Genomic DNA, 108,595 nt, shown 5'->3' with positions numbered 1-108,595 from the left:
ACCGTGCGCGGGTTGATGAGTGGGCATGCGCCCACTATTGTGGGCACATGCCCACTCTAGCGCAGGAGCAACCAGAGCATCCGCGGAACGAGCCCCATAAGGCCAGGCAGATGGCGGAGTCGTTCGGGGCCGACACCGAACGCTACGACCGGGCCCGGCCCGACTATCCCGACGCCCTGGTGCAGCGAATCATCACCGCCAGCCCCGGCCCCGACATCGTCGACGTCGGCTGCGGCACCGGCATAGAAGCCCGCCAGTTCCTGGCGGCCGGGTGCAAGGTGCTGGGTGTCGAGCCGGACGTCCGGATGGCCGAGTTCGCCCGCCGCACCGGGGTCGAGGTCGAGACGGCGACGTTCGAGGACTGGGACGCCGCCGGTCGCACCTTCGACGCGGTGGTCGCCGGGCAGTCCTGGCACTGGGTGGACCCCGTCGCGGGCCCGGCCAAGGCGGCGCAGGTGCTGCGTCCCGGCGGCCTGCTGGCGGTGTTCGCGCACGCGTACGACCCGCCGCCCTTCGTCGCGGAGGCGTTCGCCACCGTCTTCCAGAAGGTGGCGCCCGACTCGCCGCTCAGCACCGCATCGCCGAGGCCGGCCCAGGACATCTACCAGGCGATGTTCGCCACGTTCGCCGACGGCATCCGCAAGACGGCCGGGTTCGGCGAGCCGGAGCAGTGGCGATTCGACTGGGAGCAGTACTACAGCCGCGACGATTGGCTCGACCTGCTGCCCACCACCGGCGCGCTCACCCGACTCCCGCCAGACAAGCTGGCCGAGGTGCTGGAGGGCGTCGGGGCCGCCATCGACGCGATCGGTGGCAGCTTCACCATGGCCTATACCACGATGGCGATCACCGCGTCACTGAACACCTGAGTCGCCCACCACTCCGAGGACGCGTGGGCCGGGAGCGGCACACGCGCTCCCGGGTACGCCGGTGAAGTAGACGATCACAAGCTCCCGTCCCGCGCCGCAGGGGTCCACCGCCGTCACGGGCGCCTGCGCGGCGGCTCCCATAGCTTGATCGGCTTCCAGGGGCGTCCACACCTGTGCATGGACATGTCAGCAGCCGCGCTAGCAACATCAGGTAGGACCTAGCCTTGTATGCGATCATCAAGGAATGACAACGAGAAAGGCTCATGGTCGCTGACCACCGGCTCGCGCTGCACGCGACGCTCCCCGACCGCTACGCCCGGCATGAGGTCCTGGCCGCGACCATCGACCACCGCGGCCGGCTCGCCGCCCTGGTCGCCGACCCCGCCCAGCGCTTCGTCCCCATCCCGCGCTCCTCCCAACTCCGGCAGCCCTCACGCTACGACGCAACCGCCGTCATCTGCGACGGGCCGGAGATCCACGAGATTCCGCTGACAGACCTCAACGAACAGGTCACCCTCATCGACACCCACGGCGATGGCATCGTGCTGGCCGCTGCCCGCTGTGAGCCTGTAGGCATCGGAATCGAGCGCTACCAGGAGCCGGTTCCAGAGGACGAACTACACCTCACCCATAACGTCCAGGTGATCGATGGAGGCGGCCAGATCCAGTCAGCCTTCTACGCCGGTGACGGCATCAAGCACCTCATGACGGACGCCCGGGGCGCCATCTGGATCAGTTACTTCGACGAGTCGAACTACTGGTTCCCCAACCAGGACGGCACCCGCTCCTACGGCTTCGCGATCGGCCTGGCGCGCTGGGACTGTGACGGTGGCCAACCCTGGATGGCGTCGGACCACACTCCAGACGTCTTCTGGTGCGACTGCTACTCGTTGAACGTCGGACGCGAAGTGGTCCACGCCTGCCCCTACCCCGATTTCCCACTGATCGAGATCGATGGTCACGGCGTCCGCAGCATCACCCCGAACTCCATCACACGCTGTCACGGCCTAGCCATCTCAGGTGCTGAGATGGCCCTTCTCGATCAGCACCGAGCAGGCGGCGGGTTCCGCTGGGAGATCCGCAGGGGCCGCCGGCAGAGCGGAGCCGTCATCGAGTCAGACCGGCTGAACCTGCTGTTGCCACACGACCGACATCCGACCGGCTGGGCCCGAGGGAAGATCGGCAGAGACGGGACACTGTGGCTACGCGAGGACGGCGACCCGCGCCATTGGTACCGCTATGAGATGAGCTCCTAGCCAATCCGGGATTGCTGACAACGCGAGGAAGCCCTGTTGGCGTTCGCAGGCGTCCGTCATCTCGTCTGGCTGCACCCTCGCTGTTCGTCTGCGTAGGCCGCAGTTCATGATCGTCTGCTCGGGTGGCTCCCGAAGTGGCTCCCAGAAAGCTCGGTGGATCATGGTTCGGAAGGGACCGTGATCCACTGTCGCCGACCCTGCGTAATGGCACGGCGATCATGCAATGGAAGCCGTTACCCCTTCCAAGTCGTGCAGACGCTGACAACCCTTGAACCGCTACCTTGTCCACATGATCGTTGAGCAGCAGGTCTACTTCATGATCCAGTCCGATGAATTTGATCCCGGGCAGATCACCCAATACGTGGGCGTCGAGCCGACTCGGTCTGAGGCGAAGGAGTCACGACTCGGCAGGAAGAGTGGGCGCCTGCTACCGCCACGACATGAATGGATGCTCGACTCCGGCCTTGCGGAGACCACCTCACTCGATGAGCAGGTGGAAGCTGTGATGAATCAGTTGGCCGGCGCCTGGGATCGCATCAGAGAGTTGACCGCTGGTGGCGCAACGGCCACGTTGGTCATGCTTCGGTCGTTCGAACCGGGAGAGCACTCCAGCCCGCGAGGCCTCGTTCTTGACGCAGAAGCCATTAGTTCTCTTCAGAGAGCTGGAGCCGATCTATGGATCGACGAGTACGACTTATCGTAGGGCTGGCGATGGAGACACTCGCACGGGCCTCGGAGTTCACGAACTGAGCGCTGGACTGATCGCTGTCCATCCTCACCTGCTGGGAGGCGACCGACGTGCCGCGACCGAAGCCATCTCCAGCGCTCTCCTGGGGAAACAGACCCCGGTGGCTCCCAAAACTGAGCTGGAACGCCACTCCTCAGCCGGTGTAATTCTCGTACTCCCACTCTCCGATCCGGGCGATCTTCTCTGCCAGCTCACCCCATGTAGGGGCCTCCAGTGCGGCAATGCGATCGCTCAGCCACTCGGTCACCTTGTCGGGATGAAGTTCGGCAACGAAGAGCCAGTGCCGACCGATGAGAAAGGGGCGATGACGGAGTTGCTCTGTGAGGGCCGAAGGGGTGCAGACGGTGAGTTGAAATCGCTCCTCGCCCAGCTCACCCTGAGGACCGACATACATTTCCAGGAGTTCGCAGGCATGGGCCGGATCGTCCATCCTCCGCCCCGCCTCAAGATCTACCCAACGGAACTCTCCTAGTCGTACTCTCACAGTCCCATGATCGCCTAAGAAGCGGGCCGTCAGCTTGGGAGTTGCAGGGATCTTGGCTCGAAGAGCAGTTGACCTACGGCTGAGGAACGAAGCACGGATCGTCGACGTCAGGAGGCCTTCCAGGTAACGGGCTCGGCTCCGTCGGCGGTGGAGGAGAAGGTGACGGCGACGGGCTTGTCGCCCTTGCTGACGAGGTAGACGCCGCACTGCCGGACACTCTTGCCGGGCTGGACCATGCCGTAGGGCACGGACGATTCGCACCCCTTGGGGCCGTTGCTGCCGATCGCGATGAGGGTGAGCGGGCGCAGGGTCTGGCCGCTCGCGGTGCGCAGGAAGACCGCCCTGTCCATGCCCGGGTACAGCTTGGAGGTGCCGTTGTTGCGGTACTGGAGCGTGACGAAGTACGCCGTGGCGGCCTTCTGCCTGGCGTTCAGGTTGTAATCGGCGAGCGCGTCGGGGCCGGCCTTGCGCACGCTCTTCGGCGTGACGGTCAGCGGCACCTCTTTGTCCCGCGCGTCCTTCCACGTCACCTCGGCCGGCTTGTCCGAGGGCAGCACGCTGCTGCCGGTGTCGGCGCCCTCGACCTTCCACATCTGGATGCCGGAGTCGTCGCTGTAGGAGACGGTGGCGGGCCGGGTGTCCTTGGGGAGCATCACGACCCGGCACTCGGTCGCCGCCTGGCCTGCCGCCAAGGCACTCGGAGCTTTCGTGCCGTTGCACGTCTCCAGCGGGCCGCTGCCGGGCGAGGCCAGGGGGTTGCTACTGAAGAACGAGACGCGCTCGCCGGCGGTGCCGTCCGCGAGCGCCAGACGGAAGTTGTTGACCACCTGAGCGCTCTGGACCTCACCGGATCCGGTGTTGGTGATCGACACGGTGAGGTAGTGCGGCACCATCCCACGTACGTCGTCGTCGAGCCGCACGTCCTTGAGGTCTTCGGCCGAGCCGAGCTCGAGCAGGGTCGGGTGGAGCGTCAGCTCGTGCGCCTTCTTGCCGCGGTCGGTGTAGTGCGCTCGCCGCGGTGCGGTGTCGAGTGTCAGCGGCGTAGCCGTGGACGCGGCCTGGTCCGCCTTCGGCTTGTCACCGCTGACGTTCTTGCTGGTATCGGAGCCTCCGCAGCCGGTCAGGAGCAAAGCGAGAACGCCCGCCCCGGCGATGGCACTGACCCGTCGGCTGACGCGCTGCACTGCGACTCCCGTCGTTTCCGTGGTCCTCTGCAACCCCGTTAGGTCGGGGACCACCCTAATGCTCCGGTGACAGTTCGCGATCATAGGGTTGGATTTGCGCTGGTAGTGGCACTGCCGGGCAGTGGCTTGGCGTCGGCGGCGCCAGTCCGACAGGCCCTCTTCCTATTCTCCTGGCCACGCGGCCAGGATCTCGATACCAATCACCCGACCGCTCTCGTCCAGGTCGAAGTTCACCATGGGACTGTCCACCGTGACCGTCCGCGCCACGCCGCCGGGCACGATCGGACCCCGCAGGTAGATGTACGCGGCCTCCGCCTCGGGATCGTAGGTCCACGTGCCGGGATGCTCTTCCAAAGTCACGGAGTCTCCTGTTAGCAAGATCGCGACGTTGTCCTGACAAACACGAAGTCCCTGAACCAGGAACACCAGTTCAGGGGCTTCATCGTAAGAGCCGACGTGGGGAATCGAACCCCAAACCTTCTGTTACAAGGGCAGGGCAGACAGCACGTCGATGGCCCTCACATGGACCTGACCAGCAGATCTAGACGGTCGCCGTGCGACCGAGGTCGTCGGCGTCGCTGTACTGGTTGCTGTACAGCAGACCTCAACCCTCCGGCTCGATTGGCAAGGACCGACGAAGTCGGTCCGCGGCAGCCGAGGCCGCCCGCCAATCGGTCACTTCAGTGGTGCGAAGAAGGCTTGCAGGTCCGCGGCCAGCTCGGCCGGGGCCTCCATCGCCGGGAAGTGCCTGCCGCGCCGGAACTCGGTCCAGTGCGCGTCGGCCGGCGCCGGGACCAGCTTTCGTACGGTGTCGTCCGCTCCGAAGACCGCGAACCCCTGCGGTACGGCCGGCGGCGCGCCCCACTCCGAGGAGTGCGCCTGCTCGTACAGGGTGTGCGCGGCAGTGACACCGCAGCCGGTGAACCAGTACAGGCTGACCGTGGTGAGCAACTGGTCGCGGTCGATCGGCAGGTCGGTCCACTCGTGGAACTTCTCGGCGATCCAGGCGAGCTGCAGCAGCGGCGAGTCGACCAGCCCGTAGCCGATGGTCTGCGGCCGGCTGTTCTGGATCGCCAGGTAGCCGGAACCCTCCCTGGTGAAGGCCTCCATCCGGTCCAGGATCAGCTTGTCGAGCGGGTCGTTCTCATTCAGCCGGTCCGCCATTCCGGGCAGGAAGGTGGCGGTGCTCGCGGCAGTCAGCGGATCGGTCACCACGTGTACGCCGATGACGTGCTCGCCGTCGAGGCCGGCGACCATGCCGGACACGCCCGCGCCGATGTCGCCGCCGTGCAGGCCGTACCGCTCGTAGCCGAGCCGGCGCATCAGCTCGGCCCAGGCGCGTGCGGTGCGGCCCATCGCCCAGCCCGTCCCGCCCAGCGGGGTGGAGAAGGCGTACCCGGGCAGGGACGGGGCGACGACGTGGAAGGCCTGACCCTCCACCGGGTTGACCAGCGGCTCGATCAGGTGCAGGAACTCGGCGACGGAACTGGGGTAGCCGTGGGTGATCAGCAGCGGTTTCGCGTCGGGCTGGTCGGACCTGACGTGCAGGAAGTGGATGCGCTGGCCGTCGATCTCGGTGGTGAACTGCGGGTACTGGTTGAGCCGCGCTTCCTGGGCGCGCCAGTCGTACTGCGTGCGCCAGTAGTCGGCGAGTTCCCTCAGGTAGACCGCCGGTACGCCGCGGGCCCACTCCACGCCCGGCGACTCGCCGGGCCAGCGGGTGTCGACCAGGCGGTCGTGCAGGTGCTCGACGTCGGCCTGGGGGATCTCGATGCGGAAGGGCAGAATGCCGTCGCTGATGGCGCTTCTCCTAGTCGACAGAGGCCGGTACGGCCTGGGGGGTGTCCGGGCGCTCTTGCGCTCACGTGGAGAAGAGTAAGGACAATAGGGGAAAGAACCGTTCCTAGACAGTCGTCAGGATCGAAGAATGTCGGAAACCTCGGCGCGACTGCTGCGCCTGCTGTCCCTGCTGCAGGCTCAACGCGACTGGACCGGTACCGAGCTCGCCGCCCGCCTCGGCGTCACCACCCGCACCATCCGTAATGACATCGGCCGGTTGCGCGGGCTGGGCTATCCGGTCGACGCGCGGCCGGGTGTGGCCGGCGGGTACCGGCTCGGCACGGGTGGCGCCCTGCCGCCGCTGCTGCTGGACGGCGAGGAGGCGGTAGCGGTCGCCGTCGGATTGCGTACCGCCGCGAACGGCTCGATCGCGGGCATCGAGGAGACCTCGGTGCGTGCGCTGGCCAAGCTGCAGCAGGTGCTTCCCGCGCGGCTGCGCCACCAGGTCAGCGCCTTCCAGTCGTACGCGCTGCCGATGCCGTCGCCTGGCCCGCGGGTGGATCCGAACGTGCTGACCCTGATCGCGAGCGCGTGCCGGGACCATGAGCGGCTCAGGTTCGACTATCGGGCGCATGCCGGCGCGGCGAGTCGGCGCTCGGTCGAGCCGTACCGTCTGGTGAACGACCGGCGGCGCTGGTACCTGGTGGCCTGGGACCTGGACCGGGACGCCTGGCGTACCTTCCGGGTCGACCGGATCGAGCCGCGGACGCCGGCCGGGCCGCGCTTCACGCCCCGTGAGCTACCGCCCGACCCGGAGATCGCGGCGCGGGTGGCCCGCGGAACCGGCGAGGCGACCTGGCGGTACCGGGCGCGGGTGATCGTGCACGCGCCCGCGTCGTACGTGCGAGGTCGGCTGCCGATCCCCGTGGAGGTGGAGTCCCTTGGCGAAGACCGGTGCGCCTTCGAGCCAGGCTCGGACCATCCACAGATGCTCGCCCTCTATCTGGGCCTGCTGGACGCGGATTTCACGGTCGTTGACGCCCCGGAACTGGTTCACGCGCTGCACGCCCTGACGGAGCGCTACCAGCGCGCGATCGAAGCCAGCAGGCGGACGTCTGCCCGTTCCTTCAGCTCCGGTGGATAGCGACGCTGGGCGGGGTGCGGGGAACTGGATCGACCTGACATGGACTCCATCGAACCCAGAGCACACCAGAGTCTCCATCAATCCGCTGGACAGACGTGGACCTCGACAAACCGCAGATTCACATCACCGGCACTGCCGCCGTCCTCGACCGCCAGCGCGTCGAGGGCACCACGAAGAGCGGCCGTTCCCGCGTCGTCTCCATCGACGCCGGCACGGTCAAGGTCCTCAAGGCACATCGGGCTCGTCAGGACGAAGAACGTCTCAAGCTCGGCGAAGCGTGGAAGGGAGGAAGCGCCTACGTGTTCACGACCGGCTGGGGAGACCCACTGTTCCCAGACACGCCCAGTTCTCTGATGCCCAAGCTGATCAACGCCCACAACAAGCAGAATCCGAACACTCAGCTCCCGCGCGCTCGCCTGCACGACCTTCGCCACATCCACGCGACGACGCTGCTTCTGGCGGGAGTCCCCGTCCACGTCGTCGCAGCTCGGCTGGGCCATGCCGACCCGGCAATCACGCTCCGCGTCTACGCGCATGTCGTCAACGAGCAAGCGGCCACAGCCGCCGATGTATTCGCCGACGCCATCAAAAACACCGCCTGAATCCACGCCAGACGAGAGGGCCCTCCCAGCTCGGTAGGGCCCTCTCCTATTCTCCTGGCCACGCGGCCAGGACCTCGATACCAATCACCCGGCCGCTCTCGTCCAGGTCGAAGTTCACCATGGGGCTGTCCACCGTGACCGTCCGCGCCACGTCACCGGGCACGATCGGACCCCGCAGGTAGATGTATGCGGCCTTCGCCTCGGGATCGTAGGTCCACGTGCCGGGATACTCTTCCAGGGTCACGGAGTCTCCTGTTAGCAAGGGTGTTAGCAAGATCGCGAGATTGTCGTGACAAACACGAAGCCCCTGAACCGGAAACACCAGTTCAGGGGCTTCGCCGTGAAGAGCCGACGTGGGGAATCGAACCCCAAACCTTCTGTTTACAAGGTCCCCAAACGATCTCCATGGGCGTTCGGACACGTTCGCCACGCTGGTCGCCCGCCCTCCGGCTGTTCAGGCCTGTTCACCTCAGTTCATGATCGTCCGTTTGAGTGGCTCCCAAGGTGGCTCCCACAGAGACCTACTCGTACAGGTGGGCGACGTGGATCTGAAGAGCAAGCGACTGCCATGTCAGCGGGTCGACGTCGTCCTTGACCGGAGCTCCTTCGCGAAGACAGCCGTCCGCAAGCCAGGCCGCCCACGTTCTGAGAAAATCGCCGACGTACATACTGCTCCAACGCCCATCGACGAACTGCTTGCCCTCGCGGCGCTGCCGTTCCCAGTCGGCACGATCGGCGTCGAAGTCGTCCGCCATGATTTCCAGGTAGGCGGCGAAGTCTCGCATGTCCTGCACGTGGGCGACGTCGGCAGGTAGCTCACGCGGTGATGTCATGAGGACGAGGGTAAGAGGGGACTGCCAGCTTGGGAACTCTCTCAAGATTATGTGCTCTGAGCAGGGGAAACGCTGACCTGGACAGATGCCGGTCGAGTGACCGTGATTCCCCGCGAGTCCTCCTTAGTCACCTTCCTGACGGGCACGCAACGGGCACGTGAGGGGACAGGGAGCGGGAGCCCCTCCTTCCTCGTCGTGCTCAGGCGACAGGTTCGGCTCTTTCGAACACCGGATCGGCTTCCCGACTTCTCAACCATGCCTTCCATTGGCTCACTTTGGGCTTGGGCGCCTCAGGGTGATCTAACAACCACAGGAGGTACCGGGCCCGTAAGCGGAAACCCTCATCAGGATCATCGGCGATCTCAAGCAGGAGACGACGTAACCGCAATCCGCCAACCGCCCTGGCCAGTACGGCATATCCCACATCTTCACAACGGTGCTCACGCCGTAGGGCAAGGCAGATCAAGTCAACCAGCTGATCGATCACCTCACTCGCCAGATATGGCACGGCCCTGGCCAGATCATGTAACTGACCGCGTTTCGTCCCCCAGCTTTTTCCGGAGGCTATCCACTCGTCCGGGTATTGGGCCTCCCACTCCAGATAGAGCAGGACATACTTCAGCCCGGCCCAATCGGCGTAGGACTCAGCGGGAGTGAACTCCCACAAAGCATCCGGCAGTGTTCTTCGTCGCTCTGCGATGTATCGGCCTCCTGCCTGATCAGCGGCCGACAATCCCTCATCTCGCCAGACCTCATTGAAGGCATACAAAGCCGCACTACGGCGATCTTGAGTAACCTCCAGCTGCCCGCGCGCCCGCTCACGCCGAACAGGATCCTCCGAGATCAACTCGAACGTCCACCCCAAGCACCGATCCCACTCCTCAGCGGATTCCATGATCCCATTATCTGAGCTGCAGGCGGTTCGGACTACCTTCGCCGGAAGCTCCTGCTTCTCGATGTAACGGCGCTCAACCGCGTTCCTCGGTGAGCCAGGGTGAGGAACGAACCCTGGATCGTCGATCGCCCCCAGCCCGTACGACGTCCAGCCAGGCAGTGGCGATCGTCGGGCTGCATCTGTGCGGCGGCGTGGCAATCCCGGTCGGGGCGTTCGGTTGGGACGGCGGGGCTGGCGTGCGGTGCCCGGCCCGGTGTCCCGCCGCCGTCCGGGACCGGCCCCCAGGCCGCACGCGCGGACGGCGGGCGGGCGGAGGGCCGGGGGGTACGGCGGCGCGCCGCGCCGCCGCTTGACGAAGAACCCACCATCACACCGGACGAGCCGAACGACGAACAGCGCTGGCTGGTCGAGTTCCGCGCCGACATCCAGGCCCAGCGCGACGACGCCGACAAGTCCGGTGCCGACACCGCCGAGCTGGACGCACTCATCGAGGGCCTGGACGAAGAGATCAACAACGCCGGGATGCGCGGCAACGTCCTCGGCCGCACCGCCCCGAAGCGCACCCGTTCGACCAAGCGACGACAAGACGCACCCGACCTGCCCAAGCGCACGATGACCAACACCACCCTCGGCCGGACCTTCCAGACCCCGGACGGCAAGACCTACCGGCCGTCGCTGTTCGTCACGCTCACCCTGCCCTCCTACGGCAAAATCCGCGACGGCGTGCCCGTCGATCCCGAGACGTACGACTACCAGCGTGCCGCCCGAGACGCGCTGCACTTCTCCAAGCTGATCGACCGCTTCGTGCAGAACCTACGCCGCGTCGCGGGCTATGACGTGCAGTACTTCGCCACGGTCGAACCTCAGAAGCGGCTCGCCCCGCACCTGCACATGGCCATCCGCGGGACCCTGCCGCGTGCGGAGATCAAGCAGATCGCGGCGGCCACCTACCACCAAGTGTGGTGGCCTCCCGTCGATCAGGTCGTCTTCGACGGCGAGCATCTACCCGTCTGGCAGGACGGGGCCGGCTACCTCGACCCCGACACCGGCGAACTCCTGCCCACCTGGGATGAAGCCCTCGACCAGCTCGACACCGACGACGACGCCGAGCCGCTGCACGTGATCCGCTTCGGCGACCAAGTGGACGTCAAGGGCGTGCTCTCCGGCACGCCGGACGCCGACCAGTGCATCCGCTACCTGTCCAAGTACCTGACCAAAAGCCTGGGCCAACCCCTCGACGGCCACCAGGCCCAACGCGAGCACGCGGCCCGCTTCGTCGACGCCCTGCGCTACGAGCCCTGCTCGCCCACCTGCGCCAACTGGCTGCGCTACGGCATCCAGCCCAAGGGAGCCAAAGCCGGGATGACGCCGGGCCGCTGTCGGAGCAAGGCGCACAAGCCCGAACACCTCGGCTACGCAGGCCGCCGCGTCCTGGTCTCCCGCAAGTGGAGCAACAAGACCCTCGCCGAACACAAGCAAGACCGCCGCACCTGGGTCCTGGAAGCCCTCGGCCAGACCGGCGAACCCATCGACCCACACCGCTACGTCTGGCGACCCGTCCCGGCCGGAGACGCCAACGTGCCTCCGCTGTCGGTGCGACTGCTGCGATCCGTACGAGAACGCCAACGCTGGCGCACTCACATGGCCGAACTCCAAGCCAGAGCAGACGGCCAAGATCTTTCGGCAACAGAAGGGAGAGCGGCATGAGTGCGAACATCGCCCCCCTTCTACTCCGCCCCGAAGAGGCCGCTGACTACCTCGGCATCGGCCGCACCAAGGTCTACGAACTGATTCGCTCCGGCGCGCTTCGCTCCGTTCGCATCGGCGCCCTCCGCCGAGTTCCGGCAACCGCGCTCACCGAGTTCGTCACCCAGCTTGAACAGGAACCAGCATGAGCACCAAGAAGCGTGGCCAGAACGAGGATTCGATCTACAAGGACGGCGACCGTTGGCGAGGTGCCGTTTCCCTCGGCTACGGCCCTGACGGGAAGCGCACCCGTAAGAAGGTCTCCGGCAAGACACGCGCCGAAGTGGTTGAGAAGGTCCGCAAGCTCAAGGAGACCCTTGCCAAGGGCGCACCGGTACCGGATGACCGGCTGACGGTCGGCGCGTTTCTTGACCGCTGGCTGCTGCACCTGCCCGGCCACATCTCCGATGGGACCCTAGACGACTACGAGGACACCGTGCGACTGCACCTCAAGCCGGGGCTCGGCCGTCACAAGCTGACCAAGCTCACGGTGGCCCAGGTCGATGCCCTGTGGCAGGCCAAGCGCGAGGCCGGCTACAAGGCGAACAGCGTCCGCAACATGCGGGCCGTACTCCGGAAAGCGCTCGGGCAGGCAGAACGGGAGGGCTTGGTCATGCGGAACGTCGCGGCGCTGTCGATGCCACCGCGCGTACCCGTCGAGGAAGGCCGGACGCTCACTGTGGAGGAAGGCAAGAAGCTCCTCGACACTGTGGCCGATCATCGCATGGGCGTCCTCGTTCTCCTGGCCCTCGTCTTCGGCCTGCGCCGGGGCGAAGCGCTCGGACTCATGTGGAACGCCTTCGACCCGGACGCCCGGACCCTCCGCATCACCCACTCCGTGAAACGGCTCAAGAACCGAGACCCGAACGCCATCACAAGGACCCGCATCGTGATCAGCGAACTCAAGACCAGGCGCTCACGGCGCGTCCTCTGCCTGACCCCCGAACTGGTCGAAGCGATCAAGCGTCACAAGGCCACCCACAACAAGGAACGCCTCAAGGCGGGTGAGGACTGGACGGAACACGGCCTGATGTTCCCCACCGCTTTCGGCAACCCGTCCGACCCGGACACCTTCTCGCACCTGTTCTCCCGGCTGGCCAAGAAAGCGGGCCTCGGGCACTGGCACCCGCACGAGCTTCGCCACTCGGGCGCGTCGCTCATGCTCGCGCAAGGCACACCGCTGCACGTCGTATCCGAAGTCCTCGGCCACGCCAGCATCGCGATCACCAAGGACGTCGACGGACACCTGCTGGAAGGTGATCGGCGCGCAGCAACGGAAGCCATCTCCAGCGCCCTCCTGGGGAAACAGGCCCCGGTGGCTCCCAAGGTGGCTCCCACAGACGCCGAAAGCACCGGTTGAAGATCCGAAAACACAAGGCCCCTGACAGCATTACGCCTGTTCAGGGGCCTTGTGGTTGAAGAGCCGACGTGGGGAATCGAACCCCAAACCTTCTGTTTACAAGACAGATGCTCTGCCGATTGAGCTACGTCGGCACGGCCTATCAGTGTAGACGGTCACCGCCGTCGATGACGAGCCACTTCGTACAAGGTCACCCCTGCCGCCACCCCCGCGTTGAGCGACTCCGCCGCCGCGCGCATCGGGATGCGGGCGACCACGTCGCACTGCTCGCGGACCAGCCGCGACAGCCCTTTCCCCTCGGAGCCGACCACCACGACCAGGGGCTCCGCCAGGAGGTCGACGTCGCCGATCTCCGCGTCGCCCGCGCCGTCGAGACCGATGACGAAGAGCCCTTCGTCGCGGTATTCGCGGAGGGCGGCGGTGAGGTTGGCGGCGCGGGCGACGCGCAGGGTGGCCAGGGTGCCGGCGGAGGTCTTCCAGGCGCCGCCCGTCACGCCGGCTGAGCGGCGGGACGGGACGAGCAGGCCGTGGGCGCCGAAGGCGGTGGCGGAGCGGGCGATGGCGCCCAGGTTGCGGGGGTCGGTGACGCCGTCGAGGGCGACGATGAGCGGGGTCTCGGCCGCGTCGCGGGCCAGCTCGACCAGCTCCGCCGGGTGGGCGTAGTCGTAGGCCGGGATCTGGAGGGCCACGCCCTGGTGGACGGCACCCTCGGTCAGCCTGTCGAGCTTGTCGCGGGTGACCTCCATGAGGGCGATCCCGCGGTCGGCGGCGATTTTGACGCTGTCTCGTACGCGGTCGTCGTTGTCGACGCGGTGGGCGACGTAGAGGACGCTGGCCGGGACGCCGGCCTGGAGGGCCTCCAGGACGGGGTTGCGGCCGCCGATGTATTCGGGGGCGTCGTCGGAGCGCCTGGTGCGCGCGGGGGCGCGGCGGGTGCCGCCTCCCTGCTCCTCGCGGGCGACGCGCTCGGCCCTGGCCTTGTCCTTGTACCAGTGGCGCATCTCGGCGGGCGGGGTCGCGCCCCTGCCTTCGAGGCCGCGGCGACGCTGACCGCCGGTGCCCTTGGTCGGGCTCTTCTTCTTCGCGGGCCTGCCCGGCTTACCCCCTGCTGCCATGGAATCAAGGGTACTTGCGCCGCCAAGTCCCTTGGCCCGCCTAGGTTGGCGGACGTGGATCTGAATTACTACGACACGCTCATCGCGGTCGCCGAGGACACCCAGGTCATCCGGGCCGAGGTTCCGCTGCCGAGGGGTGGCAAGCCGACGGTCGCGAGCGTTCAGTACGAGTTGCTCGCGGCCGATCCGGGCGCCCTCACCCAGGAGGACGTGTTGTTCGAGAGCTGGCTGCGGCGCCAGGACGACCCGGAGCCGCCGCAGGACGTGCGGGCCGAGCTGCGCGACCGGTTCTTCAGCAGGTCGCAGGCCTGCCTGCGGGCCTCGCCCCTGCCGAAGAAGCACGGCTGGGGCCTGCTCTTCGACGGGACGGGCCGCATCACGTTGTGTCCGATGGAGTCGGACGAGTATCAGCGCATCGTCGCCGGCGAGGTGGCGGGTGTCCGCGTGGTGAAGGCGATGCGCACCCGCCGCCGTTAGCCGCGCAGCTCCCAGCGGGCGCCGTGCGGGGTGTCCTCGACGGTGACGCCCGCCTCGGCGAGCTGGTCTCTGATCGCGTCGGCGGCCGCGTAGTCCTTACGGGCCCTGGCCGCCTTGCGCTGCTCCAGAGCGACCACGACCAGCGCGTCGACCACCGGCTTGAGGTCGGAGCCCGCCGTGCGCCATTGCGGCGAGCGCGGGTCGAGGCCCAGCACGTCGAGCATGTTCTGGGTCTCGGCGAGCAGCCGGGCCACCGCCTCCTTGTCGCCCTTGGACAGCGCGACGTTGCCCTCGCGGACCACCTCGTGCACGACCGCGAGCGCCTGGGGCGTGCCGAGGTCGTCGTCGAGCGCGTCGGCGAACGCCTGCGGGAGCGGCGCGTCGGCGTCGACGTCGTGGATGACCTCGGCGGCGCGGGTCACGAACCCCTCGATCCGCTGGTAGGCGGTCGCGGCCTCCCGCAGCGCCTCCTCGGAGTAGTCGATGGAGGAGCGGTAGTGGGGCGCGGCGAGGTAGTAGCGCAGCTCGACCGGGCGGACCTTCTGCACCATGTCGGGGACCAGCAGCGAGTTGCCCCGCGACTTGGCCATCTTCTCGGCGCCGATCTTGACCAGGCCGTTGTGCATCCAGTAGCGGGCGAAGCCGTCGCCCGCCGCCTGGGACTGGGCGATCTCGTTCTCGTGGTGGGGGAAGATCAGGTCGAGGCCGCCGCCGTGGATGTCGAACGTCGGGCCCAGGTATTTGGTGGCCATCGCCGAGCACTCGAGGTGCCAGCCGGGACGGCCGGGGCCCCACGGGGTCGGCCAGGTCGGCTCGCCGGGCTTCTCGCCCTTCCACAGGGCGAAGTCGCGCGGGTCGCGCTTGCACGACTCGTCGTCGGTGTCGCCGGCCGCGCGCATGTTGTCCAGCTTCTGGTTGGAGAGCTTGCCGTACTCGTCCTCCCAGGAGCGCACGTCGAAGTAGACGTCGCCGCCGGAGGCGTAGGCGTGGCCGCGGTCGATGAGCCGCCGCATGAGCTCGATCATCTCCGGCACGTGGCCGGTGGCGCGCGGCTCGACGGTCGGCGGCAGGCAGCCGAGCGTGTCGTAGGCCCAGGTGAAGGCGCGCTGGTTGCGCTCGGCGACGACGAACCACGGCACCCGCTCCTCGGCGGACACCCTGATGATCTTGTCGTCGATGTCGGTGACGTTGCGGCAGAACAGCACGTCGTAGCCGGAGCGCATGAGCCAGCGCCGCAGCACGTCGAAGTTGACGCCCGAGCGGATGTGGCCGATGTGCGGAGGGGCCTGCACGGTGGCGCCACACAGGTAGATCGACGCCCGGCCGGCTTCGAGCGGGACGAATGCGCGAATGTCGCGAGTGGCGGTGTCGTAAAGGCGCAGGCTCACAAAAGCAAGGCTAACGCCTCAGCCACCGTCGTGGATGCGATTACCGCGCCACCATGTGCGATGACGGTCGCGTTGATCGGCCCGGGAGTGCATTGTTCTGTAGGCTCGAACCGCCATGGACGTGACTCCCCCCTCTACGCTCCGCCGCCTGGGCATCGCCCTGGCCGGACTCGCCGTCGCCGCGCTGACGGGCGCCGCGTGCGTGCTCTCGTTCGACGATCTGCGGGCGCTGGCCGTGCACGGCAGCGCCCGTCCCGACCTCGCCTACCTCTACCCGGCGGGGTTCGACGCGCTGCTCGCGGTCACGCTGATCTGCGTGCTGCTGCTGCGCTCCGCCCGCGCCCTGGTGCGCGCCCAGGCCGCGGTGGTGCTGGTCCTGCTCATCCTGGCGGCCGCCGCGGTGAACGTGGCCACGGCGCTCGGCCACGCGTTCCCGGCCTCTCCGACGGCCGTCGGCGTGGCCGTCGCGCCGTGGGTGATGCTCGCCCTGGGGCTGTGGCTCTGGATGCTGCTGATCAAGCACGTGCAGGACGGCCGGGGATCCGCGCGCGACCACGACGGTACGGGGGAGCACGACATCGTGCCGTTCCATCGCGGCGTCGAGGCGGACAGGACGGTCGAGCTGCCGCGCCCGGCCGCCGGGCCGCGGCCGTCCGAGGAGCCGCCGCCCCTGGCCGCCGCCGCCCCGGCCGCGCTGGAGACGACGCCGGTCGTCGGCCCCACTCCCGCCCCGGAGACCCCGCCGGTCTCGGAGCAGGTCACCCGCTGGCCGGCCCACCGTCCCGAAGAGGAGACGGCCCCCTCGCCCGCACCGGATTCGGCCCCCGAACCGTCCGCGGCCTCGCCCGTACCGGATTCGGCTCCTGAACGATCCGCGTCCTTATCGGAACCGGCCCCTGAGGAAGCGCCGGAGCCGGAGCCCGAGCCTGAGCGGCCCGTGCGGTGGGGTGACCGGGTCAAGCCGAGAGACGTCCTGGTGCATCCCCGCGCGGCCACGGGCGCCGAGAAGGGCGCCGACACGCAGCCCGTGCCCGTGGTGCGGGACGACGAGCCGGACCCTGGGCACGGCCGGGAGGCCGCCGACGCCGGTGAGCGCGGGCAGGACGGCCGGGCCGCGGACGCCCTGGAGGACACCGCCCCTCACCCCGTCGTCGAGGAGAACGACCGGCCGTCCCCCGGAGAGGCGCCGTCGGGGCGGCTGCGCAGCACGCCCCTACCGCCGGAGGACTGAGAACGCCCCCTGACATGCGCGAAGCCCGCCCGGCATCAGTGCCGGGCGGGCTTTGCGCGTGTTGCTCCGTGCTCTCGGGATCAGGCACGGTTCCCGGGGTCACAGGCCCCGGCTAGATGCTTGTTTTGCGAGGTCCGCGGCGTAGGCCGGCGACTATGCCGACGCCCACGACCGCCAGGACGACCTGCAGCACCAGCTCTATCCAATCGATGCCGGGGGTCGTCTCCACGCCGATGACCTGAGCGATCATCGTGCCGACGAGGGCGGCGACGATGCCGACGACGATGGTGAGGATCCACCCGATGGCCTGCCGGCCCGGAAGCAGCAGACGCCCGATCGCGCCGATGACGGCGCCGATCACGATGGCGCCCAGGATGGACTGGATTGTCATGACACAAACCTCCCCGTGAGGATGAGCGGTTCATCCTGCACGGGGAGTGGGATACCCGATCTCCAGCCTTTATGCCGGAGATTTACAAATTTGCAGCTCAGGTGGTGGTTCGCCCTCTTCCGCCACCCTTCCCCCTGGCCGATCCGGCCACGATCGACACTCCGATCACCGCCAGCACGAGTTGGAGGATGTGTTCGAGCCAGTCGATGCCCTTGGTGTCGGCCCAGCCGAACAGCTGAGCGATCAGCGTGCCGAGCAGAGCCGCCACGATGCCGACGATCAGTGTCAGGCCGATGGACATGTTCTGCTTTCCCGGCAGGATCAGCCGGGCCAGCGCGCCGACGATGGCGCCGATGATTACCGCGGAAACGATCGCGCCGATCATGTATAGCTCCCCCCGAAAGCGTCTTCAGAGGGACATACCCGGCATTTCAGCAAGTTACCCCTGGTAGACGGCGATCCGCACCGCGCCAGAGCGGACCGCCGTCGGCCATGGAACAGGCGGGCGGCAGGTTGCCCACCGGTTAAAGGACGGCTGATCCCGGCGTGAGGTTGACGACGAGCGCGGTCGCGACCGCGGCGATCCCTTCGCCGCGCCCGGTCAGCCCGAGCCCGTCGGTGGTGGTGGCGCTGAGGCTCACAGGAGCCCCCAGAGCGGCGCTGAGCGCCTTCTCCGCCTCCAGGCGCCGGGGAGCCAGTTTCGGGCGGTTACCGATCACCTGGACGGCCACGTTGCCGATCTCGAAGCCGGCCGCACGCACCTTGCGCGCGGTCTCCTCCAGCAATGCGGCGCCGGACGCGCCCGCCCAGCGCGGGTCGGCAGTGCCGAACAGGCCGCCCAGATCGCCCAGGCCCGCGGCGGACAGCAAGGCGTCGCAGGCCGCGTGCGCGGCGGCGTCGCCGTCCGAGTGGCCGGTCAGGCCGGTCTCGCCCGGCCAGTGCAGGCCGGCGAGATGCAGCTCCCGGCCCGATGCGAACGGGTGGACGTCGACTCCGACGCCCACCCGTGGAACGATCGCGCTCAGGAGTTCAGGACCTCGTCGAGCAGGGCCTCCGCCTTGTCCTCGTTGGTCTTCTCGGCGAGCGCGAGCTCGCTGACGAGGATCTGGCGAGCCTTGGCGAGCATGCGCTTCTCGCCCGCGGACAGGCCGCGCTCGCGGTCTCGGCGCCACAGGTCGCGGACGACCTCGGCGACCTTGTTCACATCACCGGACGCGAGCTTCTCCAAGTTGGCCTTGTAGCGCCGCGACCAGTTCGTCGGCTCCTCGGTGTGCGGCATGCGCAGCACGTCGAAAACGCGCTCCAGGCCCTCCTGGCCGACAACATCGCGCACCCCGACGAGTTCTGCGTTTTCAGCTGGCACCTGGACGGTAAGGTCGCCCTTGTCGACCTTGAGCACCAGGTAGGTCTTTTCCTCACCCTTGATGGATCGCTTCGTGATTGCTTCGATCCGAGCAGCCCCATGGTGGGGGTAGACGACAGTGTCGCCGACCTGGAAAGTCATGTGACAAGTACCCCTTCCGCTGTACTCCAGAGTACCACGCATCCACAGGGTCCCGGAACAGTGAAATCATCATAACTGCAGGTCAAAGCCGCATATTGGGGATTGACAAGAGGTCAACTCTGTGAATCGCATATCCGGACATACCGAATGACCTGCGGGGGTGTGGAAATGACCTTGGAAACAGGTGGATATGGTAGGCGCTGCCCATCCCCATGTGCGAACCAAGGAGAACCCGCTCGTGACCAGCCGTCGCTGGATTGTCGCCGCCGCCGCGTTCCTGGCAGCCCCCGTACTCGCCGGCTGTTCTGTTGGTTTCGACGCCAACACCACCAAGCCGTACGCTCCGGTGGAGGCGGCGGCCCTGATCGACCAGGGCGCCTACGGCAAGCAGAGCATCCACGTGCCCCAGGCGTTCATCCTCGGCCCCGAGCCCGGCGGCAGCATCCCGTGGCGCGGCTCCGTCCCCGTCTACCTGACGATGCTCAACAACGGCGACTCCCCCGACACGCTGCAGTCCGTCAGCGCCGGTGACGCCGCGAGCGCCAAGCTGGCCGCGCCCGTGCAGCTCCCGGTGGGCCAGCTCGTCAAGGCGGAGGCCGCCACGCCGCAGATCACCCTGGAAGGCCTCAGCAAGGCCCTCAGAGGCGGTGAGGCGCTCCGGCTGGACCTCCAGTTCGCCAACGCCGGCACGATCACCCTGGACGTCCCCGTGATGCCGCACAGCCGCGAGTACGCGTCCTACCCGGCGGTCGAGGGCGCCGTCCCCGCGCCGACCCCCTCGCCCACGCCGACCGAGGCGGCCGAGGAAGAGGCCCACTGACCCCAGGACACGCCAGAACCCCTTCGTCCCGTACGCGCACTCGTACGGGACGAAGGGGTTCTGTCAGTCTTCGGCGGTGTCGAACTTGTAGCCGAGGCCGCGCACGGTCAGGATGCAGCGCGGGCTCGACGGGTCGGCCTCGATCTTCGCGCGCAGCCGCTTGACGTGCACGTCCAGGGTCTTGGTGTCACCGACGTAGTCGGCGCCCCACACGCGGTCGATGAGCTGGCCGCGGGTGAGCACCCGGCCGGCGTTGCGCAGCAGCACCTCCAGCAGCTCGAACTCCTTCAGCGGGAGCTGCACCGGCTCGCCGCGCACCGCCACCACGTGCCGGTCGACGTCCATGCGCACCGGGCCGACGGCGAGCACCGCGGTCTCCAGCTCCTCAGGGGCGTCGCCCTGCCGGCGCAGCACCGCGCGGATGCGCGCCACCAGCTCGCGCGAGGAGAACGGCTTGGTCACGTAGTCGTCGGCGCCCAGCTCCAGGCCCACGACCTTGTCGACCTCGCTGTCCTTAGCGGTCAGCATGATCACCGGGACCTTGGAGCGCTGCCGCAGCGAGCGGCAGACCTCGGTGCCCGGCAGGCCCGGCAGCATCAGGTCGAGCAGCACCAGGTCGGCGCCGTTGCGGTCGAAGGTGTCGAGGGCCTCGGGCCCGGTCGCCGCGACCGAGACCTCGAAACCCTCCTTGCGCAGCATGTAGGAAAGGGCGTCGGAGAAGGACTCCTCGTCTTCCACGACGAGTACACGGGTCACGGGGCGGCCTCCAGAGGGATTGCAGGTTGTGCCGGAATGGCCGTCCCGCCGAAGGCGGGCAGGCGCAAAGTGAAGGTCGAACCGGAGCCTTCCTTGCTCCAGACGGAGACCTCGCCCGCGTGCGAAGCGGCCACGTGCTTGACGATGGCCAGGCCGAGACCGGTGCCGCCGGTCGCGCGCGAGCGGGCGGTGTCGACGCGGAAGAAGCGCTCGAAGATGCGCTCCTGCGCCTCCTCCGGGATGCCGATGCCCTGGTCGCTGATGCTGATCTCGACGCTCTCCCCGGCGGGGCGGGTGCTGACCACCACGCGGGTGTGCTCCGGGCTGTAGGCGATCGCGTTGTCGATGAGGTTGCGCAGCGCGGTCACCAGCAGCTCCTCGTCGCCCCAGATGCGCAGCCCGTCGGTGCCGCCGGTGACGAGCGTGATGTCCTTGGCGCCGGCGCGGGTGTTGCAGTGGTCGATGGCGACGCCGATGGCCTCGTCGATGGAGACCTGGGCGGGCGCCGGGATGGGCTCGGCGCCCTGTATGCGGCTCAGCGTGATGATGTCCTGCACCAGGTAGGTGAGCCGGGCCGCCTCGTGCTGCATGCGGGCCGCGAACCGGGTGACGGCCTCGGGGTCGTCGGCGGCGTCCTGGATCGTCTCCGCCAGCAGGCTCAGCGCGCCGACCGGGGTCTTGAGCTCGTGGCTGACGTTCGCCACGAAGTCGCGGCGCACCGCCTCGACCCTGCGGCGCTCGGTCTGGTCCTCCGCCAGCACCAGCACCTGGCCGAACGAGCCGAGAGGCGCCACGCGGACCGCGAAGCTCGTGGTCTCCTGGCCGAACTTGTTGCCCGCCACGTCGATCTCCGTCTCACGGATCTCGCCGTCGCGCCGTACCTGCCGCGCCAGCGCGAGCAGCTCGGCGACCATCAGCCGGTCACCCTTGACGAGCCCGAACGCGCGAGCGGCCGAACTGGCCCTCAGCACGCGGTCGTGCGCGTCGAGCACCACCGCCGACGAGGGCAGCACCGCGAGCACCGACGCCACGCCCTGCGGCAGCGCCGTCACCCCCGGATCGGAGACCTCGCTCTTCCTGCTGGGCGCCTCGATCTGGTTACGGTAGAACAACACAGCCAGAGCCCCCACGACGAAGCCGGCCAGGGCCGCGAAGCTCAAGGCCATCTCACTCATGTTCCCGATGGTAGGCGGCGCCCTCGCGCGCACAGACCCCTCACCAGGGAGATGAACCGCCCTTTCCCGGAAAGTTCACCTCCGAGTCGGAGTTCGTTCACAGACGTCGCCGTACGGTGACGTCATGCGTGACGCGTACCACGAAGAACTAGACGCCCTCACTGACAGGCTGGTCGAGATGACCAGGCTTGTCCGCTCCGCCATCTCGCGCGCCACCACCGCGCTGCTCGACGCGGACCTCCAGCTCGCCGAGCAGGTCATCTCCCGCGACGAGGAGGTGAACGCGCTCTACTCGGGCATCGAGGGGTCCATCTTCGACCTCATGGCCAGGCAGCAGCCGGTGGCCGTCGACCTGCGCCTGGTCATCACCGCGCTGCGCATGGGCGCCGACCTGGAACGCATGGGCGACCTCGCCGTCCACGTCGCCAAGGTGGCCCGCCTGCGCCACCCCGACTCCGCCATCCCCGCCGAGATCCGCTCCACCATCATCGAGATGGGACAGATCGCCGAGAACCTGGTCACCAAGGCCGGCGGCTGCATCGCCTCCCGCGACGTCGAGGTCGCCCTGGAACTGGAACAGGACGACGACGCGATGGACCGGCTGCACCGGCGGCTGTTCCGCACCATCCTCAGCAAGGACTGGAGCCACGGGGTGGAGCCGGCGATCGACATCACGCTGATCGGGCGGTACTACGAGCGGTACGCGGACCACGCGGTGAGTGTGGCGAGGGATGTCGTTTATCTGGTGACGGGTACGCGGCCGGAGTGATGCTCTTGGGGTGCGCCGCCTGGTTCGGCGCACCCGATGTGATTCGGTGTGCCCGGTTCTTGTTCGGTGTGCTGTCTGGTTCGGTGTGCCGTTTTATTAGGTGCAAAGCCGGTCATTAGGGTCAAAAACCAGGAAATCTTTTTGGGAAACCCCTCGGGCTGGGCGCCGTTACGCGTGCCTGACGGCCCGCTCAGCCCGCCGTAGGCCGTGAAGGCGTGGCCCTGCGCGGCGCCAGGCGCTTCGCGCCTTTCGGCTCAGACGTGTTGTGCGGGGGCTTCGCCCCCGCGCCCCCGGAGACAGGCGCGGCCCTGCACGGTACCGGGCGCTACGCGCCTTCCGGCTCAGGCTGTGTCGTGTGGGGGCAAGCCCCCACACCCCCGGCGAGGGAGCTACCGCCCCCTCGCGCTCCCCGGTCCTGACCAGCCAGCACATGTCGTTTGACCAGGGCATCCCACCCGCAGATGAACACCAAGCCCACATGCTTGGGGACCGACACCGGTGGCGTCTCCTGATGCGTCTGCTCGCACACGCACGATCGTGCTTACATTTGGGGAGAAATTCGTTACCGGTGCCTAGGGGAAACCCGAACACCACGTCCTAAGGCCGCCTACGGGCGACCTTAGTGCTATCTCGACCTGGTGCAACTCTGCTACCTGGATGAGTCCGGTGGCTGCGAACCTCAGATGAAGTCCGGTGGCTGCGAACCCCACATGAGTCTGACGGCCACGCCCGCCATGGTGCTTCCGGGGTTCATCGTCAGTAGTGCTTCCATCCCCGCGCTTACCAGGGACTTCTCGCACTGAAGCGCGCCCATCTCCCCAGAAGGTTCGCAAGCGGGACTGACGCTTGATCACATCTTGGGCGAGATCAAGGGCAGCGAGCTCTCACACCCCAGCCGGGGAGCTACCGCCCCTCCCGCTCCCCGGACCCCAGCCGGGGTTGCGTCCACGGGAGTGGTGTACGAGTTTGGCCTGGTCACAGGCGTGGCGTCGTGAAATGAAGACGGCCATCGAGTGATCCTTCGAGTAGCTAGATCAAGATCGAAGGAGAACCAGTCGATGGCCGCAGACAACAGTGTGACGCCTGCTCAGTGGCTCGCGAGGCAGATCGAGACCGACGACCCTGACATGTTGCGATCCATGGTGAAGACCATGGCCGAAGCGTTGATGTCGGCCGAGGCCGACAGCCTGTGCGGGGCCGCCTACGGCCAGCGCAGCGAGGAGCGGACCAACTCCCGCAACGGCTACCGGGCGCGTGAGTGGGACACCCGCGCAGGAACGATCGAGCTGGCGATCCCGAAGCTGCGTTCCGGCTCCTACTACCCGGACTGGCTGCTGGAGCGGCGCCGGCGGGCCGAACAGGCGCTGATCAGCGTGGTCGCCACGTCCTATCTGCTCGGCGTCTCCACCCGGCGGGTGGACAAGCTGGTCGAGCAGCTGGGCATCAAGCACATCTCCAAGAGCCAGGTCTCGCAGATGGCCAAGGTGCTGGATGAGCAGGTCGAGGCGTTCCGGACGCGGGCGCTGGACGCCGGCCCGTACACCTTCGTCTGGCTGGACGCGCTGACCCAGAAGGTGCGCGAGGGCGGCCGCACGATCAACGTGCACGCGCTGGTCGCCACCGGCGTCAACGCCAACGGCCAGCGCGAGGTCCTCGGCCTGGACGTCACCTCGGCCGAAGACGGTGCCGGCTGGCTGGCGTTCCTGCGCGGCCTGGTCGCGCGCGGCCTGTCCGGCGTCCAGCTGGTCATCTCCGACGCCCACCGCGGCCTGGTCGAGGCCATCGGCGCCGCCCTGCCGGGCGCGTGCTGGCAGCGCTGCCGCACCCACTGAAGCTGTGAGGAAATAAGGCGTTGCTTTCTGATCTTGAGATCGTTGAGGTGGTATGGCGATCTCCACCGAAGTCCGCGACCAGCTCACGCGGAAGTTCGAGGCGTTGCTCCCGCATCTGAACGAACGTCAGCAGCGCCTGATGCTCGCGTCCGAGGCGCGACTGCTAGGGCACGGCGGAGTGCGAGCTGTCGCTCGGGCGGCCAGAGTCAGCGAGACCACCGTGCGCAGAGGCGTCTTCGAGCTCGAACGGGGATTGAGTCCTTTGCCGGATGGTCGCGTGCGACGATCCGGAGGTGGGCGCAAGCGCGTGACCGCGCACGATCCGAAGCTGATGTCTGCCCTGTTAGCCCTGGTGGAGCCGGATGAGCGGGGTGATCCGGAGTCGCCGCTGAGGTGGACGACCAAGTCGCTACGGCATCTGGCCGACGAGCTCACCCGACAGGGCCACACGGTCTCGGCGCCGACGGTCGGCGCGCTGCTGCGCCGCAACGGTTTCAGCCTGCAAGGCACGCGTAAGACCTTGGAGGGTACGCAGCATCCGGATCGAGACGCCCAGTTCCACTACATCAATGAGCAGGTCAAAGACCATCAGGCGACTGCAGAGCCGGTCATCAGCGTCGATACCAAGAAACGGGAACAGCTCGGTCTGCTGCCCAACGCCGGCCGTGAGTGGCGGCCGAAGAGCGACCCGGTCCAAGTCGTCGACCACAGCTTCTTCACTGGGCCGCAGGTCGAGCAGGCCATCCCGTACGGGATCTACGACATCACCCGTAACACCGGCTGGGTGAACGTCGGCGTCGACCACGACACCTCCGTGTTCGCTGTGGAGTCCATCCGCCGCTGGTGGAAAGCACGCGGCAGACACGACTACCCGCACGCCGGCCGCCTGCTCATCACCGCGGACGCGGGCGGCTCCAACAGCTACCGCTATCGCGTCTGGAAGAGCGAACTGGCCGCACTGGCCGCCGAGACCGGCCTGGCCATCACGGTCTGCCATTTCCCTCCCGGCACCTCGAAGTGGAACAAGATCGAGCACCGGCTGTTCTCCCACATCACCCTCAACTGGCGAGGCAGGCCGTTGACCAGTCACGAGGTGGTGGTCAACACCATCGCGGCCACCCGCACCAGCGGCGGGCTCCGAGTGGAGGCCACCCTCGACACAGGCGAGTACCCCACCGGCGTCGCAATCAGCAAAGACCGCTTCGCCGCCCTGCCGCTGGAACGGCACGCCACCCACGGCAGCTGGAACTACACGCTGCACCCCGCTCCCGCCGACGCATCCAGCCCCGTCCCTCCTGTCGGCGAGGCCAACGGACCCGCACAACGGCGTCAAGCCATGCTGGCCCGGCTCGCCGATCCGCGGCTGACCGGCATGAGCCCGGCTCAGATGGAACAGTTGGCCGCCGCACTCGCTCCGGCCCAAGCCGCCCGCGCCCAGGAACGCCACAGCCAGCAACGCGGTGGCCGGGCTCGGCGAGCCACCGGCAACCTCCGCGCCAAGCCCCTGTTCAACGACTCCGCCCGTCTGCTGCTCACCCTGCTCTACCAGCGGCAGGTCTGCTCTATGAAAGTTCTGGCCGACCTGCTGGAAGTGACCGATGTCTGCATCGCCGATCTGGTGAAGGAGACCCGCAGAGTGTTGGAAGACCAGAGCCACCACGCCGGAACCGCCCAGGTCCGCTTCGCCAAAGCAGCCGCTCTCCTCGACTTCTTGACCACCGATCAGCGTCCCGCACGGGCCGCGATCATCGACCGGTTGTCCCACCCGGCTCTGACCGGGATGACCCGCGACGAACTCCACTCCCTCATCCAACGCCTCGCCGTATCGCAAGTTGCTCAGGGCGAGCGCCTTGGCTACCAGCGGCGGGGCGGGCCTCGCCAGCCGGGAACTCGATCCGGCGTCTTCCCTCAGAAGATCAGCAATAGCGAACGGGTCTTGCTGACGATCCTCTACCAGCGGAAACTCTGCACCATGGAGGTCCTGACGGATGCTCTGGGCGATGTCTGCAGATCCTCCGTCGGCAATGTCATCCGCGAAACTCGCCCTCTGCTCCAACAGGTTGGTCACGTTCCCACTGCTGCGCCAGTGCGATATCGCACGGCGGCAGATCTGCTTGCCGCAGCGCCAGACGACCGCGACACGCCGACAAGTTGATCCTTTACGGCTTCACTACCTGCGCAATCTGCTGACCTGCGTGCCCAAGTCGGCGCAGCCGTGGGTGGCCACGCTGGTGCGCACCATCTTCGACCAGCCCACCGCCGAACAGGTGCGCGGCCAGCATGCCTGGGTCATCGACGCCCTGGAGGCCAAGTACCCGGCCGCGTGTGAGCATCTGGACGCCGCCCGCGAGGACCTGCTGGCCTTCGCCGCCTTCCCGCGCGAGACCTGGCGGCAAATCTGGTCCAACAATCCGCAGGAGCGGCTGAACAAGGAGATCCGCCGCCGCACCGACGTGGTCGGCATCTTCCCCGACCGGGCCTCCATCATCCGGCTGGTCGGCGCGGTGCTGGCCGAGCAGACCGACGAATGGACTGAAGCCCGCCGCTACATGGGCCTGGACATCCTCGCCAAAGCCCGCGTCCGGCTGATAACCAGCGACACACCGGCCCAAAATCTGCTCCCGCAGACACTTACCGCTTAACCTGCAAAAACAGGATCACTCGAAGATCGATTCATACACCACGTCCGTGGACGTGACCCCAGCCGGTTGATTTCTCTCGTGAAAGACAGACCCGCCTTCGGACGAGCCGTGGCTCCACTCGTTGAACTTCGAAGGCGCCGGTTCGAATGAGAGTCGGCCCCACCCATCGCTTTTGAACACCCTGATCATGCATGGGTTTCTGGCTCTACCCGGAGCCAGAACAGCCCTAGTGGTTCGCCCCGTCTGCGAACCCGCCCTGAGCGTGATCACTACGCCATTCGGTTTCCAGAATGCTGAACAGCTCGGAATCTCGCCAACCGTCCCGGATGAGTGCGGTATGACGATGACGTCCTTCCCAGGTCATGCCGAGCTTGGTGAGCACCCGCCCCGAGCCGAGATTGCGCGGGTCGCATGTAGCGAAGATCCGATGGAGGTCGAACTTCTCGAAGCCGCGTGTGAGGAGTTCTCGCCCGATCGCCGTTCCGACTCCATGGCCCCAGAGCCGCGGGTGCACGATATACGTGATCTCGCCTTGGCGGTGCTCTCGGCTCCGGAGGTGCAGTTCGCCCATTCCGACGATGTCGCCTTCGACGCGAGCGGCATAGGCGAACCGCTGCTGGGGTGTGTGCGACCACGCCTCAGCAGCCTCTGCCACGAACGCTCGGGTTTGCTCTTCCGTGTTCGGCCCCCAGGCTTGGAAGCGGCAAACCTGGTCGAGAGAAGCCCAGGAGTGAACGGCTCGCCAGTCTTGCAGTTCGATCTTGCGCAAAGTTACTGAGTGTCGAACCACAATCTGATCATGCCAGGTGGGGATAGCGGCCATTCTGCGAATTGGCGTTGATGAGACGGTCGACGGTGACGATGCAGATCTCGGCCAGGGTGGTGAACTTTCGTTGTCGCAGGCTCTTTTGAATATCTGGTCACCGAACTCGGCGACTGTCTCGTCGGCCATGACAGTTTGTTCCGGCAGTGGAGGAGGAGAGCAGGTGAACGCCTTCGGCCAACGCCGAAATCCGGCCGAGACCCGGGGAGCGTGAGAGGGCGGTAGCCCTCTCACCGGGGGTGTGGGGGCTTGCCCCCGCACGACACAGCCTGAGCCGGAAGACGCGTAGCGCCTGGTACCGCGCAGGGCCGCGCCTGTCCCCGGGGGTGTGGGGGCGGAGCCCCCGCACAACACGTCTGAGCTGTCGAGGCGCGAAGCGCCTGGCACCGCGCAAGGCCGCGCTTGTCCCCCGGGGTGTGGGGCGCGCCCCACACAACACAGCCTGAGCCCGAAGGCGCGCAGCGCCCGGTACCGCGCAGGGCCGCGCCTGTCCTCAGGGGGCGCGGGGGCGAAGCCCCCGCACAACACGTCTGAGCCGAATGGCGCGCAGCGCCCGGTACCGCGCAGGGCCGCGCCTGTCCTCAGGGGGCGCGGGGGCGAAGCCCCCGCACAACACGTCTGAGCCGAATGGCGCGAAGCGCCCTCCCCGCGCAGGGCCACGCCCGTCCTCAGGGGCGGGGGCGAAGCCCCCCGTACAACACGTCTGAGCCGAAAGGCGCGAAGCGCCTGGCACCGCGCAAGGCCACGCCTTCACGCCTACGGCGGGCTGAGCGGGCCGTCAGGCACGCGTAACGGCGCCCAGCCCGAGGGGTTTCCCAAAATGGTTTGAAGGTTTTCACCAAGGACTGGACGGCTCACACCGAACCAGACGGCTCACGCCGAACAAAACCTCACAGCCGTGAACGGAGACCCCCTCAGCGGCCCTGGTTGGCCACCGCCTGGATGGCGGCCTTGGCGGCCTCCGGGTCCAGGTACTCGCCGCCGCGCTTCAGCGGCCGGAAGTGCTCGTCCAGGTCGTACCGCAGCGGGATCCCCGTGGGAATGTTGAGCCCGGCGATGTCCTCGTCGCTGATCCCGTCCAGGTGCTTGACCAGGGCGCGCAGGGAGTTGCCGTGGGCGGCCACGAGCACGGTGCGGCCCGCGGACAGGTCGGGGACGATGTCGTCGTACCAGTACGGCAGCATCCGGTCCACCACGTCCTTGAGGCATTCGGTACGCGGCATCAGCTCGGGCGGGAGGAGGGCGTAGCGGCGGTCGCCCACCTGGGAGAACTCGTCGTCGTCGGCGATGGGCGGCGGGGGCGTGTCGTAGGAGCGCCGCCAGAGCATGAACTGCTCCTCGCCGAACTCCTCGCGGGTCTGGGCCTTGTTCTTGCCCTGGAGGGCGCCGTAGTGGCGCTCGTTGAGCCGCCAGGAGCGCTTGACCGGGAGCCAGAGGAGGTCGGCCTCGCCGAGGGCGAACTGGGCCGTCTGGATGGCCCGGTTGAGCAGGCTCGTGTGGACGACGTCGGGGTAGAGGCCGGCGTCGGTGAGGAGCTTGCCGCCCCGGCGGGCCTCGTCCTCGCCCTTCGCCGACAGGCTCACGTCCACCCAGCCGGTGAACAGGCCCTTCGCGTTCCAGTCGCTCTCGCCATGCCGTAGCAGCACCAAAGTCGCCATGCGCCCCATCCTAGGGCGGCCTGGTTCAGGAGCGCTCCGGGTCCGCGAAGCGGGCGAAAGCCTGCAGGTTGGCGAGCGATTCGCCGCGTTTCTTGCGCCATTCCCACTCGCGCCTGATGGAGGAGGCGAAGCCGATCTCCAGGGCGCGGTCGAACGACTCGTCGGAGTAGGTGAGCACGCAGCCGAGGATGCGGTCGATCTCCTCCTCGGTGACGGCGGTGAGGGGCATGCGGCCGACCAGGTAGACGTCGCCGACGGGGTCGACGGAGAAGTGGACGCCGTACATGGAGCCGTTCCTGGCGAGCAGCCATTTGTAGAACTCGGCGTGGTTCTCGTCGGGCTGGCGGCAGAAGAACGCCTCGATGTGCAGGACCCGCTCGCCGACGATCAGCCAGGTCATGGTGGCGAGTTTGTGCCGGCCGGGCAGCTTGGCGAGGAACGCTCCCGGCCGCGGCTCGTCGTGTTCGACGTCCGCGGCCTTGAGCGCGGCTTCGATGAGGTCGCGCATGCGCTACAGCCTACGAGTTCACCGCCACCGGCTGCCGGTGCAGGTGGGCGACGGCTTGCGCGTACACGTCCATGAGGCGTGCGGAGGTGGCCTGCCAGCCGAAGGCGGCGGCGTGCTCGCGCGCCCCCGCGGAGAGGGCGGCGAGGCGGGCCGGGTCGGTGAGGAGGCCGCCGATGGCCTGCGCCCAGTCGTGCGGGTCGTGCCCGTCTACGAGGAGCCCGGACACGCCGTCGCGGACGGCGGTGCGCAGCCCGCCGACGGCGGCGGCGACCACGGGGGTGCCGCAGGCCTGGGACTCCAGGGCGACGAGGCCGAAGGACTCGCTGTGGGAGGGGACTACGGTGAGGTCGGAGGCGCGGTACCAGTCGGCGAGCTCGTGCTGCGGCGCCGGCGGCACGAGCCGGACGGTGTCGGCGATGCCGAGTTCGGTGGCGAGTTCGGTGAGGATGGACGGCCTGGCCAGGCCGTTGCCGGAGGGTCCGCCGACGCAGGCGACGACGAGGCGGCCGCGCAGTGACGGGTCGTCGATGAGCATGCGGGAGGCGGCGCGCAGCAGCACGTCGGGGGCCTTGAGCGGCTGGATGCGGCCGACGAACAGCAGGACGCGCGCGCCCTGCGGCAGGCCGAGCCGCTGCCGGGCGGCGCCCTGTGAGGCGGGCTGGAAGACGGTCAGGTTGACGCCGGGGTTGACGACGGCGACGCGCTGTTCGGCGGCCCCGTACAGGTCGATGAGCTCGTGCGCCTCGTCGGCGGTGTTGGCCACGAGGCGGTCGGCGATCTGCACGACCTGTTCCTCGCCGACGACGCGGGCCTGCGGCTCGGGCCGGTCGCCCTCGGCGAGGAGCCGGTTCTTGACCTTGGCCATGGTGTGCATGGTGTGCACGAGCGGGACGCCCCAGCGTTCCTTGGCGAGCCAGCCGACCTGGCCGGACAGCCAGTAGTGGGAGTGGATCACGTCGTAGTGGCCGGGCTCGTACATGGCCTCGATGCGCAGCACCTCGGACAGGAACGCGCACATCTGGCCGGGCAGGTCGGCCCGGTCCATCTCCTCGTACGGTCCGGCGGTCAGGTGACGGACCAGGACGCCGGGCGCCAGTTCGGCGACCGGTGGCAGGTCGCGGGCCGTGGCGCGGGTGAAGATGTCCACCTCCACGCCCGATTGAGCCAGCCGTTTGGCGGATTCGACGATGTACACGTTCATGCCGCCGGCGTCGCCCGTACCGGGCTGGTCGAGCGGTGACGTGTGCATGCTGATCGTCGCGACCCGGTTGACCCGTCGTCGCCTCACCCGACATCACCTCCAAGTGACTTACAACTGTCCAGATTTTTTCGACATTCCCGACAAGGCATCACAGTGGGGGTCCCCGAAGGGCGGCCTGGCAGGATGTGGCGCATGAAGAGAACGGCTGTGGTGACCGGCGCGAGCAGTGGCATCGGCGAGGCGACAGCGCGGCGGCTGGCCGCCGAGGACTACCACGTGGTGGCCGGAGCCAGGCGGCGCGACCGGCTGGAGAAGCTGGCGGCCGAGGTGCCCGGCGTCACTCCGGTGACGCTCGACGTTACCTCCCAGGAGTCGGTGGACGAGCTGGCGGCCTCGCTGGATCGCTGCGACGTGCTGGTCAACAACGCCGGCGGCGCGCTCGGGCTGGAGCCGGTGTCCGGAGGCCGGGTGGACGACTGGCAGCGGATGTACGACACCAACGTGCTCGGCTCGCTGCGCGTCACCCAGGCGCTGCTGCCGAAGCTGATCGGCTCGGGCGACGGCGTGCTGGTGATGCTGACCTCGACGGCCGGGCTGGTCTCGTACGAGGGAGGCGGCGGTTACTGCGCGGCCAAGCACGCGCAGACGTCCATGACCGAGACGCTCAGGCTGGAGCTGGTCGGGCAGCCGGTGCGGATCGTGGAGATCGCGCCCGGCATGGTGCGCTCTGAGGGGTTCGCGCTGACCCGGTTCCGCGGCGACGCCGAGCGGGCGGACAAGGTGTACGAGGGCGTGCCCGACCCGCTCAGCTCCGACGACGTCGCCGACGCGATCGCCTGGTGCGTGACGCGGCCCGCGCACGTCAACGTCGACCGCCTGGTCATCCGCCCCCGCGCCCAGGCCGCCCAGCACAAGGTGCACCGCGTCAGTGGCTAGACCGGTCGGCTCGATCACCCGGGGCACGACCGGCCACAACCGGCTGCGGCGCGCCGACCGGTGGATCGCCGCCGTCCACGGCCGGCTGCTGCGCGCCACCGCCAGGCCGCTCGTGGTGGACCTGGGGTACGGGGCCTCGCACGTGACGACGCTGGAGCTGTTCACCCGGCTGCGGCGGGTGGCGCCGGACGTCGAGGTGGTGGGGATCGAGATCGACCCGGCCCGGGTGGCGGCGGCCAAGCCGTACGAGCGGGAAGGGCTGAGCTTCGCGCTCGGCGGCTTCGAGCTGCCCGTCGCCCGGCCGCCGGTGCTGGTGCGGGCCTTCAACGTGCTGCGCCAGTACGGGGAGGCGGAGGCCTGGCGCTACTGGCGGGCGCTGCTGGAGAGGCTGGCCCCCGGCGGCGTGCTGGTCGAGGGCACCTGCTCGGAGGTGGGGCACCGGGCGGTGTGGGTGGGGCTGGACGCGTCGGGCCCGCGGACGCTGACGTTCTCGGCCCGGTTCGACGCGTTCGAGCGGCCGTCGGACCTGGCCGACCGGCTGCCGAAGACGCTCATCCACCGCAACGTGCCCGGGGAGCGGATCCACGCGTTCCTGCGCGACTGGGACCACGCGTGGGCGGTCAGCGCCCCGTACAGCTCGCATGGCGCGCGCCAGCGCTGGATCGCCGCGGCGCGGACCCTCGCGGCCACCTGGCCGATCCCCTGTCACCCGCCGCTCGGCGGCCGCGCCCGCTGGCGTCTCGGCGAGCTCACCGTGCCCTGGCCGGCGGTGGCGCCGGACGTCCGGGACGCGTGACGGTCACAGCGCCGCTTCGAAGGTGGCGTACGCGGTCGCCTCGTACAGCACGAACCGCACCTCCGCCACCGACGCCACCGACGCCACCGAGGCGCGCACGGCGTCGATTGCCACGCGGGCGCCGTCGGCGAGCGGCCAGCCGAAGATGCCGGTGCCGATCGCCGGGAACGCCACCGACTCGGCGCCCAGCGACCCGGCCACCCGCAGCGACTCCCGGTAGCACGAGGCCAGCAGCTCGGAGCGGTCCTCGAACGGCGAGTGCACGGGCCCGACCGTGTGGATCACCCAGCGCGCGGGCAGCCGCCCGGCGGTGGTGGCGACCGCTTCGCCGGTCGGCAGGCCGTGCCCGTACTGGGAGGCGCGCAGCCTCCGGCACTCCTCGATGATCTCGGGCCCGCCGTTCCGGTGGATCGCCCCGTCCACCCCGCCGCCGCCCATGAGAGAGGAGTTGGCCGCGTTCACGATCGCGTCCACTTCCTGTTTGGTGATATCTCCCTGCACCAGCGTGATATCCATCTCACCAGGATCCCGGATGGCTGCTCGACGCCGTGTAGTACTACGCTGGAGCGTGTGAAGGGTCTTGGCGAGCTTGAACGCAGCATCATGGATATCTTGTGGGTGGAGAGCATCCCGCTGACCGCCCGCGAGGTCGGCCGTCTCATCGCCGACCGTGACCTGGCGCCGACCACGGTCATGACCGTTCTCGACCGCCTCACCCGCAAAGGCTTCCTCAGGCGCACCCGTGACGGGCGTGCCTGGCGCTACGAACCCGCGGAAAGCCGCGACAGCTACATCGCCGAGCTTATGCTTGGAGCTCTCGACATGACGGGCGACCGTTCCGCCGCCCTGACCCGTTTCGCCCAGGCCGTCTCCGGAGACGAGGCGGAGATCCTGCGCAGAGCCCTTACGGAGCTGGAGGAAGAGTGATCACGGCAGCGGCGCTGGCCGCGCTCGCCACGGCGTGCGCGATCGGCTCCTGGCGTCTCACCACCGCTCGCTGGACCTACCGCGCGCCCCGGCTGGCCATCATCCTGTGGCAGTCGCTGGGCGTGGCGTGGGGGCTGGCCACCACCGGGGCCATGCTCGCCTTCGGGGTGCAGCCCTACGGCATAGGCGTGCTACCCGGCCTGGTCGCGTTCGTCCAGGGCGAGGCGCCCGGCACGGCGTGGGACCCGCTGCACGTGCTCGCCATGATCGCCGGCCTCACCTCGCTGACCGTGCTGGTCGTGGTGCTGATCTCGGCGGGGGTGCACGCGCTGCGCGCCCGCAGGCGCCACCGCACGCTGCTCGCGCTGATCTCCCGCGACGACCCCGGCGTGCCGGGCGTGCGGGTGCTCGACCACCCCGGCGCGGCGGCCTACTGCGTGCCGGGGCTGCGCTCCCAGGTGGTGGTGAGCGAGGGCGCGCTGCGGCTGTGGTCGCGCGACGAGCTCGCCGCCGTGCTCGCGCACGAGGCGGCCCACGTACGCGAGCGTCACGATCTGGTGCTGTTGCCGTTCGCCGCGCTGCGCAGGGCGTTGCCCTGGTCGAAGGTGGTGTGCGAGGCGCAGGAGCAGGTGGAGCTGCTCATCGAGATGGCGGCCGACGACCGGGCCCGCCGTTACTGCTCGCCGCGCCGGCTGGCCACGGCCCTGCTGCGGTTCGGCACCGCGGGCGCCATGCCGGCTCCCAGCGGGATGCTCGGCCTGCACGCCAGCAACGTCATGGCCAGGGTCGACCGCCTGATCAAGCCCGCTCCCGAGCTGCCGCGCAGGGCCCGGGCGGGCATCGTCGCGCTGTCCGTGACGTTGGTCACATCGACCCCGTTCCTGTGGATTATCCAGCTCTAGCGCTTGCAGGTGTTAACTAGTTCGTTTGCAACTGCAAGCAACGGGCGGCATAATCGAGGCATGGCACTTCCCAAAGTCGGCTCGATCGGCGAATACATCCGCGAGCAGCGGCAGCAGGCGAAGATCTCGCTGCGCCAGCTGGCTGCCGCGGCGGGGGTGTCCAATCCCTACCTGAGCCAGATCGAGCGCGGCCTCCGCAAGCCGAGTGCGGAGATCCTCAACCAGATCGCCAAGGGCCTGCGCATCTCGTCGCAGGTGCTCTATGTGCAGGCCGGTCTCATCGAGGATCACGAACCTCCCAGCGACGTCATCACGGCGATCCGCGAAGACCCGCACATCACCGAGCGGCAGCGCCAGGTGCTGATCGACATCTACGAGTCGTTCCGGAAGGAAGGACCGGCCGGGGACGAGCAGACCTCCCAGAACGCCCACCCCCGGCCCGCCTCCGCACCGGACGACGAACAGCCGCTGCCGCCCGAACTCCTCGCCGCACTTGAGCCCTACGCGGCGGGCAACGGCAACGGCCCCGTCAACCAGGAAACGAAGGAAGGTTAACCCATCATGACGCTCGCCACCGAAGTGAAGAAACTCGCCGACACCAAGCCGTTCTACGCGGTCGCCGGGGCCGGCGACTACGCCGTGGAGAAGCTGCGCGAGCTGCCCGAGCGGCTGCAGAAGCTGCAGTCGCGCCGCGCCGAGCTGACCAGGGAGCTACCCGAGAGGGCGCGCGCCTACGCCGGCAAGGCCGAGGACATCGCGAAGGATCTCCCGGAGAGGGCCCGCGAGTACGCCGGCAAGGCCGAGGACATCGCCAAGGAGCTCCCGGAGAAGGCCCGCGAGTACGCCGACGAGTTCACCAACCGCGCCGTCAAGGTCTACGAGGAGTTCGCGGTCCGCGGCCGCAAGGTCGTCAGCAAGACCAGCGGCGAGGCCGCCCTTGAGCTGGAGGAGATGTCGGAGGCCGCCGAGCCGCCGGTCGCCCAGCCGGTCAAGAAGACCCGCACCACCAAGGCCAAGGCCTGACCCACCCGGCGAAGCCCGTCTCCTCGCGGAGGCGGGCTTTCGCGCGTTTCCGGCGCTTGAGCGGTGCCCGTGGAACGCGGGCGGCCATTAGGCTGAAGCCCGACTCATCGCGGCATTGGGCGGGAGCCAACACATGCAATTCATCAACCTGGTCTTCAACCTCCTCTTCTCGGTGCTGTCCCTGATCGTTCTGGGCATGTCGGGATACGCGCTGGTGCACGCGCTCCGGGTGCCGGCCGACGCGTTCGTCTCGGCGGGCAAGCTGCAGAAGAACATCTGGCTGATCATCCTGATTCTGGCCACGCTGTTCTCGGCCGCCGGCGCCTACTCGTACGTGATCAACTTCCTGGTCATCGGAGGCCGTGCCTTCCTGGGCATCGGGCTGGGGCTGTTCTCCATCGCCGCGGTGATCGCCGCCGCCATCTACATCGTGGACGTCAAGCCCGCGGTGAAGGGCATGGGCGGGCGCGGCGGCAACAGCGGCCCCTACGGCCCCTGGTGACGCGCGGCATGACCACCGAGCTGCACGGGCGCACCGAGCGCCTCGAACTCTCCGACCAGAGCCTGCGCGACTTCGAGGCCGTGGTCCTCGACGCGACCCCCGAGGGCATCGTGGTCAACAGGTCGGCCTTCTACCCCGGCGGAGGCGGCCAGCCCGCCGACCACGGGGTGCTCATCTGGCAGGGCGTCGAGACCCGCGTCGTCGGCGTGCGCAAGGGCGACGACCTCCAGCTGATCCCCGCCGAGGGCGACCCGATCCCGCCGGTGGGCACGGTCGTGCGCGCCGCCGTGGCGGACGAGCGGCGCTCCGCCCTGATGCGCACCCACTCCGGCCTCCACGTGCTGTGCGGGGTGGTCTTCCGCGACTTCCACTGCCCGGTCACCGGCGGCAACATGGAGCCGCTGACCGCCCGGATGGACTTCAACCTGCCCGAGGTGCCGCCCGGCTTCAAGGAAGCCGTCGAGGACGCCTGCAACGCCGAGATCCTCGCCGACCGCCGCATCGACGTGCGGGTGCTGCCGCGTGACGAGGCGTTCGCGATCCCCGACATCATCCGCACCGCCACCAACCTGGTGCCGCCGGAGGTGCGCGACGTGCGGATCGTCGACATCGTCGGCCTCGACACCCAGGCCGACGGCGGCACCCACGTGGCCTCCACCAAGCAGATCGGCCGTATCAAGGTGACCAAGGTCGAGAGCAAGGGCCGCGGCTTCCGCCGGCTGCGCATCGCGATCTCCGACTGATCCAGACACCTACGGATGTGTCAGGCGGACCCGATACGATGACCGGCCATGACGGGTTTCAGGCTGACGCTGGCCGCACTGGTGACGACCGCTCTCGCGCTGATCGCCGCTCCCGCCATGGCGGCGAACGCCGGCATCACCGCCGACGTCACCATGACCCTGGGCAAAGGCGGCACCGTCCACGTCGTCGAGAAGCTCGAGGGCGGCTCTGGCGAGCTGAAGCGGACGTTCCTCACCCGCACGCGCCACGACGACGCCAACGACCGCCTCTACGAGATCTCCAACGTCAAAGGCGGCACCTACGCCGACGGCGTGCTGACGGTCACCTCGCCCGCGACCGTCGAGTACGACGTGAAGGGCGCGGTCGCCCCCGCCGGTGACGCCGAGGAGCTGCGCTGGTTCGCGGTGAGCGGCTGGGACACCGCCGTCGACAAGGCCACGGTCAAGGTCACCGGCCCCGGCCTGGTGCAGAACCTCACGTGCTTCGCCGGCGAGCTCACCTCCGCCATCGGCTGCACCTCCGCGGCGATGGACCACACCGGCACCCAGGCCGACTTCGAGCAGGAGGGCCTCGCGCCCGGCCAGGCCCTCACCGTCGTGGTGGGCTTCCCCGAGGGCGCGAGCGGCGGGCAGCCGATCCTCGACAAGCGCTTCTCCCTGGCCGGCGCGTTCGCGCTCAACCCGGTGACCGGCGGCGCGCTGGCGGCCCTGCTGGTGCTGCTGCTCGGCGGCGTGGCGCTGCTCTACTGGACACGGGGCCGTGACGCCCGCGTCGTCAGCCACGAGACGGGCGCGGTCAACCCCGTGCAGAACGGCCACTTCTCCCCTCCCGACGGCGTCCGTCCGGGCCAGATCGGCACGCTGGTGGACGAGCAGGCCGACGTGGTCGACGTGACCGCGACCATCGTGGACCTCGCCGTACGCGGCTATCTGCGGATCGACGAGCAGCCCCGGCAGGCCTACGACGCCCCCGACTGGCTGCTGGTGCGGCTGCCGCACGCGCCGTCCCACACGCTGCTGCCCTACGAGCAGGCGCTCTACGACGCCATCTTCGAGGGGCGCGAGGCGGTGCTGCTGTCGCAGCTGTCCGGTTCGTTCGCGGCCCACCTGGGCAAGGTCCGCGACGCCCTCTACGCCGACGTGGTGCGGCAGGGCTGGTTCGCCCGCCGCCCCGACGCCGAGCGCACCCTCTGGACCACGGTCGGCGTCGTGCTCCTGGTCGCCGGCGTGCTGTCCACGGCCCTGCTCGCCTGGTTCACCTCCTACGGCCTGCTCGGGCTGGCCGTCATCATCGCGGGCGGCGCGCTGGCCGTCGGCGGCCAGTACATGCCGGCCAAGACCGCCAAGGGGGCGGCGGCGCTCGCGCACACGCTCGGCTTCCGCGACTTCCTCTTCTCCGGCGACGTGGGCAACGTCGCGGAGAAGGATCGGGTCGAGCTGTTCTCCCGCTATCTCCCGTACGCCGTGATCTTCGACGGGGTGGAGCACTGGTCGCGGCTGGTGGCGTCGGTGACCGGCAACGGACACCAGGCCGACAACCTCTACTGGTACCACGGCCCGGCGGAGTGGGACCTGTCGAAGTTCGCCGGCTCGATGCGCACGTTCACCACGACCACCTCGGGCGCGATCTCGGCGAGCCGTCAGTTCCGCACGCTCTGAGGTCAGCGGTGGGTGGTGCGCACGCGCAGCTCGCCCACCGGCTCGCCGCCGCCCATCACGTGGTGGACGGCGAGCCCGTCGAGCGCCGGCGAGGTCAGGCCGAGCGAGCGCAGCGCCGCCACGGTGAGCGGGGTGCGGGCCCGGCCGGAGCCGTCCTCGATCTTGATGACGCCGGTCCTGCCGTCCTCGAACACGAACGCCTGGAAGCCCTCCGCGCCCGCCTTCACCAGCAGGCCGGGCAGCGCCCGCATGAGCGCGGCCTCCGGCCGGTGGGTGCCTGACGTCCACTCGGGATGGGCGCGCATCGCGTCGAACACGGCCCGCTCCCTGCTGTCGTCGGCGGCCAGCGCGAGCGACCGGAACGCCTTGGCCACGCCCAGCATCGAGACGAAGAACAGCGGAGCCCCGCACCCGTCGACGCCCGAGGCGGTGATCCGCTCGCCGGTCAGCTCCTCCACGGTGGTCCGGATCGCCCGCTGCAGCGGGTGGGTGACCGCCAGGTAGGAGGCGATGGGCCAGCCGTTGGCGACGCACGCGGCGAGCATGGCGGCGTGCTTGCCCGAGCAGTTCATGTAGAGGCGGCCGCGCTCGGTCACCGCCCGGTCCTCCGGGTAGTCCTCGGGACAGAGCAGCGCCGACTCGTCGAGCCCCGCCCCGGCAAGGATCTTCGTGACGCCTTCGACGTGGAAGGGCTCGCCCGCGTGGGAGGCGCAGGCCAGCGCCAGCAGCTCGCCGCTCAGGTTGAGGCCGTTGTGGAGCATGGCCAGCGCCTGCAGCGGCTTCATGGTCGAGCGGGGCGAGGCCGGCACGTGCACCGCCCCGTGCGCCTCGGCGGGGCTGCCCACGGTGTCGAGGGCCAGCATGCGCACCTCGTGCCTGGACTCCACGAACCCGGACCGGACGACCTCCACGACCAGCGACATCACGCACCCCTTTCGTCACGAGTCTACGGAGGTCTCGCCGCTGGGCCAGAATGGGATCCCATGCGAGCAGTCGTTCAGCGGGTGAGCTCCGCCTCGGTGGTCGTCGACGGGCAGACGGTCGGCGCGATCGACGAGCCCGGCCTCCTCGTCCTGGTGGGCGTGACCCACACCGACACGCGGGCCCAGGCGGCCAAGCTGGCCGCCAAGCTGTGGTGCCTGCGCGTCCTGCACGGCGAGAAGTCGTGCTCCGACGTGGCCGCGCCGCTCCTGGTGATCAGCCAGTTCACCCTGTACGGCGACGCCCGCAAGGGCAGGCGCCCCACCTGGCAGGCCGCCGCGCCGGGGCCCGTCGCCGAGCCGCTGGTCGACGCGGTGGTCGAGGAGCTGCGCGGGCTGGGCGCGCACGTGGAGACGGGCAGCTTCGGCGCCGACATGAAGGTGTCGCTCGTCAACGACGGCCCGATCACGCTGATCGTGGACGTCTAGCGGGCCCCGCTATCTGATGCGCCGGCGCAGCCCCGGGTCGATGCTCACGTTGCGGCCCGCGTCGGGCGGCACCACGACCTCCTGGGCGGCCGCCACGCCGCCGGCCAGGAGCTGGGCGTCGACCGGGACCGTCCGCTTGATCACCGCCAGCGCGATGGGCCCGAGCTCGTGGTGGCGGGCCGCCGAGCCGACGGTGCCGACCTCCTGGCTCTCGAAGATCACCGGCGCGCCGTGCGCGGGCAGCGTGTCGACGCTGCCGTCGAGGTGCAGGAAGACCAGCCGGCGCGGCGGGTGGCCCAGGTTGTGGACGCGGGCGACCGTCTCCTGGCCGCGGTAGCAGCCCTTGGTGAGGTGGACCGCCGGGCCGATCCAGCCCACTTCGTGGGGGATCGTCTTGTGGTCGGTGTCGAACCCCAGCCGCGGCCGGTGCGCCTCGATCCGCAGCGCCTCGTACGCCCACAGGCCCGCGAGCGGCTTGCCCAGGTGGTCGCCCAGCTCGGCGCGCGGCACGTAGGAGTCGCCGGCGGCGGTGGACAGCACCGCGAGGTCGTCGGCCCGCGTCACCTCGACCCTGAGCATGAACCGCATCCGGTCGAGGTAGCCGATCAGGGCGTCGGCGGTGCCGGGCTCGACGTGGGCCAGCACGGACTCACCGTCGTCGACCAGGGTCAGGTGGTGTTCGACGCGGCCCTGGGGGTCGAGCACGAGCGTCTGCGTCCACTCGCCCGGCTGGAGGGTGTCGAGTTTCTGCGAGGTGAGATCGTTGAGCCAGGTCAGCCGGTCGGCCCCGGAGACGCGCACCACCTCGCGGTTGCTCCGGTCGACGACCGCCTCGCCTTTGACCAGCGCGCGCTGCTCGGCGAACAGGTCGCCGTAGTGTGCCGCGACGTCGGCGTCGGGGGCGTCGGCTGCGACGGCTCCCGGCAGATCCAGCAGTGGGCTACGCATACCTCCCAGGCTATCGGCACTCGCGGCAGCGCCCGAAGACGGTCAGGTGGTGGACGTCGGCCGCGAACCCCAGCTCGTCGTCGAGCCCGCGCACCAGCCCTTCGGCCAGCTCGGGCCGGACCTCGATGACCTGGCCGCAGCCCCGGCACACCAGGTGGACGTGGTCGGCCTCGGCCGCCAGGTGGTAGGTCGGGGCGCCGTGACCCAGGTGGGTGTGGGTCACCATGCCGAGCTCTTCGAGCAGCTCCAGGGTGCGGTAGACGGTGGAGATGTTGACCCCGCGGGCGGTCTCGCGGACCTTGCCGCAGATCTCCTCGGGCGTGGCGTGCTCCAGCTCCTTGACCGCCTCCAGGACGAGCTGGCGCTGCGGAGTGACCCGGTAACCCTTGGCGCGAAGCTCCTCATGCCACTGCGTCTCCGTCATGCCCCGAGTCTACGGCCGGACGTTAATCGCTTGCCCTGTCAGCCGGGGACCGCATAGCTTCGTGAATACGCGGAAAGGAGGTGGTCCACATAATGGTTAGCCATAAGAGGACCAGCGAGGTGGTTGTCCGCTGACGACGCGGGCTGTTGTCTCGCAGTCGTTCGCGAGTACGAGACAACCACCGGGGCCCCTGGCAGCCGGAGGGCGTGACACCAGTCACCGCCTTTGGTCCATCCGGCCCGCTCTCCCCGAGAGCGGAACGTCGCCCGGGGCCCTTCTTCGTTTCTCAGCCGACCTTCTTCAGCTCCGCCGACATGTGCGACGTGAGCGGATGCCCCACCGCGGCCATGTCGTAGGCCCACATCAGGTTGCCGTTGACCAGCCCGTAGAGGCGGCGGCCCGCGGTGTATTCCTTGGCCGTGACCGTGCGCGCCACCACATCCGTCCGCAGGTCGATCTTGTGGAAGACGACCTCGCCGACGTAGATCTCCACGATGCCGGTCGGGTGTGACAGCACCACCTCCAGCTGCCGTTCCGGCAGCGCCCGCCAGTAGCCCGACTCCGTGGCCAGCGGCCTGACCCGGTTGCCGTCCTGGTCGAGCAGCCAGGTGCGGCTCACGTACGTCAGGAAGGGCTTGCCGTTGTGGCCGAACTCGATCTCCTGACCGAAGTTGAAGCTCTCGATCGTCGGGTAGCCCCCGACGCCGGCGCCTTCCCACCGTCCGAGCAGGAAAGCGATCGGTTCCAGGTCAGGATGCACCTGTGGTTCCTCCATATGCAGAACCCTAGTGGCGCGGGGCGGGCGGGTGACGTTCTAGGGTGGCGGGCATGGCACGATCACTGGTGATCAAGGTGACGGCGGGCGCCGACGACCCCGAGCGCTGCAACCAGGCGTTCACGGTCGCGGCCGCGGCGCTCGCGAGCGGGGTTCCCGTCTCCGTCTGGCTGACCGGCGAGTCCGCGTGGTTCGCGCTCCCCGGCCGGGCCGAGAAGTTCGAGCTGCCCCACGCGGTCCCGCTCGCCGAGTTGTTCGGCGCGGTGCTGGCCGGCGGGCGGGTGACGCTCTGCACGCAGTGTGCGGCGCGGCGCGAGATCACGGTCGAGGACGTGATCGAGGGCGTGCGCATCGCCGGAGCGCCCACGTTCGTCGAGGAGGTGACGGACGAGGGCGTCCAGGCGCTCGTCTACTGACCTACTGGGCCAGCACGGCGCTGAGCCGTTCCTGGCGGAGCTGCTCGTAGCGGGTGTCGTCGAGCGGGGCCAGCTCGCCCACCCGCCACGACAGCAGCAGGTCGGCCAGCGCCGGGTTGCGGGCCAGGGCGGGGCCGTGCAGGTAGGTGCCGACCACGTGGCCGGCGTAGCAGCCCTCGAAGCCGTCGCCGTTGCCGACGCCCTTCACGGTCCTAGACAGCGGCTTTACGCCGGGGCCGAGACGGGTCACGCCCATGTGGTTCTCGAACCCGGTCAGCGTCGGCAGCCCGAGCGCGGCGTCGACCTCGGCCACCAGCTCGCCCACGGCCCTCGCGGGACCCCGGGCGCTGGCGAGGTCGAGCAGGCCGATGCCGTCGACCGGCTGACCCTCCTCGCCGCCGAACGTGCTGCCCATGATCTGGTAGCCGGCGCAGACGGCGAGCAGGGAGGCGCCGCGGGTGACCGCGCGCTGCAGGCCGCCGTCGCGGCGCAGCCGCTCGGCCGCGAGGATCTGCGGCCGGTCCTCGCCGCCGCCGATGAGGTAGACGTCGCCGGTCTCCGGCACCGGGTCGGAGGAGCGGACGTGGACCGTCTCCGTCTCGATCCCGCGACGCTGGGCGCGATGCTCCAGGACGAGCACGTTGCCCTGGTCGCCGTAGGTGCTCAGCAGGTCGGGGTAGATCCAGACGATGCGCAGGGCGCTGTCAGACGGCACGGCCGAACTCCGATCGGATCTGCTGGAAGGCGGTGTAGTTGGCGATCACGTCGACCCGGCCGGGCGGCTGCATGGCCAGCGCCTCCGAGAACGACGCGCAGAGCGCGAACGGCACGTCGGCCACTTCGAGCCGGAGCGCCAGGTCGAGGCGGCGCTCACCGGTCACGAACACGGGCCGCCCGCGCAGGATGCGATAGTCGACGTCCCACAGCCAGGAGGTGTCGCGGCCGTCGGGGCCCTGCGCGTTGACCGACAGGATGATCGGCAGGTTGGGGTCGGAGACGTCGAACGCCTCCAGCCAGCCCGCGGGGTTCTTGGACAGCAGCAGCCGCGCCTGGCGGCCGTCGCGCTCGACCGTCGTGTAGCGGCCGGCGACCGAGGTCACCTCGCGCAGCCGGGGCATCGCCCGCTCCACCGACAGCCCGAACGCGTCGGCGACGGCCAGCGCCATCGCCGCGTTGGACCGGTTGGCCAGGCCGGGGAGCTGGATGTCGATCAGCCAGCGCTGGCCGCGCGGGTCGATCACCGCATCGTCGTCGAGCACCCACTGCGGCTCGGGCCGGTGGAAGGTGCACTCGCGGCAGGCCCAGTCGGCGTCCTTGCGCTCCAGCGGGCCGCCGCACTCGGGGCAACTCCAGGAGTCTTCCTTCCAGCGCTGCCCGCCGGCCACCCAGGTGACCTTGGCGGCCGTGGAGGCGCCCCAGGTGACCAGCGGGTCGTCGCAGTTGGCGATGACGTGGGTGGGCTTGCCCGACAGGGCGTTGCGCCACTTCTGCGCCAGCAGCCAGATCTCGGCGGCGCGGTCCATCTGGTCGCGGCTGAGGTTCATCAGGCAGACGACGCCCGCGCCGGTGGTGTCGAGCACCTCGGGCAGGTATTTCTCGTCGACCTCCAGCACGCCGTAGGGCGCGTTCTTGTGCGTGGAGAGGGCGGAGACGTGGCCCGCGGGCATGTTGGCGCCGAACGCGTTGGTGGCCACCTCCCCCAGCTCCAGCAGTGCGGACGTGATCAGCCGCGTCGTGGTCGTCTTGCCGTTGGTCGCGCTGACCAGGGCCAGCTTGCGGTCGCGGGCAAGCTTGCGGAGCAGGTCGGGCTCGAGCATCAGGCCGACCCGCCCGCCGATCACCGAGCCGTCGCCGCGCCCGGTCATCCTGGACAGCGTGGCGGCACTGCGGCCCAGGGCGCTCGCGAGCTGAGCCCGCAGTGAAAGCTGGGTCATGCTGACAAATCCTAGTCCGGATCGGACATGCCCAACCGCTTACTCGCGATCACCGGACCTGTTCCGCCAGGTGAGGCTCCGCGAACGAGATCTCGGGCGCGCTGTCGTGCCCGAACGGCAGCACGAACCTGTGCGGCCACGCCAGCACCCCCTCCAGCCACCCGGCCCCCATGATCTGGCCGACGTGCCGGAGCCTGGCCTGCGGCTCGACGCCGATGGCCACCGCGTCGACGTCGCGCCTGACGCCCTCGTGCTCGTCGTCGCCCAGGATGACCCGCCAGGCCAGCTCCCTGTTGTGGTCCATCTCCATCGACAGCGGGTGGTGGCGCAGCGCCTTGGCCCGGTGGCCGAGCAACTCCCCATGGGGCTCCGGGTGCGGGCCGTCGCCGTTCTGCCGGAAGATCGCGTACTCCATCGGCGGGGCGGGGGTGCGCAGGTCCGGCGCGGGCCGCCCGTACGGGAAGAGCCTGTCGACCTCGTGCAGCCAGCGCACCTGCGGGAGCACCCACGAGGCGCCGGGGCGCTCGCCGCCCCCCTGGCCGCCCAGCAGGCGGGTGGCGGCGGCGGCCGCCTTCTCGGTGAGCAGCGCCGGGTCGAACCAGCTCCGCAGCGCCCAGGCGCGGCGCCGCACCGAGCGCTCGACCAGCGTGGCGAGCAGGCACTCGGCGCGCCGGGCCGGCAGCTCGGCCCAGGCGGCCGCGAGCGCCCGCGGCACGCCGGGCAGCGGCCGGTTGCTGACGAAGGCGAGCACGACCGTGTCGCACCAGATGCGCAGCCACGCCCACTCGGGCGCGTCGGCGAGCACGTCGGCCTCGCGCAGCTCCACCAGCGTGCAGGCCTGGCCGGTGCGGCACGGCGCGCCGCAGGCGGCCGAGCGGCGGCCCCTGATCGGCGGCGGCGGGCCGGCCAGCGCCTTCTCGCGCGACTCGCCGAGCGGCACGCGCACCCGCAGCGGCCGGTCCATCCCGTCGGCGAACACGGCCGCGTCGCCGGGCGGCAGCGAGACGACCTGGCGGGACTGCTCCTCGCTGAGGTTCATGGCCGCGCCGACGAGCTGCCGGTCGTCCTCGGCGGGCAGCCGGTGCACGACCTTGAGCGCGGTGTTCTTGACCACGTCGGAGACCAGCTTGGTGGGGATCTGCTCGGCCACCACGATGCCCTCGCCGTACGCCCTGATCTCGGCGAGCATGCCGGCCAGCAGCTCCACCGCGTGCGTGGCGGCCCGGCCGGTGCCGCGGTCGCGCAGCAGCCGGTGCGCCTCCTCGATGACGATGACGTGCCGCAGGCCGGCGCTCTTCTCCTGGCGGGCGCGCATCCGCAGGTGTTCGACGACCCGGATGATCAGCGTGCCCATGAGGAACGCCTTGTCCTCGTCGTTGGCCACGTCCTCGATCGCCAGCACCACGTTGCGGCGCAGCAGCCCGCCGATGTCGGCCGGGTGGCCGCCCTCGAAGAACCGGCCGGCCGAGCCGACGCGCAGCGAGCGCAGCCGCAGCGAGATGAACCCCTCCACGTCGGCCTGCACCTCGCGGCCGTAGCCGATCTCCTGGATGACGTCCATCGCGTGCCGCTGGAGCTGCTCCAGCGTCGGCACGCTCGGCGGCACCTTCGACCCGGGCACGGCGCCGCCGGTGACGACGTCCCAGCCGGTGGCCTCGTACACGCGCTGCAACGCCAGCGACATGATCTGCGGGAACGGCTCCTCGGCGTCGAAAGCCGCCATGAACAGCGCCCTGATCATGTCGATATGCGCCTGCACCGGGTAGCCGGGCTCCGGCTCCAGCGGGTTCACGCTGAACGGCACGCCGTCCGGCGCCGACGGGTTGATCACGGTGACCTGCGCCGGTTCGACCCGCCCGGCGATGGCCGCGTACTCGGACTTGGCCGCCTCGATGGCCAGCCACGGGATGCCCGCGTTGCTGAGCTGCTCCAGCAGGTGCCTGACGGTCTGCGACTTGCCCGAGCCGGTGGCGCCGGTGACGAACGCGTGCCGGTTGAGCGTGGCCAGCGGCACCCGGAACGAGCCGACCGGCCGGTCCTGGCCGTCGAGGATCTCGCCCAGCTCCAGCTCGCCCTCCCCGGCCTCGGACGTCACGTCGAAGAACCCGGAGTCGAGCACCCGCACGCCCGGCACCTCGCGCCTGGGCAGCCCGGCCAGCGCCGCCAGCGCCCCCGCCGTGGCCGCGAACGGGGCCGCCGCGCCGTCGGCGGGGTCCTGCATGGTCAGCGCCAGCGCCTCCGGCAGCGCGTGCACCGCGCCGTGCGCGCTGCGCAGCCGGTACGGGTGATGGCTCATCTCCACCGACCCGACCAGGACGGGCGCGATCTGCCGCAGTTCGTCAGGGTTGGCGGCGCCGGCCAGCACCCGGACGTTCCAGAGCCCGGCCTCGCGGAAGGCGTCGAGCTCCTGCATGCGCCGCTCGGCCCGCTCGGCGTCGAACCTGGACCGCTCGGAGGCGTCGCCGTACTGCCTGAGCACGTTGAGCTGGGTGCGCAGATGAGCCACCTCGGCGTCGAGCAGGTCGGTCGGCTCGGCCACGACCAGCCACGCGAAGGGCCGCGACATCAGGGTGACCAGCGTCGCCTCGAACAGCGTCGGTCTTTTCAGCTCGTCGGCGTCCGGCTCTCTGCGGCCCCCGAGCGGCGGCGCCTGACGGCCGGGGCACGGGGTCCAGACCAGGTCCGCCAGGTCGGCCAGGTAGCCGTCGTCGAGCTCGACGCCGCGCGCGCCGCCGGGGAAGAGCAGCGGCTGCGGCCCGGCCGGGCGGTCGGGCGAGTCCGGCGACCGGCGCGGCTGCCGGGGCGGCGACAGCGGGCCCGCGTTCGTGATCAGCTCCAGCGGCGCGCCCGACCCGCGCGAGAGCCAGCCGATGACGAACGGCCTGTCGCGCGCCGCCGCCGACAGCGCGGCGGGCAGCACGGTGACGAAATCCCACTCGGCCGACGAGCTGCGCGAGGGAGCGGCGATCGACTGGATCCGGTACCAGGGTCCGCTCAGCGACACACTCGGCTGCATTTCATCCCCCCACAGACGGTTGTCAGTAAACTCCCGCCGAACGCCAGCGCATCACGTGGACTTTGACCATTTCCTTGCCTGTCATTGCCTGTCCTTGCGCCAGTCGAGGCGTGCCGGTGGCGGGCCGAGGTTCGGCGGCGGCTCGCGGTGGCCGTTCTCGGAGGGCTCCTGGATCGTGGTCTCGCGCACCTCCTCCAGCTCGGCGAGCGTCGTCTTGGGGAAGGTCAGGATCGCCGGGTTGGCGTCGGCCAGGCGGACCCGCCGGCCGTGCGCGGTCGCGTCGGTGACGATCACCGACGTGGTGGGGAGCTGCTGGAGCTGGTGCGGCTCGACGAGGAACTCGCGCGAGCGCTGCAGCACCCGCTCCTTCTCCGAGATCTTGTCGGCGGTGCGGCCCCACTCGGTCGACTCGGTGATGTCCTCGGCCAGGTCGGCGGCGCTCTCGTCGGGCCGCCCGCCGGCGTCGTCGAGCTGCTCGATGGTGGAGGTGTAGCCGCCGTCCAGGCCCGGCAGCGACTCGCTGATCGTCTCGGTGAGCTGGGCCAGCTCCAGCCGGTGCTCGGTGCCGACGTGCTCGCTCGCCACCCTGGCGTCCTCGGCGTTGCCCAGCCGCATGAACGCGACCGCCGCGTGGCCGCGGCCGAGCCGCTCGCGCACGGTCGGCGTGAGCGAGCGGTAGGTCAGCACCAGTCCGGTACGGGACGTCTCGCAGGCGTCCATGAGCCGGTCGAGCACGTCGCCGCGGAGCTTGTCGGCGCCCGCCACGATGATCGTGTGGTACCACGGCCGGTCGGAGGCGGGCGACTGGCGCAGGATGTGGGTGAGCGCGGTCGCCACGTACGTGCCGAGCACGCGGTTGCCGAACACCCCGGCCTGCCGGTCCATGCTGACCACGCGCAGCCGGGCGGGCGGCAGCCGGACCGCCTGCGTGCCGAGCGTCTCCAGCTTGCGCAGCTGCGACTCCAGCGCCCAGGCCCGCTCGATCACCACCCGGTCGCTCACCCCGCGCCCGAACAGCGTGCCGATGCGCTCCAGCTGGGTGGCGGTGATGAGGCCGAACCGCAGGTCCTCGCGCGGGTCGCCGACCTGCGCCAGCGCCCGCAGGGCGGCCGTCACCTGGCTGATCGTGGCGTTCTCGCCGAGCACCTCGAGCACCCGTTCCAGGATCGCGTTGTCGAAGCTGAGGTCGCGGGTGGTGCGGTGCTCCTCGCTCACGCTGACCACGTGCGCGAGCACGTCGGCGAACGCCTCGGGCTTGAGCGTCGCCCCCAGGTCGAGCCGGGGCAGGTCCACCGGCAGCACCCACACGAGCGGGTCGTCGCCGCCCTTGCGGGCCAGCTCGATCAGGTCCTTGGCGATCGCGCCCTCCGACAGGTCGAGCACCGTCAGGTGGCCGCCGCTGTAGAGGCGGGTCGCGCCGAGCAGCGTGATCAGCGCCGACCAGCCTGGCAGCGTGCCGCCGGCCACGTCGACCCGGTCGATCTCGTCGGGCACCGCGACCGCGTACCAGGTGAGCTGGCGGTCGAAGCGTTCCTTCTCCTCCTGCCACTCGCGGTAGAGCTGGGCGTGCTCCTCCTGCGCCCTGAACAGCTCCCTGTCACGTTCCTGGCGCTGGCGGTCGTTCCTCGCCTGCTGCTCCGACACGCGGTAGCGGACCGCCCGGTCGCCCTGGACGAGCGCGTAGGCGCAGATGGCCGCCACCCCGCCGGCCGCGAGCACGCCGATCAGCGCGAACTGCCACGCGAGGTAGCCGACCAGGGCCAGCACGACGATCAGCGCGGCCAGCACGAGCATGAACGCGCGCACCAGCCGCACCGGCCGGTTCAGCATGTCTTCCTGGAGCCGCTCGCGGCGCAGCAGCGCGGCCCGCTCCTCGTCGTCCCGCTCGGTGACGGGCGGCTCCTCCGCCGGAGACGGCCGTTTCGGCGGCGGGCCCGGGTCGGGATGCGGCAGGATGTACTGCCAGCCCAGGTAGATGCGGTCGGCCTGGAGCTGCGCGTGATCGGGATGCACGTCCGCCACGTGACCCCCTCCGGCTGCGCTATGTCGTTCTGTTTTCCCTCCGCTCCGTGACAGCGTATGAGCTACAACCCCTGCTGCGGCAGGGTTCTCGGCAATTCCGCCAGCTTGATGGGCGCAATGGGGTGAGTGGGACAAGGTTGACCTATTACCATCACTAGCCATGACGGAAGCGCCCGCCGGCAGCAGCGAACACAGACGCCCGGTCGTGGTGCCCGTCATCGCCCTGCTGACCGTGACCGTCGTCGGCATCGTCGCGCTGCTCGGCGGGCTGGAGGAGGTCGAGGTGCCGCCCAAGACGCTCAGCCAGGGCGCGGTCCTCGACCAGGGGCTCTACTCCACCAGGTTCGTCGAGGCGCGGGTGACGGTGGAGAAGGGCGAGCTGACCTTCGAAGAAGACAAGCGGTTCGTGGAGATGGTCTTCGACGTCACCAACCTGGGCGACGAGACCATGAGCGTCGGCATGCCGCCCGCCAAGCCCGATCAGGCCGGGTTCGGCTCCTCCTTCGCCAACTCCCTGGTCAGGATCACGCCGGCGATCAAGGAGGGCAAGGGGCCGTTCACCTTCGCGCTGGCCGAGGAAGACCAGACGAACCAGCTCCATCCGGGCACGACGACCAAGGTCGTCGTGCGCTACCGGCTCGACGCGGGCGAGCGGCCGCCCGAGCAGATGACGCTCGACGTGGCGACTTTCGCGTACGAGCCCGGCTTCCAGGACGAGACCGTCCGGTGGCAGATGGTCACCGAGCAGGCGGGCGAGAAGTGGGTGCCGACCGTCCAGGCCAAGGTGACGCTCCCCGTCAAGACCGGAGGCTCGGCGTGACCGCCACCGCCCGGCGCCCAGAGGCTCCCGAGGCCCCCGGCCGGCGCTCCGGGCGGCGGGGCGGCTCGCGGCTGCTCAACGCCGCCGTCGGGCTCGTGCTCCTGGGCGCGGCGATCGGCCTGCAGTCGCTGGACCTCAGCCACAACGAGTACTCCGCCCCGCTGACCTACCTCGGCGGCAAGGGCGAGAACGTCGACGCCACCCGGTTCGTCGTCCGGCTCAACTCGGTCACCGCGGCCAAGAGCATCCGGCACCTCTCCGACACGCTCAAGACGGACCGCCTGTTCCTCGTCGTCGACGTCTCCGCCAAGTCCAAGCTCAAGCCGTACAAGCTCGGGCCGGCCGTGCTGCTGACCACCGACGGCAAGAAGTTCTCCGCCACCGACCGGATCGACAGTTCGGCCACCGCCAGCGCCAAGTGGGTGCAGCCCGACATCTGGGCCGGGGGGTCGTACTTCTTCGAGGTGCCCGCCTCCGTGCTCGCCGGCGCCCGGCTGGTCGTCGGGCTGCCGCCGACGGCGCTGGTCGAGCCGTACCAGCCGGAGGCCGAGATCGACCTCGCGCTGGACGAGGCGGCGGCGCGCAAGCTCGTCGGCTCCGCCCAGGACGTCTACTCCACCGCCGAGAAGTGATCTGCCGATGAGCAACGAACGCGACTGGTTCGCTCCCAGGAAGGACCACCGGCGCCCGCAGGAACCCGACACCCCGCCCTCCCCCGGCCCGTACGACCAGGTCCCGCCGGAACAGGACGACCCGCCGTACGATCCGGAACGGCCCTCCCGCCCCCGGCACGCGGCACCTCCTGGTCAACCCCCGCATCACGGAGATCCGGGACAGCCCGGCGCGGGCAGGCCCACGTACCCGGACGGCTCGGGCCGGCCCACATATCCGGACGGTGCCGGCCGGCCGTACCCGGATCAGCAGGCCGCCGAGCAGCACCCCGCCACCGGCCATCCGGCCCATCCTGACCGGCAGCCCCCCGCCGGCCATCCGGCCCGCCCTGACCAGCAGCCCTCGGCCGGACAACGCTCCCCCACGGGCCGACCTGCGCGGCCGCGACGCCAGGCGCGGCCGGGACAACCTCAGGCTGGGCAGGCGCCCCCTCAGAGTCCCGCGCCCCCTCCGGGCTGGCCTCAAGGCCCGCACGGGCAAGGCGCCCAGGGAGGGCCGCCCGCGACACCCGGCACGCTCCCTGGCCGGAGCCGCCCCATGCCCCCCGACCAGCAGGTCTGGCCCCCCGTCCCACGCCGCAACCCCATGGGCGCCACCCAGCCCATCCCGGCGGTACGAGCCGACAAACCCCTGCCCCGGCCCTTCCCGCCCCCCGGGAAACCCGCCCCCGGACCGGCCGCACCCGAAGCGAGCCCACCGGAGCGCCGGCCCGCCGCGGAAACCGGCGGGTTCCACCCCGCGCCCGGCCCCGACGCAGCCCTGGGGATGGGGGGACTCGGCGCGGAAACCGCCTCAGGGATCGGCCGGCCCTCCGACACGGCCGCCCTGGGGATGGGCGCGATCGCCGCGAAAACCGGCGGGGCCAGTGAGAGCGTCTCCGGGGCCGGAGGGGCTGCCTCCGGAAAGGGGGGCGCGCGGTCGCGGAGGAAGCGGATGGTGTTCGTCGCCGTGGGCGCTGTCGTGGCGTCCCTGCTCGCCACCGCTGCCACCGCGTTCGACGGCTACCAGTTCTACGAGTCCGTCACCACCAGAGGGCTGTACCCGAAGCAGGTGACGGTCCCGGCCGGTGGCTCGTACGAGGTCTACAAGACGGAGTTCAAGGCCGCCGTCGCCCCCACCGACCCGCCGAAGGACAACAAGCACGGCCCGGAGGTCACCTGGCTCGCGATCGACATCAGGAAGAAGGTCCTCGACGAGGACAGCGCGACCATGGTGGCCGAGCCCACGGATCTCGAGCTGACCGACCGGGCGGGCCGCACCTGGGTGGTGGAGCTGATCCCCGGCGACCGGCCGACCGACCGGCTGGTGGTGGGCCAGGAGTATCGGATCCAGGGCGTCGCCGTGGTGCCCACCGAGGTGAAGGACGAGGTGGAGCTCTCCTTCAGGCCGAGCTCGTACCGCTCGGACACTCCCATCGACGACCTGTTCAAGAAGGACTCGGAGGCGGTCAGGATCGACAACCTGGTCGAGCTGACGTTCAGGAGGCGTTGAGCGGCTCGCCGCGGAGCCGGGCGCGGGTGGCGGCGATGTCGAAGGTGGCCGCCAGGAGCGCCATGGTCAGCGTGGTCACCAGCAGGTCGCGGACCAAGCCGACCGGCGCGCCCAGGTACATCCAGGCCCAGTCGGCCTCGGAGCCGATGAGGGTGCGGACCGCGCGGTCGCCGTAGCGGGACCCCACGGTCAAGGCCACGTAGCACAGGCACATCATGCCGAACAGCGGGGCGCCACCCCTGACGATCATCCGCAGGGAGTTGGCCAGCGGCAGCCAGCGGTCGGTGAAGCCGCTGGTGACGTGCTGGAACGACTTCTGGGTGATCTCGTGGCTGCTTTCCAGCCGGTCCACGCCCTTCTCCAGGCGGGTGCCCCTGACCAGGGTGCGCGCCTCGTCGGAGAAGGCGCCGAAGACGAGCATGGCCACGGTGAGCCAGGCCAGCGGGACCGCCACCGCGTCCAGGAACAGCGGCCAGAAGGCGCCGAACGCCTCGGTGAAGGCCTCCCAGGCCGGGACCGTCTCCTTGGCGTCGGCCAGCGCCTGCCTGGTGCCGGCGACGGCCGCGCGGCTGTCCGTCCACTCGGCGCGGGCGTCGGCGAAGGCGACCGTCGCGTTCAGCCCGTAGAAGACGAAGCCGAACTCGGAGAAGGCGGCGGCGAACCCGTAGAACCGGCCCTTGCCCTTCTCCACCAGCTTGGCGAAGAGCGTCTTCAGCAGGAACGTGACCGCCATCGCGCCGAGTGACACCCGCCAGTCGAGGTCGGCCAGGCTCATGCCGACGTGGGTCTCCTCGCCGAACCACTGGGCCTCGGTCATGTCGTAGAAGTGGTGCAGCAGGTCCATCTGCTGGAAGTCGCGCGCGTCCTCGGTGTGGAAGCCCCAGGCGAGGTAGAGGACCGCGAACGCGGGGGCCATCCGGTCGAGCGTACGGAAGAACCGTTCGTCCTCGACCCCGTCGGCGGCCCGCGCCCGTACCTCCCAGAGCGCGCCGCGCATGCTGTGGAGCATGCCGGTGGTGACGGTCATCGCGGCCAGCACGACCAGCGTGAGGATCGTCATCACGGCGACCAGGCGGAGCTGGCGGAAGTCCCCGTAGGCGACCTCCGTGCCCGCGTACAACAGCACGTAGCGGACCAGTTCGCCGGCGGAGAACCAGAGGATGAGGGGCAGCGCGCACTTCCCCGCGAGCCGCAGGGTGTGCATGGGCAGTGAGAACGGCGACGGCATCCGCCGGCCCGGTGCGGGGCCGGGCCGTGGCGGCGCCATCACACCAGACGTTCCGGACATCGGTGGAATCGTAGCGGGATGCCACAACCTGCCGCAGCCGCATCCGGGCAACCGGTCACCGTGAAGCCAGGCGCGGTCGCGGGCCCGGAGATGCATCATGGCTCCATGGACTCGCGGCCCGCGCCGGACACCGATCCGCGCGTGATCGGGCAGCGGGTGCGGCAGCTGCGCCAGGCGCGCGGGGTCTCGCTGTCGGAGCTCGCCAGGCGGGCGAGCATCGGCAAGGCCACGCTCTCCGGCGTCGAGACCGGCACCCGCAACCCCACTCTGGAGACGCTCTGGGCCATCACCGCCCAGCTCGGCGTGCCCATCGGGGCGATACTCGACTCCCCGCCCGAGCCCCGGAACGTCCGCGGCACCGCCATGGAGGCGGCGCTGATGGAGCTCTTCGAGGACGATCACGTCACCTACGAGCTCTACCGGCTGCGCGTCCCTCCGGGGATCACCCAGAACTCACCTGCCCACCTGGAGGGGGCGACGGAACATGTCACGGTCTTCAGCGGCACCCTGGCGGCCGGGCCCCTGGACGCCCCGCTGACCGCGGGGCCGGGCGAGCACATCTCGTGGCGCTCGGACGTCCCGCACGTCTACCACGCGACGGGCACCGACGTCGTCCACGCCACCCTGCTCATGCGCTATCCGGCCAAGCTCTGAGAGCCGCGGCGGTGAAGTCGTCCAGCGGGTAGAACAGCTCGATCGCCAGCTCCGACAGCGTCACGTCGGCGGGGGCGCCGAACGTGGCCATGGTGCTGAACATCGCCAGCTCGCCGAACGGCGTGCGGAAGCGCAGCGGCACCTGGATCGGGCTCGGCCGGTGGGGCGAGCCGCCGGGCTCGTCGCCGCCGGGCACGGGATAGCGGGACACCTCCTCGTACAGGGCCCGCAGGTCGGCGTCGCCGGTGGCGTTGACCTGGCGCAGCAGCCGGTCCAGGAACAGCTCGCGCACCTCGCCCAGGTTGGACAGCCGCGCAGCGAGCCCTTCGGGGTGCAACGCCAGCCGGAAGACGTTCGGGCACGGCTCCAGCAGGTGTGCCGGGACGCCCTCCATGAGGACGGCCATGGCCCGGTTGCCCTGCACCACGTTCCACAGCCGGTCCACCACGACCGCCGGGTACGGCTCGTGCGCGGTCAGCATGGTCTCCAGCGCCGACCGGACCGACGCCATGTATCCGTCGTCGAGGCTGCTCTCCCGGTACGCGGGGGCGTAGCCGGCGGCGAGCAGCAGGGTGTTGCGTTCCCTGAGCGGTATGTCCAGCGCGGCCGACAGGCGCACCAGCATCGCCCGGCTCGGCTTCGCGCGGCCTGTCTCCAGGTACGACAGGTGCCGGGCGGAGGTGTCGGCCAGGAGCGAGAGGTCGAGCTGGCTGAGCCTGCGACGGCTACGCCACTCGCGCAGGAGCGTCCCCGCCGGTGACGGCTGTCGTGTGTCCATGCGGAGGAGCCTAGGCCGTCACCAGGTGGGCGCCGCCATGACCTCGGAGGTTATTGAGACCGTGATCCGGGCGGTGACATGGTCGTTCCGGACAGGCCCGTCCGGGGCGGACTCGAGGGGGAGGAGTGACCGGTATGAGCACGGCGACAGGGGCGGAGGTCGCCCGGCGTACCACGGTCGGCGGCGCGGCGGCGGAACGGCTCCGCGTGATCCTGCGGATCGACGGCTGGAGCACCGCCCTCTTCGGCGTGGTCCTGCTCGCCGCGTGGCGGCCGTTCTCCGGCTGGTTCGGGCTGCCGCCCGCCTGGTCGGTGCCGTTCGGCGTGGCCATGCTCGGCGGCGCCGCCGCGCTCGGCCTGATCGCCGGCTACCCCCGGATCCCCGTGCGGTACGTGGCGCTGGTCGTCGCGGGCAACGCGCTGTCGTGCGTGGCTCTCGTGGCCCTGGTGCTGACCGGGGCGATTCCGCTCAGCGGCCTGGGCGTGGCTTTCATGCTGACCGGGGCCGCGGTGGTGGCGGTGTACGCGGGGCTGGAGTTCCTCGGGCTCCGGCGCGCCCGGACGGAGTGAACGAGCGGCCGCGCGGGAGTCCGGCCCGGCCGCACGCGAAGGGCCCGCGTCCGGGAAGGACGCGGGCCCTTTTCGCGGTCGACGATCAGACGGCGACGGCCAGCTCGGACACCTCACCGAGCTTGGCGCTCACCTGGACGTCGCGGGTGACGCCGCCGCCCGCGATGATGCGTACGGTCCAGTCGCCGGGGCCGGCGAAGAAGCGGAACACTCCCTCGTCGGACACCACGACCTCACCGGTGAACTCGCCGGTGTGGTCGAGCAGCCGCGCGTAGGCGGTACCGACGCCGGTGACCCTGCCCTGGATCACCGCCTGGTTGGACAGATCGATCCCGGCCGGCAGCGCGATGGTCTGCTCCGGCGCTCCGCAACCCTGCGCGCTCATCGGGCCTCCCCCAGCTCGATCGGCACGCCCACGAGCGAGCCGTATTCGGTCCACGAACCGTCGTAGTTCTTCACGTTCTCCTGGTCGAGCAGCTCGTGCAGCACGAACCAGGTGTGGGCGGAACGCTCGCCGATGCGGCAGTAGGCGATGGTGTCCTTGCCGAAGTCGACGCCCGCCTCGGTGTAGAGGGTGCGCAGCTCGTCGTCGGACTTGAACGTGCCGTCGTCGTTGGCCGCCTTGGACCACGGGATGCTGCGGGCGGTCGGCACGTGGCCGCCGCGCTGCGCCGACTCCTGCGGCAGGTGGGCGGGGGCGATCAGCTTGCCGGTGAACTCGTCGGGCGAGCGGACGTCGACCAGGTTGAGCTTGCCGATCGCGGCGACCACGTCGTCGCGGAAGGCGCGGATGGACGTGTCCTCCTGGGCGACGACGTACTGGGTCTTGGCACGCTCCGGCACGTCGGTGACCAGCTCGCGGGACTCCAGCTCCCACTTCTTGCGGCCGCCGTCGAGAAGCTTGACGTTCTCGTGCCCGTACAGCTTGAAGTACCAGTAGGCGTAGGCCGCGAACCAGTTGTTGTTGCCGCCGTAGAGGATCACGGTGTCGTCGTTGGCGATGCCGCGGTCGGAGAGCAGCGCCTCGAAACCGGTCCTGTCGACGAAGTCGCGGCGGACCGGGTCCTGCAGGTCCTGCCTCCAGTCGATCTTCACTGCGCCACGGATGTGGCCCTTGTCGTAGGCGCTGGTGTCTTCGTCGACCTCGACGTAGACGACACCAGGGGTGTCGAGGTTGGCCTCGACCCAGTCGGCATCCACCAGGACGGCGGAGCGGCTCATTGTGGTACCTCCATGTTGGCGGCGGGCAATATACGGCGGATCAGCAGATACATTTCGCAGCCAAGGCAGAATCCGAAGGCTGCGTTGAGGAATGCGGCGAGGAGGGCCGCGGCCGTGGCCACGAGGGCCAGCGGCATGATCCCGGTAGCGAATCCGGCCAGCCCCGCGACCGCGAAGACCAGCCCCACCCCCTGCGCGAAACGCGGCGGGCGGGAGTCTTCGGTCTCCTTAGGGGCGCTCCTGACGAACGCCCCGAAAAGCATCCCGTACGGTGATCTGCCCGCGATGCCGAACGCGAACACCACGGCCTGGGCGGCGAGCAGCCAGGCGCTGCCCGTCACCAGGACGAGGAGGAGGATCAGAGTGGTCATGGCCGCGCCGAAGCGCAGCGCTCTGGGATCGGCACGCATCGTGGGATGCTCCTGCAAGGGGGTCGGGAAGAGGCGGATCGGAAGTCCGCGCGAGACCGTCCTCAGGCAGCGCGACAGAGCGCGGTCGCGACGCGGCAGAAATCAACCGCGCGCCGCTTCGTCAGCAGCTCTGTCGATGGGTTCATGCCGAGAAGACTACTCGGCGTCTCGACATCTGTCACATGTCGTCCGGCTTGTGAGACGGGTCGTGAGACACGACCGCGGCGAGCGCGTTCAGCACGTCGGCCTTCCTGGGCTGCCCTGACGCCTTGCGCACGATGGCTCCCCGGCCGTCGAGCACGAAGACGGTCGGGGTGCGCAGCACGTCGAGCCGCCGTACGAGGTCGAGCCTGGACTCGGCGTCGATCTCCACGTGCGCCACGCCGGGGACCAGCGCGCTCACGTCGGCGAGGATCCGGCGCGTCGCGCGGCACGGCTGGCAGAAGGCGGTGGAGAACTGCACGAGCGTGGCCCGCTCCCCCAGCTCCACGCCCAGCTCGCCGGCTCCCAGCCGGTCGCCGGGATCACGGTCGCGCAGGCGTCCGTCGGCGCGCAGCCTGATCACCCCGATCGCCGCTCCGAGCGCCAGCGTGGCCAGCGCGATCCACACTCCGGTCATCTTCCGGTGCAACCACCGGCCCCGCGGATTACTTCCCCGTCACCGGGATCCGCACCAGCACCTCGCCGCCGGCATCGGTGATCTCGAACGCGGCGATGTCGGCCATCGCGGTGCGCGTCTCGTGCCGGAAGACCGCGTTGTCCTCGTACATCTCGCGGGTGACCTGCCACGGCTCGGTCCGCTCGCGGGAGCCGTCGGCGGCGACGACCACGAGCCTGCACCCGGTGCCGGGCGGGATCCCTTCGACCTGCACCATCAGATCCGTGCGGCGGCCGTCGGGGGCGGCGGTCACGGTCGCCCGGTAGCCGGCGTCGGCGCCGGTGAACGCGCGTCCCAGCGGGGAGCGCAGCGGGGCGGGCGCGCGCGAGTCCGAAGGCGCCGGTGAGGACTCCTGCCGGGTGGTGAGCTTCTCGCTGTCCTGCGCCTCTGCGCTGTTGTCCTCGGCGCTGTTGTCCTCGGCGAGCTCCGACTGGGCCGCGTCGCCCTCGCCGGCGCTGAACTGGCTGGCCTGCTCGGCGGCCGGCGCCGAGGCGGCCGTCGGAGCCTCACCGGGCATGGCGGACCACACGACGCCGCCCACGCCCACCACCGCCGCCGCGGCCGCGACGGCCATGAGCGCGCGGCCCCGCCTGCGCCGCCTGGCGCGGTCGGTGAGCAGCCGTTCGAGCACCCGCCGCGGCGGGCTGGCGACCAGCTCGACGTCGCGCTCGGACACCTTGCCCAGGAACCCGGCGACGCCCGCCAGCTCCTCCAGCTCGCCGCCGCACTCCTCGCAGGTGGCCAGGTGGAGGTCGATCTCCTCGGCCTCCTGCGGGTCGAGCGCGCCGAGCGCGTGCGCGCCGAGCGCCAGCCGGACCTCCTCACACGTCGTCATGGCGCCAGCCCCCGCTCTTCCAGCGCGAGCTTGAGCGCCCGCAGCGCGTAGTAGGTGCGCGACTTGACCGTGCCCGCCGGGATGCCCAGCTTCGCCGACGCCTCCTTCACCGATCGCCCCCGGTAGTAGACCTCCATGAGCACCTCGCGGTGCTCGGGCCGCAGCGCGGCTAACGCCTCGGCCACGGCCCACGACTCGACCGCGCGCTCCAGCTCGTCGTCTGCCGGCAGCACCGCCAGCGCCTCGTCGCCCGTCTCGGGGGGCCGCGCCCGGCGGGCGCGGTGCTGGTCGACGACGAGGTTGCGGGCCACGGTGAACAGCCAGGCGCGGATCGGGCGGCCCTCGAGTGCGCCGGGATGCCGCCACGCCCGCAGCAGCGTCTCCTGCACCACGTCCTCCGCCCGTCCCGAGTCGCCCGTCAGTCGCAGCACGTATCCGTACAGTGGCCCGGCGTGCTCGTCGAACAGGGTCCTCACGAGTTCCTCGTCGGCGGTGCCAGCTGAGCTCACCCCCTCATCACGTACGAGAGGGCGGGACGGTTCACGCTCATCCACGGAGCGGCACGTCAGACGCTTCGGCGGAGATCCGCAGACCTCCGGACACGCTCTTGACCTCGGTCACCTTCACGTCGAAGGGCAGCTTCCCCTGGAACGGGATCGTGTAGGTCACGAACCGGGCGAGCTGGGCGGGCACCCCCTCGATCTTCTCCGCCTGCAGCCGGATGCCCTCCTCGGTCATCTCGACCTTCATCTCCGCGGTGAACTTCACCTTCTGCGCGCCCACCGCCAGCTCGCCCGAGGCGACGAACCGGTCGCCCTTGCCGCTGACCTTCACGCCCTGCGGGGCGAACCTGTCGATGGTCGCGTCCGTCAGCGTGCCGGTGACGGCGACCCGCCCGGCCCGGATGTCGGCGCGGTTCTGGAGGAGGTCGGCGAGCGGCGCGGTCACGTCGTACGCGGCTCCCTTGAGACCCTCGATCGGCACCCCGCCGTAACGCAGGGTGCCGAGGTCGAAGCGGACCTCCTGGTAGTGGCCGGAGATCGCCTGGGTCAGGAAGGGGATGCCGGTGATCTCCACCTCCGGGGTGCCCCGCACGTCGGCGGCGGCGGCGATCCTGTTGGCGAGGTCGCGCTGCACGCCCGCGACCGCCACCCGGTCGAGCACGGCGAGGAGGATGATCAGCAGGATCAGGAAAACGAGCAGCTTGCGCATCGCACTCCCTGTCTCGGGCGGGGGTCAAGAAGCTTATCGGCTCCATTCCCCGCGAGACGGGCGGATCACCCGCCGGCGAACGGCGGCAGCACCTCCACGGTCACGCCGTCGGAGAGTTCGACCTCGCCATGAGGTCTTTTACCGACGGGCGAACCGTCGATCAGAAATGACGATCTCCTGACCACACGGGCGAGTTCGGCGCGATCTGCTGTGATTTTCGTCATGAGTTCGCCCAGTGTGACCGCCTCGAACTCCTCTTCGGCCACACCTGCCGCCGCCTTCGCCGCCGCCCAATAACGCACTTTTCCCGAGGCCATGGCTGTCTCACCGATCCTTCTCCACCATTGTGCGTTCCTGTTTACCTGGTTGTTTCATGCGATGCGTCGTTCACCTGCCGGACGCTCAATGGACGCGACTTGCTCCTGGGATATCCTCGCCTACAGGACTCGGGCGACGTAGCCCCCGGGTCCTTACTTGTTCGAGGAGGCCGCCATGAGCAACCTGCTTCTGCTCACCAACGCGCTCGAGCCGTCCGCGGAGGTGCTCCCGGCTCTGGGGCTGCTCCTCCACTCGGTCCGCGTGGCCCCCGCGGAGGCGTCCGCCCTCCTCGACGCGCCTCCGTCGGACGCCGTGATCGTCGACGCGCGCAAAGAGCTCGTGCAGGCCAAGAGCCTGTGCCGGCTGATCCGCACCACCGGCGTCGACTGCCCCCTGATGGTGATCGTCACCGAGGGCGGGCTGGCCGCGATGACGGCGGAGTGGGGGGTCGACGACGTCCTGCTCGACAAGGCGGGCCCGGCGGAGGTGGAGGCGCGGCTGCGCATGGCCATCGGCCGCATCTCCCAGGCTTCCGGCGAGGACGTGCCCGACGAGATCCGCAGCGGTGACCTGTCCATCGACGAGGCCACCTACACCGCGCGGCTGCGGGGCAGGGTGCTCGACCTGACGTTCAAGGAGTTCGAGCTGCTGAAGTACCTCGCGCAGCACCCCGGCCGGGTGTTCACCCGCGCCCAACTGCTGCAGGAGGTCTGGGGCTACGACTACTTCGGCGGCACCAGGACCGTCGACGTGCACGTGCGGCGGCTGCGGGCCAAGCTCGGCACCGAGTACGAGTCGCTCATCGGCACGGTCCGCAACGTCGGCTACCGCTTCGTCCCCGACCGGGCCGACACCGCGACCGTCTGATCGCCCTCTCCGGTTGACAGGGCCCTTTCCCCGGGTTGGACTGTCCTGACAGGTCTGCCCCGACCTGGGTCGTGCTGTCATGCCGCGGACACCGCCGTCCCGAGATGGGTGGTGCCGGTGAACGTGTTCCGATCCCTCGTCGAGGAGAACGCCCGCGCCCGGGTCTACCGGCGCGGTGAATGGCTCTGCTCCCCGCTGCGGCCCACCGGCCGCGTCTACCTGATCGAGCACGGCTACGCCAGGGAATACCTCCCCGGCGGCGACCGCGAGATCGTGCACGACCTGCGTTCCGGCGGCGACCTGGTGGGCGAGCCGGCGTTCTGGCACCCCGGGGAGCGGGTGAAGGTCGACGCGCTGACCGAGGTGCGCGCCTGGCCGATCGACATGCGGCGGCTGCGTGAGCACGCCGCGTCCAGCACGGCCGTGGCGACCGCGCTGGTGCAGGAGCTGTTCGCCAGGAACGTGGCGGCGCGCAGGCACGAGGCGCTGGCCAGGGCCCCGGTGGCGACCCGGCTGGCCGTGTGGCTGCTCAACCTGGACGCCCGCTACGGGCTGGCCTCCGAGTCGGCGCCGCCGCTGTCCATGGAGACGCTGGCCGACCTGGTCGGCAGCGTGCCCGACGTGGTGCAGCGGACCCTCGCCCAGTGGGTGCGGCGCGGCTGGCTGGTGCGTCCCGGCTACCGACGGTTACGCGTCGCCGACCCGGCCGCGATGCGCACGCTGGCCGGCGACTGGGAGCATCTGGCCGTGCCGTGGGAGGGCCGGATCACCCCGTTCCTCACCGGGCCGGGCGCGCCGGCCGAGCCGCTGCCGGCCGCCGAGGTGCCCCGTCCCGCGCAGCTCCCCGCGGACGTGCCCGACTTCACCGGGCGGCAGCAGAGCCTGGACCTGCTCACCGAATGGCTGGAGCGGACCCGCAGGACGAACACGATGGTGATCCAGGGCCTGCCGGGCGTCGGCAAGACGGCGCTGGTCACCCACTGGGCGCACCTGCACGCCGGCCGGTTCCCCGACGGGCAGATCGTCATCGACCTGCGCGGCCAGTCGCCCGCCCAGCCCCCGATGACCACGGCGGAGGCGCTCGGCCAGATCCTGCGCTCGCTCGGCGTCGGCGAGCACATGCCGGCCGCCGACGAGGCCGAGCTGATGCTGCTCTACCGCAGCCGGATCGCCGGGCGCAGGCTGCTGCTCATCCTGGACAACGCCGCCGACCCGGCCCAGGTGCGCACGCTGCTGCCCGGCGGCAGGGACTGCGTGGTGCTGGTGACCAGCCGGACCAGGATGGCGCCGCTGCGCGCCACCGGCCAGGCGGACCTGATGGACCTGCACGTGCTCGACCCGGGCAACGCGGTGGCGCTGCTGGTCGGGCTGCTGGGTGAGGACTCGCCGCGGGCGGCCGACCGCGACGGGCTGGCCGAGCTGGCGCGGGTGTGCTCGTACCATCCGTTCGCGCTGCGCATCTCGGCCGCCAAGCTCGCCGAGAACCCGGAGCTGAGCGTCGCCTCCCGGGTGCAGGAGCTGCGCCGCCCGGAGCGGCGGCAGCGGTTCCCCGGCGACCCGGAGCAGGCCTTCGGGTCGGCGCTGGATCTGGCGTACGAGTCGCTCGGGCCGGCGCAGCGGCGTGCCTTCCGGCATATCGGGCTGCTGCCCGGCGGCCCTTTCACGCCCGAGGTGCTGGCCGCGGCGCTCGGCGTGCCGGTGCCGGAGGCGCTGGCGTCACTGGCCGGGCTGCACCGGGCGTATCTGGTCGAGCCGCTGCCCGGCTCCCGCTACCGGGTGCACGACCTGGTCAAGCGGCTGGCCAGGGAGCTGGGCAGGCACGCCGAGGCGGGCGTGCGGGAGGCCAGGGTACGGCTGCTCGACCACTACCTGATGACCGCCACGGAGCCGGGCACGCCGGGCGAGTGGTTCGAGGCCGAACGGCGGGCCCTGGTGTCGGTGGTGCGGACCGCCGAGGAGAGCGGCGCGTACGGGATCGCCTGGCAGCTCGCGCACGCCGTGTTCGAGCCGTTCAGGCGGCTGCGGTACTACGAGAACAACCTGGAGATCCAGCAGGCGGGGCTGGAGTGCGCGCAGCGGATCGGCAACCGGCGGGCCGTCGCGCTGATGCGCAGCCATCTGGGCTCGATCCACCGCGACATCGGCCCGTCCACCCGGGCGGCCCGCTACATCGGCGAGGCGCTGGCCGACTTCGCCACGCTCGGCGACCGGGAGGGCCGCGCCCGCGCGCTCATCGACCTGGCCGAGGTGCACGGCATCGCGGGCAACCTGGAGGACGCGCTGAAGGCGGCGGACGAGGCGCTCTGCGGCTACCAGGAGATCGGTGACCTGGCCGGGGTGGCCGACAGCCTGCACGCGCTGTCCCGCCTCCACCTGTCGCAGGGGCGGCACGAGCCGGCGCTCCACCACGCCGGCCAGGCGCTGGAGGTACGGGAGGAGCTGGGCGACCGGCGCGGCACCGCGCAGAGCCTGATCATGCTGGCCCGGGTGCAGCAGAGCCTCGGCGAGCCGAACGCCGCGCTGTCGGAAGGGCTGGAGGCGCTGTCGATCTGCCACGAGCTGGGCGACGAGCACGCCGAGGCCGAGACGCTGCTCTGCCTGGCCGAGGTGTACGACACGCTGCGGCTGCCGCACGACGCCCGGCGCGACGCGGAGCGGGCGCTGGCCGGCTACACCGCCACCGGCGACCAGCACGGCTCGGGCCGGGCGCTGTGCGCGCTGGGCCGCATCGCGCGCAACGGCTCCCGGTACGACGAGGCGCTGGCCCACTTCGAGCAGGCGCTGGCCGTACAGGTCGAGCTCCACCACGAGCAGGGCAAGGCCGAGACGCTCGGCGACATCGGGCTGGTGCACTGGCGGCTGGCCGACTACCTGCGCGCCGACGAGTACCTCACGCAGGCGCTGGCCATCAGCCGGGTGATCCGCGACCTGCCCATGGAGGCGCGCATGCTGAACCGGCTGGCCCGGGTGCGGCGCAGGCAGGGCCAGTCGCAGGTGGCGTTCGTGTACGCGCTGGAGGCCCTGGACATCGTGCAGGCCGTCGGCGGCCGCAGAGCCGAGGCCGACGTCCAGGAGACGCTCGCGAACACGTACCTGTCGCTCGGCCGGCACCAGGACGCGCTGCGCGCGGCCAGGCGGTCGCTGGAGATCAGGGAGGAGATGCGCGACGACAAGGCCAGCGCGCTGCTGTCGATCGCGCTGGCGCTGCACACCGCGGGCCGCCCGTCCCCCGCGCTGGCGTACGCGCGCCAGACCGTCGAGCTGCTGCACGAGACCGGTACGCGCGACCGCTGGGGCGCGGCGCTCACCACGCTCGCCATGATCCTGCTCGACCTGAACCGGCCCGAGGAGGCGTACGTGCACGCGGCGCGGGCCAGGGAGGTCCACCACGCCTGCGGCACCCGCCGCGACCTGGGCTGCGCGCTGCGGGCGCTCGGCCTGATCGCGTGGCGGCGGGGCGACGTCGCGGCCGCCGTGGCCCATCTGGGAGAGGCGGTGCGCACCCTCGACGAGGTGGGCGACGTGGTCGAGGCGCGAAAGGCCGCCCAGGAACTCCGACGAATGTCGTGAATTCCGCCCGGGGGAGGTCGCAGATCTGATCAGGTCACCGGCGTTCAACTGGTCTCACCGGCCACGGACAGCGGAGGTGATCCGGATGCTCAAGAACCATCTGCGTCGAGACCTGCGGTGGTTGAGGCGACAGGCGCGCGGGGACAGGCGGATCACCGTCCTGGTCCTCACCCTGGTGCCGGCCGCGTGGACCCGCCAGCTCGCCCCGGGCGACGCGATGCCCGAGCCGGAGCTGCTGTTCCTGCTGTCGGCGGGGCTGCTGGCGGTGTCGGGCGCGGCCTGGTTCACGTCGGCGTACTTCCTGGCCAGGTCCGCGCGGGCGCGGCGGGAGCCGGTCGAGGTGCTGCGCCGCGTCACCCGCGTCTCCAGGGCCAAGGAGTGGGCGTTCATCGCGGCGGGCGCCTACGTGGCCTGGCACGTGCTGCAGTTCGTCACCGTGCTGGTCATGACCTGACCGGGACCGTCAGCCGGGGATGAGCCAGGCGGGGAACGCCGCCTGGTGCGGCCCGTTCTCCGGGTCGAGCTCGTGCCTGATGGTCGCGCACTGGTCCAGCATCGCCCCGTGCAACGACCACAGCTGGACGTTCTCGGTGTCGGGGACGCGCTCGGCGACCAGCACCTGGTGCTCGCCGCTCTCGCGCAGCGCGGTCCGCAGCCGGCCGAGGTCGCGCACGCTGCCCCGGCCGAGCTGGAGCCGGCCGAACGCGGCGAAGGCCTTGGAGATGGCCAGCAGCTCGTCGCCGAGCGCCGCGGGCACCCGGTGGACGTCCTCCGCGGGCAGCCCGCGCACCCCGGCCGCCAGGTCGGTGAGCGACCTGGCGATGCCGCGCAGTTGCAGGCCCGCGTGGTCGAGGCAGGTCATGGCCTCGGCCACCTGGTCGAGCTGCTCGTCCTGCCGTCGCCGCCGGAGCGGCACCAGCCGGACCGACTCGGCGGCCTGCTCGGCCACCTCCTGGCTCTCCCGCAGGCGCGCGTCCACCTCGCGGGACCGCTCCAGCCAGCTTCTCGCCTCGTCCTCACCCCACGCGCCGCGCACGCCCTTGCCCATGGCGGCGGACAGCGACGACAGGTCACCGGCCAGCTCGGCCATCTCCCTGCGCGCCTCCTCCACGTACCGGGGCGGAAGCACGACCAGGTTGGCCAGGATGCCGATGACGGCGCCCAGCAGCAGGTCGACCAGGCGCTCCAGGCTGTACGTGGCGCCCAGCGCGAACACCAGCAGGGCGGTGATCGGGATCTGCACGTTCTGCTTGGGCAGGTTGAGCAGCCGGGTCACCACCAGCCCGCCCGCGACCAGGATGGCGAGCGTGATCCCGTTGATGCCGAGCAGGAGGATCAGCCCACCGGCGCCGAAGAGCCCGACCGTGACGGCCCCGACCTGCTGCACCCCGCGCACGACCGTGCCGTAGGCGGTGGCCGAGAACGTGAGCAGCACCCCGATCGCCCCCAGCACCGGCATCCTGTCCTGCAGCACCCGGGCCACCAGCCACCAGGCGAGCACGCACGCGGCCGTCAGCTTGATCCCCTGGAGCAGCGGCTCACGCTCGGCGCGCAGCCATCCGGGCAGTCCCAGGCTGCGAGCGCGCTCCAGGATCAGCCTGCTCTGCCTGGAGATCCGCTCGAACGGCGGCAGCCCCTGCCTCGATCGCTCCCCCATCCCGGCATCGTCGCAGGAAGACACCCGCGTGAGCTGGGTAGACACCCTGCTTGAGTGGAGGTGGTGAGGATGGACGCCGAACTTTCAGGTCAGCTGGTGGTCCCGGACGGGGCGCGCGGCGTGGTGCTGTTCGCGCACGGCAGCGGCAGCAGCGGCCGCAGCCCGCGCAACAGGTACGTGGCCGCCGCGCTGAACGAGGCCGGGCTGGGCACCCTGCTGTTCGACCTGCTGACACCGGAGGAGGAGTACGACCGAGCCAACGTGTTCGACATCGAACTGCTGGCAGGCAGGCTGCTGACGGCGACGGAGCGGGTGCGGGAGCAGCCGGCCGCGGCGAACCTGCCGCTCGGCTACTTCGGCGCGAGCACCGGCGCCGCCGCCGCCCTCAGCGCCGCGGCCGAGCCGGACGCCGACGTGGCCGCGATCGTCTCACGGGGCGGCCGCCCGGATCTGGCGGGCCCGCGTCTCGCTTCCGTACGGGCGCCGACGCTGCTCATCGTGGGCGGCCACGACGAGCAGGTGCTCGAACTGAACCGGGAGGCCCAGCGGGAGCTGGGCGGCGAGAGCCGCCTGGAGATCGTGCCCGGCGCCACCCACCTGTTCGAGGAGCCCGGAGCCCTGGACCAGGTCGCCGACCTGACCGGCTCCTGGTTCGTCACCCACTTCACGTGACCCGCGTCAGTTCTGCCGGGCGCCGCGGCGCTCCGACAGCCGCTTCCAGACGAACACCCCGACGGCCAGCACGACCAGGCCGATCACCACGTACGTGAAGATCCCGACGTACGTCTCGACGATCAACCACTGCCGGCCCAGGAAGTAGCCGGCGGTCACGAGCGCGGTGTTCCAGATGAAGCTGCCCACCGCGGTGAGCAGCACGAACGTGGGCAGCGGCATCCGCTCGAAGCCGGCCGGGATCGAGATCAGGCTCCTGAACAGCGGCACCATCCGCCCGAAGAACACCGTCTTGCGGCCGTGCCTGGCGAACCACTGCTCGCTCTTGTCCACGTCCTCCGGCTTGAGCAGCGGCACCTTCGCGTACAGCGCGTGCACCCGCCGCCTGCCCAGCAGCGCCCCGATCGCGTAGAGCGCGAGCGCGCCCACCACCGAGCCGATCGTGGTCCACAGCAGGACGTGCCAGAACACCAGCCCGCCCCTGCTCACCGTGAACCCGGCCAGCGGCAGGATGACCTCGCTCGGGATCGGCGGGAACAGGTTCTCCAGCGCGACCGCGATGCCCGCGCCGGGCGCGCCGAGCGTCTCCATGAGACCGGTGACCCACTCGACGATTCCGCCCAGACCGCTGGAAGTCATCCTCGTCCCTTCGTCGCACGTAGTCTCTTCCCGTACGCAGGCGCGTATTCCTCCCGGTCCGTCTCTCGGCCATCCATCTGAGACATTCCTCGGCGGGGAACGTTGTGGCAACCCTCCATGCGTGAATCCCGCCCCGTGGTGTGGGATCGAATCCGCACACACAATCGAGGAGGAGCGATGAAGTGGTTCTCCCCTGCAGACGTCGCCCGGGTGGCCGTCTTCGCCGCGCTGATCGCGGTGCTGGGGCTGGTTCCGGGGGTGAGCCTCTTCGGCGGCCTGGTGCCCGTCACGGCTCAGACCCTGGGGGTCATGCTCGCCGGGCTGATACTCGGCTCGCGGCGAGGGGCGCTGGCGGTGCTGGTGCTGCTCGCGCTGGTGGCGGTGGGGCTGCCGCTCCTGGCCGGGGGCCGGGGCGGGCTCGGCGTCTTCACCCAGCCGTCCGCGGGGTTCCTGATCGGGTGGCTGCCGGGCGCGTTCGTCACCGGGTGGATCGCGGAGCGCGGGGGGCGCAGCCCGAGCATGGTCCGGCTGCTGGTAGCGTGCCTGGTCGGCGGCATGGGGGTCATCTACCTGTGCGGCATCCCGGTGTACGCGATCTTCGGTGATCTCACGCTGGGCGGCGCGGCCCTGTTCACCCTGACCTTCGTGCCGGGCGACCTGGCCAAGGCGGTGCTGGCCTCGTGGATCGCGCGAGGGGTGCAGCGCGCCTACCCGGGCGCGATCCCCACCGTCCACAAGCGTCCGAGATCCGGCGAGGAGGGCTGACCGGGGCATGCCAGTCGCAGCACAGGTCATCCGGCACGCCTCCACCCACCCCGACCGGGTCGCGGTCTCCGGCCCGTACGGCGACATCACGTACGGCGCCCTGGCCCGTCGCGCGCTGGAAGAGGCGGCGTCCCTCACGGCCGCCCTCCCCCGGCCGATCGCTGCTCCGGCCGCGGCCCGGGACACCCCACCGGCGCTCTCCCCGCCCTCGGCGGACGGGCGCGCCATCACGGCGGCTGCCCGGACGAGGGCGCCGGTCGTGGGCATCTGCCTGCGTGACCCCGTCGACCAGCTGATCGCCATCCTGGCCGCCGACCTGACGGGGGCCACACCACTGCTGTACGAGCCAGCCCTGCGCGACGGCGTCCCAGCGGACCTCCTCATCGAGACCCTGCTCACCACCGGTCCGACCGACCCGGGCGCACAGACCCAGCTCGCCGGGGTCGACTCGGCGGGGCCGGTCACCCGGTCCTTGCCCGTTGGGGGATGGTTCGCGCCGTCGCCTGCTGATTTGGCGTGGGCGTGTTTCAGTTCGGGGAGCACCGGGCGGCCGCGTGCCGTCGTCCGTACGCGGGAGTCGTGGACGGGGTCGTTCGGGCCGTTGAGCGAGATCACCGGGATCGGCGCGGATGATGTGGTGCTGGTCCCGGGGCCGCTGACGTCTTCCCTGTACGGGTTCGCGGCCGTGCACGCGCTGGCCGTGGGCGCGACGGTGCTGGCGCCCGGCCGGTGGGCGCCGGGGTCGCTGCCGGAGCTGGCGCGGCGGGCGACGGCGGTGCACGTGGTGCCGCACCTGCTGCCACGGCTGCTGGACGCCCTGCCCGAGGACGCGCCGCTGCGGGTCGTCGTGGTGGGCGGGGCCGCGCTCCCGGCCGAGGTGCGGGAACGCGCCGGGGGCGTGCGGGTGGTCGCCTACTACGGCGCCACCGAGCTGTCCTTCGTGGCCGTGGACGCCGACGGCGGCGGGCTGCGGCCGTTCCCCGGGGTGGAGATCGAGGTCAGGCCGCCCCTGGGCGAGGTGTGGGCGCGCTCCCCCTGGCTGGCCGAGGGCTACCTGGGCGGCGTGGCGGGCCCGCTCAAGGCCGAGGACAAGTGGATGAGCGTCGGCGACCTCGCCGATCCGTACACGCCGGGAGAGCCGCTGCGGCTGCGTGGCCGCGGCGACGGCGCGATCCAGACCGGCGGCGCGACGGTGGTCCCCGAGGACGTCGAGGAGGTGCTCCGGCGCGCGCCCGGCGTGGGTGACGTCGTGGTCGTCGGTTCCCCGCACCCCGAGCTGGGAGCGGTCGTGACCGCCGTGGTCGAGGCCGGCGCCGGCCCGCTCCCGTCCAGGACCACCCTGGAGAAGGTGGCACGCGACGGCCTGGCCGCCGCCCAGCGCCCCCGCCGCTGGTACGCGATCACCGACCTCCCCCGCACCCCGACCGGCAAGCCCGCCCGCGCCCAGGTAGCGGCCCGCCTGACCACCACCGACCCCGACCTGCGGAGACTCCCATGACGGGCCACCCGACCGCCGGCGACGCCGACCTGCGGGGACTTTAATGACGGGCCCGCACGATCCGGTGATCGTGGCCGCCCGCCGGACCCCGATCGGCACCGCCGGCCACGCGTTCAAAACGGTCACGGTCGACGCCCTGGCCGCCGCGGTGATCGGTGCGGTGGCCCAGGACGCCCGTCGCGGGCTCTTCCCGGAGCACGACCGGGACCACCTCCCCGACGGCCGGGACCAGGACCGCGCGAACGCGCACGACCTCACCTGCGGGGGGCACGGACGCGACCCAGACCTAGCGGAGCACGCAGAACCTCGTCCCAGCGCCTGGGACCTCACCCCGAGCGGGGTTCTCGCGGAGAGTGACCCGGGTGCGGTCGGCCCCGCTCGACACAGGGAGTTCGCCAGGGTCGAGGACGTCGTGCTGGGGAACTGCATGGGGCCCGGAGGGAATGTGGCGCGGGTGGCGGCGCTGAGGGCCGGGCTGGGGGAAGGCGTGCCGGGGGTGACGGTGGACCGGCAGTGCGGGAGTGGGCTGGCCGCCATTCTGATCGCGGCGCAGGCCGTACGGAGCGGGGACATGGAGTTCGTGATCGCCGGGGGCGCCGAGAGCGCGTCGACCGCGCCGGTGCGGGCGTTTCGGGACGGGTCCCCGTACGAGCGTGCTCCTTTTGCCCCGGAAGGGCACCCGGATCCGGACATGGGGGAAGCGGCGGAGGCCCTCGGCGCGGCGCGCGGCGTGAGCCGTGAGCGCCAGGACTCCTATGCGGCCGCCAGCCACGCCAAGGCGGTGGACGCCCGGGCGGCGGGCAGGTTCGCGGCGGAGATCGTCCCGGTCGGGGAGCACTCCAGCGACCAGCGGCCGCGGACGCTGCGCCCGGCGACGCTGGCGCGGCTGCCCGGGGCGTTCGTGCCGGGGGGCGCGGTGACCGCGGGCAACTGCTCGCCCAACAGCGACGGCGCCGCTGCGGTGGCCGTCGTGCCGGAGCGGCTGCGTGATGGCAGGCCGGGGCTGCGGCTGGTGGCGGGCGCGGTGGTGGGGTGCGATCCGGCGCTGCCCGGCTGGGGGCCGGTGCCCGCCGTGCGCCGGCTGCTCGCCCGTACCGGCACGAGCCTGGAACGGGTGGCGGCGGTGGAGATCGTGGAGGCGTTCGCCGCGCAGACGCTGGCCGTCACCGACGCGCTCGGGCTCGACCCGCTGGGCGCGGACGCAGAGCGGGTGTGCGCGGACGGTGGCGCGATCGCGCTCGGGCACCCGTGGGGGGCCAGCGGCGCGGTCGTGGTGACGCGGCTGTTCAGCCGGCTGGTGCGGGCCGGGGCGCCCCGGGGGACACTCGGGCTGGCGACGGCGGCGGTCGGCGGCGGGCTCGGCGTCGCCGCCCTGTTCGAGGTGGTTTGAGTGAAGGGGCTCGTCCTCGCCGAGGTGGTCGGAGTGCTCGCGTTCGCTGACGTCTATGTCCGGTCGAGGTGGTGTGAGTGATCGAGCTCGCTGACGTGCGTGTCCGGCTCGGGGAGCGCGAGGTGCTGTGCGGGGTGAGCGCGACGCTGGCCGAGCGGCGGATCGGTGTGATCGGGGCCAACGGGTCGGGCAAGAGCACGCTCGCCCGGCTGTTCAACGGGCTGGCGCTGCCCACCTCGGGGACGGTGACCGTGCTGGGTCACGACACGCGGCGGCAGGCGGCCAAGATCCGGCGGCGGGTGGGGTTCCTGTTCACCGACCCGGACGCGCAGATCGTGATGCCGACCGTGGCCGAGGACGTGGCGTTCTCGCTGCGCCGCCACAAGCTCCCGGCCGAGGAGGTGCGGGACAGGGTGGCGGCCGTGCTGGAGCGGCACGGGCTGGCCGGGCACGCCGACCATCCGGCGCACCAGCTGTCCGGCGGGCAGAAACAGTTGCTGGCGCTCTGCTCGGTGCTGGTGCTGGAGCCGGAGATCCTGATCATGGACGAGCCGACGACGCTGCTCGACCTGCGCCACTCCAGGCTGGTGGCCGAGCACCTGCGCGTCCTGCCCCAGCAGGTGGTGGTGGTCACCCATGACCTGTCGCTGCTGGCGGACTTCGACCGGGTGCTGGTGCTGGACGACGGCCGGGTGGTCGCCGACGCACCGCCGGACGAGGCGATCGGCCACTACCGCGGGCTGATGGCGTGAACGCTCTCACCGGCGCTTACGTGCCCGGCGACTCGTTCCTGCACCGGATGCCGACCGGGGCCAAGCTGGCGGCGCTGGCGGTCTGCTGCACCGGGCTGATCCTGCTGCCCAGCGTGTGGGCGATGGCGGGCGCGGCCGTGGTGGTCGTGTCGCTGTACGCGGTCGCGCGGGTGGGCGCGGCAGCGGCGTGGGCGCAGGTGCGGCCGGTCCTCTGGTTCGTGGCGGCGCTGTTCGTGATCCAGCTCGTCCTCGCCGGTCCGTCGGCCGCGGTCCTGGTGACGTCCAGGATCGTGCTGGCGGTCGCACTGGCCGGGCTGGTCACGCTGACGACCAGGACCTCGGCCATGATGGCCACGCTGGAGCGTGCCCTGCGGCCCGCCCGGCGGGTGGGGCTGGACCCGTTCCGGCTGTCGTTGCTGCTCTCGCTCACCATCCGCAGCATCCCGGTCATCGCCGCGCTCGCCACCCGCGTACGGGAGGCGCAGCGGGCCAGGGGCGTCGAGTGGAGCATGCGCGCGTTCGCGGTGCCGCTGGTGGTGGGCGCGCTGCGGCACGCCGACGCCCTGGGCGAAGCACTCAGCGCCCGGGGTCTGGACGACTGACCGCCCGCGGGGGTCACTCAGCGCCCGCCGGTCCGCGGCCTGATGTCTTCTTCACCCGCGGTCTGGACGGCTGACCGGCGTGCGGGGTTTCTCGCCCGCCATCACGTACGCGCCGCGTTCCAGTCGCTCGATGAGGCCGCGGGTCCACTCGGCGGCGCTCTCGGCGGTGTGCACCCACATGCCGAGGACCTCCCCCACCATGCCCCACGCCTCCGGGTCCTCGTCCGGCGACCAGTCGCGCCGGACCCGGGAACGCCACTCCTCCAGCGCCCGCACCCGCGTCTTCAGCAGCTCGACCGCCTCGGCCCTGGGCAGGTCGTCCATCAGGCCGGCTCCGGCGCTCAGCATGTCGAGCCGCTGGTCGGCCTTGGAGAGCGCGTGGCGGAGCAGCGCGAAGTAGTCGGCCTCGCCCGCCTCGGTGATCTCGTAGTCGATCCGGGGCGGGCCGCCGGCGGTGCTGGGCGCCTCCTCGTCCGCGCGCAGCAGTCCCTCGACGGCCATCTGGCGCAGCGCGTGGTAGATCGAGCCCGGTTTGAGCCCCGCCCACTCGTGCGCGCCCCACGACTCCAGGTCGGAGCGGACCTGGTAGCCGTGCGCGCTGCCGCGCCGCCGCACGGCCCCGAGCACCAGCAGCCGCACCACCGACATCGCCACTCCCTCGATCTTTGAGCATCCACCATAGTCAGAGCACTCGTGCCGGCGCGTGGTACCGATAGGCGGGTGATCGGGAGGTGGTGCGGCCGGCGCGGCGTCGTCCTCGTCGCGAACCCTCACGGAGCGCTCGCGGGCCGGCGAGCTGGCCTCATGACGGCGACGCCCAGGCTGATCAGATTCCGGGGTGCAGTAGTTCGCGAGGAAGACGGCGTGCCGTGTGGCCGGGGGCTACCCCGGCCACCGATCGGGGAATCAGTCGACAGGGGGACCGGCGATGGTGGTGTAGCCGCCGAACTGGCCGGCCGGCTGGCCGTTGACGTAGGGCCGGAAGTTGGACGCCAGCGCGCCGGAGGTCAGCCGGGCCAGCAGCGTCTGGTCGTGGGGGCCGCCGTTGGGGGCGGTGGCGAAGGCCGCGGGATTGCCGGTCGCCTCGCCGTCGACCCGCTCGTAGCCCACGACGCGGTCACGCCGGTAGGCGTAGACGGCGTTGTCGGGCCCGCGGACGTACAGGAAGTTGGTGGCGAGCGCGATGTCGCTGGTCGCGGTGAGGCCGTCCAGCGGCTGCCAGGTGGCGCCTATGGTGACGAGGTTCATGGTCCACACCCGGTTGTCCTCGCCCCGGGCCGCGATCTCGTACGCGTTGATGCCGAAGTCGTCGCGGACGGCGATGTTGCTGGTGACGCGCAGGTCGCCGATCGGCTCGAAGGCGGTGGCGGTGTTCGCGCTCACATTGCTGAAGTAGACGCGGTTGTCGCTGCCCCGGACGAAGACGCGGACGTTGAAGGGAAGAGTGAAGAACCCGCGGCTGGCGGTGATGTCACTGGTGGCGAAACCGCCGAGGCTGCGCCAGCCGACCCAGGCGCCGTTGCGGCGGACGTTCGTCCACACCGCGCCATCGGTGCCCCGGGCGAAGAGTTTGACGCTGGCGGGCGGCTCGTCGAAGGCGACGATCGCCTCGACCTCGCCGGTCACCCTCAGACCAGGCACGATGGAGTAGCCGGTGACCACGCCGGACGGGGTGATGGTGTTGGTGTAGACCTGGTCATCGGTGCCGCGTACGTAGAACTCGGTGCCGTAGGAGGTCACCACGACGTTCGGGTCACCGACGATCACCCCTCCCAGCGACTGGAAGGGGCCGAAGACGCCGCCCGAGAACGTGCTGTACAGCAAGGAGCCGTCCGCGCCGCGCGCCGCCACCCCCTTGGCCGACCGGGTGAGGGTGTAGTCGTGGGCCACGCGCGGAGTGCTCAGGTCGGGCAGGCCGGCAGCGTAGGCGGGCGGAGGAGGACCGGCCGCCGCAGCGGGAGAACCGAAGGCCAGCAGGCCCAGAGTGAGTGCCAGGGCGGTGCCTGCCGCGAGTGGCCGGCGTAACCAGTGGCGTGGATGCTTCATCGCAGAGTCCTTTCGTCGACTTGGCGAAGCAGACTCTGATTCGTCGGCGTCCCACGGATGGATCACAAGAGTTTTGACTCACCCGAGTCAGGCAAGGTCTCGGGACGCGGCGCAGGCGCCGATCGTCGACCGCGCGCGACGTCACTCGACCGGATGCTGCCCGAGTCCGCGGTCGCGGGCGCGCGCGACGAGCGCGGCACGGTCGCGCGCCTGGAGCTTGGCGAGGATGGCGGCGACGTGGTTGCGCACGGTCTTCTCGGAGAGGACGAGCCTGGCCGCGATCCCGTGGTTGCCGAGCCCCGCCGCCACGAGGCCGAGCACCTCGTGCTCGCGATCGGTGAGCTCGGGGAAGACCTTGCCCGCGGCGGTGAGCGGCCGTGTCGCGTACGCGGCGATCCGGCGGCCGACCTCTCCGCCGAACACGGTGCCGCCGGCGGCGACCACGAGGACGGCGCGGGTGATCTCCTCGCGCTCCGCGCCCTTGAGCAGGTAGCCGCGAGCGCCGGCGCGTACCGCGGCGAGCAGCCGCTCGTCGTCGGCGTGCATCGTCAGCACGAGCACCCCGAGGTCGGGGAAGCGGTCGGTCAGCGTGGCGAGGGCACTGAGCCCGTCGACCCCGGGCATCTCGAGGTCGGTGAGCGCGACCTCGGGCGACAGTTCCTCCACGAGCCGGACCAGCTCCGCGCCGTCAGCGGCCTCGCCGACGACGTCGACGTCGGGTGAGGAGGCCAGCGCCGCGCGCAGGCCGAAGCGGAACATCGGGTGGTCGTCGGCGACGACCAGGCGTACCGGGGCGCTCATGCGATCCGCACCGCCGTCGGCACCCTCAGCGTCACCGTGGTGCCCGCGTCCGACGAGCTGATCGCGACCTCGCCGCCGAGCTCGCGGGCGCGTGACCGCATCGAGGCCAGGCCGATCCCGCCGCGCGGCGGCCGGTACGGGTCGAATCCCGCGCCGTCGTCGCGCACGTCGACAATGAGATTGTCGCCCTCGTCGCCGCGCACGCACACGTCGAGTCGCGTGGCGCCGGCGTGGCGGACGGCATTGGTCACCGCCTCGGTCACGACCCGGTAGGCCGTCTGCTCCACCCTCGGCGGCAGCGCGGGCAGCGGACCGACCTCCACGCTGACCGGCAGGGCCGCGGCCACCGAGACGACCCCGCGCCGGATCGCCTCGGCGAAGCCGCGCTCCTCGATCGCCGCCGGCCGCAGGTCGTCGAGGATGCGACGCACCTCCGACACGGTCACGGCCACCTCGGCGCGGAGCACCCCGGTGATCTGCAGCGCGGTCGTCGCACTGGACGCCCGGATCGCGTCCTCCAGTCCGGCGAGCCCCAGTCCCATCCCTGTCAGGGCGGGCCCGAGCCCGTCGTGCAGCTCGTGGCGGAGCCGTTCGCGCTCCCGCGTGCGGGCGTCCATCGCGGCATCACGCTGCGCCTCCAGCTGTTCGGCCAGGCCCCGCGCGTGGAGCACGGCGGCCACCTGCGCGGCCAGCGCGGCGAGCATCCTTTCCTCGCGCCGTGCGAACCCCTCCTCCGGCCACCTCGGCACGACCTCCAGCACGCCGAGCGGCATTCCGCCGACCGCCAGGGTGGCGCTGAACGCCGTGGCGGGGAGCTCGGCGTCGGGCCGCAGGTCACCGCTGCACGCGATCACCGATCGGAAGGCGTCGCGGATCCGGGCGCCGGGGGCGCCGACCGACCGCCGCACGGCGGCGAGTACCGCGGTGAGCAGTTCGCCGTCGGTGTCGGCCGGCGCGCCGACGTGCGTGCCGATCTCGGCCACGACCCGCACCGGATCCGCCCGTGGTGACGCGTCGATGCCCAGCAGGCGATAGCGCAGCACCGCGACCGCGATCGCCGCCGGCAGCAGATACAGGCTCGTGACCTGGGCGACCTGGGCGGCCAGGCTGTCGCCGAGCAGGTTCACCACGATGATGAGGATGACGATGCCGAGCGGCCACGCGAGCTGCTGGCGTCGCGGCGCGGCCGACCTGGCCCACCTGACGATCGCGAGCACCCAGATCGTCGCCGCACCGGCCAGGTACACGACGAAGGACACCGCGCCGAGCGGGCCGTCCGACGGCTGCCCCGCGAGCCAGTGCAGCTGGATGAGCACCGCCCCGAGGGCGACCACGCCCACCGGCCACCACCAGGCGCGTCCGGGCGGGCGCCCGGTGGGGAAGAAGGCGGGCAGCGTGCCCAGCATCGCCATGATGCTCCATCCGCCCACCATGGTGAGGACCAGCCCGGGAACGCGTGCCGTCCAGTCGCCCGCGGCCGCCGCGGGGCCGAGCCAGCCGGCCGCGGCGAACGCCTCCTCGGTCAGCGAGAGCTGGGTCATGGTCCCGACGACGAGGAGGAGCCAGCCGATCGCGTTGGCGGGGCGGAGCCAGGCCAGGAGCGCGCCGGCGAAGGACCATCCGACACCGACGAGCGTGCCCGCCAGCGCGAGCGCGAGAGGGAGCCGTACGTCATGGGCCGCCGCGGCGAACCCCTCGGCCGCCGCGCCCGCCAGGCCGGCCACGCCGACGAGCACGGCGACCGCACCGACGGCGGCTCTCAGGACCCACATGGGATCAGTCTGGGGCCCGCGCGCCCGGGACGCCACGGGCCGGTGTCCCGTCCGGCCGGGCACATCGCCCGGGTCGACGGGTTCCCTCGCCCTGTCCCGGGACGCCCCCGCGCCGTGACGCTGGTCGGGCACGACCCAGTCCACCAGCTCGTGATCCGGAGGAGATCCCATGTCCCTGTCCGCCGAAGCGTTTCCGCCCGCGCCCGCGCGAGTCCGTCGCCACATCGTGTTCCGCGTCATCGTCGCCGCGATCGCGCTGCTGCTCATCGTCGGATTCGGCGTGTGGCAGTCGATCCTCACGCCGTGGGTGAGCTTCGCCGACACCACGGACCACGGCTGGACCCGCACGCCCGAACTGCACCGGACGGCCGACACCGTGAGCGCCGCCGTCATGGGGGCGGTCGGCGCCGCGGGCATCGTCCTCGCCGTACTGCCGCGCCGGCGGTCGGCGCTCACCGCCTGGTTCGTCGCGATGGTCGCGGCGATGGGCATCACCAGCGTGGTCTCGTCGGTCATCCAGGGGCACGACCTGATCGACGCCGCGATCTTCGCGGTCGGATGGCTCGCGCTGCTCGTCGTGCCGACCGTGCTCCTCGCTCCCGACCGCCGCAGCCTGCCCGCGGGCGGCGTCGCGTCGGAGGACCGACCGCGCGGGCCGCTCCTCGCGGCACTCCGGGCGCTCGTCGTCGCGGGAGCCCTCATCGCGGTCGGCGCGATCGTCTGGCGGCTCGCCGGCGGCGTCATCGAGAGCCCGCGCGAGGACGACGTCGTCGGCTTCGTGCTGTTCGGCCTCGCGTTCGCGCTCGGCGGGGCGCAGTGCCTGCGCGCCCGTGAGAGCTGGCGCACGCTCGCGATCCTTTTGGCCGCGGTGACGGCGTACACCGTCGTGGCGGGGGTGTCGCTCGCGCTCGGCTGACGTGCAGCTCAGCGGGCGCGTATCGAAACCGGCGGCTTGGGCGCACGCGCGGCTCCTCGACCCGCACAGGCCGAGTCCGGGCAGCTCAGGAACCCTGCGCCACGCCTGCTGAGCTGGTCGAACTCGTATGGACGCGACCGCGTACGCAACTTTCCCCGCGTCGGCGGCATCCCATGGAACATGCGATTTCGTACGTCACTCGCGGCACTTACCCTCACCTGCTTGACGGCGACCGCCCAGCCTGCGGCCGCCGAAGCACCGGCCACAATCGCTTACGCGCAGCGGACGCAGACCTGGGAAGTGGTGCTGACCAGTGGGAAGGTGGTGAAGGTGCCGGAGGCGCTCGCCGTAGCGCCCAAGGACGCGGTCAACAGTGGGGAGCGCGCGCCGTTCCTGATCAGCGGGGACGGGCGGCACATCTTCTACTACCGGAAGAAGGACGGCCTGTTCGTGGCGCGGACCGTGCACGGCAAGGAGCGGGTGGTCGCCAAGATCACGGCGTATGCCATCGGTGAGGAGTGGCCGATCGTGTCCTATGACGGCAGCTATGTGGTCACCGGGACCTCGGGACCGGGCCTGGGCGTCCTCGTGGACCTGCGCGAGCGCAAGGCGATGGGGCCGCCGGAGAAGACCGACGCGTGGGACCTGCCCAGGTTCAGCCCGGACAGCAAGCGGCTGCTGCTGGGCGGGGAGCAGAGCGTCGTGTTCGACCGGGCGCTGCGGTCCCGCCTGCGGCTGAAGACGCGGCTGACGCCGAGCGCGCTGGCGGAGGACTACACCACCTCGGCCGTCCTGGTCGGCAAGGCCGGCAAGTATCGCAAGGTGCGCCTGCTGAACCTGCGCACTGGCCGCGCGGGCGCCGTGGTGAGGGTGAAACTGCCGCGCGGGCAGTACATCGACGACATCGACTTCGACAGGTCCGGGCGGTTGGCCGTGCGATCGAAGACCGCGACCGGAGTGGCGGTCTACCAGGTCTCGCGCAAGACGGGCGCGGTGAAGCCGCTGAAGGAGATCAAGCGGCCCGATGCGGCTGTTTGGGTGCTCCCGGACGACTCCGCCTACGAGTCGTGGACGGAGAGGAAGTGAGCGACCCGGGTCCTTGAGCTCGTGCGGGCGTGCCCGCCACCGTGCCGGGATTGTTCGCTCAGGCCCGTCCGTAACCCGGCGACGAGCCCGTGACCAGCCCTCCTCAGGCGGCGTAAGCGGTCAACTCTCGCCCCTTCTGAGTGAGAATGTCTGAGCTGACGTGGCGCGGAGCGCCTGAGGGCGAAGCCCCATGGCGCCGGAGGCGCCTTGTGGGAACGTCTGAGCCGGGAGGCGCGAAGCGCTTGAAAGGCGAAGCCCGTCAGCGCCGCAGGCGTGAGGGCCGCAGGCAGGAGGGCCGCAGGCAGGAGGGCCGAAGGCACTGGGTTTGCGCCGAAGGCGCCTTGTGAGAACGCCTGAGCTGCAATGCGCGAAGCGCCTGCTGGGCGAAGCCCTTTCGGCGAAGCTCTTCGGCGCTGAAGGCGCCTTATCGAAACGTCTGAGCTGGAACGCGCGAAGCGCCCGCTGGGCGAAGCCCTTTGGGCGCCGCAGGCGCCGGGGTTGCGCCGGAGGCGCCTCAGAAGAACGGCTGAGCTGCGACTCTGACCAGGGGTCAGGCCTTGGATGCCGCTTCGCGGATGCGGGTGGCGTAGTCGCGCCAGTAAGGGTCGCCCGGCTCAGGGAAGGACGTGTCGCCCGGGTGGCGCCCGCCCGAGCCGTCGATGAGCTCCCTGATGATGTCGGCGTGGCCGGCGTGCCGGGACGTCTCCTGGATCATGCGGACCACCAGCTGCCGCAGCGACGCCTCTCTGCGCCCCTCCGGCCACCACGGGACGGTGCCGACGGCGGCGAGGTCGAGGGCCTCGATGGTCTCGTCGGCGTGGGTGCAGGCGCGGCGGTAGAGGCCGGTGAGGTAGTCGGTGGTCTCGCCTTCGGCCGCCCACATGTCGGCGCCGTCCCAGATGGTGCCGTCGTCGTGCCATGACATCCGCTCCGGCGCGGGCCGCCCGAACACCTCGCCCAGATAGCCGTACTCCAGGCCGGCCAGGTGTTTGACCAGGCCGAGCAGGTTGGTGCCCGAGGGCACCATGGGCATCCGCATGTCGGCGTCGCTCAGCCCGTCGAGCTTGAACAGCATCGCGTCGCGTACCTCTTGGAGGCTCGCGCGCAGGATCTCTTTCTCGGTCACCCTCCACACCGTACGAGACGCCACCGACAGATGAGAGTGCCCTCATCTGTCGCTCACTGACCGCTCACCACGGGACGAAAGGCTTTTAACCAGTACGAACGAGAAAGAGGACTGACATGAAGAAGATCTCCCTGGTTCTGGCCGGCGCCCTGCTCGGCTCCGTTTTCGCCGCCGCTCCCGCGTACGCGGACGACCGGACGTGCCGGGGCGTCATCCGCGCGGTGTCCGTCGACGGCGACATCAAGGTGCCCAAGGGCGAGAAGTGCACGCTCGTCGGCACGAAGGTGGACGGCAACGTCAAGGTGGGCGAGGGCGCCACCCTTGTAGCGCGCGGCATCCGGGTGGACGGCGACATCCAGGCCGAGGAGGCGCGGCGCGTGTCGGTGACCAAGGGCTCGAAGGTGGACGGCAACATCCAGGTCAAGGAGAGCGGGACCGTCACCGTCAACTCGACCCGGGTGGACGGCGACATCCAGATCGAGGAGAACCGCGGCCGGGTCAAGATCTACAAGAACAAGGTCGGCGGCAACCTCCAGTGCGAGGAGAACCGCCCCGCGCCCACCGGCAAGGGCAACCGTGTGGAGGGCGACAAGGAAGGCCAGTGCCGCCGTTTCTAACAGCTCCATTGCGGAGGGATTACCCCGGTCAAGACAGCGTTTTGGTAGTCAATAACCCGGGTAAGGGCGTCTTTAGCTTCTGAGCACCAATTATTTCAGGAGCCCCAGATGTCTCGCATGACGCTCACGGCCGCCGCACAGGATTTCCTTCGCGCCGACGAAGTGGTCTTCTTCGATTGGCACGTCACGGGCCTCTGCTGCGCCGACGCCGGGGAGTTCTCAGTCAGGCCGTTGCGGCGGTCCCGGTTGCCGCGAAGGGCCCGGAAGCTGGGGACCGATCTGGTGTACGCCCACCCCTCCGCCTGGGTGCATCTAGTCGAGCTGCCCGTGACGATCGACTGCCGTCCGCTGTGGCGCTGGCGGCGCTTCACCACCGATCTGCCACCGGACGCCGGACTCCGCTGCTGCCTGGGCCGTCCCATATATGGGAGGTAATCGGTGAAGGTGCGCTCCATCATCATCTGGACAGCGGTCGCCTTGATAGGCGCCGCCGGCTGGGGCGTGCTCGCCCTGTCCAGGGGTGAGAACGTCAACGCGGTCTGGTTGCTCGCCGCCGCACTCGGCTCGTACGCCATCGCCTACCGCTTCTACGCCCGGTTCATCCAGCGCAAGGTCCTCCGCACCGACGACCGGCGGGCGACGCCGGCCGAACGGCTCGACAACGGCATCGACTACCAGCCCACCGACCGGCGGATCCTGTTCGGTCACCACTTCGCCGCCATCGCCGGGGCCGGCCCGCTGGTCGGGCCGGTGCTGGCGGCCCAGATGGGCTACCTGCCCGGCACAATCTGGATCGTGGCCGGCGTGATCTTCGCCGGGGCGGTGCAGGACATGGTGATCCTGTTCTTCTCCATGCGCCGCAACGGGCGCAGCCTCGGTCAGATGGCCCGCGACGAGATCGGGCCGGTCGGCGGGGTGGCGGCGCTGATCGCGGTCTTCGCCATCATGATCATTCTGCTGGCGGTGCTGGCGCTGGTCGTGGTGAACGCGCTGGCGCAGTCGCCGTGGGGCGTGTTCTCGATCGCGATGACGATCCCGATCGCCCTGTTCATGGGCTTCTACCTGCGGGTGCTCCGGCCGGGCAAGGTCGTGGAGGTCTCGGTCATCGGCGTCGCGCTGCTGATCCTCGCCATCGTCGCCGGCGGGTGGGTGCAGGACTCGAGCTGGGCCGGGGTCTTCACGCTGAGCCCGTCGGCGCTGGCGCTGTGGCTGATCGCGTACGGGTTCATCGCGGCGGTGCTGCCGGTGTGGATGCTGCTCGCGCCGCGCGACTACCTGTCGACGTTCATGAAGATCGGCACGATCGCGCTGATGGCGGTCGGCATCCTGGTCACGATGCCGGCGATGCAGAACACCGCGTTCACCGAGTTCGCGTTCAACGGCAAGGGGCCGGTGTTCGCCGGGTCGCTGTTCCCGTTCGTGTTCATCATCATCGCCTGCGGCGCGCTGTCCGGGTTCCACGCGCTGATCTCCTCCGGCACGACCCCGAAGATGATCCAGAAGGAGTCCCAGGTACGGATGATCGGCTACGGCTCCATGCTGATGGAGTCGTTCGTGGCGGTCATGGCCATCGCCGCGGCCTCCATCCTGAGCCCCGGCCTCTACTTCGCGATGAACTCGCCCGCGGGGGTGCTCGGCGCCACGGTCCAGACGGCGTCCGAGGCGGTCACCAACATGGGCTTCGTCATCACGCCGCAGGAACTCCAGGCGGCCGCGGCGGCGGTGCAGGAGGAGACCCTGATCGCCCGTACCGGAGGAGCGCCCACGCTGGCCGTCGGCATCTCGGAGATCTTCTCCGGGTTCCTCGGCGGCGCCGCGCTGAAGGCCTTCTGGTACCACTTCGCGATCATGTTCGAGGCGCTGTTCATCCTCACCACGGTCGACGCCGGCACCCGCGTGGGCCGGTTCATGCTCCAGGACACGCTGGGCAACGTGTGGAAGCCGATGCGCAAGGTCAGCTGGTGGCCGGGGCTCCTCGCGACCAGCGCGATCGTGGTGGGGGCCTGGGGCTACTTCCTCTACCAGGGCGTCAACGATCCGCTGGGCGGCATCAACCAGCTCTTCCCGCTGTTCGGCATCGCCAACCAGTTGCTCGCGGCGGTGGCGCTCACCGTCGCCACCACGCTGCTGATCAAGAGCGGGCGGCTGAAATGGGCCTGGGTGACCGGTGTCCCGCTGGCGTGGGACGTCGCGGTCACGCTGACGGCGAGCTACCAGAAGGTGTTCTCGCCCGACCCCGGCCTCGGGTTCTTCGCCCAGCGCGACCGCTACCAGACCGCACTCGACCAGGGAGAGGTCCTGGCCCCGGCCAAGTCGATCGGCGACATGGAACGGGTCGTGTTCAACTCCACCGTCGACGGCGTCCTGGCCGCGCTGTTCGCGATCCTCATCATCATCGTGATCGTGGACGCCGCACGGGTCTGGATCGTCGCGATCCGCTCCCGGGCGCCGCTGCCCGACACGGAGGCCCCGTACGAGGAGTCGAAGATCGTGGCGCCGGCCGGGCTCATCGCGACGCGTGAGGAGCGCGAGCTGATGGCCGGCGCGGCCGGTCCTCCGAAGGGAGATTGACGCGGGGCGGGCAGGGCGGGCGCCTTTCCCGGCGGCGACCCGCCCTGCCGGTCCGGTCAGGCCAGCAGCCCGGCTATCTCGGCGATGGTGGCCCGCTGATTCTTGATCATCTCTTTCGCCAGGCGCAGGGTCGGCTGGTGTCTGCCCTGGTCGAGCACCTTCTCGGCCATCTCGGTGCCGGAGGCCAGGTGTCTCGACAGCACCGTCAGCCAGGACTTGTCGAACTCCGCGCCCGACATCCCTTCCAGCACCTTGATCTGCTCGGCCGACAGCATGCCGGGCATGGAGTGCGCGACCTTCGCGTCGTCCGGCGGCACCTTCCGCTTCCACTCGCGCAGCCAGGACGCCATCTTGTCGATGTCGGCCTGCTCCAGGGCGATCAGCCTCCCGCCCAGATCCTGCACGTACAGGTTGTCCGCCCGGCCCTCCGCCAGTCCGGCGAGCTGGATGGTCTGCCGGTGGTGCGGGATCATCTCCTGGGAGAACCGGATGTCGGCCTCCCCGTACGCGGCCTGCGCGGCGGGCAGCGGTTCTCCGGTGGCGGGCGCGCACGCGGCGGACACGGGCACGCACAGGGCCAAGGCGGCGATCAGCAGGCAGGTCCGCACCCGCATCAGCTCCCCTCGATGGTTCGATCACTCCGAGGTACGCGCCGGTTGCGGAGAAAGTTCACGATTGGTTCTGAGCCCTCGGTGGATCCAGTCGTACGCGACGGCCATGGGTGAGGGCTCGGGGGCGAGGCCCCGTACGGCCGCGACCAGCTCCCAGTAGCGCGCGGCGCGCGGATCGTGCCGGTCGAAGGCGCGCAGGACCTCGTCGCGGTCGCCGCCCATGACGGCGAGGGCGCGTTCGAGCACCGGGACCGCCTCGGGCGCGGCGGGCGAGACCCCCGCCTCGACCGCCCGCAGCGCCTCCTCCGCCATGGCCGCGCTCTCCCGCTGCCACGTCCCATGGTCGTACGGGCGGTCCCAGAAGTCCGCGGACGTCTCCCGCAGGTTGCGCCGGAACCCGTCGTCGGCCAGCAGGTCCATCAGCTCCAGCCACGCGTCGAGCTGGGCGGCCGTGGGGTCCTCGGGCAGCTCGGGGGCCATGCACGCGCGCATGTCCGCCAGCCACTCCCGCTGGGCGGGGCTGCCGCCCACGTCGTCGATGAACGTGTCCAGCAGCGTCTCCATCTCGGCCGCGCCCAGCCGCCCGAGCGTGTGCAGCCGGCGCAGGTCCTCGTCGGCGGGGTCGTCCTTGGCGAGAGTGGCGCGCAGCACGGCCCGGGTCCGCTGCAGCGCGGTGAGCTGGGTCTCCACGGCCCGCAGGTGGAGGGCGAGCACGTCCTTGAGCCCGCGCCGCCCCAGCGAGCGGATCGTGGCCAGGTCGACGCCGATCTCCCGCAGTGTGCGTACGAGCTCCAGGTGGACGCGGTGCTCGTCGGTGTAGCGGCGGTAGCCCGAGGGGGTGCGGCCGGGCGCGGGCAGCACGCCCTCATCGGAGTAGAACCGGATGGTCTTGACGGAGAGACCGGTCAGCTGCGCCAGCTTGCCGATCGAATAATCCATTTGAGTCTCCTGTTACGGGAGACTTTAGCTTAGCCCGCATGGCGAAGAACAAGGTGACCAGGGTCGTCACCATGCACCTGAACGCGGGCGAGGCCGGCCCGGCGACCGTCGGCAAGGACCTCGGCCCGCTCGGCATCAACCTCATGCAGTTCTGCAAGCAGTACAACGAGCTGACCGCCGGCCGGCGCGGCTACGTGATACCGGCCGTGGTCACGGTCTACGAGGACCGGGCCTTCGACATCACCGTCAAGCAGCCCACCACGGCCTCGCTGATCCGCCAGGTGACCGGCCTGAACGGCGGCAGCCCCCGCCCCGGCCACCAGAGCGGCGGCGTCGTCACCACGGCCCAGCTCACGCAGGTGGCCGAGGCCAAGCTGCCCGACCTCAACACCGACGACCTCGACCAGGCGGTCAAGATCGTGGCGGGCACGGCCAGGTCCATGGGGCTGGACGTCAAGGACTGATTGTCGTCCCCGGCGGTTATCGTGGGCGGGGTGACCGGCGATGAGACGCGCGACGAGGTGCGGCTGACCAATCTCGACCAGCCGCTGTTCGACGGGGCTGACGCGACCAAGCGTGATCTGGTCGACTACCTCGACGCGGTACACGACCGCATCCTGCCCGCGCTGCGCGGGCGGGCGCTGTCGGTCATGCGGGTGCGGCCGGGGCAGGCGCCCTTCATGCAGAAGAACCTCCCCAAGTACGCCCCCTCGTGGATCCGCACGGTGACCATCTGGGCGGAGGCGTCGCACCGCCAGGTCTCCTACGCGCTCTGCGACGACCGGCGGACGCTGCTCTGGTTCGCCAACCAGCGGGCCGTCGAATACCACCCCGCCCTGCTCGTCGGCGACCACTTCACGCACCTGGTGCTCGACCTCGACCCGCCGGAGGGCGGCGACTTCTCGCTGGTGGTGCGGGCCGCCGGCCTGATCAGGGAGGCGCTCGGCCAGGCCGGGCTGTCCGGGGCGGTCAAGACCTCCGGGGCCAAGGGCCTGCACGTGTTCGTGCCCGTCGTGGCCGGGATCTCCATGGAGGACCTGGCCGCGGCCACCCGGGCCGTCGCCGCGCGGGCCGAGCGGCTCGACCCCGCCATGGCCACCACCGCGTTCATCAGGGAAGACCGCCAGGGCAAGGTGTTCCTCGACTCGACCAGGGCCGGCGGGGCCACCGTGGTGGCCGCCTACAGCCCGCGGATCAGGCCCGGGACGCCGGTCTCGTTCCCGGTCGGGTGGGACGAGCTCGACCGGGTGACGCCGCGCGACTTCACCATCAGGACCGCCCCCGGCCTGCTCGGCGACGGCGACCCGTGGGCCGCTGGGCTGCCCTCGCCGCAGTCGCTGCCCCCCGACCTGATCGAGGAGGGCCACACCATCCCGGTCGCCCGCGTCCAGGCCATGCACGAGGGCAAACGCCGGGCCGCCCGCGCCCGGCGCGGCGAGTGATCAGCCGTCCAGGACGCGCGCCAGCTCGCCGCTCGACGTGACGCGGACGAACCTCAGGTGCCCGTACGCCGGATCCACGGCGGCCTTCGCGTACCGCTCGCGGTATTCGTCATGCTTCACCCACGCCCAGCGCAGGATCGACTCGTCCTTCGTGAACAGGAACCGGAACCTCTCCCGGTTCCCGTTCCACAACTCGGCCCCGGTGGCCATCCGGCGCAGCGTCCTGGCCGCGAGCCTGCGCATCACCGTGGCCCTCGGCGGATCCACCCAGACCACGGTGTCACTACGCGACCACACCAGCTCCCGCACGGCCGAGTAGTTCCCGTCGACCACCCACCCGTCGCCCGCGGTGAACGCGTCGACCTCGGCCCGGAACTCGTCCACGGGGCGCGGGGTCCAGCCCGGCATGTGGAAGATCGAGTCCAGCTCCAGCCACGGCACACCCAGCCTCCCGGCCAGCTCCGCCGCCACCGTCGACTTGCCCGACCCGGAGTTGCCCACGACAGAGATGCGACGCACCGGAAGAATGTACTCCCATCCCCGGCTCCCCGCTCCACGGCCCAAAGGTCTTCACTCGTCAGGCGCTCCGCGCCCCCACAGCTCAGGCGTTTCATTGAGGCGCCTTCGGCGCAACCCCCGCGCCTTTCGGCGCCCTCGCGCGTGCCGCGGGCCGGCCGGGGAAACAGAGTGAGCCAGGTAAGCCCGCCTTCCGACGGCTCCTCGCCAGGGGTCCGCGCTCCTTGAATCCCACGGCTGACAGGGCGCGCGAAGGCGCCGGAGGCGCAGGGGGTTGCGCCGAAGGCGCCTTATCGGAGCGCCTGAGCTGAGATGGCGCGGAGCGCCTGGGGGGCGAAGCCCTTGTGTACGCCCCGATTCGGGTCCGCTGGTGCGCCAACGGCGCGTGCGGCATGGTCTTCGAACGCGAGGGGTCCGATCAGAAGCTGACCGCTGAACACCAGCACCGCCGCCAGGAGCGTGGTGGCTGATCGCGGCATTCAGCGATCTTGAAAGAGTGTCGCTTCCCCCGTCGGCATCATCTGCAACGCGATCGACATCGCTCTAAGTAATATTCATGTCACAATAAGCGACATGCCGTCCCCCTCACACGACGCCCTCATCCAGATGATCAGTGAACGCCCCCAACTGGCCGTGGAGATCCTGCGCGACCTCATGGGCGTGGACGTGCCCGTCACCCCGCTGATCCGTGTGGAGGACAGCACGTTCAACACTCGGCCCTCCGGCGACTTCGAGGCCGACCTGGTCCTCGTCATGGGCCCGCCCCAGAGCCCCGCCCATGCCATCATCGTGGAGATCCAGCAAGACAAGTCCAAGGCACCCCACCAGCTCGCACGCTACGCCGCCGCGCTGTGGCTGCTGCTCGGCTGCGACGTCACCGTCCTGGTGATCTGCCCCGACCGTGCGGCCGCCGCCTACTACGCCCAGCCGATCGACTCCGGCCTGACCGGATACCGCCTCCAGGCCCACGTGCTGGGACCGGACGACATCCCCGCCATCACCGACCCCCACCAGGCCGCCGCCCAGCCCGGACTGGCGGCCATGGCGGTCATGGTCCACGGCCGCGCCCGAGATCCGGCGCCTCCTGGAGGAGATCATGAAATCCACCACCTGGCCCGTCTACAGCCCTTTCGCGCGCGAACACTTCGGCCGCGGCCTCGAAGAAGGCCAAGCCCGAGGCAAAGTCGAGGGCAAAGCTGAAGGTAAGGCAGAAGGCAAGGCTGAAGAGGCCGCACGCCTGGTGCTGCTGCTCCTGGAAACCCGCGGCCTCGACGTCCCGGACGACACCCGGGCCCGCATCACCGCCTGCGCCGACCTGAACCAGCTCGAAACCTGGGCCACCCGGGCCATCACCGTCCAGACCCCCGACGACCTGTTCGACTGACCCGGCAGGCGTCACCGGTAGACCGCGAACACCTTATTCGAGTTGAACACCTCGGTCTCCACGAACGCCGACCACTGCGGCGCCGGCCGGCCGAGCGCCTCCATGGCCGCCACCAGGGGGAACCAGTTGAGCAGCTCGTGCTGCCCCGCCGCCTCGACGTCGGCCAGCGTGGTGGCGCGCCACACGTCCAGGTCGCCCTTGACGAGGGCCTCGTACAGGCGGGCGTCGGCGGGCGTGTCGGGCCACATCCGCCAGGTGCGGTCGCACAGGAAGGCGTGCGACCAGCTGGAGGAGGCGAGCAGCGCGATCCGCCACGGCGACTCGGCGCAGAGCCGCGCCACCTCCGCCCCGACCTGCATCAGCCGGGCGGGCGACGGCGACGGCGGGTCCAGCTCGCGCTTGTCCCCGATCTCGCTCATGAAGCCGCGGTAGCTGACGACCCGCCGGCCGTAGCAGTTGATCGGGAACGGGATGACCGGGTAGTCGAAGCCGGTGCGGTGGTAGTCCAGATAGAGGATGGCGTTCAGGAACGCGTGCGGCAGCCCCGGATGGTGCGCCTGCTTGTAGGCGTAGGCCACGTCGACGCCGCGTTCCAGCAGCCCGGAGGCGAGATGCCGGGCGATGTCGGGCCGGCCGCGCACCCGGAAGGTGGTGTCGTACGGTTCGTCCCACACGTTCGGCTTGCCCTGCATGTCCGCCGAGTAGCCGGCCTGCGCCCAAGGCCGGAGCTCCAGGTCGGGGTAGGCGAGCACCGCGTAGGGCGGGATGAGGTCCTCGTGGAAGTTCTCGTACTGGTCGTCGCCCCAGATCAGGACGGCGTCGGGATTGAAGTCGTCGATGGCGGCCCGTACCTGCTCGAAGCCCTTGATCAGAGCCTCGCGGTGCTCCGCGGCACCGGTGGCGCCGCCGTCGTCGCCCCACTCGCGGCGGGCGTTCGCGGTCCAGTTGGCGGGGTCCTTCACCTCGGCGGGGATGCCGGGGTCGGCCATGGTGCGCCGTAAGAGGCCGGCCATGTCCGCGTCCGTGCCGCTGAACGGAGGGTAGTGCGTGACGCCGACGCCCAGGACTTCGCCCATTCCGGGCCCTCCAGGATTTCGAAGTGGATCTGTATTATCATCCACCATAAATATCTACGTTTCGAATAACCAGGGGGCCGCGTGGCCGAAGAGCCCGGTTTCCAGGACGTCGAGTGGCAGGTCGCCCGCGCGGCGGACGAGCACGGCCCGGAGTTCGACCCCGACCTGCTGAAGCTCACCCTCACCCTCTACCGCGCGATGTCGTCGTTCGACCGGGCCGGCACCGCCGAGCTGGCGCCCCACGGGCTGACAGTAAGCCAGCTCAACATCCTCACCGTCCTGCACCGCGCCGACCGGCCGCTCAACATGGGCGAGCTGGCCCAGGCCATCTCGGTGCGCCCGGCCAACCTGACGAGCGTGGTCGACGGGCTGGTGGCGCGGTCGTACGTGGAGCGGCGGGTCAACCCCGGCGACCGCCGCTCGTTCCTGGTGGCCAACACGGAGGCGGGCGAGCGGTTCCTGGCGGGGTTCCTGCCGTCCCACTGGCGCTACCTGGACGCGATCGCCTGGCAGCTCAGCGGCGACGAGCGCCGCACGCTCACCGCGCTGCTGGCCAAGCTGCGCGGGTCCATCGAGACCGCCCAGGTGGTGGCGCCGTGACCGTCGACGTCCACACGCACGCGATCCCGCGCGACCTGCCGCGCCTGTCCGAGAGGTACGCAGGAGCCTGGCCCGGCCTGCGGGCCACCGGGCCGTGCACAGCCGACCTCCAGCTGGGCGGCCGGTTCTTCCGCGCCCTGGACGACCGCTGCTGGGACACCGGGCGGCGGCTCGCCGACATGGCGGCCGAAGGCGTGACCTCCCAGGTGGTGTCCCCGATCCCGGTCACGTTCGGCTACGGACTCCCGGTCGACGGCGCGATCGAGCTCTCCCGCGCGCAGAACGAGTGGATCGCCGGTCTCGTCGCCGCCGAGCCCCGCCGCTTCACCGGGCTCGGCACGGTGCCGCTGCAGGAGCCGGACGTCGCCGCCGCCATGGTCGGCGAGTGTGTCGACGGGCTCGGGCTGGCCGGCGTCGAGATCGGCACCAACGTCGACGGCCGCCCGCTCGACGACCGGGCGCTGGACGTCTTCTACGCGGCCGTCGCCGAGCGCGACGCGGTGCTGTTCGTGCACCCCTGGCAGGTGCTGGGCGCCGACCGGCTCGGCGCGCACGGGCTGCTGTACGCGGTCGGCATGCCGGCCGAGACCGCCGCCGCGGCCGCCACGCTCATCCTCGGCGGCGTCCTGGACCGGCACCCGGGCCTGCGGGTCGTGCTCGCGCACGGCGGCGGCGCGCTGCTCGCCATGCTGCCGCGCATCGAACGGTGCGTGGCCATGCTCCCCGGCGTCCGGGCGCCCGAACGACCGGTGCGGGAGTATCTGCGCCGGTTCTGGTACGACTCGCTCGTCTACGACCCCGGCACGCTGCGCACGCTCGTCGAGACCGTCGGCGCCGACCGCGTCATGGTCGGCACCGACTACCCCTTCCCCATCGCCGAACGCCCCGCCGGAGCCGCCCTGGCCCCGGCCGGCCTCGCCCCCGACCAGGAACGTGCGGTCCGCACCGGGACCGCCGCCGACCTCTTCCCAGGTGGTGTCCATGCCTCTCGTTGAAGTCACACTCGTCCAGGGCCGTCCGGCCGAGAGCATCCGCGCGCTGATCTCCAACGTCACCGAGGCCGTCGTCGCCTCCGTCGGCTCACCCAAGGAGAGCGTCCGCGTGATCGTACGGGAGATCCCGCCGACCCACTGGGCCTCCGGCGACGTCACGATCGCCGAGAGGGGGCCGCGCTCATGACCGGCTTCTACGGTCACGTCATCGACGGCGAGGAGACCGGATCCCTCGACGGGCGTCGGATGCCCAGCGTCGACCCGTGGACGCGGGAACCGTGGGCCGAGGTCGCGCTCGGCGGGGCCGACGACGCCGCGCGGGCGGTGGCGGCGGCCCGGCGGGCGTTCGACGAGGGGCCGTGGCCCCGGATGGGGTTCGCCGAGCGCGGCAGGCTCCTGCACCGGCTCGCCGACCTCGTCGAGGAGCACCGCGCCGAGCTGAGCCTGGCCGACACCCGCGACATGGGCAAACCGGTCGCCCAGAGCGGCCACGACGTGCTGCGCGCCGCCGCCAACCTCCGCTTCTTCGCCGACCACGCCCGCCTGTCGACCGGGCAGGCGCTGCCGATGGACTCCGGCCACCACGCCTACACCCGCTACGAGCCCGCCGGCGTCGCCGCCGCCATCGCGCCGTGGAACTTCCCTCTCATGCTGGAGTCGTGGAAGATCGCCCCCGCGCTGGCCTGGGGCAACACGGTCGTGCTCAAGCCCGCCGAGGACACCCCGATTTCCGCCACGCTCCTGGCCAGGCTCGCGCTCGAAGCCGGGCTGCCGCCGGGCGTGCTCAACGTCGTGCACGGCTACGGCCCCGACTCCGCCGGCCAGGCGCTCACCGAGGACCCGCGGGTCGACCGCGTCACGTTCACCGGCGAGTCCGCGACCGGCCGCGCCATCACCCGCGCCGCCGCCGCCAACCTCACCCCGGTCAGCCTGGAGCTCGGCGGCAAGGGCGCCAACCTGGTGTTCGCCGACGCCGACCTCGACAACGCCGTCCACTGGTCCGCCGAGGCGATCTTCCGCAACGCCGGCCAGGTGTGCCTGGCCGGCAGCAGGCTCTACGTCGAGCGGGCCGTCTACGGCGAGTTCCTGGACCGGTTCGTCAAGAAGGCCGAGTCGCTCCGCACCGGCGACCCCAAGGACCCGGCCACCGAACTCGGCCCGCTCGCCAGCGAGTCCCACTTCGCCAAGGTCCGCTCGTACGTCGAGGACGCGCCCGGCACGATGCTGACCGGCGGGCTCGGCGACGGCTGGTCGGTCCGGCCGACCGTGCTCGCGGACGTCGACCCGGCCGCCCGCCACTGGCGCGAGGAGATCTTCGGCCCGGTGGTCGTCGTCCAGCCCTTCGACACCGAGGCCGAGGCCGTCAGCGCGGCCAACGCGACCCGCTACGGGCTGAACGCCATGCTGTTCACCGAGAACGTCAACCGCGCCCACCGCGTCTCGGCGGCGCTCCGGGCGGGCACGGTCTGGCTCAACTGCTTCTTCATCAGAGACCTGCGCGCCCCGTTCGGCGGCGTCGGCGACTCGGGCATCGGCCGGGAGGGCGGCGACTTCAGCCGCGAGTTCTTCACCGAGCCGAAGGCGGTGGTCATGCAGATCGCGGACGCGTGAATCGTCGTACGCGTGTGGGAGCCTTGCCGGCCGCACCCACAGCGTGATCATGGGCGCGGGCGCCTGTCTCGGCGGGATGCTCGTACGCGACCACGGGTGGCGATGGCGGTGCGACACCGACCGGCAGGCCGGCGAGGCGTGCGAGGTCAAGCCGCCGTGGTCGCGGCGGTTGATCGGGAAGCGGCCTCGCGGAGTTGTCGGAGGCCGACGGTAGCCTCGCGGGCATGGGTGAGCCAGAAGCATCGGATCTGCTGGAGCAGCACCGGATCGCCCTGACGGGTTACTGCTACCGGATGCTCGGGTCGCCGTTCGAGGCGGAGGACGCGGTGCAGGAGACCCTGGTGCGCGCCTGGCGGAGTCTCGACCGGTTCGACGAGAGCCGGGCGCCGATGCGGTCGTGGCTCTACGCCATCGCCACCAACGTCTGTCTCGACCTGCTGCGGGGCGCGCGGCGCCGGGCCCGGGCGATCGACCTCGGCCCGTCCGCGCAGGCCGGGCCCGACCTCGGTGAGCCGCTCCCCCACAGCGCGTTCGTCGAGCCGGTCCCCGACGGCCGCGTGCTGCCGGCCGGCGGCGATCCGGCGGAGCTGGCCGCGCGGCGTGACACGATCCGGCTGGCGTTCGTCGCCGCGCTGCAGCAACTGCCGCCCCGGCAGCGGGCGGTGCTGATCCTGCGCGACGTGCTGTGCTGCAGAGCTGACGAGGTCGCCCGGCTGCTCGACACCTCCGTCGCGTCCGTCACCAGCGCGCTGCAACGCGCCCGGTCGAAGCTGCGGGCCGCCTCCGTGAGCCCCGACGAGCCCCACCCTCCGCTCGACCAGGCGCAGCGGCGGCTCCTCGCCCGTTACTGCGACGCCTTCGAGCGGTACGACGTCGAGGCCATGGTGGCGCTGCTGCACGAGGACGTCGTCATGTCGATGCCGCCGTTCCGGTGGTGGCTGCGCGGGCGGGCGGAGATCCGCCGGACGCTGCTCGCCGCCGGGCACCCCTGCGCGGGCGCGCGCCTCGTGCCGACCACGGCCAACGGCTCGCCCGCGTTCGCCCAGTATCTGCCGGGACCTGACGGCAGGCTTGAGCGGTTCGCGCTGGTGACCCTCACCCTGTCCGGCGGGCTGATCACGGAGGTGACGACCCACCTCGACGCCGACCGGCTGTTCCCGCTGTTCGGCCTGCCCGGTGTGCTGGAAACCGTGTCCTGAAGCGATGAGTTTCCGCCCTCCGCGCCGTATGACCTGTGTACCCCGGTGAAGGTCACCGGGGCGGCGACGAAGGGACGACCCGATGGCGGGCTATGTGGCTGTGAACGGCGTGCGCACCTGGTACGACGAGCGCGGCGAAGGGGAGCCGCTGGTGCTGCTGCACGGCGGTTTCTCCGACAGCAGGGACTTCCACGGCAACCTCGGCGCGCTGGCCGGCCGTTTCCGGGTGCTGCTGCCCGAACGCCGCGGCCACGGTCACACGGCCGACGTGCCGGGGCCGATCACGGTCGAGTTGATGGCGCAGGACACCATCGCGTTCCTGGACGAGGTCGTCAGCGGGCCGGTGCGGCTCGTCGGCTACAGCGCCGGTGCGACCGTGGCGCTGTGGGTGGCCGTGCGCCGCCCCGACCTCGTCGACCGGCTTGTCCTGATCAGTGGCGCCTTCGACATGGAGGGCATGATCGTGCGGCCCTCCGGTGAGGGGCCGCTGCCTCCGCCCCTGGTGGAGGCGTACGCGGAGGTGTCCCCTGACGGCGCCGACCATCTCCCGGTGGTGGTGGCCAAGATCGTGCGGGCGGTGGCCGAGGAACGCGGGCTGAAGCCGGCTGATCTCGGTGCCGTGACCTGTCCGGCGCTGGTCATGGCCGCCGACGACGACATCGTGACGCTGGAGCACACCGTGGAGCTGTACCGGAGCCTGCCCGACGGCTATCTGACCGTCGTCCCCGGCACGTCCCACACCCTCCTCCAGGAGAAGCCCGACTGGTGCACCAGAGTGGTCGAGGACTTCCTGACCACCGGCCCCCAGCCCACCTGGATGCCTCTCCGAAGGTCACCGGCAAGCCCCAGCTGATCTCCCGTACCGACGCCACCCTGGGCAGCCGCTAAACCGCTTTTTCCGCGTCGGGGGCCGTTGGTAGGGTGCCCGGGTTGCACCGCTTGGGGAGGATGGCTCGCGACGATGCAGACAGCAGATGCCACGCGTGCGGTGGCCGCGGCCACGTCGGTCGCCTCGTCACTCGGCCTGACGGCGGACGACGCGATCGTTCTGCACGACTCGAACGCGCTCACCCTGCGTCTGCTGCCCTGTGACGTCGTGGCCCGGGTGGCGCCCGTGGCGCAGCCGGTCGCGCGGTTCGAGGTCGAGCTCGCGCAACGGCTCGTCGAGGCAGGGTGCCCGGTGGCCGCGCTCGACCCCCGGGTGGAGCCACGCGTCCATGAGCGTGACGGTTTGATGGTCACGCTGTGGACCTACCACGAACCCGTGTCATGCCGGGAGATCCCACCGGCCGACTACGCCGACGCGCTCGGGCGGCTGCATGCCGGCATGCGCAAGCTCGACGTCCCGGCGCCGCACTTCACGGACCGGGTCGAGCAGGCTCAGCGGCTCGTGGCGAGCCGCGACCGTACTCCGGCGCTCGCCGACGCCGACCGGGAGCTGCTCGCCGGCACGCTGAGCAGCCTGAAACGGGCGATCGGCGAACGCGGCGGCGCCGAGCAGCTGCTGCACGGCGAGCCGCACCCGGGCAACGTGCTCACCACGAGGAACGGCCTGCTGTTCGTCGACCTCGAGACGTGCTGCCGCGGACCTGTCGAGTTCGACCTCGCCCACGCGCCCGAAGAGGTCGGCGAGCACTACCCGGGTGTCGACCAGGACTTGCTGCGCGAGTGCCGGATCCTCATGCTGGCGATGATCACAACCTGGCGCTGGGATCGGGGCGACCAGCTCCCCGACGGACGCCGGCTGGGCATGGAGTGGCTCGGACAGATCCGCGCGGCGCTCGCGTGAGTCAGAAGGCCCCGCTGTAGGCGTTGAGTGCGGGCTGGCCGCCGAGGTGGGCGAACAGGACGTTGGAATCCTTGGGGATGTCGCCGTTCCGTACGAGGTCGATGAGCCCGGCCATGGACTTGCCCTCGTAGACGGGGTCGAGGATCACCCCTTCCAGGTTCCCGGTGAGCCGGATGGCGTCGGTCGTTGACCGTACGGGAACGCCGTAGAGGTCGCCCGCCCACCCCTGCAGCAGCGTGATCTCGTCGTCGCGCAGGTCGCGGCCCAGGCCGATCAGCTCGGCGGTGGCGCGGGCGATCTTGTCCACCTGGGCCCGCGTCTCGGCGGGCTTGGCGGAGGCGTCGATGCCCAGGACGCGGCGCGGGCGGTCCTGGCCGGCGAAACCGGCGATCATCCCGGCCTGGGTGCTGCCGGTCACGCTGCACACCACGATGGTGTCGAAGAAGACGCCCAGCTCGCGCTCCTGCTGCCGCACCTCGTACGCCCAGTTGGCGAAGCCGAGCCCGCCGAGCGGGTGGTCGGAGGCGCCCGCCGGGATGGCGTACGGGGTGCCGCCCGAGGATCGGACGCCTTCGATGGCGTCGGTCCAGCTGTCCTTGTAGCCGATGCCGAAGTCGGCCTCGACGAGCCGGACCTGCGCGCCCATGATCCTCGACAGCAGGATGTTGCCCACCTTGTCGTTGACCGCGTCGGGCCAGTCGACCCAGCTCTCCTGTACGAGGACGGCCTTCAGCCCGAGCTTGGCCGCCACCGCCGCGACCTGCCTGGTGTGGTTGGACTGCACGCCGCCGATGGTCACCAGCGTGTCGGCGCCCTGCCGGAGCGCGTCGGGGATCAGGTACTCCAGCTTGCGGGTCTTGTTGCCGCCGAAGGCCAGGCCGCTGTTGCAGTCTTCGCGCTTGGCCCAGATCCGCGCCCCGCCCAGGTGGTCGCTGAGCCGCTCCAGGGGGTGGACGGGGCTGGGGCCGAAGGTCAGGGGGTAGCGCTCGAAGTCGTCGATGGACACGCCGCAGCTCCTCGGGTTGGCGATGTGCAATATATTGCATGCATCATTCGGCCAACTGTCAAGAGCGGTCTCACTCCCGCAGGATGGCCCAGAGCAGGTAGACGACGCACAGAAGCCCGGGAACGGCCAGGAAGAGGACGATGACGGCGGGCAGTTCCGCCCAGCCCACCAGGCAACTCAAGCTCACCGAACTCACCAGGCCGATCATGGCGACGGATCGGTACCGGTCCTGTCCTGGTTCAGTCACTGTCTCGTCCTTTCGGGGGGCGGATCGGGTCAGAGCAGGCGCCTGATCTCGCCGTACGCGCGGTAGAAACCGCCGCGGCCGGCCGAGCGCACGCCGTCGACCAGGTAGCGGGCGCCCGCTTCGCGGATGTCCTTCGGGAACTGTACGTTCCACGACTCGTAGCCGGGGCTGACCACGCGGACCCGGAGCCGCTCGCCGCCTTGACGTCCAGAGCCTGCGGCACGTCGCCGGCGCCGGTCCGCGCCCACTGGAACTCGTCCTCGTAGTCGATCGTGGTGCTCCGCCCCGCCCGGTCACGGTGCCGGAGTGGGTGACGGTGTAGACGTCGCCTCGCTGGTTGCCGACCCAGCAGCGCTCGCCGTCCACGAAGATGCCGAACGCGGGCGCGCCGCTGTCGAAGCGCCACAGGACCGGCGCCTGCCGGGCGGTCGAGCGGGTGCTGGTGATGGCGCGGCGGGTCACGGCCCGGCGCTGCCGCACCCCGCGCACGGCGGGTGCGTAACCCTTGCGGGTCTTCTCGCCGATCTTCTTCGCCGTCTGGCCGGCCTTCATGTCCGTGCTTCTCCAGACTCGCCGGGCTTGATCAATGGCTGGAGACTAGAGCACCTGGGCGACAGAAACGGCGACGACGTCAGTCGGTGTCCGGGACGTAGGTCAGGTTGAGAACCCCGGTCTGGAACGTCTGGGACTCGACCAGCTTGAGCGGGTGGGTCGGGGTGTCCTCGAACAGCCGCTGGCCGCGGCCGACGACGATCGGGTGGACCAGCAGCTTCAGCTCGTCGAGCAGCCCGTTCGCGAGAAGCCACCGCACGGTCGTCGCGGAGCCGGACATCTGGATGTCGCCGTCGAGCCGCTCCTTGAGTTCGCGGAGCCCGGCCGCGACGTCGCCGCCGATGACCGTGGTGTTGTTCCAGTCGGCCTTCTCCAGGGTGCTCGACACGACGTACTTGGGGGCGGCGTTGAAAAGCGCGGCGATCTCCTGGTCCTGGTCGGTCGTGGTCCAGTAGGCCGACGACTCCTCGTACAGCTTGCGGCCCATCAGCATCGCCGCCTGGCTCTGCAGGCCCGCCTGGACCACGGCGCCCATCTCGTCGTTCCAGTACGGGAAGTGCCACTGGTCCGGCGACTCCACCACGCCGTCCAGCGAGATGAAGAAGTTGGAAATGATCTTCGCCATGACTCTGCTCCTCTGTCGTTCGGATCGACAGTGGAGACTAGGCGCGAAGGGACGCTCAGGTCTTGTACAGAAGCGACAGCGGCTCCGACGGGTCGCTCAGCCGCGTGGCGGTCCGCCCGATGTAGCGCGAGAGCGACCGCGCCAGGTGCGGCTGGTCGAAGTATCCGAGCCGGTCGATCACGTCGGGGATCGGCACCTCCTCCTGGATCAGGACGGCCGCCCGCCTGGCCCGGTCGATCTGCCGGATGGCGCCGCGGGTGAGCCCGGTGGCCGCCACGAACCGCCGCTGGATCGTGCGCTCGGACAGGTCCGGCGACGCGCCGCGGAGCACCTCGGCGACGATCGGGTCGCGCTCCAGCACACCCTCACGGACCATCCGCCGTACGAACGACTCCGCGTTGTCGTAACCGGGAAGATGCCAGGCGGACCCCTTCAGCCAGAACGACCTGCGCGTCACCTCGGGGATCTCCACGTCGAGGTCGACGAGCCGGTGGAAGGGCAGGTGCGGCATCAACGTGCCGGCGGAGAAGACGATCCCGAAGAACGTGGCGTCCTCGGGCACCGGAGCCCGGCTCGCCCGCGTCTCCGGCCCCCGGACCGAGACGCTGACCCGGCCGCGTTCCTCCCAGAGGACCAGCTCCCCGTGGGCCGTGGCCACCGACGTCATCCGTTCGAGCCCGTCGCCGCTGCTGCTGCGCCACACCCGCTCGATGTACGGCGAATCGGACGGCCGGCTCTCGACCTCCAGACCCATCCGCGTCGACCTCCTCCCTGGGCAGCCGCTTCCACAGTACGACGTCACGGATCCCGCGCAGCCGCACACCGTGGTCGCCGCCTGGTCGAGGAGTACGGTGTGCGGGGCTTCACGTTCCACCCCAGCGTCCCCGTTCACTCGTCCTCGCCGCCGACCCGGCGGAACGCGCCCGGCAGGCCGCGCGAGGCGCGGCGCGGCAGCGGCCCCGCGCCGGGGTCCTCGCGCAGCTCCTTCACCAGCGCCAGGCAGAGCAGGAGCATGACGATCATGAACGGCAACGCGACCACGATCGTCGCCTGCTGCAGCGCCGTCAGGCCGCCGGCCAGCAGCAGCGCCAGCGCGACCACCCCGACCAGCACGCCCCACATCACCACCAGGAGCCGGGAGGGATCGAGCGAGCCCCGGGAGGAGAGCGACCCGAGCACCAGAGAGGCCGAGTCCGCGCTGGTGACGAAGTAGAGCCCGACGAGAACCACCGCGAGCACGGTGGAGAGCAGGGCGAACGGCAGCTGGTCGAGGAGGGCGAACAACGCCGCCTCGGCGCCTTGCGCGATCTCCGCCGTGAAGTCCGCCGTACCCGACAGTTGCATCCAGACGGCGCTGCCGCCGCTGATCGAGAACCACAGCAGGCTGGCGCCGGACGGGACGAGCAGCACGCCGATGACGAACTCGCGGATGGTGCGGCCCCGGGAGATCCGGGCGATGAAGGCGCCCACGAACGGCGCCCACGACATCCACCACGCCCAGTAGAAGAGGGTCCACATGCCGAGCCAGGCCTTGTCGACGAACACGCCCGTACGGGACGACATCGCGAGCAGGTCGTTCAGGTAGCCGCCGAGCGAGGCGGGGATCAGGTTGAGTATCGCCACGGTCGGGCCGAACAGGAAGATGAACACCGCCAGCACGGCCACCAGATAGACGTTGACCGTGCTGAGCACGCGCACGCCGCGGTGCACCCCGGTGAACGCCGAGAGGACGAACGCGCCCGTCAGCACGACGATGACGGCCACCTCCAGCCGCCGCCCGCTGATCCCGAGCAGCTCGTTCAGGCCGTACTCCACCTGGAGCGCCCCCAGGCCCAGGCTGGTCGCGGTGCCGAAGGCCGTGGCCAGGATCGCCAGCAGATCCAGCGCCCGCCCCACCATCGGCCTGGACCGTCCGCCGAACAGCGGGGTGAACGCCTCGCTGAACCGGTTGCCCCGCCCCATGCGGAAGGTGGAGTAGGCCAGCGCCATGCCGGTGACGGCGTAGATGGCCCACGGGTGCAGGGCCCAGTGGAACAGGGAGTACTCCATCGCCGTCCGCGCGGCCAGGGGCGAGCCCGCCTCGATGCCCAGACCGGGCGGCGGGCTGAGCATGTGCGTGATCGGCTCGCCGACGCCGTAGAACATCAGCCCGATGCCCATCCCGGAGCTGAACATCATCGCCGTCCAGGCCAGGTTGCTGAACTCCGGGACGTCGTCATCCTTGCCGAGCCGGATCCGCCCGTACCGGCTGAGCGCGAGCACCACGGCCAGGATCAGGAAGAAGTCGGCGGCCACCACGAACAACCAGCCGAAGTTGCCCACCACCCAGCCGAGCGCGGCGTCCCCGGCCACGGTGAGGGACTCGGTGAAGACCGCCCCCCACAGGACCACCGCCAGCAGCAACCCGACGGCGACGGCCAGCAGCGGGAGATCGGGCCTCTGCCGGCGCATCATGCCTCCAGAATCACTACTCTCGGTGAGATCAGTAATCCCCTCCGTCAATACCCCTAACCCCGCTCCACCCCCGCCCGGAGACCCCGCCTATCCTGCACGCGTGCTGATCACAGACGAGGAAGTGGCCGTCAAGGCGGCGCAGGCCGGAGCGGCCGTCGTGGCGGCCCGATACGGCGCGCCGCTGGCGCGCTTCCCGAAATCCGGGGGTGACTTCGCCACGTCCGCCGACCTCGAAGCGGAGCAGGCCATCCTGGACGTCATCCGTACGGCTCGGCCGGACGATTCCGTCACCGGTGAGGAAAGCGGCCGCACGGGTTCAGGAGCCGCGGAGCGCATGTGGCTGGTCGACCCCCTGTGCGGCACGCTGAACTACGCCGCGCGGAACATGCTGGTGGCGGTGAACGTCGCCCTGCGGGTGGGCCCGGACATCACGGTGGCGGCCTCGGCCGATCCGTTCGCCGGCGAAGTCTTCTGGACGGACGGCGCTCACGCGTACCTCCGCCACGACGGCGCGGACGAGCGGCTCACACCGTCGCCCGACACGGGCCTGGTCGACGTCAACCTCGACCCGCCGTTCCCGAACGACCCGGCCTTCCGGGCTGTGCGACTGCTCGCCGAGCCCGCGTTCGCCGAGCGGTTCCGCCCCCGCGTCGTCTCCACGGCCCTCGCCGTGGCCTGGGTCGCCGCCGGCCGGCGAGCCGCGTACGTCACCGACGGCCATCTCCAGGACAGCGTCCACTTCGCCGCCGGGATCGCGCTGTGCCGGGCCGCCGGATGCGTGGTGACCGACCTGCACGGCCGGCCGCCCCACGCCGGCGCCGGCGGCCTGGTCGCGGCCGCCGACGAAGAGACACACGCCGCCTTGCTGGAACTGATCGCCGCCCAGTTCACTGCCCATACGCGGGCCTTCTCACTGGGCGATCATCCTGAAGTCTGAGCGTGGCTGCAAAGAGGAGAGTCCTTTGGCGACCAGATGGAGTCTGACGATTGACTGCGCGCAGCCGGCGAAGCTGGCGAGGTTCTGGGCCCTCGCCTTGGGATATGTCGAGAAGCCGCCCCCGGCGGGCTTCGACAGCTGGGAGGAGTGGTTCGCGCATCACGACGTCCCGGAGGAGGAGTGGAATGAGGGCGCCTATCTGTCCGATCCCGACGGGGTGGGTCCTGATCTGTCCTTCCTGCGGGTGCCGGAGTCGAAGGTGGTGAAGAACCGGCTGCACCTCGACGTACAGGTCGGCGGAGGCCGCAGCACGCCCTGGGAGGTGCGGTGGCCGCGCGTGGTCGAGGCCGTCGAACGGTTGACCGCCGCGGGTGCGACCGTGATCCGCCAGGACGACCTGCAGGGAAGACCGGATCACGTGGTGATGGCCGACCCTGAGGGAAACGAGTTCTGCCTGGTGTGACGCGCTCTCGTCGTGCCTCCGCCCGTGAGAGGCGAAGAGGACTTCCCGCCTGTCAGGAATCTCGTACGGGAGTAGCGTGGCCCGCCATGACCGACTTCGTCTCCCTTCCCTTCTATGACCTGTTCCACGAGAACGAGCATGGGGTCGAGATCCGCCGGAAACTGCCTTCGCTTCTCTCAGGCGTACGGCGGAGCATCCTGGAGATCGGTGCGGGAACCGGCCTGATCACCACGTCGCTGGCCGACTCGACACCGGCCGAGATCTTCGCGCTGGAGCCCTCGGCTGGCATGCGCGGGATGTTGCTGTCGCGGCTGAACGCGCGCCCGGAACTGCTGGAACGCGTGACCGTGCTCTCCTGTGACGCGCTGAGCCTGAACCTGGACGAGCCGGTCGAGGCCATGGTGATGATCAGAGTGATGTACGCCCTGGAACCGGACTATCGCCGGCGACTCTGGCCCGTGCTGGCGGCACATCTGGAACCGGGCGGCCTGCTGATCTTCACCTGGCGCGACGGCGGCCCTCCGGCCCCGTCTCCCCTCCGGGAGCTGGAGTCACGCCAGGTGGGCCGGCACACCTACACGGTCCTGTCAGAGATCATCGAATCGAGCGGGGAAGGCTGCAAGGCCCGTTACCTCTATCGGGTCACCGAGGGCGACAAGGTGCTCAGCGAGGAGGAGATCGTCGGCAACGCCTACCGTCCTGGGCGGGAGGTGATCCAGGAAGAGCTGGTCACGGCCGGTTTCGCCCAGGCCGACGCGCCTGAAGGGCTCCTCGCCTGGCGGCTCGGCTGAGTCCGCCGCACGAGGCCTCAGAGCTTGTAGAGCTTGTTGAACGGTGTAGTGATCCGCTCCTGGCGCGATCCGAAATCGACGAACACGGCGATCTCGTCTTCCACGGCGATGACGACGCCGAGACCGTACCGATCGTGGGTCACTCGGTCGTCCACGCTGAACCGCTCGACAGGCGGGGCGGGAGGCCGGGGCTTGAAGGGACTTGTGGGCAGGTGGCGATGGGACGCACCGCTGGCTGGCTTCATCCCCTCCAGTATGTGCCGCCCGTGAGAACGCTCGCCACCGGGGGACTGAAATCGTCCAAAATGATCAAGATCTTCCCGGTGCTCGATACGCTGATCGTCATGAGCACAGGTGGGGCGTCGCTGCGGCTGGAGGACGTGACATCGGCGCTGGAGACGGCTCTCACCGCCCTGGGAGCCGGTCCGGCGTACCGCGTGGGCGGCACGAGCGCCGCTCTGCTGCAAGGTGTCCGGCTTCCTGCCGGGGACGTCGACCTCCTGGTGGCGGATGGAGTGCATCGGCCGCGGCCCGTGGCAGCACTACGTCCTGGTCCCCTGTGGTCCGCATCGCGTTCCCGTGGTGCGCCTCGAACTGCGGCTGGCCACCGAGCTCCTGCGTGACCGGCCTGACCGGTACGAACCCCTCATCGCGCGGCGGGGGTTCGACCCGGACCTCCTGGAGCGGGCCATGACGGCTCGCGGGCTGTCTCCGGAACGACGGCGCCTGGTCAGCGACCGCCTCCCCCGTTGACAGCCGTCAGGGACGGTTGACGCGGGGTAGTGCCCGGGCTACCCGGAAGGCTCGCCCTTCCGCCAATGTGCGACGAGGGCGCCACCGGTTGGATCGACGGCATGACAACCGTCTCGTTCGCGTTCCCCGGTCGCTGGGTCGAGGGAGCAGGGCTTCTCCTCGGGCCGCTTCTGATGCTCGCCGGCGTCCTCCTCCGCGTGGACGCGGACGGCTTCTTCCCCGCGCAGCTCGCCGCCTTCGCCACGAGCCCGGGCCGGATCAGCCTGTCGTACAGCGCCTTCGTCGCCGGGAACGTCCTGCTGTGGCCCGCGGTCATCGCCCTGGTCCGGCGGGTGTGGGTGACGCAGCCGCGATGGGCGCTGTGGGGCGGCGTGCTGGTCCTGTTCGGCCTGTTCGCCCGGACCTTTCACGCCGGCGTCGACCATCTCGCCTTCCAGCTCGTCGACGTCCAGGGCCTGCGGACGGCTCAGCAGGCCGTCGCCGCCTCCTACAGCGCCTTCCACGTGTTCCACGCCCTGTCCTTCGCGATCTTCTTCGGCTGGATCGTGCTGGCCGTGGGGACGTGGCGGGCGCGCGTGCTGGGGATCACCGGATCCGTGGCCCTGGCATCGATGAGCGCCCTGCCGATCGGCGTGCTCAAAGGCACCGGACCGATGTCCGTCGTCGCCGCTGCCGGCCTGTGCGTGGCGCTCGTGCCGCTGGGGGTGCGTGTGCTCAAGGACGGCCCGGCTCCGCGATGGTGGGCCTATCCTCTGGCCCTCGCCATGGGCACCGCGGCGGTGCTCCTGGGCATGGCCGGTTGAGCGGGGCGGCTACCGCCCGGCCACCGACACGCTCTCCACGCGGCTCGGGCGAAGGCCCCGCGCCAGCCCGACCAGCCCGGCGGCCATCAGCGCGCTCACCACGAGTTTGGGCGCCAGGCCGCTGGAGACGGCCTCGAGCACCATGCCGGCGGTGAGGACGAGCGGCACCCACAGGGACACGAGGCGGGCTCGCCACGCGCCGAAGGCCAGGATCAGGAGCCCGATCAGCCAGCCCAGGATCCAGACCAGGAACGACGCCACCACCAGCGGGTCGTTGTCGAGGGCGTCGACCACCGGCCGGGCCGCGTCCGCCGTCACTCCCCCTCCGGCGAGGGCCCCGAAGAAGGCGTTGTAGTACCAGAGGTGGACCGCCGAGAAGTAGAGAGCGGGAACGACGAAGGCCCCGCCGACGGTGGCGACCAGGCGCTTGCGACGGCCGACCGCCACCATCAGACCCGCCATCGCGGGCAGGAGCAGCAGGTGCGCCAGCGCGAAGAGGAGCGTCTCCACCCGCCAGGCGCCGAGGGCGGAAGCGGCCACGTCCGCGTTCGCCGCGGTCTCGGACACCTCGTCCGGGAACATCGCCCAGTAGAAGGCGCCCGCCACGCTGTAGAGAACACCGCCGCCCGCCATCGCGACCGCCGCGAAACGCGAGCCGTACGGTCTGGTGGTCTGGTCATCCATCGACGTCTCCTGTCATGATCCGGCCGACGACGCAGAGGCTAGGAGCGCCGTACCGCCCAGGTCGTCGGCCGGGACGTTGAACCACGGGTTGATTCCGCGGGACGCCGATCAACCCGTGGGTTGATGCCAGGCGGCGGGCGGTTCGCATACGCTCCCTGCCATGGGATGGCTCCGGGGCATGGGGCGGCGTGACCTCGTGACTGTCGCCGCGGGTCTCGCGCTGTTCGGGTTCGGCCTGGCCGAGCTCTACGTGCCGCTCGCCCCGTACGTCGAGGGCGACGGTCCCATCCCCACCGAGTTGTCCGGCGGCTGGATGGCCGTGCTGACCGTGCTGCTCGCCGGCTACTGCCTCGCGGTCGCCGCCTGCGGCACCTACCCACGGATCGCGGTGGTCCTGGCCGGGGTCTGCTTCGTCGCGCAGAGCCTCACGCCGCTCCTTCCCGAATCGCCGGTCACGCCGCTCGCGGCGTTGGTCGTCGTCTGCTTCGCGTGCGTCGCGGTGGGCGGCCGCCACGGGCCGGTGATCGCCGCCGTCTCCTACTTCCTCGCGGCCGGGATCGAGACCACGATCGCGGACGACCCCGACTGGGCCTTCATCGTCTTCGTCGCGCTCGCCGTCATGGGACCGGCCTACGCCGTACGCATGCGGCGTGCCGAGGCCGAACGCCTGGTCGCGCTCGCCGCCGAACGGGAGGCCGCCGCCCGCACCGACGAGCGGCTCCGGGTGGCCCGCGAGCTGCACGACATCGTCTCGCACGGCGTCGCCGTGATGGTGCTGCAGGCGGGAGCCGCCCAGGCCGTGCTCGACTCCGACGTCCGGCAGGCCCATGAGTCGCTGGACGCGGTGCAGGACGTCGGTCGTGACGTCGTCACCGAGTTGCGCCGCCTGCTCGTCGTCCTCCGGGCTGAGGGGAGTCTGGAGCGGCTGCCCTCGTTACGGCACCTCGATCCGCTCCTGAGCGGAGTCCGGGCCGCCGGCGTGCGGGTCGACGTCACCGCCGACGGCGACCTCGGCAGGGTTCCCGCGGCCGTCGACGTCAGCGGCTACCGGGTGCTGCAGGAGGCCCTCACCAACGTGGTCAAACACGCCCCGGGGGCCGCGGTCTCCGTCGCGATCGAGGTCGGACACACCGACCTGAGGATCCACGTCGTCGACGACGGCCCCCGGATCGTCCGCCGGAGCGACGGCAGCGGCCTCGGGGTGACGGGATCAGCGAGCGTGTCGAGCTCTTCGGAGGCACGGCCACCACCGGTCCGGGGAAGGGCGGCGGGTTCGAGGTGCGGGTGGAGCTGCCCTTGAGCGGAAGCTCCACGCCGTCGCGTACGGGAGCGTCGGTGTGACGCGCGTCCTCATCGCGGACGACGAGGTGCTCGTACGCACCGGCCTGCGGATGATCCTCGGCACCCAGCCCGGCATCGAGGTGGTCGCGGAGGCCGCGAACGGCGAGGAGGCGCTGAGGCTGACCGACCGGCACGAGCCGGACGTCGTGCTGATGGACATCCACATGCCGAGGCTCGACGGCGTGGCCGCGACGGAGCGGATCCTCGCGGACCGCCCCGACCGCCGCGTCGTCATGCTGACCACGTTCGACCTCGACGAGTACGTCTACCGGTCGTTACGCGCAGGCGCCTGCGGTTTCCTGCTCAAGACCACTCCGCCGAAGGAGCTGGCGGGCGCGCTGCACGCCGTCGTCCGTGGAGACACGCTGCTCTCACCCGAGATCACCCGCCGTCTGATCGACCACTACACCTCCTTGGCGCCACCGGTCAGCGCTCCTGGCCTGACCGACCTGACCGCCCGGGAGGCCGAGGTGCTGCGGTTGCTGGCTCGGGGGCTCTCCAACCGGGAGATCTCCGGTGAGCTGCATCTCGGCGAGGCGACCGTGAAGACGCACATCAACCGCATCTTCGCCAAACTCGGCGTGCGGGACCGCGTGCAGGCGGTGGTGCTCGCGTACGAGGTCGGCGTGGTGCTGCCCCGGCGCGCGGCGCGCGAGTGGTGAGGCGCCGTCAGGCGCGCTTGCGTGCTGTGAGGAGGAGATACTCCCATTCCATCACCGCTTTCTCCTCGCCGCGCAGATGGTCGCGGGCCAGCTCGGTGAGAGCGTGGTCCAGGGCGGCGACCCGTTCGGGGTCCCCGGCCATCCCCCGGTAGGCGGCGATGGTCGGGCCGTAGTTGGCCTTGAAGTAGTCGAGGAACGCGCCGGGGTGAGCGAACCGGTCGACCGTGACCATCTGCCGGCGCGCGACGACCTCGGTGACCGCGTCCCCGAGCAGCGCACGGACGTGGTCCTCGTCGCCCCACAGCGGAGGGGGTTGCGCGCCGGGCGGAGGCGGGGCCACGAACGGTTTCATCGTCGCGAACATCTGGCCGATGAACCCCTCCGGCGTCCAGTTGAGCAGGCCGATCGTGCCGCCCGGGCGGCAGACCCGGACCAGCTCGTCGGCACTGGCCTGGTGGTGGGGAGCGAACATGACCCCGACACAGGACACGACCGTGTCGAACTCGCCGTCCGCGAACGGCAGCGCCTCCGCGTCGGCCTGCCGCCACTCGACCTCCGCGCCGCGCCGCGCCGCCTGGGCCTGTCCGGCCTCCAGCAGTTCGGGGGTCAGGTCGCCGGCCACCACGCTCGCCCCGGCCAGCGCGGCGGGAATGGCGGCGTTGCCGGACCCGGCGGCCACGTCCAGCACCCGGTCCCCGGGCCCCACCCCGCAGGCCTTGGTCAGGATCGCGCCCAGGTCGGGGATGACCTCGGCGGCGACCGCGGCATAGTCGCCCTGCGCCCACATGGCGCGGTGCTTGGCCTTCAGGGCACGGTCGGCCTCTGTCGGGTCGCTCGGGACGGTCATCGCACTGCTCCCTCGTCGTGATCGGTGGACTGGAATCGACGGTAAGGAGGGGCGGATGCGCTATCTAGTACACGATCTGTACCGGCATCCGGCTGCCACTGGCATTCGTGGCGGCCGAATCTAGACTCCGGGACATGGGCTCCTCCTACCACCAGTTCTGTCCCGTGGCCAAGGCCGTCGAACTGCTCGACGAACGCTGGACCCTGCTCGTCATCCGGGAGCTGGTGTGCGGGACCGAGCGTTTCAACGAGCTGCGCCGCGGACTGCCGCGCATGTCCCCCACGCTGCTGTCCCGGCGGCTGCACCAGCTCACCCAGGCAGGCATCGTGGAGAGGCACGTCAAGGACAACGACGTGCGATACGTCCTGACCCAGGC

At 70.6% G+C, this 108,595-nt stretch carries 121 protein-coding genes, 1 tRNA gene and 2 pseudogenes (1 of these 124 cut by a window edge); 64 read left to right on the top strand and 60 right to left on the bottom strand.

Annotation, left to right across the window (positions count from 1 at the left end; translation table 11 throughout):
* Positions 1-47 precede the first annotated feature (47 nt).
* From FR742_RS41830 to FR742_RS41820, 3 genes are all read left to right on the top strand, one after another.
* Entirely contained in the window at positions 48-869 is an 822-nt protein-coding gene (locus tag FR742_RS41830; protein WP_148036705.1) for a class I SAM-dependent methyltransferase, read from the top strand.
* 263 nt (positions 870-1,132) lie between these two features.
* Entirely contained in the window at positions 1,133-2,125 is a 993-nt protein-coding gene (locus FR742_RS41825; RefSeq protein ID WP_148036704.1) for a hypothetical protein, read from the top strand.
* Between the two features lie 289 nt (positions 2,126-2,414).
* On the top strand, positions 2,415-2,828 hold the full coding sequence (locus tag FR742_RS41820; RefSeq protein ID WP_148036703.1) for a DUF4279 domain-containing protein: 414 nt from the start codon (positions 2,415-2,417) through the stop codon (positions 2,826-2,828).
* Positions 2,829-3,006: 178 nt separating this feature from the next.
* On the opposite strand, the gene FR742_RS41815 is transcribed toward FR742_RS41820, so the two are convergent.
* From FR742_RS41815 to FR742_RS41800, 4 genes are all read right to left on the bottom strand, one after another.
* A complete protein-coding gene (locus tag FR742_RS41815; RefSeq protein ID WP_148036702.1) occupies positions 3,007-3,303 on the bottom strand; it encodes an Imm8 family immunity protein in 297 nt (98 codons plus the stop codon).
* Between the two features lie 161 nt (positions 3,304-3,464).
* The gene (locus tag FR742_RS41810; RefSeq protein ID WP_148036701.1) at positions 3,465-4,541 is read right to left on the bottom strand and encodes a hypothetical protein; all 1,077 of its coding nucleotides are present in this window, start codon (positions 4,539-4,541) and stop codon (positions 3,465-3,467) included.
* 162 nt (positions 4,542-4,703) lie between these two features.
* Positions 4,704-4,901 (bottom strand): DUF2283 domain-containing protein, encoded by a 198-nt coding sequence (locus tag FR742_RS41805; protein WP_222709291.1) that lies wholly within the window; start codon positions 4,899-4,901, stop codon positions 4,704-4,706.
* A 315-nt stretch (positions 4,902-5,216) separates the two neighbouring features.
* Positions 5,217-6,314, bottom strand: coding sequence for an epoxide hydrolase (locus tag FR742_RS41800; RefSeq protein ID WP_315970670.1), 1,098 nt, complete (start codon positions 6,312-6,314; stop codon positions 5,217-5,219).
* Positions 6,315-6,468: 154 nt separating this feature from the next.
* Here FR742_RS41800 and FR742_RS44960 point away from each other — a divergent pair, with 154 nt between their 5' ends.
* Both FR742_RS44960 and FR742_RS41785 read left to right on the top strand, forming a co-directional pair.
* A complete protein-coding gene (locus tag FR742_RS44960; protein ID WP_187281608.1) occupies positions 6,469-7,464 on the top strand; it encodes a YafY family protein in 996 nt (331 codons plus the stop codon).
* Positions 7,465-7,544: 80 nt separating this feature from the next.
* Positions 7,545-8,066, top strand: a complete 522-nt coding sequence (locus FR742_RS41785; protein ID WP_148036698.1) for a site-specific integrase — start codon at positions 7,545-7,547, stop codon at positions 8,064-8,066.
* 46 nt (positions 8,067-8,112) lie between these two features.
* Here FR742_RS41785 and FR742_RS41780 read toward each other — a convergent pair whose 3' ends face one another.
* The 3 genes from FR742_RS41780 to FR742_RS41770 all read right to left on the bottom strand — a co-directional run bounded on the left by FR742_RS41780 (position 8,113) and on the right by FR742_RS41770 (position 9,794).
* Entirely contained in the window at positions 8,113-8,310 is a 198-nt protein-coding gene (locus tag FR742_RS41780) for a DUF2283 domain-containing protein (RefSeq protein WP_222709290.1), read from the bottom strand.
* Between the two features lie 277 nt (positions 8,311-8,587).
* A complete protein-coding gene (locus FR742_RS41775; protein ID WP_148036697.1) occupies positions 8,588-8,899 on the bottom strand; it encodes a hypothetical protein in 312 nt (103 codons plus the stop codon).
* 199 nt (positions 8,900-9,098) lie between these two features.
* Positions 9,099-9,794, bottom strand: coding sequence for a hypothetical protein (locus FR742_RS41770; protein ID WP_148036696.1), 696 nt, complete (start codon positions 9,792-9,794; stop codon positions 9,099-9,101).
* Between the two features lie 99 nt (positions 9,795-9,893).
* On the opposite strand from FR742_RS41770, the gene FR742_RS41765 reads away from it, so the two are divergent.
* Genes FR742_RS41765 through FR742_RS41755 form a run of 3 tightly spaced genes read left to right on the top strand, consistent with a single transcriptional unit; the run spans position 9,894 to position 12,900 of the window.
* Entirely contained in the window at positions 9,894-11,501 is a 1,608-nt protein-coding gene (locus FR742_RS41765) for a replication initiator (protein ID WP_315970666.1), read from the top strand.
* The gene (locus FR742_RS41760) at positions 11,498-11,689 is read left to right on the top strand and encodes an excisionase family DNA-binding protein (protein ID WP_222709289.1); all 192 of its coding nucleotides are present in this window, start codon (positions 11,498-11,500) and stop codon (positions 11,687-11,689) included. The genes FR742_RS41765 and FR742_RS41760 overlap by 4 nt, the downstream gene beginning before the upstream one ends.
* Positions 11,686-12,900, top strand: a complete 1,215-nt coding sequence (locus FR742_RS41755) for a tyrosine-type recombinase/integrase (RefSeq protein ID WP_148036695.1) — start codon at positions 11,686-11,688, stop codon at positions 12,898-12,900. The genes FR742_RS41760 and FR742_RS41755 overlap by 4 nt, the downstream gene beginning before the upstream one ends.
* A 61-nt stretch (positions 12,901-12,961) precedes the next feature.
* Here FR742_RS41755 and FR742_RS41750 read toward each other — a convergent pair.
* Both FR742_RS41750 and rlmB read right to left on the bottom strand, forming a co-directional pair.
* Positions 12,962-13,034 (bottom strand) — tRNA-Thr (locus tag FR742_RS41750).
* 21 nt (positions 13,035-13,055) lie between these two features.
* Complete coding sequence (gene rlmB / locus FR742_RS41745; RefSeq protein WP_148036694.1) at positions 13,056-14,015, bottom strand: 23S rRNA (guanosine(2251)-2'-O)-methyltransferase RlmB; 960 nt, start codon at positions 14,013-14,015, stop codon at positions 13,056-13,058.
* A 54-nt stretch (positions 14,016-14,069) separates the two neighbouring features.
* Here rlmB and FR742_RS41740 point away from each other — a divergent pair, with 54 nt between their 5' ends.
* On the top strand, positions 14,070-14,492 hold the full coding sequence (locus FR742_RS41740) for a DUF6157 family protein (protein ID WP_148036693.1): 423 nt from the start codon (positions 14,070-14,072) through the stop codon (positions 14,490-14,492).
* Here the strand turns inward: FR742_RS41740 and cysS are convergent.
* Positions 14,489-15,880: a cysteine--tRNA ligase gene (gene cysS, locus FR742_RS41735; protein WP_148036692.1), complete on the bottom strand. Its 1,392-nt coding sequence runs from the start codon at positions 15,878-15,880 to the stop codon at positions 14,489-14,491. The two genes, FR742_RS41740 and cysS, sit on opposite strands and share 4 nt — an antisense overlap.
* 115 nt (positions 15,881-15,995) lie before the next feature.
* Between cysS and FR742_RS41730 the strand changes: the two genes are divergently transcribed.
* Positions 15,996-17,111: a DUF2637 domain-containing protein gene (locus tag FR742_RS41730; RefSeq protein WP_148036691.1), complete on the top strand. Its 1,116-nt coding sequence runs from the start codon at positions 15,996-15,998 to the stop codon at positions 17,109-17,111.
* A 112-nt stretch (positions 17,112-17,223) separates the two neighbouring features.
* Here the strand turns inward: FR742_RS41730 and FR742_RS41725 are convergent, their stop codons facing one another.
* The 4 genes from FR742_RS41725 to FR742_RS41710 all read right to left on the bottom strand — a co-directional run bounded on the left by FR742_RS41725 (position 17,224) and on the right by FR742_RS41710 (position 19,006).
* Positions 17,224-17,502, bottom strand: coding sequence for a GlsB/YeaQ/YmgE family stress response membrane protein (locus FR742_RS41725; RefSeq protein WP_148036690.1), 279 nt, complete (start codon positions 17,500-17,502; stop codon positions 17,224-17,226).
* A gap of 97 nt (positions 17,503-17,599) precedes the next feature.
* Positions 17,600-17,887: a GlsB/YeaQ/YmgE family stress response membrane protein gene (locus FR742_RS41720; RefSeq protein WP_148036689.1), complete on the bottom strand. Its 288-nt coding sequence runs from the start codon at positions 17,885-17,887 to the stop codon at positions 17,600-17,602.
* A 139-nt stretch (positions 17,888-18,026) separates the two neighbouring features.
* A complete protein-coding gene (gene ispF, locus FR742_RS41715) occupies positions 18,027-18,506 on the bottom strand; it encodes a 2-C-methyl-D-erythritol 2,4-cyclodiphosphate synthase (RefSeq protein WP_148036688.1) in 480 nt (159 codons plus the stop codon).
* 17 nt (positions 18,507-18,523) lie between these two features.
* Complete coding sequence (locus FR742_RS41710) at positions 18,524-19,006, bottom strand: CarD family transcriptional regulator (protein ID WP_043624891.1); 483 nt, start codon at positions 19,004-19,006, stop codon at positions 18,524-18,526.
* 238 nt (positions 19,007-19,244) lie between these two features.
* Between FR742_RS41710 and FR742_RS41705 the strand changes: the two genes are divergently transcribed.
* Positions 19,245-19,826 carry a copper chaperone PCu(A)C gene (locus FR742_RS41705; RefSeq protein WP_261809065.1) on the top strand — a complete coding sequence of 194 codons (582 nt, stop codon included), beginning with the start codon at positions 19,245-19,247 and terminating at the stop codon, positions 19,824-19,826.
* A gap of 63 nt (positions 19,827-19,889) precedes the next feature.
* Here the strand turns inward: FR742_RS41705 and FR742_RS41700 are convergent, their stop codons facing one another.
* Together FR742_RS41700 and FR742_RS41695 are read right to left on the bottom strand one after the other, a co-directional pair.
* Positions 19,890-20,582, bottom strand: a complete 693-nt coding sequence (locus FR742_RS41700) for a response regulator transcription factor (protein ID WP_148036687.1) — start codon at positions 20,580-20,582, stop codon at positions 19,890-19,892.
* A complete protein-coding gene (locus FR742_RS41695; RefSeq protein WP_246640229.1) occupies positions 20,579-21,757 on the bottom strand; it encodes a cell wall metabolism sensor histidine kinase WalK in 1,179 nt (392 codons plus the stop codon). Before FR742_RS41695 ends, FR742_RS41700 begins: the two co-directional genes overlap by 4 nt.
* Positions 21,758-21,881: 124 nt before the next feature.
* On the opposite strand from FR742_RS41695, the gene phoU reads away from it, so the two are divergent.
* From phoU to FR742_RS41675, 4 genes and pseudogenes are all read left to right on the top strand, one after another.
* Positions 21,882-22,526 carry a phosphate signaling complex protein PhoU gene (gene phoU, locus FR742_RS41690; RefSeq protein WP_148036686.1) on the top strand — a complete coding sequence of 215 codons (645 nt, stop codon included), beginning with the start codon at positions 21,882-21,884 and terminating at the stop codon, positions 22,524-22,526.
* Positions 22,527-23,584: 1,058 nt separating this feature from the next.
* A pseudogene (locus FR742_RS41685) lies at positions 23,585-24,355 on the top strand (IS256 family transposase); the annotation flags it as partial.
* Positions 24,356-24,410: 55 nt separating this feature from the next.
* Entirely contained in the window at positions 24,411-26,513 is a 2,103-nt protein-coding gene (locus tag FR742_RS41680) for an ISAzo13 family transposase (protein WP_148036400.1), read from the top strand.
* 7 nt (positions 26,514-26,520) lie between these two features.
* Positions 26,521-27,000, top strand: a pseudogene (locus tag FR742_RS41675) (transposase); the annotation flags it as partial.
* A 226-nt stretch (positions 27,001-27,226) separates the two neighbouring features.
* On the opposite strand, the gene FR742_RS41670 reads toward FR742_RS41675, so the two are convergent.
* From FR742_RS41670 to mshA, 4 genes are all read right to left on the bottom strand, one after another.
* On the bottom strand, positions 27,227-27,769 hold the full coding sequence (locus FR742_RS41670) for a GNAT family N-acetyltransferase (protein WP_222709287.1): 543 nt from the start codon (positions 27,767-27,769) through the stop codon (positions 27,227-27,229).
* A gap of 968 nt (positions 27,770-28,737) precedes the next feature.
* Positions 28,738-29,481, bottom strand: a complete 744-nt coding sequence (locus FR742_RS41665; protein WP_148036685.1) for a phosphoglyceromutase — start codon at positions 29,479-29,481, stop codon at positions 28,738-28,740.
* 25 nt (positions 29,482-29,506) lie between these two features.
* The gene (locus tag FR742_RS41660; RefSeq protein WP_148036684.1) at positions 29,507-29,989 is read right to left on the bottom strand and encodes a YbjN domain-containing protein; all 483 of its coding nucleotides are present in this window, start codon (positions 29,987-29,989) and stop codon (positions 29,507-29,509) included.
* 10 nt (positions 29,990-29,999) lie between these two features.
* The gene (gene mshA / locus FR742_RS41655; RefSeq protein ID WP_148037275.1) at positions 30,000-31,238 is read right to left on the bottom strand and encodes a D-inositol-3-phosphate glycosyltransferase; all 1,239 of its coding nucleotides are present in this window, start codon (positions 31,236-31,238) and stop codon (positions 30,000-30,002) included.
* A gap of 144 nt (positions 31,239-31,382) precedes the next feature.
* On the opposite strand from mshA, the gene FR742_RS41650 reads away from it, so the two are divergent.
* Both FR742_RS41650 and FR742_RS41645 read left to right on the top strand, forming a co-directional pair.
* Positions 31,383-32,126 (top strand): SDR family NAD(P)-dependent oxidoreductase, encoded by a 744-nt coding sequence (locus FR742_RS41650; RefSeq protein ID WP_148036683.1) that lies wholly within the window; start codon positions 31,383-31,385, stop codon positions 32,124-32,126.
* Positions 32,119-32,922, top strand: a complete 804-nt coding sequence (locus tag FR742_RS41645) for a class I SAM-dependent methyltransferase (protein WP_148036682.1) — start codon at positions 32,119-32,121, stop codon at positions 32,920-32,922. The genes FR742_RS41650 and FR742_RS41645 overlap by 8 nt, the downstream gene beginning before the upstream one ends.
* A gap of 3 nt (positions 32,923-32,925) precedes the next feature.
* Here FR742_RS41645 and FR742_RS41640 read toward each other — a convergent pair whose 3' ends face one another.
* The gene (locus FR742_RS41640; protein ID WP_148036681.1) at positions 32,926-33,438 is read right to left on the bottom strand and encodes an O-acetyl-ADP-ribose deacetylase; all 513 of its coding nucleotides are present in this window, start codon (positions 33,436-33,438) and stop codon (positions 32,926-32,928) included.
* A gap of 54 nt (positions 33,439-33,492) precedes the next feature.
* Between FR742_RS41640 and FR742_RS41635 the strand changes: the two genes are divergently transcribed.
* The 7 genes from FR742_RS41635 (at position 33,493) to FR742_RS41605 (ending at position 38,678) form a co-directional block, all read left to right on the top strand.
* Positions 33,493-33,849 (top strand): BlaI/MecI/CopY family transcriptional regulator, encoded by a 357-nt coding sequence (locus FR742_RS41635; RefSeq protein WP_148036680.1) that lies wholly within the window; start codon positions 33,493-33,495, stop codon positions 33,847-33,849.
* Positions 33,846-34,751, top strand: coding sequence for a M56 family metallopeptidase (locus tag FR742_RS41630; RefSeq protein WP_148036679.1), 906 nt, complete (start codon positions 33,846-33,848; stop codon positions 34,749-34,751). The genes FR742_RS41635 and FR742_RS41630 overlap by 4 nt, the downstream gene beginning before the upstream one ends.
* A gap of 60 nt (positions 34,752-34,811) precedes the next feature.
* On the top strand, positions 34,812-35,306 hold the full coding sequence (locus FR742_RS41625) for a helix-turn-helix domain-containing protein (RefSeq protein WP_148036678.1): 495 nt from the start codon (positions 34,812-34,814) through the stop codon (positions 35,304-35,306).
* 6 nt (positions 35,307-35,312) lie between these two features.
* Positions 35,313-35,774, top strand: coding sequence for a hypothetical protein (locus FR742_RS41620; protein ID WP_148036677.1), 462 nt, complete (start codon positions 35,313-35,315; stop codon positions 35,772-35,774).
* A gap of 133 nt (positions 35,775-35,907) precedes the next feature.
* Positions 35,908-36,276 carry a DUF2516 family protein gene (locus FR742_RS41615; protein WP_148036676.1) on the top strand — a complete coding sequence of 123 codons (369 nt, stop codon included), beginning with the start codon at positions 35,908-35,910 and terminating at the stop codon, positions 36,274-36,276.
* An 8-nt stretch (positions 36,277-36,284) separates the two neighbouring features.
* On the top strand, positions 36,285-37,019 hold the full coding sequence (locus FR742_RS41610) for an alanyl-tRNA editing protein (protein ID WP_148036675.1): 735 nt from the start codon (positions 36,285-36,287) through the stop codon (positions 37,017-37,019).
* Between the two features lie 48 nt (positions 37,020-37,067).
* Positions 37,068-38,678: a DUF2207 domain-containing protein gene (locus FR742_RS41605; RefSeq protein ID WP_148036674.1), complete on the top strand. Its 1,611-nt coding sequence runs from the start codon at positions 37,068-37,070 to the stop codon at positions 38,676-38,678.
* Positions 38,679-38,680: 2 nt separating this feature from the next.
* On the opposite strand, the gene FR742_RS41600 is transcribed toward FR742_RS41605, so the two are convergent.
* Positions 38,681-39,601 carry an asparaginase gene (locus FR742_RS41600; RefSeq protein WP_148036673.1) on the bottom strand — a complete coding sequence of 307 codons (921 nt, stop codon included), beginning with the start codon at positions 39,599-39,601 and terminating at the stop codon, positions 38,681-38,683.
* 60 nt (positions 39,602-39,661) lie between these two features.
* On the opposite strand from FR742_RS41600, the gene dtd reads away from it, so the two are divergent.
* Positions 39,662-40,087 carry a D-aminoacyl-tRNA deacylase gene (gene dtd / locus FR742_RS41595; RefSeq protein WP_148036672.1) on the top strand — a complete coding sequence of 142 codons (426 nt, stop codon included), beginning with the start codon at positions 39,662-39,664 and terminating at the stop codon, positions 40,085-40,087.
* Between the two features lie 9 nt (positions 40,088-40,096).
* Here the strand turns inward: dtd and FR742_RS41590 are convergent, their stop codons facing one another.
* From FR742_RS41590 to FR742_RS41580, 3 genes are all read right to left on the bottom strand, one after another.
* Positions 40,097-41,035: a folate-binding protein YgfZ gene (locus tag FR742_RS41590; protein WP_148036671.1), complete on the bottom strand. Its 939-nt coding sequence runs from the start codon at positions 41,033-41,035 to the stop codon at positions 40,097-40,099.
* A gap of 10 nt (positions 41,036-41,045) precedes the next feature.
* Positions 41,046-41,459 carry a Fur family transcriptional regulator gene (locus FR742_RS41585; RefSeq protein WP_148036670.1) on the bottom strand — a complete coding sequence of 138 codons (414 nt, stop codon included), beginning with the start codon at positions 41,457-41,459 and terminating at the stop codon, positions 41,046-41,048.
* A 286-nt stretch (positions 41,460-41,745) separates the two neighbouring features.
* Positions 41,746-42,234, bottom strand: coding sequence for an FABP family protein (locus FR742_RS41580; RefSeq protein ID WP_148036669.1), 489 nt, complete (start codon positions 42,232-42,234; stop codon positions 41,746-41,748).
* Between the two features lie 53 nt (positions 42,235-42,287).
* On the opposite strand from FR742_RS41580, the gene FR742_RS41575 reads away from it, so the two are divergent.
* On the top strand, positions 42,288-42,650 hold the full coding sequence (locus FR742_RS41575; RefSeq protein WP_148036668.1) for a DsrE family protein: 363 nt from the start codon (positions 42,288-42,290) through the stop codon (positions 42,648-42,650).
* 1 nt (position 42,651) lies between these two features.
* Here the strand turns inward: FR742_RS41575 and FR742_RS41570 are convergent, their stop codons facing one another.
* The 4 genes from FR742_RS41570 to FR742_RS41555 form a co-directional block, all read right to left on the bottom strand.
* On the bottom strand, positions 42,652-43,365 hold the full coding sequence (locus FR742_RS41570; protein ID WP_148036667.1) for a type 1 glutamine amidotransferase: 714 nt from the start codon (positions 43,363-43,365) through the stop codon (positions 42,652-42,654).
* Positions 43,355-44,584: a MurT ligase domain-containing protein gene (locus tag FR742_RS41565; protein WP_148036666.1), complete on the bottom strand. Its 1,230-nt coding sequence runs from the start codon at positions 44,582-44,584 to the stop codon at positions 43,355-43,357. The genes FR742_RS41570 and FR742_RS41565 overlap by 11 nt, the downstream gene beginning before the upstream one ends.
* Before the next feature lie 49 nt (positions 44,585-44,633).
* On the bottom strand, positions 44,634-47,588 hold the full coding sequence (locus FR742_RS41560) for an ATP-binding protein (RefSeq protein ID WP_261809064.1): 2,955 nt from the start codon (positions 47,586-47,588) through the stop codon (positions 44,634-44,636).
* Positions 47,589-47,681: 93 nt separating this feature from the next.
* Positions 47,682-49,622: a hypothetical protein gene (locus FR742_RS41555; RefSeq protein WP_148036664.1), complete on the bottom strand. Its 1,941-nt coding sequence runs from the start codon at positions 49,620-49,622 to the stop codon at positions 47,682-47,684.
* 160 nt (positions 49,623-49,782) lie between these two features.
* On the opposite strand from FR742_RS41555, the gene FR742_RS41550 reads away from it, so the two are divergent.
* The 3 genes from FR742_RS41550 (at position 49,783) to FR742_RS41540 (ending at position 52,605) form a co-directional block, all read left to right on the top strand.
* A complete protein-coding gene (locus FR742_RS41550; protein WP_148036663.1) occupies positions 49,783-50,442 on the top strand; it encodes a hypothetical protein in 660 nt (219 codons plus the stop codon).
* Complete coding sequence (locus FR742_RS41545) at positions 50,439-51,074, top strand: hypothetical protein (RefSeq protein WP_148036662.1); 636 nt, start codon at positions 50,439-50,441, stop codon at positions 51,072-51,074. Before FR742_RS41550 ends, FR742_RS41545 begins: the two co-directional genes overlap by 4 nt.
* A 973-nt stretch (positions 51,075-52,047) precedes the next feature.
* The gene (locus FR742_RS41540; RefSeq protein WP_148036661.1) at positions 52,048-52,605 is read left to right on the top strand and encodes a hypothetical protein; all 558 of its coding nucleotides are present in this window, start codon (positions 52,048-52,050) and stop codon (positions 52,603-52,605) included.
* On the opposite strand, the gene FR742_RS41535 is transcribed toward FR742_RS41540, so the two are convergent.
* A complete protein-coding gene (locus tag FR742_RS41535) occupies positions 52,592-53,893 on the bottom strand; it encodes a hypothetical protein (protein ID WP_148036660.1) in 1,302 nt (433 codons plus the stop codon). The two genes, FR742_RS41540 and FR742_RS41535, sit on opposite strands and share 14 nt — an antisense overlap.
* A gap of 105 nt (positions 53,894-53,998) precedes the next feature.
* Between FR742_RS41535 and FR742_RS41530 the strand changes: the two genes are divergently transcribed.
* Positions 53,999-54,547, top strand: coding sequence for a helix-turn-helix domain-containing protein (locus tag FR742_RS41530; protein WP_148036659.1), 549 nt, complete (start codon positions 53,999-54,001; stop codon positions 54,545-54,547).
* Here FR742_RS41530 and FR742_RS41525 read toward each other — a convergent pair.
* Positions 54,522-55,325 carry a helix-turn-helix domain-containing protein gene (locus FR742_RS41525; protein ID WP_148036658.1) on the bottom strand — a complete coding sequence of 268 codons (804 nt, stop codon included), beginning with the start codon at positions 55,323-55,325 and terminating at the stop codon, positions 54,522-54,524. The genes FR742_RS41530 and FR742_RS41525 overlap by 26 nt on opposite strands.
* A gap of 134 nt (positions 55,326-55,459) precedes the next feature.
* Here FR742_RS41525 and FR742_RS41520 point away from each other — a divergent pair, with 134 nt between their 5' ends.
* Complete coding sequence (locus FR742_RS41520; protein WP_148036657.1) at positions 55,460-55,894, top strand: hypothetical protein; 435 nt, start codon at positions 55,460-55,462, stop codon at positions 55,892-55,894.
* Positions 55,895-55,979: 85 nt separating this feature from the next.
* Here the strand turns inward: FR742_RS41520 and FR742_RS41515 are convergent, their stop codons facing one another.
* The 9 genes from FR742_RS41515 to FR742_RS41480 all read right to left on the bottom strand — a co-directional run bounded on the left by FR742_RS41515 (position 55,980) and on the right by FR742_RS41480 (position 60,547).
* The gene (locus FR742_RS41515) at positions 55,980-56,279 is read right to left on the bottom strand and encodes a DUF1416 domain-containing protein (RefSeq protein WP_148036656.1); all 300 of its coding nucleotides are present in this window, start codon (positions 56,277-56,279) and stop codon (positions 55,980-55,982) included.
* Entirely contained in the window at positions 56,276-57,115 is an 840-nt protein-coding gene (locus FR742_RS41510; protein ID WP_148036655.1) for a sulfurtransferase, read from the bottom strand. The genes FR742_RS41515 and FR742_RS41510 overlap by 4 nt, the downstream gene beginning before the upstream one ends.
* Positions 57,112-57,525 carry a DUF4395 domain-containing protein gene (locus tag FR742_RS41505; protein ID WP_148036654.1) on the bottom strand — a complete coding sequence of 138 codons (414 nt, stop codon included), beginning with the start codon at positions 57,523-57,525 and terminating at the stop codon, positions 57,112-57,114. The genes FR742_RS41510 and FR742_RS41505 overlap by 4 nt, the downstream gene beginning before the upstream one ends.
* A gap of 62 nt (positions 57,526-57,587) precedes the next feature.
* Entirely contained in the window at positions 57,588-57,671 is an 84-nt protein-coding gene (locus FR742_RS46705; RefSeq protein ID WP_350668905.1) for a putative leader peptide, read from the bottom strand.
* A gap of 32 nt (positions 57,672-57,703) precedes the next feature.
* The gene (locus FR742_RS41500; RefSeq protein ID WP_148036653.1) at positions 57,704-58,144 is read right to left on the bottom strand and encodes a thioredoxin family protein; all 441 of its coding nucleotides are present in this window, start codon (positions 58,142-58,144) and stop codon (positions 57,704-57,706) included.
* Positions 58,145-58,172: 28 nt separating this feature from the next.
* Entirely contained in the window at positions 58,173-59,018 is an 846-nt protein-coding gene (locus FR742_RS41495) for a zf-HC2 domain-containing protein (protein ID WP_148036652.1), read from the bottom strand.
* Positions 59,015-59,527, bottom strand: a complete 513-nt coding sequence (locus FR742_RS41490) for a sigma-70 family RNA polymerase sigma factor (protein WP_148036651.1) — start codon at positions 59,525-59,527, stop codon at positions 59,015-59,017. Before FR742_RS41490 ends, FR742_RS41495 begins: the two co-directional genes overlap by 4 nt.
* A 37-nt stretch (positions 59,528-59,564) precedes the next feature.
* The gene (locus tag FR742_RS41485; RefSeq protein ID WP_148036650.1) at positions 59,565-60,230 is read right to left on the bottom strand and encodes a DUF2993 domain-containing protein; all 666 of its coding nucleotides are present in this window, start codon (positions 60,228-60,230) and stop codon (positions 59,565-59,567) included.
* Between the two features lie 65 nt (positions 60,231-60,295).
* Positions 60,296-60,547, bottom strand: coding sequence for a MoaD/ThiS family protein (locus tag FR742_RS41480; protein WP_148036649.1), 252 nt, complete (start codon positions 60,545-60,547; stop codon positions 60,296-60,298).
* Positions 60,548-60,722: 175 nt separating this feature from the next.
* Between FR742_RS41480 and FR742_RS41475 the strand changes: the two genes are divergently transcribed.
* From FR742_RS41475 to FR742_RS41465, 3 genes are all read left to right on the top strand, one after another.
* Positions 60,723-61,415, top strand: a complete 693-nt coding sequence (locus FR742_RS41475) for a response regulator transcription factor (protein ID WP_148036648.1) — start codon at positions 60,723-60,725, stop codon at positions 61,413-61,415.
* 117 nt (positions 61,416-61,532) lie between these two features.
* Positions 61,533-64,985 carry a tetratricopeptide repeat protein gene (locus FR742_RS41470; RefSeq protein WP_148036647.1) on the top strand — a complete coding sequence of 1,151 codons (3,453 nt, stop codon included), beginning with the start codon at positions 61,533-61,535 and terminating at the stop codon, positions 64,983-64,985.
* An 85-nt stretch (positions 64,986-65,070) separates the two neighbouring features.
* The gene (locus tag FR742_RS41465; RefSeq protein WP_148036646.1) at positions 65,071-65,439 is read left to right on the top strand and encodes a hypothetical protein; all 369 of its coding nucleotides are present in this window, start codon (positions 65,071-65,073) and stop codon (positions 65,437-65,439) included.
* A gap of 9 nt (positions 65,440-65,448) precedes the next feature.
* On the opposite strand, the gene FR742_RS41460 is transcribed toward FR742_RS41465, so the two are convergent.
* Positions 65,449-66,642, bottom strand: coding sequence for an aromatic acid exporter family protein (locus FR742_RS41460; RefSeq protein ID WP_148036645.1), 1,194 nt, complete (start codon positions 66,640-66,642; stop codon positions 65,449-65,451).
* Between the two features lie 69 nt (positions 66,643-66,711).
* On the opposite strand from FR742_RS41460, the gene FR742_RS41455 reads away from it, so the two are divergent.
* Positions 66,712-67,314 carry a dienelactone hydrolase family protein gene (locus FR742_RS41455; RefSeq protein WP_148036644.1) on the top strand — a complete coding sequence of 201 codons (603 nt, stop codon included), beginning with the start codon at positions 66,712-66,714 and terminating at the stop codon, positions 67,312-67,314.
* Between the two features lie 6 nt (positions 67,315-67,320).
* Here FR742_RS41455 and FR742_RS41450 read toward each other — a convergent pair whose 3' ends face one another.
* Positions 67,321-67,953 carry a DedA family protein gene (locus FR742_RS41450; RefSeq protein WP_148036643.1) on the bottom strand — a complete coding sequence of 211 codons (633 nt, stop codon included), beginning with the start codon at positions 67,951-67,953 and terminating at the stop codon, positions 67,321-67,323.
* 177 nt (positions 67,954-68,130) lie between these two features.
* On the opposite strand from FR742_RS41450, the gene FR742_RS41445 reads away from it, so the two are divergent.
* The 5 genes from FR742_RS41445 to FR742_RS41425 all read left to right on the top strand — a co-directional run bounded on the left by FR742_RS41445 (position 68,131) and on the right by FR742_RS41425 (position 72,960).
* On the top strand, positions 68,131-68,718 hold the full coding sequence (locus tag FR742_RS41445; RefSeq protein WP_148036642.1) for a biotin transporter BioY: 588 nt from the start codon (positions 68,131-68,133) through the stop codon (positions 68,716-68,718).
* Positions 68,719-68,725: 7 nt separating this feature from the next.
* Positions 68,726-70,216: a class I adenylate-forming enzyme family protein gene (locus tag FR742_RS41440; protein ID WP_148036641.1), complete on the top strand. Its 1,491-nt coding sequence runs from the start codon at positions 68,726-68,728 to the stop codon at positions 70,214-70,216.
* A 43-nt stretch (positions 70,217-70,259) separates the two neighbouring features.
* Complete coding sequence (locus FR742_RS41435; protein WP_261809063.1) at positions 70,260-71,606, top strand: thiolase family protein; 1,347 nt, start codon at positions 70,260-70,262, stop codon at positions 71,604-71,606.
* 77 nt (positions 71,607-71,683) lie between these two features.
* Positions 71,684-72,358 (top strand): energy-coupling factor ABC transporter ATP-binding protein, encoded by a 675-nt coding sequence (locus tag FR742_RS41430; protein ID WP_148036640.1) that lies wholly within the window; start codon positions 71,684-71,686, stop codon positions 72,356-72,358.
* The gene (locus FR742_RS41425; RefSeq protein ID WP_148036639.1) at positions 72,355-72,960 is read left to right on the top strand and encodes an energy-coupling factor transporter transmembrane protein EcfT; all 606 of its coding nucleotides are present in this window, start codon (positions 72,355-72,357) and stop codon (positions 72,958-72,960) included. Before FR742_RS41430 ends, FR742_RS41425 begins: the two co-directional genes overlap by 4 nt.
* A gap of 51 nt (positions 72,961-73,011) precedes the next feature.
* On the opposite strand, the gene FR742_RS41420 is transcribed toward FR742_RS41425, so the two are convergent.
* The 4 genes from FR742_RS41420 to FR742_RS41405 form a co-directional block, all read right to left on the bottom strand.
* A complete protein-coding gene (locus FR742_RS41420; protein WP_148036638.1) occupies positions 73,012-73,608 on the bottom strand; it encodes a PadR family transcriptional regulator in 597 nt (198 codons plus the stop codon).
* A gap of 258 nt (positions 73,609-73,866) precedes the next feature.
* Entirely contained in the window at positions 73,867-75,006 is a 1,140-nt protein-coding gene (locus tag FR742_RS41415; RefSeq protein WP_148036637.1) for a hypothetical protein, read from the bottom strand.
* A gap of 141 nt (positions 75,007-75,147) precedes the next feature.
* The gene (locus FR742_RS41410) at positions 75,148-75,807 is read right to left on the bottom strand and encodes a response regulator transcription factor (protein ID WP_148036636.1); all 660 of its coding nucleotides are present in this window, start codon (positions 75,805-75,807) and stop codon (positions 75,148-75,150) included.
* Positions 75,804-77,579, bottom strand: coding sequence for a sensor histidine kinase (locus FR742_RS41405; protein WP_187281607.1), 1,776 nt, complete (start codon positions 77,577-77,579; stop codon positions 75,804-75,806). The genes FR742_RS41410 and FR742_RS41405 overlap by 4 nt, the downstream gene beginning before the upstream one ends.
* Positions 77,580-77,748: 169 nt before the next feature.
* Between FR742_RS41405 and FR742_RS44955 the strand changes: the two genes are divergently transcribed.
* Both FR742_RS44955 and FR742_RS41400 read left to right on the top strand, forming a co-directional pair.
* Positions 77,749-78,495 (top strand): hypothetical protein, encoded by a 747-nt coding sequence (locus FR742_RS44955; protein WP_187281606.1) that lies wholly within the window; start codon positions 77,749-77,751, stop codon positions 78,493-78,495.
* A 222-nt stretch (positions 78,496-78,717) separates the two neighbouring features.
* On the top strand, positions 78,718-79,581 hold the full coding sequence (locus FR742_RS41400) for a hypothetical protein (protein WP_148036634.1): 864 nt from the start codon (positions 78,718-78,720) through the stop codon (positions 79,579-79,581).
* Positions 79,582-80,131: 550 nt separating this feature from the next.
* Here FR742_RS41400 and FR742_RS41395 read toward each other — a convergent pair.
* On the bottom strand, positions 80,132-80,707 hold the full coding sequence (locus tag FR742_RS41395; RefSeq protein WP_222709286.1) for a DinB family protein: 576 nt from the start codon (positions 80,705-80,707) through the stop codon (positions 80,132-80,134).
* Positions 80,708-80,823: 116 nt separating this feature from the next.
* Between FR742_RS41395 and FR742_RS41390 the strand changes: the two genes are divergently transcribed.
* Together FR742_RS41390 and FR742_RS41380 are read left to right on the top strand one after the other, a co-directional pair.
* A complete protein-coding gene (locus FR742_RS41390) occupies positions 80,824-81,324 on the top strand; it encodes a hypothetical protein (protein WP_148036633.1) in 501 nt (166 codons plus the stop codon).
* A 438-nt stretch (positions 81,325-81,762) separates the two neighbouring features.
* Complete coding sequence (locus tag FR742_RS41380; RefSeq protein ID WP_148036631.1) at positions 81,763-83,895, top strand: carbon starvation CstA family protein; 2,133 nt, start codon at positions 81,763-81,765, stop codon at positions 83,893-83,895.
* A gap of 56 nt (positions 83,896-83,951) precedes the next feature.
* On the opposite strand, the gene FR742_RS41375 is transcribed toward FR742_RS41380, so the two are convergent.
* On the bottom strand, positions 83,952-84,509 hold the full coding sequence (locus tag FR742_RS41375; protein WP_148036630.1) for a DUF305 domain-containing protein: 558 nt from the start codon (positions 84,507-84,509) through the stop codon (positions 83,952-83,954).
* Between the two features lie 21 nt (positions 84,510-84,530).
* Entirely contained in the window at positions 84,531-85,445 is a 915-nt protein-coding gene (locus FR742_RS41370) for a MerR family transcriptional regulator (RefSeq protein ID WP_148036629.1), read from the bottom strand.
* Between the two features lie 38 nt (positions 85,446-85,483).
* Between FR742_RS41370 and rplK the strand changes: the two genes are divergently transcribed.
* Entirely contained in the window at positions 85,484-85,909 is a 426-nt protein-coding gene (gene rplK, locus FR742_RS41365; protein ID WP_148036628.1) for a 50S ribosomal protein L11, read from the top strand.
* Between the two features lie 30 nt (positions 85,910-85,939).
* Positions 85,940-86,887, top strand: a complete 948-nt coding sequence (locus FR742_RS41360) for a DNA polymerase domain-containing protein (RefSeq protein ID WP_148036627.1) — start codon at positions 85,940-85,942, stop codon at positions 86,885-86,887.
* On the opposite strand, the gene FR742_RS41355 is transcribed toward FR742_RS41360, so the two are convergent.
* Entirely contained in the window at positions 86,888-87,406 is a 519-nt protein-coding gene (locus FR742_RS41355; RefSeq protein WP_148036626.1) for an adenylate kinase, read from the bottom strand.
* Positions 87,407-87,976: 570 nt separating this feature from the next.
* Here FR742_RS41355 and FR742_RS41350 point away from each other — a divergent pair.
* Both FR742_RS41350 and FR742_RS46305 read left to right on the top strand, forming a co-directional pair.
* Complete coding sequence (locus FR742_RS41350) at positions 87,977-88,603, top strand: hypothetical protein (RefSeq protein WP_261809062.1); 627 nt, start codon at positions 87,977-87,979, stop codon at positions 88,601-88,603.
* Positions 88,604-88,643: 40 nt separating this feature from the next.
* On the top strand, positions 88,644-88,787 hold the full coding sequence (locus FR742_RS46305) for a hypothetical protein (RefSeq protein WP_261809061.1): 144 nt from the start codon (positions 88,644-88,646) through the stop codon (positions 88,785-88,787).
* 11 nt (positions 88,788-88,798) lie between these two features.
* Here the strand turns inward: FR742_RS46305 and FR742_RS41345 are convergent, their stop codons facing one another.
* Entirely contained in the window at positions 88,799-89,863 is a 1,065-nt protein-coding gene (locus FR742_RS41345; protein ID WP_148036625.1) for an extradiol ring-cleavage dioxygenase, read from the bottom strand.
* Positions 89,864-89,944: 81 nt separating this feature from the next.
* Between FR742_RS41345 and FR742_RS41340 the strand changes: the two genes are divergently transcribed.
* The 7 genes from FR742_RS41340 to FR742_RS41310 all read left to right on the top strand — a co-directional run bounded on the left by FR742_RS41340 (position 89,945) and on the right by FR742_RS41310 (position 96,054).
* Positions 89,945-90,463, top strand: a complete 519-nt coding sequence (locus tag FR742_RS41340; RefSeq protein WP_219546115.1) for a MarR family winged helix-turn-helix transcriptional regulator — start codon at positions 89,945-89,947, stop codon at positions 90,461-90,463.
* The gene (locus FR742_RS41335; protein WP_148036624.1) at positions 90,460-91,458 is read left to right on the top strand and encodes an amidohydrolase family protein; all 999 of its coding nucleotides are present in this window, start codon (positions 90,460-90,462) and stop codon (positions 91,456-91,458) included. The genes FR742_RS41340 and FR742_RS41335 overlap by 4 nt, the downstream gene beginning before the upstream one ends.
* The gene (locus tag FR742_RS41330; RefSeq protein ID WP_148036623.1) at positions 91,445-91,642 is read left to right on the top strand and encodes a 2-hydroxymuconate tautomerase; all 198 of its coding nucleotides are present in this window, start codon (positions 91,445-91,447) and stop codon (positions 91,640-91,642) included. The genes FR742_RS41335 and FR742_RS41330 overlap by 14 nt, the downstream gene beginning before the upstream one ends.
* Entirely contained in the window at positions 91,639-93,066 is a 1,428-nt protein-coding gene (locus tag FR742_RS41325; RefSeq protein ID WP_148036622.1) for an aldehyde dehydrogenase, read from the top strand. Before FR742_RS41330 ends, FR742_RS41325 begins: the two co-directional genes overlap by 4 nt.
* 224 nt (positions 93,067-93,290) lie before the next feature.
* A complete protein-coding gene (locus tag FR742_RS41320; RefSeq protein ID WP_148036621.1) occupies positions 93,291-94,265 on the top strand; it encodes a sigma-70 family RNA polymerase sigma factor in 975 nt (324 codons plus the stop codon).
* 82 nt (positions 94,266-94,347) lie between these two features.
* Entirely contained in the window at positions 94,348-95,118 is a 771-nt protein-coding gene (locus FR742_RS41315) for an alpha/beta fold hydrolase (RefSeq protein WP_148036620.1), read from the top strand.
* 108 nt (positions 95,119-95,226) lie between these two features.
* Positions 95,227-96,054: a phosphotransferase enzyme family protein gene (locus tag FR742_RS41310; protein ID WP_148036619.1), complete on the top strand. Its 828-nt coding sequence runs from the start codon at positions 95,227-95,229 to the stop codon at positions 96,052-96,054.
* A gap of 1 nt (position 96,055) precedes the next feature.
* On the opposite strand, the gene FR742_RS41305 is transcribed toward FR742_RS41310, so the two are convergent.
* From FR742_RS41305 to FR742_RS46300, 3 genes are all read right to left on the bottom strand, one after another.
* A complete protein-coding gene (locus FR742_RS41305) occupies positions 96,056-97,060 on the bottom strand; it encodes a 1-aminocyclopropane-1-carboxylate deaminase (protein ID WP_148036618.1) in 1,005 nt (334 codons plus the stop codon).
* A 70-nt stretch (positions 97,061-97,130) separates the two neighbouring features.
* On the bottom strand, positions 97,131-97,307 hold the full coding sequence (locus tag FR742_RS44950; RefSeq protein WP_187281605.1) for a hypothetical protein: 177 nt from the start codon (positions 97,305-97,307) through the stop codon (positions 97,131-97,133).
* A gap of 29 nt (positions 97,308-97,336) precedes the next feature.
* Positions 97,337-97,555, bottom strand: a complete 219-nt coding sequence (locus tag FR742_RS46300; RefSeq protein ID WP_261809060.1) for a hypothetical protein — start codon at positions 97,553-97,555, stop codon at positions 97,337-97,339.
* 89 nt (positions 97,556-97,644) lie between these two features.
* On the opposite strand from FR742_RS46300, the gene FR742_RS46295 reads away from it, so the two are divergent.
* Positions 97,645-97,809, top strand: coding sequence for a hypothetical protein (locus FR742_RS46295; RefSeq protein WP_261809059.1), 165 nt, complete (start codon positions 97,645-97,647; stop codon positions 97,807-97,809).
* A 129-nt stretch (positions 97,810-97,938) separates the two neighbouring features.
* Here the strand turns inward: FR742_RS46295 and FR742_RS41295 are convergent, their stop codons facing one another.
* The 3 genes from FR742_RS41295 to FR742_RS41285 form a co-directional block, all read right to left on the bottom strand.
* Positions 97,939-98,484 (bottom strand): dihydrofolate reductase family protein, encoded by a 546-nt coding sequence (locus tag FR742_RS41295; RefSeq protein WP_148036617.1) that lies wholly within the window; start codon positions 98,482-98,484, stop codon positions 97,939-97,941.
* A gap of 55 nt (positions 98,485-98,539) precedes the next feature.
* A complete protein-coding gene (locus tag FR742_RS41290; RefSeq protein WP_148036616.1) occupies positions 98,540-99,238 on the bottom strand; it encodes a helix-turn-helix domain-containing protein in 699 nt (232 codons plus the stop codon).
* Between the two features lie 134 nt (positions 99,239-99,372).
* Complete coding sequence (locus tag FR742_RS41285) at positions 99,373-100,938, bottom strand: BCCT family transporter (protein WP_148036615.1); 1,566 nt, start codon at positions 100,936-100,938, stop codon at positions 99,373-99,375.
* Positions 100,939-101,038: 100 nt separating this feature from the next.
* Here FR742_RS41285 and FR742_RS41280 point away from each other — a divergent pair, with 100 nt between their 5' ends.
* The 3 genes from FR742_RS41280 (at position 101,039) to FR742_RS41270 (ending at position 103,129) form a co-directional block, all read left to right on the top strand.
* Positions 101,039-101,875, top strand: coding sequence for an inositol monophosphatase family protein (locus FR742_RS41280; RefSeq protein WP_148036614.1), 837 nt, complete (start codon positions 101,039-101,041; stop codon positions 101,873-101,875).
* A 25-nt stretch (positions 101,876-101,900) separates the two neighbouring features.
* Positions 101,901-102,338, top strand: a complete 438-nt coding sequence (locus tag FR742_RS41275; protein ID WP_148036613.1) for a VOC family protein — start codon at positions 101,901-101,903, stop codon at positions 102,336-102,338.
* 86 nt (positions 102,339-102,424) lie between these two features.
* Positions 102,425-103,129, top strand: coding sequence for a trans-aconitate 2-methyltransferase (locus tag FR742_RS41270; RefSeq protein ID WP_148036612.1), 705 nt, complete (start codon positions 102,425-102,427; stop codon positions 103,127-103,129).
* Between the two features lie 17 nt (positions 103,130-103,146).
* On the opposite strand, the gene FR742_RS41265 is transcribed toward FR742_RS41270, so the two are convergent.
* Positions 103,147-103,374 carry a hypothetical protein gene (locus tag FR742_RS41265; protein ID WP_148036611.1) on the bottom strand — a complete coding sequence of 76 codons (228 nt, stop codon included), beginning with the start codon at positions 103,372-103,374 and terminating at the stop codon, positions 103,147-103,149.
* Between the two features lie 337 nt (positions 103,375-103,711).
* Here FR742_RS41265 and FR742_RS45500 point away from each other — a divergent pair, with 337 nt between their 5' ends.
* Together FR742_RS45500 and FR742_RS41260 are read left to right on the top strand one after the other, a co-directional pair.
* Positions 103,712-103,882, top strand: coding sequence for a hypothetical protein (locus FR742_RS45500; protein ID WP_222709284.1), 171 nt, complete (start codon positions 103,712-103,714; stop codon positions 103,880-103,882).
* Between the two features lie 101 nt (positions 103,883-103,983).
* The gene (locus FR742_RS41260) at positions 103,984-104,685 is read left to right on the top strand and encodes a hypothetical protein (protein WP_148036610.1); all 702 of its coding nucleotides are present in this window, start codon (positions 103,984-103,986) and stop codon (positions 104,683-104,685) included.
* 9 nt (positions 104,686-104,694) lie between these two features.
* Here the strand turns inward: FR742_RS41260 and FR742_RS41255 are convergent, their stop codons facing one another.
* Positions 104,695-105,369 (bottom strand): hypothetical protein, encoded by a 675-nt coding sequence (locus FR742_RS41255; RefSeq protein WP_148036609.1) that lies wholly within the window; start codon positions 105,367-105,369, stop codon positions 104,695-104,697.
* Positions 105,370-105,529: 160 nt separating this feature from the next.
* Here FR742_RS41255 and FR742_RS41250 point away from each other — a divergent pair, with 160 nt between their 5' ends.
* Together FR742_RS41250 and FR742_RS41245 are read left to right on the top strand one after the other, a co-directional pair.
* Complete coding sequence (locus FR742_RS41250; RefSeq protein WP_148036608.1) at positions 105,530-106,669, top strand: sensor histidine kinase; 1,140 nt, start codon at positions 105,530-105,532, stop codon at positions 106,667-106,669.
* A 37-nt stretch (positions 106,670-106,706) separates the two neighbouring features.
* Entirely contained in the window at positions 106,707-107,372 is a 666-nt protein-coding gene (locus tag FR742_RS41245) for a response regulator transcription factor (protein WP_148036607.1), read from the top strand.
* Positions 107,373-107,379: 7 nt separating this feature from the next.
* Here FR742_RS41245 and FR742_RS41240 read toward each other — a convergent pair whose 3' ends face one another.
* Positions 107,380-108,219 (bottom strand): class I SAM-dependent methyltransferase, encoded by an 840-nt coding sequence (locus FR742_RS41240; RefSeq protein WP_148036606.1) that lies wholly within the window; start codon positions 108,217-108,219, stop codon positions 107,380-107,382.
* A gap of 134 nt (positions 108,220-108,353) precedes the next feature.
* Here FR742_RS41240 and FR742_RS41235 point away from each other — a divergent pair, with 134 nt between their 5' ends.
* Positions 108,354-108,595, top strand: the 5' end (the start) of a protein-coding gene (locus tag FR742_RS41235) for a helix-turn-helix domain-containing protein (RefSeq protein ID WP_148036605.1). It continues 436 nt past the right edge of the window; only the first 242 of its 678 coding nucleotides appear in the window; its start codon is at positions 108,354-108,356; its stop codon lies off the right edge, out of view.

The sequence above is a fragment of the Nonomuraea sp. C10 genome (assembly GCF_008017515.1).
GTDB lineage: Bacteria > Actinomycetota > Actinomycetes > Streptosporangiales > Streptosporangiaceae > Nonomuraea > Nonomuraea ferruginea.
The sequence above is the reverse complement of the archived record's forward strand: the minus strand, read 5'-3'. Positions and strand labels throughout refer to the sequence as shown.

Excerpts from the sequence above, each read along its gene's own strand:
- FR742_RS41620 (WP_148036677.1), top strand. The coding sequence starts at position 35,313 with ATGACGCTCGCCACCGAAGTGAAGAAACTCGCCGACACCAAGCCGTTC.
- FR742_RS41760 (WP_222709289.1), top strand. The coding sequence starts at position 11,498 with ATGAGTGCGAACATCGCCCCCCTTCTACTCCGCCCCGAAGAGGCCGCT.
- FR742_RS41390 (WP_148036633.1), top strand. The coding sequence starts at position 80,824 with ATGAAGAAGATCTCCCTGGTTCTGGCCGGCGCCCTGCTCGGCTCCGTT.
- mshA (WP_148037275.1), bottom strand. The coding sequence starts at position 31,238 with ATGCACACGTCACCGCTCGACCAGCCCGGTACGGGCGACGCCGGCGGC.
- FR742_RS41445 (WP_148036642.1), top strand. The coding sequence starts at position 68,131 with ATGAAGTGGTTCTCCCCTGCAGACGTCGCCCGGGTGGCCGTCTTCGCC.
- FR742_RS41435 (WP_261809063.1), top strand. The coding sequence starts at position 70,260 with ATGACGGGCCCGCACGATCCGGTGATCGTGGCCGCCCGCCGGACCCCG.
- FR742_RS41610 (WP_148036675.1), top strand. The coding sequence starts at position 36,285 with ATGACCACCGAGCTGCACGGGCGCACCGAGCGCCTCGAACTCTCCGAC.
- rlmB (WP_148036694.1), bottom strand. The coding sequence starts at position 14,015 with ATGGCAGCAGGGGGTAAGCCGGGCAGGCCCGCGAAGAAGAAGAGCCCG.
- FR742_RS41405 (WP_187281607.1), bottom strand. The coding sequence starts at position 77,579 with ATGTGGGTCCTGAGAGCCGCCGTCGGTGCGGTCGCCGTGCTCGTCGGC.
- FR742_RS41240 (WP_148036606.1), bottom strand. The coding sequence starts at position 108,219 with ATGACCGTCCCGAGCGACCCGACAGAGGCCGACCGTGCCCTGAAGGCC.
- FR742_RS41625 (WP_148036678.1), top strand. The coding sequence starts at position 34,812 with ATGGCACTTCCCAAAGTCGGCTCGATCGGCGAATACATCCGCGAGCAG.
- FR742_RS44960 (WP_187281608.1), top strand. The coding sequence starts at position 6,469 with ATGTCGGAAACCTCGGCGCGACTGCTGCGCCTGCTGTCCCTGCTGCAG.
- FR742_RS41830 (WP_148036705.1), top strand. The coding sequence starts at position 48 with ATGCCCACTCTAGCGCAGGAGCAACCAGAGCATCCGCGGAACGAGCCC.
- FR742_RS41640 (WP_148036681.1), bottom strand. The coding sequence starts at position 33,438 with ATGGATATCACGCTGGTGCAGGGAGATATCACCAAACAGGAAGTGGAC.
- FR742_RS41720 (WP_148036689.1), bottom strand. The coding sequence starts at position 17,887 with ATGATCGGCGCGATCGTTTCCGCGGTAATCATCGGCGCCATCGTCGGC.
- FR742_RS41585 (WP_148036670.1), bottom strand. The coding sequence starts at position 41,459 with ATGACGGAGACGCAGTGGCATGAGGAGCTTCGCGCCAAGGGTTACCGG.
- FR742_RS41250 (WP_148036608.1), top strand. The coding sequence starts at position 105,530 with ATGGGATGGCTCCGGGGCATGGGGCGGCGTGACCTCGTGACTGTCGCC.
- FR742_RS41345 (WP_148036625.1), bottom strand. The coding sequence starts at position 89,863 with ATGGGCGAAGTCCTGGGCGTCGGCGTCACGCACTACCCTCCGTTCAGC.
- FR742_RS41455 (WP_148036644.1), top strand. The coding sequence starts at position 66,712 with ATGGACGCCGAACTTTCAGGTCAGCTGGTGGTCCCGGACGGGGCGCGC.
- FR742_RS41725 (WP_148036690.1), bottom strand. The coding sequence starts at position 17,502 with ATGACAATCCAGTCCATCCTGGGCGCCATCGTGATCGGCGCCGTCATC.
- FR742_RS41730 (WP_148036691.1), top strand. The coding sequence starts at position 15,996 with ATGGACGTGACTCCCCCCTCTACGCTCCGCCGCCTGGGCATCGCCCTG.
- FR742_RS41450 (WP_148036643.1), bottom strand. The coding sequence starts at position 67,953 with ATGACTTCCAGCGGTCTGGGCGGAATCGTCGAGTGGGTCACCGGTCTC.
- FR742_RS41265 (WP_148036611.1), bottom strand. The coding sequence starts at position 103,374 with ATGAAGCCAGCCAGCGGTGCGTCCCATCGCCACCTGCCCACAAGTCCC.
- FR742_RS41375 (WP_148036630.1), bottom strand. The coding sequence starts at position 84,509 with ATGCGGGTGCGGACCTGCCTGCTGATCGCCGCCTTGGCCCTGTGCGTG.
- FR742_RS41315 (WP_148036620.1), top strand. The coding sequence starts at position 94,348 with ATGGCGGGCTATGTGGCTGTGAACGGCGTGCGCACCTGGTACGACGAG.
- dtd (WP_148036672.1), top strand. The coding sequence starts at position 39,662 with ATGCGAGCAGTCGTTCAGCGGGTGAGCTCCGCCTCGGTGGTCGTCGAC.
- FR742_RS41350 (WP_261809062.1), top strand. The coding sequence starts at position 87,977 with ATGCCGTCCCCCTCACACGACGCCCTCATCCAGATGATCAGTGAACGC.
- FR742_RS46705 (WP_350668905.1), bottom strand. The coding sequence starts at position 57,671 with ATGAACCCATCGACAGAGCTGCTGACGAAGCGGCGCGCGGTTGATTTC.
- FR742_RS41575 (WP_148036668.1), top strand. The coding sequence starts at position 42,288 with ATGGCACGATCACTGGTGATCAAGGTGACGGCGGGCGCCGACGACCCC.
- FR742_RS41270 (WP_148036612.1), top strand. The coding sequence starts at position 102,425 with ATGACCGACTTCGTCTCCCTTCCCTTCTATGACCTGTTCCACGAGAAC.
- FR742_RS41320 (WP_148036621.1), top strand. The coding sequence starts at position 93,291 with ATGGGTGAGCCAGAAGCATCGGATCTGCTGGAGCAGCACCGGATCGCC.
- FR742_RS41665 (WP_148036685.1), bottom strand. The coding sequence starts at position 29,481 with ATGGCGACTTTGGTGCTGCTACGGCATGGCGAGAGCGACTGGAACGCG.
- FR742_RS41710 (WP_043624891.1), bottom strand. The coding sequence starts at position 19,006 with ATGACTTTCCAGGTCGGCGACACTGTCGTCTACCCCCACCATGGGGCT.
- FR742_RS41820 (WP_148036703.1), top strand. The coding sequence starts at position 2,415 with ATGATCGTTGAGCAGCAGGTCTACTTCATGATCCAGTCCGATGAATTT.
- FR742_RS41285 (WP_148036615.1), bottom strand. The coding sequence starts at position 100,938 with ATGATGCGCCGGCAGAGGCCCGATCTCCCGCTGCTGGCCGTCGCCGTC.
- FR742_RS41615 (WP_148036676.1), top strand. The coding sequence starts at position 35,908 with ATGCAATTCATCAACCTGGTCTTCAACCTCCTCTTCTCGGTGCTGTCC.
- FR742_RS41330 (WP_148036623.1), top strand. The coding sequence starts at position 91,445 with ATGCCTCTCGTTGAAGTCACACTCGTCCAGGGCCGTCCGGCCGAGAGC.
- FR742_RS41495 (WP_148036652.1), bottom strand. The coding sequence starts at position 59,018 with ATGACGACGTGTGAGGAGGTCCGGCTGGCGCTCGGCGCGCACGCGCTC.
- FR742_RS41475 (WP_148036648.1), top strand. The coding sequence starts at position 60,723 with ATGAGCAACCTGCTTCTGCTCACCAACGCGCTCGAGCCGTCCGCGGAG.
- FR742_RS41695 (WP_246640229.1), bottom strand. The coding sequence starts at position 21,757 with ATGAGTGAGATGGCCTTGAGCTTCGCGGCCCTGGCCGGCTTCGTCGTG.
- FR742_RS41525 (WP_148036658.1), bottom strand. The coding sequence starts at position 55,325 with ATGGACACACGACAGCCGTCACCGGCGGGGACGCTCCTGCGCGAGTGG.
- FR742_RS41530 (WP_148036659.1), top strand. The coding sequence starts at position 53,999 with ATGGACTCGCGGCCCGCGCCGGACACCGATCCGCGCGTGATCGGGCAG.
- FR742_RS41550 (WP_148036663.1), top strand. The coding sequence starts at position 49,783 with ATGACGGAAGCGCCCGCCGGCAGCAGCGAACACAGACGCCCGGTCGTG.
- FR742_RS41260 (WP_148036610.1), top strand. The coding sequence starts at position 103,984 with ATGACAACCGTCTCGTTCGCGTTCCCCGGTCGCTGGGTCGAGGGAGCA.
- FR742_RS41540 (WP_148036661.1), top strand. The coding sequence starts at position 52,048 with ATGGTGTTCGTCGCCGTGGGCGCTGTCGTGGCGTCCCTGCTCGCCACC.
- FR742_RS41505 (WP_148036654.1), bottom strand. The coding sequence starts at position 57,525 with ATGCGTGCCGATCCCAGAGCGCTGCGCTTCGGCGCGGCCATGACCACT.
- FR742_RS41775 (WP_148036697.1), bottom strand. The coding sequence starts at position 8,899 with ATGACATCACCGCGTGAGCTACCTGCCGACGTCGCCCACGTGCAGGAC.
- FR742_RS41255 (WP_148036609.1), bottom strand. The coding sequence starts at position 105,369 with ATGGATGACCAGACCACCAGACCGTACGGCTCGCGTTTCGCGGCGGTC.
- FR742_RS41825 (WP_148036704.1), top strand. The coding sequence starts at position 1,133 with ATGGTCGCTGACCACCGGCTCGCGCTGCACGCGACGCTCCCCGACCGC.
- FR742_RS41605 (WP_148036674.1), top strand. The coding sequence starts at position 37,068 with ATGACGGGTTTCAGGCTGACGCTGGCCGCACTGGTGACGACCGCTCTC.
- FR742_RS41650 (WP_148036683.1), top strand. The coding sequence starts at position 31,383 with ATGAAGAGAACGGCTGTGGTGACCGGCGCGAGCAGTGGCATCGGCGAG.
- FR742_RS41415 (WP_148036637.1), bottom strand. The coding sequence starts at position 75,006 with ATGAAGCATCCACGCCACTGGTTACGCCGGCCACTCGCGGCAGGCACC.
- FR742_RS41580 (WP_148036669.1), bottom strand. The coding sequence starts at position 42,234 with ATGGAGGAACCACAGGTGCATCCTGACCTGGAACCGATCGCTTTCCTG.
- FR742_RS41325 (WP_148036622.1), top strand. The coding sequence starts at position 91,639 with ATGACCGGCTTCTACGGTCACGTCATCGACGGCGAGGAGACCGGATCC.
- FR742_RS41520 (WP_148036657.1), top strand. The coding sequence starts at position 55,460 with ATGAGCACGGCGACAGGGGCGGAGGTCGCCCGGCGTACCACGGTCGGC.
- FR742_RS41290 (WP_148036616.1), bottom strand. The coding sequence starts at position 99,238 with ATGGGTCTGGAGGTCGAGAGCCGGCCGTCCGATTCGCCGTACATCGAG.
- FR742_RS41515 (WP_148036656.1), bottom strand. The coding sequence starts at position 56,279 with ATGAGCGCGCAGGGTTGCGGAGCGCCGGAGCAGACCATCGCGCTGCCG.
- FR742_RS41755 (WP_148036695.1), top strand. The coding sequence starts at position 11,686 with ATGAGCACCAAGAAGCGTGGCCAGAACGAGGATTCGATCTACAAGGAC.
- FR742_RS41440 (WP_148036641.1), top strand. The coding sequence starts at position 68,726 with ATGCCAGTCGCAGCACAGGTCATCCGGCACGCCTCCACCCACCCCGAC.
- FR742_RS41535 (WP_148036660.1), bottom strand. The coding sequence starts at position 53,893 with ATGTCCGGAACGTCTGGTGTGATGGCGCCGCCACGGCCCGGCCCCGCA.
- FR742_RS44955 (WP_187281606.1), top strand. The coding sequence starts at position 77,749 with ATGTCCCTGTCCGCCGAAGCGTTTCCGCCCGCGCCCGCGCGAGTCCGT.
- FR742_RS41500 (WP_148036653.1), bottom strand. The coding sequence starts at position 58,144 with ATGACCGGAGTGTGGATCGCGCTGGCCACGCTGGCGCTCGGAGCGGCG.
- FR742_RS41770 (WP_148036696.1), bottom strand. The coding sequence starts at position 9,794 with ATGGAATCCGCTGAGGAGTGGGATCGGTGCTTGGGGTGGACGTTCGAG.
- phoU (WP_148036686.1), top strand. The coding sequence starts at position 21,882 with ATGCGTGACGCGTACCACGAAGAACTAGACGCCCTCACTGACAGGCTG.
- FR742_RS41600 (WP_148036673.1), bottom strand. The coding sequence starts at position 39,601 with ATGTCGCTGGTCGTGGAGGTCGTCCGGTCCGGGTTCGTGGAGTCCAGG.
- FR742_RS41460 (WP_148036645.1), bottom strand. The coding sequence starts at position 66,642 with ATGGGGGAGCGATCGAGGCAGGGGCTGCCGCCGTTCGAGCGGATCTCC.
- FR742_RS41660 (WP_148036684.1), bottom strand. The coding sequence starts at position 29,989 with ATGCGCGACCTCATCGAAGCCGCGCTCAAGGCCGCGGACGTCGAACAC.
- FR742_RS41590 (WP_148036671.1), bottom strand. The coding sequence starts at position 41,035 with ATGCGTAGCCCACTGCTGGATCTGCCGGGAGCCGTCGCAGCCGACGCC.
- FR742_RS41310 (WP_148036619.1), top strand. The coding sequence starts at position 95,227 with ATGCAGACAGCAGATGCCACGCGTGCGGTGGCCGCGGCCACGTCGGTC.
- FR742_RS41370 (WP_148036629.1), bottom strand. The coding sequence starts at position 85,445 with ATGGATTATTCGATCGGCAAGCTGGCGCAGCTGACCGGTCTCTCCGTC.
- FR742_RS41680 (WP_148036400.1), top strand. The coding sequence starts at position 24,411 with ATGGCGATCTCCACCGAAGTCCGCGACCAGCTCACGCGGAAGTTCGAG.
- rplK (WP_148036628.1), top strand. The coding sequence starts at position 85,484 with ATGGCGAAGAACAAGGTGACCAGGGTCGTCACCATGCACCTGAACGCG.
- FR742_RS41510 (WP_148036655.1), bottom strand. The coding sequence starts at position 57,115 with ATGAGCCGCTCCGCCGTCCTGGTGGATGCCGACTGGGTCGAGGCCAAC.
- FR742_RS41485 (WP_148036650.1), bottom strand. The coding sequence starts at position 60,230 with ATGCGCAAGCTGCTCGTTTTCCTGATCCTGCTGATCATCCTCCTCGCC.
- FR742_RS41410 (WP_148036636.1), bottom strand. The coding sequence starts at position 75,807 with ATGAGCGCCCCGGTACGCCTGGTCGTCGCCGACGACCACCCGATGTTC.
- FR742_RS41815 (WP_148036702.1), bottom strand. The coding sequence starts at position 3,303 with ATGGACGATCCGGCCCATGCCTGCGAACTCCTGGAAATGTATGTCGGT.
- FR742_RS41465 (WP_148036646.1), top strand. The coding sequence starts at position 65,071 with ATGCTCAAGAACCATCTGCGTCGAGACCTGCGGTGGTTGAGGCGACAG.
- FR742_RS41480 (WP_148036649.1), bottom strand. The coding sequence starts at position 60,547 with ATGGCCTCGGGAAAAGTGCGTTATTGGGCGGCGGCGAAGGCGGCGGCA.
- FR742_RS41420 (WP_148036638.1), bottom strand. The coding sequence starts at position 73,608 with ATGTCGGTGGTGCGGCTGCTGGTGCTCGGGGCCGTGCGGCGGCGCGGC.
- FR742_RS41295 (WP_148036617.1), bottom strand. The coding sequence starts at position 98,484 with ATGGCGAAGATCATTTCCAACTTCTTCATCTCGCTGGACGGCGTGGTG.
- FR742_RS41565 (WP_148036666.1), bottom strand. The coding sequence starts at position 44,584 with ATGACCCAGCTTTCACTGCGGGCTCAGCTCGCGAGCGCCCTGGGCCGC.